The sequence below is a fragment of the Paraburkholderia sp. DHOC27 genome, from assembly GCF_003429005.1.
Taxonomy (GTDB): domain Bacteria; phylum Pseudomonadota; class Gammaproteobacteria; order Burkholderiales; family Burkholderiaceae; genus Paraburkholderia.
Window position 1 is genome coordinate 56,001 of the sequence record NZ_QVQV01000011.1, and the last position, 115,343, is coordinate 171,343.

Annotated in this window: 97 protein-coding genes, 4 pseudogenes and 30 riboswitches (2 of these 131 cut by a window edge); of the genes and pseudogenes, 68 read left to right on the plus strand and 33 right to left on the minus strand. The window is 59.4% G+C overall.

Going from position 1 to position 115,343, the window contains the following annotated elements; translation table 11 throughout:
• The 4 genes from D0B32_RS28800 to D0B32_RS28815 all read left to right on the plus strand — a co-directional run.
• Positions 1–113, plus strand: partial view of a hypothetical protein gene (locus tag D0B32_RS28800; protein ID WP_117337735.1) — the 3' end only. 562 nt of this gene lie to the left of the window's left edge; only the last 113 of its 675 coding nucleotides appear in the window; its start codon lies beyond the left edge, outside the window; its stop codon occupies positions 111–113.
• A 13-nt stretch (positions 114–126) separates the two neighbouring features.
• Positions 127–804, plus strand: coding sequence for an RES family NAD+ phosphorylase (locus tag D0B32_RS28805; protein WP_220444975.1), 678 nt, complete (start codon positions 127–129; stop codon positions 802–804).
• Complete coding sequence (locus tag D0B32_RS28810) at positions 805–1,857, plus strand: DUF3800 domain-containing protein (RefSeq protein ID WP_117337737.1); 1,053 nt, start codon at positions 805–807, stop codon at positions 1,855–1,857.
• 102 nt (positions 1,858–1,959) lie between these two features.
• Positions 1,960–4,584 carry an ATP-binding protein gene (locus D0B32_RS28815; protein WP_117337738.1) on the plus strand — a complete coding sequence of 875 codons (2,625 nt, stop codon included), beginning with the start codon at positions 1,960–1,962 and terminating at the stop codon, positions 4,582–4,584.
• A 348-nt stretch (positions 4,585–4,932) separates the two neighbouring features.
• Here the strand turns inward: D0B32_RS28815 and D0B32_RS28820 are convergent, their stop codons facing one another.
• Positions 4,933–5,904, minus strand: coding sequence for a LysR substrate-binding domain-containing protein (locus D0B32_RS28820; RefSeq protein WP_259295199.1), 972 nt, complete (start codon positions 5,902–5,904; stop codon positions 4,933–4,935).
• A gap of 207 nt (positions 5,905–6,111) precedes the next feature.
• Between D0B32_RS28820 and D0B32_RS28825 the strand changes: the two genes are divergently transcribed.
• Together D0B32_RS28825 and D0B32_RS28830 are read left to right on the plus strand one after the other, a co-directional pair.
• Positions 6,112–7,161, plus strand: a complete 1,050-nt coding sequence (locus D0B32_RS28825; RefSeq protein ID WP_117337739.1) for an NADP-dependent oxidoreductase — start codon at positions 6,112–6,114, stop codon at positions 7,159–7,161.
• Positions 7,161–7,490: a hypothetical protein gene (locus D0B32_RS28830; protein WP_220444976.1), complete on the plus strand. Its 330-nt coding sequence runs from the start codon at positions 7,161–7,163 to the stop codon at positions 7,488–7,490. The genes D0B32_RS28825 and D0B32_RS28830 overlap by 1 nt, the downstream gene beginning before the upstream one ends.
• A gap of 287 nt (positions 7,491–7,777) precedes the next feature.
• Here the strand turns inward: D0B32_RS28830 and D0B32_RS28835 are convergent, their stop codons facing one another.
• Positions 7,778–8,935, minus strand: a complete 1,158-nt coding sequence (locus D0B32_RS28835; RefSeq protein WP_259295200.1) for a potassium channel family protein — start codon at positions 8,933–8,935, stop codon at positions 7,778–7,780.
• Positions 8,936–9,009: 74 nt separating this feature from the next.
• Positions 9,010–9,068: riboswitch (Fluoride riboswitch) on the plus strand.
• 411 nt (positions 9,069–9,479) lie between these two features.
• Between D0B32_RS28835 and D0B32_RS32395 the strand changes: the two genes are divergently transcribed.
• Both D0B32_RS32395 and D0B32_RS28845 read left to right on the plus strand, forming a co-directional pair.
• Positions 9,480–10,721 (plus strand): hypothetical protein, encoded by a 1,242-nt coding sequence (locus tag D0B32_RS32395; protein ID WP_147329584.1) that lies wholly within the window; start codon positions 9,480–9,482, stop codon positions 10,719–10,721.
• 130 nt (positions 10,722–10,851) lie between these two features.
• Positions 10,852–10,919, plus strand: a riboswitch (Fluoride riboswitch).
• An 859-nt stretch (positions 10,920–11,778) separates the two neighbouring features.
• Positions 11,779–12,348 (plus strand): inorganic diphosphatase, encoded by a 570-nt coding sequence (locus tag D0B32_RS28845; protein ID WP_181969944.1) that lies wholly within the window; start codon positions 11,779–11,781, stop codon positions 12,346–12,348.
• A gap of 108 nt (positions 12,349–12,456) precedes the next feature.
• Here D0B32_RS28845 and cfa (D0B32_RS28850) read toward each other — a convergent pair whose 3' ends face one another.
• The 4 genes from cfa (D0B32_RS28850) to D0B32_RS28870 form a co-directional block, all read right to left on the minus strand.
• Positions 12,457–13,641, minus strand: a complete 1,185-nt coding sequence (gene cfa, locus D0B32_RS28850) for a cyclopropane fatty acyl phospholipid synthase (RefSeq protein WP_117337743.1) — start codon at positions 13,639–13,641, stop codon at positions 12,457–12,459.
• A 345-nt stretch (positions 13,642–13,986) separates the two neighbouring features.
• A riboswitch (Fluoride riboswitch) is annotated at positions 13,987–14,053 on the minus strand.
• Between the two features lie 356 nt (positions 14,054–14,409).
• Complete coding sequence (gene corA / locus D0B32_RS28860; RefSeq protein ID WP_117337745.1) at positions 14,410–15,390, minus strand: magnesium/cobalt transporter CorA; 981 nt, start codon at positions 15,388–15,390, stop codon at positions 14,410–14,412.
• Between the two features lie 171 nt (positions 15,391–15,561).
• Positions 15,562–16,719 carry a hypothetical protein gene (locus tag D0B32_RS28865; RefSeq protein ID WP_147329586.1) on the minus strand — a complete coding sequence of 386 codons (1,158 nt, stop codon included), beginning with the start codon at positions 16,717–16,719 and terminating at the stop codon, positions 15,562–15,564.
• 360 nt (positions 16,720–17,079) lie between these two features.
• Positions 17,080–17,655 carry a hypothetical protein gene (locus tag D0B32_RS28870; RefSeq protein ID WP_117337747.1) on the minus strand — a complete coding sequence of 192 codons (576 nt, stop codon included), beginning with the start codon at positions 17,653–17,655 and terminating at the stop codon, positions 17,080–17,082.
• Positions 17,656–17,972: 317 nt separating this feature from the next.
• Positions 17,973–18,036, minus strand: a riboswitch (Fluoride riboswitch).
• 230 nt (positions 18,037–18,266) lie between these two features.
• A riboswitch (Fluoride riboswitch) is annotated at positions 18,267–18,334 on the plus strand.
• Positions 18,335–18,589: 255 nt separating this feature from the next.
• Between D0B32_RS28870 and D0B32_RS28875 the strand changes: the two genes are divergently transcribed.
• From D0B32_RS28875 to D0B32_RS28890, 4 genes are all read left to right on the plus strand, one after another.
• Positions 18,590–18,928: a DUF190 domain-containing protein gene (locus D0B32_RS28875; protein WP_117337748.1), complete on the plus strand. Its 339-nt coding sequence runs from the start codon at positions 18,590–18,592 to the stop codon at positions 18,926–18,928.
• Complete coding sequence (gene ppa / locus D0B32_RS28880; RefSeq protein ID WP_117337749.1) at positions 18,925–19,476, plus strand: inorganic diphosphatase; 552 nt, start codon at positions 18,925–18,927, stop codon at positions 19,474–19,476. The genes D0B32_RS28875 and ppa overlap by 4 nt, the downstream gene beginning before the upstream one ends.
• Before the next feature lie 58 nt (positions 19,477–19,534).
• Positions 19,535–20,314, plus strand: coding sequence for a universal stress protein (locus tag D0B32_RS28885; protein ID WP_117337750.1), 780 nt, complete (start codon positions 19,535–19,537; stop codon positions 20,312–20,314).
• A 62-nt stretch (positions 20,315–20,376) separates the two neighbouring features.
• Positions 20,377–20,592, plus strand: a complete 216-nt coding sequence (locus D0B32_RS28890) for a hypothetical protein (RefSeq protein WP_117337751.1) — start codon at positions 20,377–20,379, stop codon at positions 20,590–20,592.
• 106 nt (positions 20,593–20,698) lie between these two features.
• Here the strand turns inward: D0B32_RS28890 and D0B32_RS28895 are convergent, their stop codons facing one another.
• Together D0B32_RS28895 and D0B32_RS28900 are read right to left on the minus strand one after the other, a co-directional pair.
• Complete coding sequence (locus D0B32_RS28895) at positions 20,699–21,169, minus strand: HAD family hydrolase (protein WP_117337752.1); 471 nt, start codon at positions 21,167–21,169, stop codon at positions 20,699–20,701.
• A 278-nt stretch (positions 21,170–21,447) separates the two neighbouring features.
• Positions 21,448–21,513: riboswitch (Fluoride riboswitch) on the minus strand.
• Positions 21,514–21,614: 101 nt separating this feature from the next.
• Positions 21,615–22,865: an arsenic transporter gene (locus D0B32_RS28900; RefSeq protein ID WP_117337753.1), complete on the minus strand. Its 1,251-nt coding sequence runs from the start codon at positions 22,863–22,865 to the stop codon at positions 21,615–21,617.
• 254 nt (positions 22,866–23,119) lie between these two features.
• Positions 23,120–23,192, plus strand: a riboswitch (Fluoride riboswitch).
• Positions 23,193–23,423: 231 nt separating this feature from the next.
• Between D0B32_RS28900 and eno (D0B32_RS28905) the strand changes: the two genes are divergently transcribed.
• The 5 genes from eno (D0B32_RS28905) to D0B32_RS32725 all read left to right on the plus strand — a co-directional run bounded on the left by eno (D0B32_RS28905) (position 23,424) and on the right by D0B32_RS32725 (position 28,352).
• Entirely contained in the window at positions 23,424–24,716 is a 1,293-nt protein-coding gene (gene eno, locus D0B32_RS28905) for a phosphopyruvate hydratase (RefSeq protein WP_117337754.1), read from the plus strand.
• Positions 24,717–24,768: 52 nt separating this feature from the next.
• Positions 24,769–24,829: riboswitch (Fluoride riboswitch) on the plus strand.
• Positions 24,830–25,077: 248 nt separating this feature from the next.
• Entirely contained in the window at positions 25,078–25,536 is a 459-nt protein-coding gene (locus D0B32_RS28910; protein WP_147329587.1) for a hypothetical protein, read from the plus strand.
• A gap of 9 nt (positions 25,537–25,545) precedes the next feature.
• Positions 25,546–26,022, plus strand: a complete 477-nt coding sequence (locus tag D0B32_RS28915; RefSeq protein ID WP_117337756.1) for a universal stress protein — start codon at positions 25,546–25,548, stop codon at positions 26,020–26,022.
• Between the two features lie 33 nt (positions 26,023–26,055).
• Complete coding sequence (locus D0B32_RS28920) at positions 26,056–27,714, plus strand: dynamin family protein (RefSeq protein WP_117337757.1); 1,659 nt, start codon at positions 26,056–26,058, stop codon at positions 27,712–27,714.
• Between the two features lie 482 nt (positions 27,715–28,196).
• Positions 28,197–28,352, plus strand: coding sequence for a hypothetical protein (locus D0B32_RS32725; protein ID WP_181969945.1), 156 nt, complete (start codon positions 28,197–28,199; stop codon positions 28,350–28,352).
• A 217-nt stretch (positions 28,353–28,569) separates the two neighbouring features.
• On the opposite strand, the gene ctaD is transcribed toward D0B32_RS32725, so the two are convergent.
• The 3 genes from ctaD to D0B32_RS28935 are packed head-to-tail and all read right to left on the minus strand — an operon-like array spanning position 28,570 to position 33,114.
• Entirely contained in the window at positions 28,570–30,159 is a 1,590-nt protein-coding gene (ctaD, locus tag D0B32_RS28925) for a cytochrome c oxidase subunit I (RefSeq protein WP_117337758.1), read from the minus strand.
• Complete coding sequence (locus D0B32_RS28930; protein ID WP_117337759.1) at positions 30,156–32,306, minus strand: dynamin family protein; 2,151 nt, start codon at positions 32,304–32,306, stop codon at positions 30,156–30,158. Before D0B32_RS28930 ends, ctaD begins: the two co-directional genes overlap by 4 nt.
• Positions 32,296–33,114, minus strand: coding sequence for a hypothetical protein (locus D0B32_RS28935; RefSeq protein ID WP_117337760.1), 819 nt, complete (start codon positions 33,112–33,114; stop codon positions 32,296–32,298). Before D0B32_RS28935 ends, D0B32_RS28930 begins: the two co-directional genes overlap by 11 nt.
• 203 nt (positions 33,115–33,317) lie before the next feature.
• Positions 33,318–33,387: riboswitch (Fluoride riboswitch) on the minus strand.
• 152 nt (positions 33,388–33,539) lie between these two features.
• A riboswitch (Fluoride riboswitch) is annotated at positions 33,540–33,608 on the plus strand.
• A 47-nt stretch (positions 33,609–33,655) separates the two neighbouring features.
• Here D0B32_RS28935 and D0B32_RS28940 point away from each other — a divergent pair.
• Both D0B32_RS28940 and D0B32_RS28945 read left to right on the plus strand, forming a co-directional pair.
• Positions 33,656–34,405 carry a hypothetical protein gene (locus D0B32_RS28940; protein ID WP_117337761.1) on the plus strand — a complete coding sequence of 250 codons (750 nt, stop codon included), beginning with the start codon at positions 33,656–33,658 and terminating at the stop codon, positions 34,403–34,405.
• A gap of 78 nt (positions 34,406–34,483) precedes the next feature.
• Positions 34,484–34,924, plus strand: a complete 441-nt coding sequence (locus D0B32_RS28945) for a hypothetical protein (RefSeq protein ID WP_117337762.1) — start codon at positions 34,484–34,486, stop codon at positions 34,922–34,924.
• 35 nt (positions 34,925–34,959) lie between these two features.
• Here D0B32_RS28945 and crcB (D0B32_RS28950) read toward each other — a convergent pair whose 3' ends face one another.
• Positions 34,960–35,364, minus strand: a complete 405-nt coding sequence (gene crcB / locus D0B32_RS28950; protein ID WP_117337763.1) for a fluoride efflux transporter CrcB — start codon at positions 35,362–35,364, stop codon at positions 34,960–34,962.
• A 74-nt stretch (positions 35,365–35,438) separates the two neighbouring features.
• Positions 35,439–35,504: riboswitch (Fluoride riboswitch) on the plus strand.
• A gap of 215 nt (positions 35,505–35,719) precedes the next feature.
• Between crcB (D0B32_RS28950) and D0B32_RS28955 the strand changes: the two genes are divergently transcribed.
• From D0B32_RS28955 to D0B32_RS29035, 17 genes and pseudogenes are all read left to right on the plus strand, one after another.
• Positions 35,720–36,061, plus strand: coding sequence for a DUF190 domain-containing protein (locus tag D0B32_RS28955; protein ID WP_117337764.1), 342 nt, complete (start codon positions 35,720–35,722; stop codon positions 36,059–36,061).
• 106 nt (positions 36,062–36,167) lie between these two features.
• Complete coding sequence (locus tag D0B32_RS28960) at positions 36,168–36,962, plus strand: 2,3-diphosphoglycerate-dependent phosphoglycerate mutase (protein WP_117337765.1); 795 nt, start codon at positions 36,168–36,170, stop codon at positions 36,960–36,962.
• 34 nt (positions 36,963–36,996) lie between these two features.
• Entirely contained in the window at positions 36,997–38,289 is a 1,293-nt protein-coding gene (gene eno, locus D0B32_RS28965; RefSeq protein ID WP_117337766.1) for a phosphopyruvate hydratase, read from the plus strand.
• A 184-nt stretch (positions 38,290–38,473) separates the two neighbouring features.
• Positions 38,474–38,848: a DUF190 domain-containing protein gene (locus D0B32_RS28970; RefSeq protein WP_117337767.1), complete on the plus strand. Its 375-nt coding sequence runs from the start codon at positions 38,474–38,476 to the stop codon at positions 38,846–38,848.
• 46 nt (positions 38,849–38,894) lie between these two features.
• Positions 38,895–38,976: riboswitch (Fluoride riboswitch) on the plus strand.
• 167 nt (positions 38,977–39,143) lie between these two features.
• The gene (locus D0B32_RS28975) at positions 39,144–40,091 is read left to right on the plus strand and encodes a respiratory chain complex I subunit 1 family protein (protein ID WP_117337768.1); all 948 of its coding nucleotides are present in this window, start codon (positions 39,144–39,146) and stop codon (positions 40,089–40,091) included.
• Positions 40,092–40,175: 84 nt separating this feature from the next.
• Complete coding sequence (locus D0B32_RS28980) at positions 40,176–40,775, plus strand: hydrogenase (RefSeq protein WP_259295201.1); 600 nt, start codon at positions 40,176–40,178, stop codon at positions 40,773–40,775.
• Entirely contained in the window at positions 40,772–42,310 is a 1,539-nt protein-coding gene (locus tag D0B32_RS28985) for a proton-conducting transporter membrane subunit (protein ID WP_259295202.1), read from the plus strand. The genes D0B32_RS28980 and D0B32_RS28985 overlap by 4 nt, the downstream gene beginning before the upstream one ends.
• Positions 42,307–43,797, plus strand: coding sequence for a nickel-dependent hydrogenase large subunit (locus D0B32_RS28990; protein WP_117337770.1), 1,491 nt, complete (start codon positions 42,307–42,309; stop codon positions 43,795–43,797). The genes D0B32_RS28985 and D0B32_RS28990 overlap by 4 nt, the downstream gene beginning before the upstream one ends.
• A 12-nt stretch (positions 43,798–43,809) precedes the next feature.
• Positions 43,810–44,685 (plus strand): NADH-quinone oxidoreductase subunit NuoB, encoded by an 876-nt coding sequence (gene nuoB / locus D0B32_RS28995; RefSeq protein WP_117337771.1) that lies wholly within the window; start codon positions 43,810–43,812, stop codon positions 44,683–44,685.
• On the plus strand, positions 44,675–46,666 hold the full coding sequence (locus D0B32_RS29000; protein WP_117337772.1) for a proton-conducting transporter membrane subunit: 1,992 nt from the start codon (positions 44,675–44,677) through the stop codon (positions 46,664–46,666). The genes nuoB and D0B32_RS29000 overlap by 11 nt, the downstream gene beginning before the upstream one ends.
• Positions 46,667–47,041: 375 nt before the next feature.
• Positions 47,042–48,022, plus strand: coding sequence for an acetoacetate decarboxylase (ADC) (locus D0B32_RS29005; RefSeq protein WP_220444977.1), 981 nt, complete (start codon positions 47,042–47,044; stop codon positions 48,020–48,022).
• A gap of 31 nt (positions 48,023–48,053) precedes the next feature.
• Positions 48,054–48,371: a hypothetical protein gene (locus D0B32_RS29010; RefSeq protein WP_117337773.1), complete on the plus strand. Its 318-nt coding sequence runs from the start codon at positions 48,054–48,056 to the stop codon at positions 48,369–48,371.
• Positions 48,372–48,511: 140 nt separating this feature from the next.
• A complete protein-coding gene (istA, locus tag D0B32_RS29015; protein ID WP_117337774.1) occupies positions 48,512–49,735 on the plus strand; it encodes an IS21 family transposase in 1,224 nt (407 codons plus the stop codon).
• Positions 49,732–50,598 (plus strand): IS21-like element helper ATPase IstB, encoded by an 867-nt coding sequence (istB, locus tag D0B32_RS29020; RefSeq protein WP_117337775.1) that lies wholly within the window; start codon positions 49,732–49,734, stop codon positions 50,596–50,598. The genes istA (D0B32_RS29015) and istB (D0B32_RS29020) overlap by 4 nt, the downstream gene beginning before the upstream one ends.
• An 88-nt stretch (positions 50,599–50,686) precedes the next feature.
• Positions 50,687–51,805: pseudogene (locus D0B32_RS29025) on the plus strand (aldehyde dehydrogenase family protein); the annotation flags it as partial.
• The gene (locus D0B32_RS29030; RefSeq protein ID WP_117337776.1) at positions 51,802–52,215 is read left to right on the plus strand and encodes a MerR family transcriptional regulator; all 414 of its coding nucleotides are present in this window, start codon (positions 51,802–51,804) and stop codon (positions 52,213–52,215) included. The pseudogene D0B32_RS29025 and the gene D0B32_RS29030, both read left to right, overlap by 4 nt.
• A 71-nt stretch (positions 52,216–52,286) precedes the next feature.
• Positions 52,287–53,366, plus strand: a complete 1,080-nt coding sequence (locus D0B32_RS29035) for a trans-acting enoyl reductase family protein (protein WP_117337777.1) — start codon at positions 52,287–52,289, stop codon at positions 53,364–53,366.
• Between the two features lie 67 nt (positions 53,367–53,433).
• Here the strand turns inward: D0B32_RS29035 and D0B32_RS29040 are convergent, their stop codons facing one another.
• Together D0B32_RS29040 and D0B32_RS29045 are read right to left on the minus strand one after the other, a co-directional pair.
• On the minus strand, positions 53,434–54,270 hold the full coding sequence (locus D0B32_RS29040; protein WP_117337778.1) for an alpha/beta fold hydrolase: 837 nt from the start codon (positions 54,268–54,270) through the stop codon (positions 53,434–53,436).
• 157 nt (positions 54,271–54,427) lie between these two features.
• A complete protein-coding gene (locus D0B32_RS29045; RefSeq protein WP_117337779.1) occupies positions 54,428–55,366 on the minus strand; it encodes an SDR family oxidoreductase in 939 nt (312 codons plus the stop codon).
• Between the two features lie 105 nt (positions 55,367–55,471).
• On the opposite strand from D0B32_RS29045, the gene D0B32_RS29050 reads away from it, so the two are divergent.
• Positions 55,472–55,921 carry a MerR family transcriptional regulator gene (locus D0B32_RS29050; RefSeq protein WP_117337780.1) on the plus strand — a complete coding sequence of 150 codons (450 nt, stop codon included), beginning with the start codon at positions 55,472–55,474 and terminating at the stop codon, positions 55,919–55,921.
• A 155-nt stretch (positions 55,922–56,076) separates the two neighbouring features.
• A complete protein-coding gene (locus D0B32_RS29055; protein WP_117337781.1) occupies positions 56,077–56,769 on the plus strand; it encodes a type 1 glutamine amidotransferase domain-containing protein in 693 nt (230 codons plus the stop codon).
• A gap of 208 nt (positions 56,770–56,977) precedes the next feature.
• Here the strand turns inward: D0B32_RS29055 and D0B32_RS29060 are convergent.
• The 3 genes and pseudogenes from D0B32_RS29060 to D0B32_RS29070 all read right to left on the minus strand — a co-directional run.
• Positions 56,978–57,217: pseudogene (locus D0B32_RS29060) on the minus strand (sensor histidine kinase); the annotation flags it as partial.
• 347 nt (positions 57,218–57,564) lie between these two features.
• Positions 57,565–58,464 (minus strand): DMT family transporter, encoded by a 900-nt coding sequence (locus tag D0B32_RS29065; RefSeq protein ID WP_117337783.1) that lies wholly within the window; start codon positions 58,462–58,464, stop codon positions 57,565–57,567.
• Positions 58,465–58,609: 145 nt separating this feature from the next.
• A complete protein-coding gene (locus tag D0B32_RS29070) occupies positions 58,610–59,026 on the minus strand; it encodes an HIT family protein (protein ID WP_117337784.1) in 417 nt (138 codons plus the stop codon).
• A 75-nt stretch (positions 59,027–59,101) separates the two neighbouring features.
• Positions 59,102–59,169, plus strand: a riboswitch (Fluoride riboswitch).
• A gap of 76 nt (positions 59,170–59,245) precedes the next feature.
• On the opposite strand from D0B32_RS29070, the gene D0B32_RS29075 reads away from it, so the two are divergent.
• The 8 genes from D0B32_RS29075 to D0B32_RS29110 all read left to right on the plus strand — a co-directional run bounded on the left by D0B32_RS29075 (position 59,246) and on the right by D0B32_RS29110 (position 69,498).
• Positions 59,246–60,562 (plus strand): voltage-gated chloride channel family protein, encoded by a 1,317-nt coding sequence (locus tag D0B32_RS29075; RefSeq protein ID WP_117337785.1) that lies wholly within the window; start codon positions 59,246–59,248, stop codon positions 60,560–60,562.
• A 25-nt stretch (positions 60,563–60,587) separates the two neighbouring features.
• A complete protein-coding gene (locus tag D0B32_RS29080) occupies positions 60,588–60,932 on the plus strand; it encodes a DUF190 domain-containing protein (protein WP_117337786.1) in 345 nt (114 codons plus the stop codon).
• A gap of 84 nt (positions 60,933–61,016) precedes the next feature.
• Positions 61,017–61,403 (plus strand): hypothetical protein, encoded by a 387-nt coding sequence (locus D0B32_RS29085; RefSeq protein ID WP_147329588.1) that lies wholly within the window; start codon positions 61,017–61,019, stop codon positions 61,401–61,403.
• Positions 61,404–62,056: 653 nt separating this feature from the next.
• Positions 62,057–62,117, minus strand: a riboswitch (Fluoride riboswitch).
• A 218-nt stretch (positions 62,118–62,335) separates the two neighbouring features.
• Positions 62,336–62,398, plus strand: a riboswitch (Fluoride riboswitch).
• 364 nt (positions 62,399–62,762) lie between these two features.
• Positions 62,763–64,634 carry an ABC transporter ATP-binding protein gene (locus D0B32_RS29090; protein ID WP_117337788.1) on the plus strand — a complete coding sequence of 624 codons (1,872 nt, stop codon included), beginning with the start codon at positions 62,763–62,765 and terminating at the stop codon, positions 64,632–64,634.
• Positions 64,635–64,660: 26 nt separating this feature from the next.
• On the plus strand, positions 64,661–66,196 hold the full coding sequence (locus D0B32_RS29095) for a MutS-related protein (protein WP_117337789.1): 1,536 nt from the start codon (positions 64,661–64,663) through the stop codon (positions 66,194–66,196).
• Entirely contained in the window at positions 66,193–67,728 is a 1,536-nt protein-coding gene (locus D0B32_RS29100) for a MutS-related protein (protein WP_117337790.1), read from the plus strand. Before D0B32_RS29095 ends, D0B32_RS29100 begins: the two co-directional genes overlap by 4 nt.
• A gap of 77 nt (positions 67,729–67,805) precedes the next feature.
• On the plus strand, positions 67,806–69,005 hold the full coding sequence (cfa, locus tag D0B32_RS29105; RefSeq protein WP_220444978.1) for a cyclopropane fatty acyl phospholipid synthase: 1,200 nt from the start codon (positions 67,806–67,808) through the stop codon (positions 69,003–69,005).
• Positions 69,006–69,156: 151 nt separating this feature from the next.
• Positions 69,157–69,498, plus strand: coding sequence for a hypothetical protein (locus D0B32_RS29110; protein ID WP_117337791.1), 342 nt, complete (start codon positions 69,157–69,159; stop codon positions 69,496–69,498).
• A gap of 66 nt (positions 69,499–69,564) precedes the next feature.
• On the opposite strand, the gene crcB (D0B32_RS29115) is transcribed toward D0B32_RS29110, so the two are convergent.
• The gene (gene crcB / locus D0B32_RS29115; RefSeq protein ID WP_117337792.1) at positions 69,565–69,969 is read right to left on the minus strand and encodes a fluoride efflux transporter CrcB; all 405 of its coding nucleotides are present in this window, start codon (positions 69,967–69,969) and stop codon (positions 69,565–69,567) included.
• Positions 69,970–70,033: 64 nt separating this feature from the next.
• A riboswitch (Fluoride riboswitch) is annotated at positions 70,034–70,097 on the minus strand.
• 92 nt (positions 70,098–70,189) lie between these two features.
• A riboswitch (Fluoride riboswitch) is annotated at positions 70,190–70,255 on the plus strand.
• Positions 70,256–70,754: 499 nt separating this feature from the next.
• On the opposite strand from crcB (D0B32_RS29115), the gene D0B32_RS29120 reads away from it, so the two are divergent.
• From D0B32_RS29120 to D0B32_RS29130, 3 genes are all read left to right on the plus strand, one after another.
• Positions 70,755–71,327, plus strand: a complete 573-nt coding sequence (locus D0B32_RS29120) for an inorganic diphosphatase (RefSeq protein WP_117337793.1) — start codon at positions 70,755–70,757, stop codon at positions 71,325–71,327.
• 98 nt (positions 71,328–71,425) lie between these two features.
• Positions 71,426–71,490: riboswitch (Fluoride riboswitch) on the plus strand.
• Positions 71,491–71,773: 283 nt separating this feature from the next.
• On the plus strand, positions 71,774–72,136 hold the full coding sequence (locus D0B32_RS29125; RefSeq protein ID WP_117337794.1) for a hypothetical protein: 363 nt from the start codon (positions 71,774–71,776) through the stop codon (positions 72,134–72,136).
• Positions 72,137–72,838: 702 nt separating this feature from the next.
• Positions 72,839–74,488 (plus strand): OFA family MFS transporter, encoded by a 1,650-nt coding sequence (locus tag D0B32_RS29130; RefSeq protein WP_220444979.1) that lies wholly within the window; start codon positions 72,839–72,841, stop codon positions 74,486–74,488.
• A 160-nt stretch (positions 74,489–74,648) separates the two neighbouring features.
• Here D0B32_RS29130 and D0B32_RS29135 read toward each other — a convergent pair whose 3' ends face one another.
• The 3 genes from D0B32_RS29135 to D0B32_RS29145 all read right to left on the minus strand — a co-directional run bounded on the left by D0B32_RS29135 (position 74,649) and on the right by D0B32_RS29145 (position 78,663).
• A complete protein-coding gene (locus D0B32_RS29135) occupies positions 74,649–75,971 on the minus strand; it encodes a hemolysin family protein (protein WP_117337795.1) in 1,323 nt (440 codons plus the stop codon).
• A 92-nt stretch (positions 75,972–76,063) separates the two neighbouring features.
• Positions 76,064–77,041, minus strand: a complete 978-nt coding sequence (locus D0B32_RS29140) for a hypothetical protein (protein WP_117337796.1) — start codon at positions 77,039–77,041, stop codon at positions 76,064–76,066.
• Between the two features lie 170 nt (positions 77,042–77,211).
• Positions 77,212–77,275: riboswitch (Fluoride riboswitch) on the minus strand.
• Between the two features lie 56 nt (positions 77,276–77,331).
• Positions 77,332–78,663 carry an Nramp family divalent metal transporter gene (locus D0B32_RS29145; protein WP_117337797.1) on the minus strand — a complete coding sequence of 444 codons (1,332 nt, stop codon included), beginning with the start codon at positions 78,661–78,663 and terminating at the stop codon, positions 77,332–77,334.
• A gap of 265 nt (positions 78,664–78,928) precedes the next feature.
• Positions 78,929–78,994: riboswitch (Fluoride riboswitch) on the plus strand.
• Positions 78,995–79,361: 367 nt separating this feature from the next.
• On the opposite strand from D0B32_RS29145, the gene D0B32_RS29150 reads away from it, so the two are divergent.
• Both D0B32_RS29150 and D0B32_RS29160 read left to right on the plus strand, forming a co-directional pair.
• A complete protein-coding gene (locus tag D0B32_RS29150; RefSeq protein ID WP_181969946.1) occupies positions 79,362–79,811 on the plus strand; it encodes a host attachment protein in 450 nt (149 codons plus the stop codon).
• A 303-nt stretch (positions 79,812–80,114) separates the two neighbouring features.
• Positions 80,115–80,393: a LysR family transcriptional regulator gene (locus tag D0B32_RS29160; RefSeq protein WP_117337800.1), complete on the plus strand. Its 279-nt coding sequence runs from the start codon at positions 80,115–80,117 to the stop codon at positions 80,391–80,393.
• Between the two features lie 237 nt (positions 80,394–80,630).
• Here D0B32_RS29160 and D0B32_RS29165 read toward each other — a convergent pair.
• Together D0B32_RS29165 and D0B32_RS33140 are read right to left on the minus strand one after the other, a co-directional pair.
• A pseudogene (locus D0B32_RS29165) lies at positions 80,631–81,159 on the minus strand (type IV toxin-antitoxin system AbiEi family antitoxin domain-containing protein); the annotation flags it as partial.
• Between the two features lie 309 nt (positions 81,160–81,468).
• Positions 81,469–81,741: a MerR family DNA-binding protein gene (locus D0B32_RS33140; protein WP_117337801.1), complete on the minus strand. Its 273-nt coding sequence runs from the start codon at positions 81,739–81,741 to the stop codon at positions 81,469–81,471.
• Between the two features lie 149 nt (positions 81,742–81,890).
• On the opposite strand from D0B32_RS33140, the gene istA (D0B32_RS29175) reads away from it, so the two are divergent.
• Both istA (D0B32_RS29175) and istB (D0B32_RS29180) read left to right on the plus strand, forming a co-directional pair.
• Positions 81,891–83,147 (plus strand): IS21 family transposase, encoded by a 1,257-nt coding sequence (gene istA, locus D0B32_RS29175; protein WP_117337802.1) that lies wholly within the window; start codon positions 81,891–81,893, stop codon positions 83,145–83,147.
• Positions 83,144–84,010: an IS21-like element helper ATPase IstB gene (istB, locus tag D0B32_RS29180; RefSeq protein ID WP_117337803.1), complete on the plus strand. Its 867-nt coding sequence runs from the start codon at positions 83,144–83,146 to the stop codon at positions 84,008–84,010. The genes istA (D0B32_RS29175) and istB (D0B32_RS29180) overlap by 4 nt, the downstream gene beginning before the upstream one ends.
• Before the next feature lie 28 nt (positions 84,011–84,038).
• On the opposite strand, the gene D0B32_RS29185 is transcribed toward istB (D0B32_RS29180), so the two are convergent.
• Positions 84,039–84,209, minus strand: coding sequence for a MerR family DNA-binding transcriptional regulator (locus D0B32_RS29185; RefSeq protein WP_117337804.1), 171 nt, complete (start codon positions 84,207–84,209; stop codon positions 84,039–84,041).
• A 128-nt stretch (positions 84,210–84,337) separates the two neighbouring features.
• Here D0B32_RS29185 and D0B32_RS29190 point away from each other — a divergent pair, with 128 nt between their 5' ends.
• From D0B32_RS29190 to D0B32_RS29205, 4 genes are all read left to right on the plus strand, one after another.
• Complete coding sequence (locus tag D0B32_RS29190) at positions 84,338–84,898, plus strand: cation transporter (protein WP_259295204.1); 561 nt, start codon at positions 84,338–84,340, stop codon at positions 84,896–84,898.
• A 584-nt stretch (positions 84,899–85,482) separates the two neighbouring features.
• A riboswitch (Fluoride riboswitch) is annotated at positions 85,483–85,548 on the plus strand.
• Positions 85,549–85,804: 256 nt separating this feature from the next.
• Positions 85,805–86,422 (plus strand): histidine phosphatase family protein, encoded by a 618-nt coding sequence (locus D0B32_RS29195; protein ID WP_117337806.1) that lies wholly within the window; start codon positions 85,805–85,807, stop codon positions 86,420–86,422.
• A 137-nt stretch (positions 86,423–86,559) separates the two neighbouring features.
• Entirely contained in the window at positions 86,560–87,972 is a 1,413-nt protein-coding gene (locus tag D0B32_RS29200) for an MFS transporter (protein ID WP_220444980.1), read from the plus strand.
• Positions 87,973–88,031: 59 nt separating this feature from the next.
• Complete coding sequence (locus D0B32_RS29205; RefSeq protein ID WP_117337808.1) at positions 88,032–88,703, plus strand: MgtC/SapB family protein; 672 nt, start codon at positions 88,032–88,034, stop codon at positions 88,701–88,703.
• Between the two features lie 372 nt (positions 88,704–89,075).
• Here the strand turns inward: D0B32_RS29205 and D0B32_RS29210 are convergent, their stop codons facing one another.
• The 4 genes from D0B32_RS29210 to D0B32_RS29225 form a co-directional block, all read right to left on the minus strand.
• Positions 89,076–89,627 carry an inorganic diphosphatase gene (locus D0B32_RS29210; RefSeq protein WP_117337809.1) on the minus strand — a complete coding sequence of 184 codons (552 nt, stop codon included), beginning with the start codon at positions 89,625–89,627 and terminating at the stop codon, positions 89,076–89,078.
• A 232-nt stretch (positions 89,628–89,859) separates the two neighbouring features.
• Positions 89,860–91,647, minus strand: coding sequence for an IlvD/Edd family dehydratase (locus D0B32_RS29215; protein ID WP_117337810.1), 1,788 nt, complete (start codon positions 91,645–91,647; stop codon positions 89,860–89,862).
• A 743-nt stretch (positions 91,648–92,390) separates the two neighbouring features.
• Positions 92,391–92,455, minus strand: a riboswitch (Fluoride riboswitch).
• Between the two features lie 654 nt (positions 92,456–93,109).
• Positions 93,110–94,603 carry a MutS-related protein gene (locus tag D0B32_RS29220; RefSeq protein ID WP_117337811.1) on the minus strand — a complete coding sequence of 498 codons (1,494 nt, stop codon included), beginning with the start codon at positions 94,601–94,603 and terminating at the stop codon, positions 93,110–93,112.
• Complete coding sequence (locus D0B32_RS29225; protein ID WP_117337812.1) at positions 94,600–96,222, minus strand: MutS-related protein; 1,623 nt, start codon at positions 96,220–96,222, stop codon at positions 94,600–94,602. Before D0B32_RS29225 ends, D0B32_RS29220 begins: the two co-directional genes overlap by 4 nt.
• Before the next feature lie 320 nt (positions 96,223–96,542).
• Positions 96,543–96,601: riboswitch (Fluoride riboswitch) on the minus strand.
• Between the two features lie 388 nt (positions 96,602–96,989).
• Positions 96,990–97,058: riboswitch (Fluoride riboswitch) on the plus strand.
• A gap of 161 nt (positions 97,059–97,219) precedes the next feature.
• Between D0B32_RS29225 and D0B32_RS29230 the strand changes: the two genes are divergently transcribed.
• Positions 97,220–97,561: a hypothetical protein gene (locus D0B32_RS29230; protein WP_117337813.1), complete on the plus strand. Its 342-nt coding sequence runs from the start codon at positions 97,220–97,222 to the stop codon at positions 97,559–97,561.
• Between the two features lie 339 nt (positions 97,562–97,900).
• Here the strand turns inward: D0B32_RS29230 and D0B32_RS29235 are convergent, their stop codons facing one another.
• Both D0B32_RS29235 and ilvD read right to left on the minus strand, forming a co-directional pair.
• Positions 97,901–98,323 carry a hypothetical protein gene (locus D0B32_RS29235; RefSeq protein WP_117337814.1) on the minus strand — a complete coding sequence of 141 codons (423 nt, stop codon included), beginning with the start codon at positions 98,321–98,323 and terminating at the stop codon, positions 97,901–97,903.
• Positions 98,324–98,396: 73 nt separating this feature from the next.
• A complete protein-coding gene (gene ilvD, locus D0B32_RS29240; protein WP_117337815.1) occupies positions 98,397–100,070 on the minus strand; it encodes a dihydroxy-acid dehydratase in 1,674 nt (557 codons plus the stop codon).
• 113 nt (positions 100,071–100,183) lie between these two features.
• Between ilvD and D0B32_RS29245 the strand changes: the two genes are divergently transcribed.
• The 7 genes and pseudogenes from D0B32_RS29245 (at position 100,184) to D0B32_RS29275 (ending at position 109,567) form a co-directional block, all read left to right on the plus strand.
• Positions 100,184–101,170: a LysR family transcriptional regulator gene (locus tag D0B32_RS29245; RefSeq protein WP_117337816.1), complete on the plus strand. Its 987-nt coding sequence runs from the start codon at positions 100,184–100,186 to the stop codon at positions 101,168–101,170.
• Between the two features lie 43 nt (positions 101,171–101,213).
• A riboswitch (Fluoride riboswitch) is annotated at positions 101,214–101,278 on the plus strand.
• A gap of 320 nt (positions 101,279–101,598) precedes the next feature.
• Positions 101,599–101,924, plus strand: a pseudogene (locus tag D0B32_RS29250) (DUF3579 domain-containing protein).
• A 144-nt stretch (positions 101,925–102,068) separates the two neighbouring features.
• Positions 102,069–102,130, plus strand: a riboswitch (Fluoride riboswitch).
• 314 nt (positions 102,131–102,444) lie between these two features.
• Positions 102,445–103,083: a GPR1/FUN34/YaaH family transporter gene (locus D0B32_RS29255; RefSeq protein ID WP_181969947.1), complete on the plus strand. Its 639-nt coding sequence runs from the start codon at positions 102,445–102,447 to the stop codon at positions 103,081–103,083.
• Positions 103,084–103,659: 576 nt separating this feature from the next.
• Positions 103,660–103,727, plus strand: a riboswitch (Fluoride riboswitch).
• Between the two features lie 574 nt (positions 103,728–104,301).
• Positions 104,302–105,609: a citrate synthase gene (gene gltA, locus D0B32_RS29260; protein WP_117337818.1), complete on the plus strand. Its 1,308-nt coding sequence runs from the start codon at positions 104,302–104,304 to the stop codon at positions 105,607–105,609.
• Between the two features lie 154 nt (positions 105,610–105,763).
• Entirely contained in the window at positions 105,764–106,177 is a 414-nt protein-coding gene (locus D0B32_RS33265) for a DUF3331 domain-containing protein (protein ID WP_117337819.1), read from the plus strand.
• Between the two features lie 402 nt (positions 106,178–106,579).
• Complete coding sequence (locus tag D0B32_RS29270; RefSeq protein ID WP_117337820.1) at positions 106,580–108,949, plus strand: FAD-dependent oxidoreductase; 2,370 nt, start codon at positions 106,580–106,582, stop codon at positions 108,947–108,949.
• A gap of 162 nt (positions 108,950–109,111) precedes the next feature.
• Positions 109,112–109,567 (plus strand): hypothetical protein, encoded by a 456-nt coding sequence (locus tag D0B32_RS29275; RefSeq protein ID WP_117337821.1) that lies wholly within the window; start codon positions 109,112–109,114, stop codon positions 109,565–109,567.
• 237 nt (positions 109,568–109,804) lie between these two features.
• Positions 109,805–109,869: riboswitch (Fluoride riboswitch) on the plus strand.
• Positions 109,870–110,852: 983 nt separating this feature from the next.
• Here the strand turns inward: D0B32_RS29275 and D0B32_RS29280 are convergent.
• Complete coding sequence (locus tag D0B32_RS29280) at positions 110,853–111,470, minus strand: NUDIX hydrolase (RefSeq protein WP_117337822.1); 618 nt, start codon at positions 111,468–111,470, stop codon at positions 110,853–110,855.
• 327 nt (positions 111,471–111,797) lie between these two features.
• Positions 111,798–111,859, minus strand: a riboswitch (Fluoride riboswitch).
• Positions 111,860–112,075: 216 nt separating this feature from the next.
• A complete protein-coding gene (locus D0B32_RS29285; protein WP_147329589.1) occupies positions 112,076–112,294 on the minus strand; it encodes a hypothetical protein in 219 nt (72 codons plus the stop codon).
• Positions 112,295–112,732: 438 nt separating this feature from the next.
• Here D0B32_RS29285 and D0B32_RS29290 point away from each other — a divergent pair, with 438 nt between their 5' ends.
• Positions 112,733–113,191, plus strand: coding sequence for a universal stress protein (locus tag D0B32_RS29290; protein ID WP_117337824.1), 459 nt, complete (start codon positions 112,733–112,735; stop codon positions 113,189–113,191).
• 67 nt (positions 113,192–113,258) lie between these two features.
• On the opposite strand, the gene D0B32_RS29295 is transcribed toward D0B32_RS29290, so the two are convergent.
• Entirely contained in the window at positions 113,259–113,876 is a 618-nt protein-coding gene (locus D0B32_RS29295; RefSeq protein WP_117337825.1) for a histidine phosphatase family protein, read from the minus strand.
• Between the two features lie 78 nt (positions 113,877–113,954).
• Between D0B32_RS29295 and D0B32_RS29300 the strand changes: the two genes are divergently transcribed.
• Positions 113,955–114,311: a hypothetical protein gene (locus D0B32_RS29300; RefSeq protein ID WP_220444981.1), complete on the plus strand. Its 357-nt coding sequence runs from the start codon at positions 113,955–113,957 to the stop codon at positions 114,309–114,311.
• Between the two features lie 116 nt (positions 114,312–114,427).
• Positions 114,428–114,495, plus strand: a riboswitch (Fluoride riboswitch).
• 437 nt (positions 114,496–114,932) lie between these two features.
• Positions 114,933–115,343 carry the 5' end (the start) of an MGH1-like glycoside hydrolase domain-containing protein gene (locus D0B32_RS29305; protein WP_259295205.1) on the plus strand. The gene runs 2,340 nt beyond the window's last position, so 411 of the gene's 2,751 nt are visible here — the first part of the coding sequence; its start codon is at positions 114,933–114,935; its stop codon lies beyond the right edge, outside the window.

The window sequence follows — 115,343 nt, forward strand, 5'->3', positions numbered from 1 at the left end:
GGTCCGAGAACAGCTTCCTCGGCGGCAAGCGGCCTCAGGACCTGCTGGCTGCGGCGCCGGAGCGCGTTATTGCCGCCGCCAGGGACGAGATCGAGGAAGTTGCCCATGGCTAAGCGGCGCGCCAGGATGAGCGACGTCGCTTCTGGCGGCGAACCTTCCCCGGACACGCCAGAGCCTCCGGGCAACTTGCAGGTGAGCTTCACGGAGCTGGCCGGGAACACGGTACTCCACCGCGTGCACCAGAGCCAATACCGGGCTGACCAGTTCAACCCCGGCGTGCGCGGCGACGCCCGCTTCAGTCCGATCCAGAACGATCAGGGGCGGCCAATTCCAACGTTGTACGCGGGTACGAACCTGCCATGCGCACTGATGGAAACGGTTTTTCACGACGTGCCGCACACCGCCGGGTTCAAGAGCTTTGACAAGGCGAAGCTCGCGGGCCAAGTTCATTCCACTGTCCAGGTGAAGGCGCCTCTACAACTGGTGGATCTCGCCAGCGTGCCTCTGCGCAAGCTGGGCGTGACGCGCAAGCAGCTCATCGACACGGAGAAAGACCAGTATCCCCGTACGCGCAAATGGGCGATGGCGATCCATGGTCAATGTCCGACCGCCCAGGGCCTTTCCTGGGTTTCGAGGCAGGACGATTCGGCGCGCGCCGTGATGCTCTTCGGTGATCGGATTAGCGAGGGGGCGCTGCGGGCGGGGGGCGAATCGCGCAGCTTGATCGACGACGCTGGCACCTATGATGCCGTGCTTGATCTGGCCGAGCGCATCGGGGTGTCCATCATCCCTGGGAAGAGTTGAATGGAATGCTTCCGGATCGACGAAAGCGGCTACACCGGCTTTGACCTGCTGAACCCCGAGCAGCGGTTCCAGGGGGCGACGGCCATCGCCATCGAGGATGACGAAGCCAGGCGCCTGATCCGGGAGCACTTTCCCCGGCTGCAGGCCGATGAGCTCAAGTACCGGTCCCTTGCGCGCCGGCCAGCCAATCATCCGCGCCTGCTGGCCCTGCAGCGCGACCTGCTGACTCACCATAAGTGCGTGACCTACGTCTGCGACAAGCGCTTCCTGCTGCTGCTGATGTTCCTGGAATACGCAGTTGAGCCGTTCTACTACGAGCGCGGGGTCGACTTTTATCAGGACGGACAGAACTACTCGCTTGCTTCGCTACTGTACGTAGTTGGTCCGACACTTCTCGGGAAAGGGGCGCTCGACCGGTTGCTGGCAAGTTTCCAACGTGCCATGAAAGAGAAAAGTCCGGTCGCCCTTCAAGATCTGGTCGACGCCGCTCGCGCTTCGCGCTGGCGGGAACTGCCGGAGGCGCTGGGCCCCCTGGCGCAGTTCGCGGCGCCAGAATGCCTTCAGGCAATCTCCACCCCCGGCGTCAGCACCGATGCGGCCCTGGTGGTCCTGCAGTCATTGATTAGCCGAATGGAGGTTATGGTCGAAAACCCGTATCGGGTTGAGCACGATCAGTCCAAGAACTTGCTCACGTACCATGACCTGTTGGAACGTTATATACGCCACGAGGACGTGATCACCTTTCGCCAGTCCGAAATCGCGAGCATCACCTTTCCGCTCAAGCTGCAGTCAGTGACGCAGGTCGATTCCAGGACCAGTGCCGCGGTGCAACTGGCGGACGTCATGATCGGCGCGGCCATCGAGGCGGCGAACACGCTCACCGGGCAGCGTGCGGGGGCGCTCGATGCGAGGGAGGTCATGGCGCTGTATGCAGATCATCAACTCATCCACATGCTGCCCTCGATCGATTTCAAGGAGCAGAAGCGCTTCCGACAGGGAACGCAGGCGGCGAAGACAATCAACTATTTTGCCAAAAACTTCCATAGGCCATAACGGCAAACCGAAGCACGAGTCGACCGCGCGCTACGGTGCGCGAGGCCAATTAACACTGCCACGAACGCGACCAAACGCGTCTTTCTGTGTAGAGGGGACTGCATGGCAAGCATTTATTCGGAGTACCACCGCTTCCTTGTGCACCTTGCACAGCGAGAAGTGCACGACGACGTACGTCGGCTCGCGCACCTGGTGCTCAATCATCTGGAAACACTTGCCGAAGTTGGCGCTGCACGCCGTGGGCGATCCACGCGGCTGGCGCCGCTGGCCGTAGCCGATCTGGCACGGATGCCTGTTGCGTATGACGGAAATGCTCACGGGCCGGAAGCCGGGCCGCCACTCGGCCGACTGCACCGACTCGATGTCGGGCCGTTTCGCGGGTTCATGCAGCAGGAGACGTTCGACCTCAGCCATGACATTACCCTGGTCTACGGCGCCAACGGCACCGGCAAGAGCAGCTTCTGCGAAGCGCTGGAAGTGGCGATGCTGGGTTCCATTAGCGAAGCGCAGGTCAAGCGGGTAGACCAGCGGATCTATTGCAACAACGCGCGTCTGCGTCGCCATGTCGCCCCAGCCCTGTTGGCAAAGGCGGCAGACGAAACCCAGATCGTGCAGCCCGATGAATCCGAGTACCGCTTTTGTTTTATCGAAAAGAACCGGCTCGACGACTTCGCCCGCATCGCGGCACGAACCCCGGGCGATCAGCGACAGCTCATCGCGACCCTGTTCGGCGTGGATCAGTTCAGCGAATTCGTTCGCGGCTTCAACCCGTCGCTCGATCAGGACCTGATGCTCGTCGGGACCCAGGCGCAACAGCTGGCACAGCGTCGACTCCAGTTGGCCAACTCCGAGCAGACAATCGCCGCCTACGCGCAAAAGATTGTGGCGATTGATGAACTGGAGCGCGCCCTGGCGCAGCGCATGTCCCCCGGAGCGACTTACCAGGCGTGTGTCGACTGGCTACTTGGTACTCCACAGCAACAAGGGCGGCTGCCGTATGTACAAGCCCAGCTCGATGCGGTCCCACCTGCGATCCATGAGGTGACCCAAGCCCGGCTGCAGGCGCTGCTGGCAGAGGCCTACCGCGTTCAAGGCTTGTGGCAGGAATCGTCCCGGCAACTCAACGCCCGCGCCGCAGATGTGTCTTACGCGAAGCTCTACGAGGCGGTGCTGGCCCTGGCCGATGGCGCGACGGCGTGTCCTGCATGCGGGACCAGGTTGGGCGCTGTAGCGCAGGATCCTTTTGCAAAGGCGCGAGCCGGTCTGGAGCAGCTTGCACAATTGGCCGCCCTGCAGCAGCAGGAGGCCGGCCTTCAGACGCAGTTGCGCGAGGCAGTGCGAGCGCTGTGGGAAGAGATGCGCCGGGTGGTCGCGGTTGCTGCGAACGTGTGTCCTGCGGAACTACACGCTGCGGCCTTGCCTGTGCTGCCTCCCACCTCTGCGGGCACCTGGCTCGGCGCGTGGGTCGATGGTGAACGGCACGCCTGGAACGCTTTGCTGCGGACCGCCGTAATCATCGAACTCAGGGACGCGCAGGCTCGGGAAGTGCATGCCCAGCGCGGCGCGCTGACGCAGGAGCGGGACAGACTGGACCAGCACCGGCTGGAGATCGAACGGCTGCGGACGATGCGCGCGACAGCGGACCACGAACTGGGCGCAGCCCGGCAGACCGTGGCCCAGTTCGACGAGGTGAACCGCGAACTGATCCAGGCCGTCGCGACAGAGGTGCCGGTGGTAGCGGAGCATCAGCGGGTCAAGGCTGCGTACGACGGTTTTCTGCCCGAGATCCAGGCCTACCTGGCCGCGTTGCCAGGCGTGCTGCTGCAAGGTCTTGGAGAACAAGCCCGCAATCTCTACAACGCATTCAATCGCGATGATCCACCCGGGGATCTGCTGCATGCACTGTGGCTTCCCGTGGCAGAAAACGGCAAGATCGAAGTGGAATTCGCTGGCGAACCGGGCGTGCGCTATGACGCACTGATTGTTTTTAGCGAAGGACACATCAAGTGCCTCGGCCTGGCAATTCTGCTCGCAAAGAACATTGCACAGGGTTGTTCCGTGGTCATCTTCGACGATGTCGTCAACGCGATCGATGACGAACACCGCGATGGCATCTGGCGCACGTTTTTCGAGGACGGCCTGCTGGATGGCAAGCAGGTCGTCCTGACCTCTCATGCAGAGGAGTTCCTGCACCGCATCCAGCAGGAGCTGGGTGCGCAGCGCGCCGCAATGATCAAGCGCTACAAGTTCCTGCCGCATAGCGGCGAACATCAGCTTCGCGTGGACAGCGACCCACCGGCCAGAAACTACGTTTTGCTGTCCCAACACGCGCTCGCAAACGACGAGAAACGGGAGGCGCTGCGTCAGGCGCGGCCCGCCCTTGAGAGCCTTACCGACCGGCTCTGGACGTGGCTTGGACGGCGCTCGGACGGACGTATCGAACTCAAACTCGCGGGACCGCGCTCGCCGTGGGAACTGAACAACAAGTGCACTAGACTGCGATCTGCCGTGGATCGGATTGCGGCGCAGCATGCCGGTGCAACCGACGTCGTTGCCGCATTGACTCGTTTGCTCGGTGTCGGTGCGGGAAGCATTGAATGGGGCTACCTTAACAGCGGCGTACACGACGGTCAGCGCGACCACGAGTTCGATCGCGCTACCGTGCGCGTCATTGTTGAATCGGTCACGGCTTTGGACTCGGCGTTGGCGCGGCTGCTGAACCGCTGAGCTGCGGCCCGGCGCGCGCGTAGCCGTGATCGGGAAGCGAGACGCGCAGACAGTTTTTTAGGAGTAGTGGGGCGGGGCGAACGTACTTTCGGGGAGCTTGTGGTCCGGCGGTAACGTCGAGCAAGAAAATGCGATCAGTTTGAGAACGGGATGGGTCGTCAGTCCGATGCACACGACGCCAATGGCAATGGTATTCGGCGGGGTGTCGCTGCCGATCGGGCGCAGTTCCGCCGGAGGATAGATCGGTTCGAACTGAAGTTTGCCGGAAATGATCCAGGCGCTAGCCTGATTCCATCTCCAGGTCGCGCGCCCGTCGGGAGCATTGCCGGCGTGTGCTGCCGACCGGCGTCAAGAAGGCGCGAGTTGCGCCCCGTTCGGCCGGTAGTCCGCAAGGCAGGTCCTTAGGACGTCCTTAGGACCCGTCTGTGATCCGTTTCTCAAAAATATCCTGCAGCAGCGCCAGGAACGCGCGCACAGCCGGGTTGGCCCGGCGGCTTTCCGGCCAGATGGCCATATATTGTGCTGCTCGACGGCGAAGTCGGACAGGATCGGGACGAGTTCGCCGCGTGCGATATAGGGCGCAGCAATAAATGTCGCGCTGATGCCAATGCCGCCGCCGGCTGCAAGCGCTGCGACCACCGCATCGCTGACGTCGACCACGATGGCTGAAGGTGGCACGATCTCCGTCACCCTATCGCCGATCCGGAAAGGCCACCGAAAGAGCTGACCGGTGCCTTGATAGCGGAGGTTGACGGTGTCATGCCCTGCCAGTTCGTCCGGGTGCCCGGGCGTACCACGCGCTGCCAGATAGCCGGGCGAAGCAAAAGCGCAGAGCCGCAGCGGCCCAAGGCGCCGGGATAACAGCCGCGAATCTGCCAGATCACCGATTCGCACCGCGACGTCAATCCCCTCCTGGACGATATCGACGACCTGATCGTTAAGCCTTAGATCGACCGTCACCTTGGGATATCGGTTGCGCAACGCGGGCAGCGCCGGCGCGATCACGTGAATGCCGATCGGCAGCGGCGCGGCGATTCGCAGGGTACCTGACGGCTCCGAGCGTGCTGTTATTGCCGCCTGCTCGATCGCTTGCGCATCGTGCAGCAGCCTCAGCGCGCGCTCATGCAGTTCGCGGCCCTCGGGCGTCAACGTCAAAGATCGGGTTGTGCGAGTGAAGAGCGATATCCCCAGCCGTTGCTCCAGCCGCTGCACGCTCTTGCTCACAGCCGAAGGCGATATCGAGAGAGAACGGGCAGCGGCAGTGTAACTACCCAGCGAACCGGCCCTTGCGAACGCGATCAAGCCGGTCAGTCGCTCCAAACCTATATGTTCCGTCATGGCACTATTGAAGCGAACCAAACCGTCATTATCAACCGAATTAGTCCCCGGTATATTGGGTTGTCGACAAGCTGATGCATCCGGCATCCGGCTGTCGGTGAAACATGGTCCAGTTCATTAGGCGCCCGCAAAGGAACGGCAACCTCGTCGTGTCTCGTTGGCGGCGCTGCCAGGTTTTGGGAAAAAACGATGACCACAGAAATGATGAAGGCGGTTCGCCAGCACGAGTGCGGCGGTCCCGAGGTGCTGCGCTACGAGGACGCAGCAAAGCCCGAGATCAAGGGCGGCGACGTGCGCATTCGGGTACATGCGGTTGGTCTCAATCCCCCGGACTGGTACCTGCGCGAAGGCTACAAAACGCTGCCCCCGCAATGGCGGCCTCAGGTGACGTTCCCCCTTATTCTGGGAACCGACATTTCGGGCGTCATCGAAGCGGTCGGCGATGGTGTCGAGCGTTTCTGCGCCGGGGACGAAGTCTTTTCGATGGTCCGCTTTCCTTCCGGTCTCGCAGGCGACAGCCAGGCGTACGCTGAATATGTCAGCGTGCCGGCATCGGAAATCGCACATAAGCCATCGGGCATCGATCATGTGCATGCTGCCGCGGCGCCGATGTCACTGCTTACGGCGTGGCAGTTCATGATAGCGCTAGGGCACGATGAGCAGAATCCGCTTCAGCCGCGGCAGCACGTGCCGGTGCCGCTCGAGGGCAGGACCGTCCTTGTGAATGGCGCTGCGGGTGGTGTGGGACATTTCGCTGTGCAGATCGCGAAGTGGAAGGGTGCGCGTGTGATCGCCGTGGCGTCCGGCGACCACGAGACATTCCTGAGAGAACTTGGGGCCGATGAATTCGTCGACTACACTAAAACACCGCCCGAGGATGTCATTCGTGATGTCGATCTTGTCCTCGACACGCTCGGCGGCCCAAGCACGGGTCGCTTTCTGCAAACCCTCAAGCGTGGGGGCGCCTTGTTCCCTGTGTTTCCGTTAGGTTTTTCCGGGGGCGAGGAGGCCGCCGCACAGGGCTTCACTGTATCGACAACGCAAGTGCGCTCGAATGGTGCGCAGTTGGAGGATGTTGGGCGCCTGCTCGACGATGGCACGATCCGCGTTTGGATCGACAGCGAGTTCCCGCTTCACGATGCTCACAAGGCGCATGAGCGGGCTGCCCAGGGGCACATACGAGGCAAGATTGCGCTAACCGTGCATGACGGCGGCCGTCCCCTTGAAGGTGCGTTCTGATGCCGACGAACCCGAGGTTGCAACAGGGGACGGTGGAGTGGTTCGAGATGGTGGGCGTGCTCATGTGCGAAGCCGCCTCACAGTCGGGGCTCCCGTCAGAACTCAATCTGTCACTGGTCGAACGTTACACCGATGGAGTGGCATTGTCCGAAAACCTTGACCAGGGTCTTCGTTTCGACATCGTCCGCGGAAGGCCGTCGTTCAGAGTTGGAGCGCAGCATGGCGAGCGGGCGGATATCACGATCGAGATAACCGCTGCAGCAGCACGCGCCTTGAACAAACTGTACGTGCCGATCCTCACTATCCCGCCGCTGTCGAAAGGCTTCTGAGCGCCGGTGAAATGCGGGTAGACGGCGATCTGGCGCAGATGGGAGGGTGGCTAGGTGCGGTGCACGACACAATTGTCGAGCGGACAGCTTAAGGCGCCGGAAGCGGCTTAAGTGCGAATGCAGTCCGTTGATCCATTGACTCGCGCCGAGGGGCCTAAACCGTTACCACCCACTCCCCTCGATGGCCACGGTCTCGCTGTCGTGGCACACAGCGGCATTGTCCCGTACCGAAAAGCCAGCTTTCTCATGTTTCGCTTTTTTCTGCATTATTTTCGGCGACCGCCGGCTCATCTTTTGTTTGTGCCGCTGCGCCTGACGAGTTGATGGATAAGATCAGCTTGGCCGGGACCCGCGACAAGAAGCGAGGAGGCGCCCCAGTCAGGCAACGGAAGCATGAGATAGACCGACAGGCTAGACAGTTGCGGCTCATAGGCGCGTCGAAGATCGGACACAAAGCCCAGAGTGTCAGGCGAGTTGCGCCAGCCCTCAAAAGATTGCTTCAGTGCGTCAATCAACAGGACAATGTCCTGATCGGCCGCCCTTGTATTGCCGTCCCATGGAAGCGAGATCACATCCAGTGAGCTTCCGACTTCGTTCAGTACGCGTCTGGCTGCAGCAAAGGTCGCAGCGGCCTGAAGCGTGCGACCATCATCCGTCCCAGCGAGTATCAGTGTGCATGTGTCAAGCACGACAGCAAGCGACGCCAACCATGAGTGACCACCATGCTGGGAGCGGTAGAACGCCAGCATGGGGTACGTTGAATGGCTTTCGATCAGTTCACCGGCCCATGATTCCCAGGTCGCCAGCCATTGGTCCAGTTGCTGGAACTGCCTTCTCGCAATGTGCCAGCCCAGAAGTTGAGCGGCCGACGGAGGCGTTCCGGCGCGTGCGGCGAACTCGATAATCTGCGCATCGCGTTGAGCAAAATGCTGATAGAGCACGGGCAGATAGCTGATGGTGAATGCGATAAAAGCGAAGCCTGTGCCGGCCTCAACAATGACCAGCAGACGGGCGGCAAGCGTGCGGGGCACGATATCGCCATACCCGAGCGTGAAGAAAGCATCTCCGCTCACAATCATTTCCCGCGCGAAGGACCGGGAAGGGCCGTCGGCCGTTATTTCGCGCAATGCCCATTGAAGTAGCCCGAACCCGATGATCATGCAGACCGCCCACAACGTGAACAATAGCACCATCGAAAGGGGACCGTAGACGCCAATAAAGTCTTCCCTTCGGCGTCCGGCGGGTAGTCGGGAGGCGAGCCGCGACCAGATCTGCCATGTGCCGAGGAAGAAATACCGGTTAAGGCGCGCCCGATGACGAACCGGGCGAGGTAAAAGCACAACTTCGAAGGCGTCGAGTAGCGTTGCCGCGACAAACACGGTCCCCAAGAGCGCGACAACATAAGGCAGCACGTTCTTATCCTCCCCAAAAAGGCGCTCAATCATACCGGCTCGCCGCGGGGCCTTCCAGCGCGACCACATGGCCCATACTTGACGAAAGGTCCGGCTTTTTTTATCGTGCTGGTCATGGGGATGGAGTTCCCCTAATGCCATTCTGGCTGATGACTCCTACCGGATACACGCCATATGCGGCGGCTTGGCCGTTGCACGGTAGGAGAACCATGACAAGTCAGGATAAGCGCCCCCATACCAGCGTTCTCGCACACCGGCGCAAGACGAAGTGGGCGTTTCTTTACATCCGCCCGAGCTGGCCCGATCCATGCGGTCACCCTGCTTCTAGTCACAGCGCTGCGCGTTGCGCGGCTGGCCCTGGTGTGAAAAATACAAGCGGTACGATCCTGTTCCGGCAGGTCGGGGTAGCGTTCCTGTGGCGGAGCACTCATGCCCGACACCCGCAAAGGAAAGCGCGATATCTCCATGCCGAAACGGCGCCAGCACATGCCGGCACGCCTCCTTCAGAACGCGGCCACTGCAGCAGTATGCGTGACCTGCGATTGCTCCAGATTCACCCTGTCTGCGTGGTGCGATCATGAACCAGAGCATGGCGCATCCGTGGCACTGCGTTGTTTGTCAGCATCTGATCGAGGCTGATCAGCGTTACCTGCGCCGGCTGCAGACAGATCGGCGGATGCGTTGCACGCTGACGGAAGCGCTGGTTGCCAGCATGGGGTTCTGTGACCATCACTGGCAGCGACTGCAGGAGAGCGATCCCGACATTGCTGACTGGAGTCGCCGATGCGTTTCGGAAGCGACGACCCGGTTGGGCGAACTGTTTGCAAGAACGAAATTGCAGGATGAATTTCTGCAGGACCTTCTGTTTGGGGCGCGCTCACGTTGCCCCGCCTGCCTTTCCTCCAGCCGACTGGAGGGTCGCCTCTTAACTCGATTGTTGCTCGATCTCGAGAGTAAAAGAACTTCACTGCGTTCGTTATTCTCAACGCAGGTCTGTTTCGAGCATGCCCGACAATTGACCGGGCGGGCAGAGGGCGCCCTGCGCGTACGTATGCGACCGGCACTGCGTAAGCGAAGTGAGCATATCCTCTCGGCAGCCATTTCCATTGATGCGGCTGATGCCAGCAGCGGTTGCCCCATTGAAGGACTGCTGACGGATGCCCTCTATCCGCGCGTAGAGGGTCTCGTGGAACGATCAGCATGTGACGATGCGCCCGCACATTCCACCGATTCTTGCCCGGTATGCATGGAAATGGAAAGCGGCCGGCGCCACTGGCTAAAGGCGGTCGTTGAAAACATCCGGCTCGGGCAGCCGGCCTGGCTGACGCTTCCGACGTGCGCGGAGCATACCCTGATGTGCCTGAATACGGGCGACCCGGACGTTGCGCTGGCGGTGGCCCAGCGGTACGTCGAAGTCTCGCTTGCTCCTCCTCGCAGGCGAGTTGTATCACTTGTGCGGAAACGCCGGCGCGGATCTACCCGCTGGTTCAACGCGCCTGCGGCGAGCGCCGATGCGGCGGCCGAGGGTCCGCCGCCCGAGTCTGCACCTGCTGCCGAGCCCGTCGCTTTCATACATTGTCCCGGATGTCAGCAATCCGACGTAGCCATGCGCCGCGCAGTGTTTTCATTTCTGCGTTCGTTTGGCCGCGCGACCGACATGCAGGCGCCATTGCTGCTCGGGCAGCTATGTCTGAAACACCTGGCGGAAGTGATGATCTATGCGCCGGACGAGCGGACGCAGGCGAGAATGGTCAAATGCCTCAATAAGGCACGCGCCGAGGATTGCCAGGCAGTGACAGTACCAGCAGACGCTCTCTGACATCTCCTGATCAAAGCAACTGTGAAACTTATGAACTGGGTTGAAGGCCTGATGCCCCTGGGCGATGTGTCTGTGGCCCGATACGCATCGTTTAATCGATGTTGCACTGCACTGAACAACAGCGTTAAACTATGTACACGGAGATGGCATACCTCCGATAAACGCCAGCGTGAGTTGGCTGATGATGCCTACGTGGTCCGGGAAATCGGTACGCGCGTGGGTGTTCTTTCCAGGCGTTCCGCCAACCGGCTTTGAGTTCTTCAAACCGCTGCTCCAATAAATTACCGTGGTGCCCGAATTTGACTGGGGGCTATATCGTCGCTCGATGAACGGATACGTGGTGCCTCGTGGCTTCGGATTTGAAGAGGCGCGTGGTCAAGTGACGTACACAATGCATTTGATGCACGAGTCGGACCAGCGTCGAATCTGTAGATGCGTCGGGTATTGACGAGTCCGAAGCCATGTCTCGACGCATTAACGAGAGCCTTGCCGGTTACTTTGAGATCGGCGCGATCTGCTCGTATCAGGCTGCACGGCAGAAATCTGCGGAGCCGTGGAATGCAAAAATGAGCGGTGGAGAACCGTAGTGAAGCGGGTTGCTGATCGCTGAAACGGGAGTGCGTCTGGCCCTGCCGAAAACGGGACAGGCGCAGGGCAGATGTCGCCTTACTGGCATCGCGGTGATTAAGGATTCGCGCATCGACGACAGGGGGGGGGCCCGCGAAGCGCCAGCCGAGCGGACCCCGTGTAGCAGGACATTGAACCTTGAGGGGGTATCCCGCTACGTCGTTAGTATAACGAATCGATGAGAATATGTGCCACAAGAATCTTTGCCGATATACCGATTTTTATGTTTATCCGGAAACTGCCGAGCGCGCTTCATCGTGTCCTGAGTTGATTGTGGCCTGCTCATATGGCGGCCGCACTCGCATTGATTTGCAGGCCAGCCCGCAGCCCGCGGGATGAGATGTTGATTGCCCGTTCCGGAGCGGCTCGACTGTCGTGAGGCATGGGGCAATGGAACAAATTCAAATTCATTTCTCAAGGGAGCCAAGTCATGACTGACCCGAAGATGCTAAAAATTGGAGATCGTGCGCCTGCCGAGTTCAACGTGTTCGTGGAGATCACCGCGCACGCCTCCCCAATCAAATATGAACTGGACACCACCACAGGAATCTTGATGGTCGACCGCTATCTGGATCCCCAGCAGATCTTTCCGATCGACTACGGATTTATTCCGCAGACGCTGGCCGGAGATGGAAAAGAGCTCGACGTCATGGTGCTGTCACCTTCTCCGCTCATGCAGGGGTCGATGCTCGCGTGTCGTGCGTTAGGCTGCCTGATGATGGAAGACGAGGACGGGGTGGACAGCAAGATTCTTGCTGCGCCGGCCTATCTGATCTGCAGCGAGTACGCGACCATCCGGAGTGTGCATGACGTCGACGGCAACCTGCTGCGGCGGCTCGAGGAGTTCTTCTCGACCCATAAAAAGTCAAATTTTGGACGATGGTCCGAGGTTGAGGGTTGGCGCGGAAAGGAGGAAGCCGACCAGCAGATAGCCGCTGCCGTATCGGCGTTCTTTACAACGGGTGGGGGGCAAAAGAACGGACAGGTGACGCAGTCCTGATACCTTTCCCAGGGTCGCCAGGAGTCAGGCACATCGCTGGGGTTATTCCCAGCGGGTCCTTACCGTAGTGGCATGTTCGGCGAGAGGATGTTCAGCGCAAAACATACCTCACTTGTCCCAAGGCTCATTTTTGATCGTGGGTCTTGTATAACCACCGGCAACGCCACTCCTGCTCAGTACCCATTGCCATAACTGGATTTCGCGTGCACGAAATGCGCCGGCACAGGAGAGCAGATAGTAGCGCCACATCCGGTAGAACCGGGGACCCAATGCTGCAGCATGTTCGTGCCACGATGCTTCAAAGTTCGCATGCCAGGCCATTAGCGTCCTGTCGTAGTCAGCGCCGAAGTTATGAAGATCTTCGGTAACGAACAGGCCACCCGCCGCGTCCGCTATCTGGCTGATCGACGGCAGTTCACCGTTGGGGAAAATGTATCGATCAATCCAGGCGTCAGGCGCCGTTTCCTTGCGATTCTTGCCAATCGTGTGAAGCAGGAACAGTCCGTCATCAGTCAGACAGCGGTGGGCGACTTCCATGTACGTCCGATAGTTTTTCCTGCCGACATGCTCGAACATGCCGACGCTGGCAATGCGGTCAAAGCGTTCATTCAATGTCCTGTAGTCCTGAAGACGGAATTCAATGGGTAGCCCCGCGTAACGCTGCGTCGCCCAGTTAGCCTGTTCGGCGGATATGGTCACACCGACGCATTCAACGCCGTAACGCTCAGCCGCGAAGCCCATCAGGCTTCCCCACCCGCAGCCGATGTCAAGTAAGCGCATGCCCGGCTGCAAGCCGAGTTTGCGGCAGATCAGATCGAGCTTTGCCTCCTGGGCGTCTGCGAGTGTCGACGCGCCTGAAGACCAGTAACCGCAGGTATAAGCCATTCGCGGGTCAAGCATCGTCTGATAGAACGCGTTACCGAGATCGTAATGCACCTTGCCAACATGCCATGATCGCCGTACGCTCTGCAGGTTAAACAGGCGCGCCCGTAGCGCATAGATGATCAGCCGGGCCGGATTGATCTGTTCATCAAGCCGTGCACGCATCACGCGTTCAAAAAACTGGTCGAGGTGGTCGCACTCCCAGTGCCCGTCCATATAGGCTTCCCCGAGACCCAGGCTGCCGCGAGAGAGCACGCGCTCGGGAACACCTGAAGCGAGCAGCGTGATATCCCAGGCCCGGTTGCCTCCAATGCGGATATCACCGCGCTCCAGCAGATTAACGATAAAACCATGTGCACCGGAAAGGGTACCTTTCCCCGCTGGCCCTGCATCGAAGTTTGTTGTAGCCATTTTTTTATTGATCCCATCGCCTCGCGGACATTGCTAACGGAGATGTCCGGCGCGGGCGCCCGCCACTTCATACGGATCAGACAATCATCAGGTATCAGCAGGCGGGAAACACAGACCGGCTTAACCTGTCAGCATCGATGCGCTCGTTCCGGCCTTGCGCGCTGCCGCCTGGACGAAGCGAGCGTCGAGCCGGCGGAACGACCGCATAAGACATTTTGAATCTGATCGTAGGTTTGCGAATGCACGGGCGCGTTACGCGGAGGTGTCACGGACCTAAGAATCCCAGCGTTGTAAAACCTGGGCGACGTGGCGTCGTATGGACGCGCTACGACCTCCTGCACCCAGGAACTCGTAGGCATCATCAGCCGGGGATCCGGCGGTTGTTTGGAGGAATGCCATCTCCAGCGGGCGCCATTGTATGACGGCGCGCCATTAAAATGCAACGGTTGGTCCATTGTGGGTGTCGGCGAAGCGCCGGCATGTTGAAACCTTGAATCCCCATGCCGGGAATGCCCGTCTCGCAAGCAACCGGATGATGCGGGCGGTTTACGCCCGTCAATCGCATCCAAGCTATGCATCGGGGTTTGCAGCAAAGTGCTTCCAGATAGTCTTCGTTTTTAACCCCGGCCACGACAGACCTTGTTTCCTTTCAGGTTGCCGCGGGAAGGTGACATGTGACGCAATCCGGATCGAGCGTGCTGACAAGGCACGTCGACCGACCAGGTCCCACACTCGCTTAGGCATATGGCGCGAGCGGAGGACAACCGGTCAAAGCCATCCTGCCCGGCGAAACCAGACAAAAAGACATGCGTCGATGCTCAGCATGGCCGCCAGGCAAAGTGGATACCCGTAATGAAAATGTAGCTCAGGCATGTTCTGGAAGTTCATGCCATAAATGCCAGCGATCATTGTCGGCACAGCAAAAAGAGCAGCAAAGGAGGCGACGCGCTTGCTGATCTCGTTCTCGGTGAGATCGATCATCCCGATGTTCACCTGGATGGCTGTGATGACCATTTCCTGCCGGGCATCGATTGCCCGTACACTGCGCTCGAGGTGGTCGAAGATATCGCGAAAGTATGCCTGCATCCCTTCGCAGACAGGTAAGCCCGGACCGCCAAGCAGATTGCCGATTGCGGCGTGCAACGGAGCAATGTGCCGCCGCAGCTGTACAAGGCGGCGCCTCAGGGAGTAAAGGTCCTGGATAATGGCTCGCGCCTGAGGGACGCTATTCTTGCCGAAGACCCGGTCCTCAAGATCTTCAATATCCGCGCTGACTGTTTCCACGACAGGGGCGTAGCGGTCGACTACCGCATCGGCGAGCGCATACATGACGAATACCGCGCCGCGCTTGAGTAGTTCGGGTTCCTTATCGCAGCGCGCGCGCACCTCGGCGAGTTCGTCAGCCGGGCCGTGCAACACGGACAGTACATATGATTCGCCGACCGATATGTCGATTTCGCCGGTGATCAGTTCACCGTCTTCGCCGATGGCGACCGTGTGCAGCGCGACAAAAAGAGAGTTCTCGTACTGTTCGACCTTTGGCCGCTGACGCCCCTGCAAGGCATCCTCGACGGCGAGTTCATGCAGGTCGAAGCGGGCCTTGATCGCCGCAAGCTCCTCTTCAGACGGATCCCGCAGCGTGACCCACAGGAAATGTTGCGACTGGGGAGCGTATTCCTGGATCTCGGCGAGGCTCGAGAGTTCGGCGGTCTTCCTGCCGTCCTGATAAGCGGAGCAGTTGAGCAACATTGGTAACGTCCGTTTGCGAAGATGGGAGCGCAGCAGAATTGATTGGTCTATCGGGAGCGAAAGCGGATGGGATCGCTGACGAGGCCGGGGCAGCAACGCATGTGCCTCTCCCGACAGAAGCGTATCGAGACCACGCGCGGTCCTGACGCGATCGCATTTTTCGCAGGCGATTTACTGGGTCGTGCCATGCCGATAGTCGACGCCTGAAAAGAATCGCGATGCTGACTCATACCCGACGGACGCAGCCGGTCCAGGCGTCGAGCATAGAGGGACCGGTGAGACCGTGGGCGTGCTGTGGATTTGCGCCAGCAACTGTTGATTCCGGACACGAGCCGTTCGCAGCAATAGCTGCACGATCTCGATGTTTGACCCAAGCGAGAGCGCATCGCGAAGATGAACCATGCAAAGCCCTGGGGTCTCCCGGTAAGCATGGGCCCCCTCGGAACTGCGCATCGACGCTAACAGTCTTGATAACTGGTAGCGCGCGACGCTGTGGATATATCGGTCGACAGGGCAGGTAAACGGATGGCGGCACGAGGCGAGGAAAGTGCGACGAGCGCATCGCCTTTCCAGCAGGGCGTGAAAGCATGATCGGATGCCGCTGAGCGCAACCCGCTGTCCGGCGCGCTGGTTATGGAGCATGAGGAACTCCAGTTCGCCGAGCATACGGTATGCGCCAGCTGTTGCGATGCTACCGCGCAGCGCTGTGTTATGTGACTGATCGCACATCGCCCAGACGTTCTCGGGCGCGGTGGGCATCAGATCGTAAAGGTCCTGCTGCCATCCGGAATCCGCGTCCAGCATTGCGAGCCGACTGCTCCACGCATCGCAAAGCCTCAGACAGACCGGGCAGCCGGGCGGTATCGTCGGGGATGTGGCGCTCAGGCGTAGCGTAGTCGCCTGGATCTGATCGCCGGCCAGTTCGTGCAGGACCGCGTCGGCGATAGTACGATCTGGAAACCGGTTATGCGTTGTGAGCTTCTGCTCATAGGTCGCCGAGCCCATCAAGGCGGATAGTCGGGCATGGTGGCCGCCTGTGATCGCCGCGCATTGCACTCTGTCGAGGCGGTCTTCGGCCAGCATGGAAAGCAGATGAGGGAAGCACAGCTCCAGTGCGACAGATTCGCGAGGGTGGCTGTGACCGTCGTTAAGAGCTTTGATCATTGCCAGTGTGCAGTGCCTGGCCGCGCCCTGCTCCTGCATGCAAAGAGGGCAGCTGCCTGCGTCAGGCAGTGCTGCGCCTCTTCCACCATGGTTTGCTTCTGCCCCTTCGAGCCATGCTTCGTTGCCGCGCGCCAGTTCACCAAGAATCGCCGGCGCCGCGTTCATTCCGGCAGGGGAATCCAGTAAGATTGCCGCATGTCTTGCGCAGTAACTTCCTGATTGCGCGACGGCTCGACCAAGGTCCGCCCCCGCGAGGTAGTCTGTTACCGCGCGTATGGCCGCAGCGCATGCCGGACAGTGCTTCGCTCCTGTCGTCAAGGAGGAGGCGGCTGCCAGCGAATGGGCATGTTGAGGAAGGGCGGCGTCACTCATGAAACTGACCTCCAGGGCAGGACGTGGCGACCTGCCGGAAACGGCCAGGTGTCGGAAAGCGCGGCCCCCACCCGCTTGAATTACGAGTTGGCAGTTCAGTCGCCTGTTCAGAGAGGGCTCCAGCATCGGTCCTGAATTCATGTGGGCAGCGCCTCAGACGAGTTCGTGAATGCCGACCCCGATCAGGATCAAGCCGGCGACCAGCGGTGAGAAGCGGCCGAGCCAGGGCGCGAGGAGTCCCCTTGCCAGGGCATTGCCGATGCTGATCGCGAGATAGCCCGCGACGGTAATTGCGGCTACGGTCGGCCAGATCATCCGCGGATCCGCCAGGGTTGCACTGAAGCCACCGACCAGATTGGTGAAGGACAGGCCAAAGCCAAGTACGATCGCTTCGTGCCATCCCGGTTGCCGTATCTTCATCGGTTTGCGGCCGGCTGCGAGCCGGTGATGTACGTAACCGGTGTACCAGCAGACGAGGGCGACTGCGATCAGGGCACCGGCCGCAAGTCGTGCTGCGGTCTGTGCTGAAAGATAGTGCCTCACCGTGGCAGTTGCGAAGCAGGCGGCGGTCACAAAACAGAAGCCGATCGCATTGATCACGACATTGACCCATGCCGGCACGCGTACCCCCGCTGCGCCGAATGCGAGACCGACGCCCGTATTGTCCAGGTTCGACCCGACACCGATCAATGCCGACGTTGTGACAATGGTGACCCAGCTCGCGGACACGGGTCATGCCGCGTCGGAAGCGTAACGTCGTGCTGGCCACAAGGGCGGGCGCAGCACAACCAGCGCTGGTGCAGCCCGAAACGGCGCGCCCGGGAGCCGACAGTTGGCGCAACCTGGCGACAAGGGGCGAGACAGGTTTCGGCGCGCGTGGACAGCGACAGCTAAGGAGGAGTCGGACGAAATGTGCCTGAATTTCATGGAGGCCCCGGAGATGTGGAAGGCCGCCTGCAGGCATTGCGCAGATACTGAAACGCTGCTGGCGGTTCTGCGTTGCCCGGGAAAGGAAAGAAGCGGTGATGCCTCTTTACCCCCTTGCAACGCGGCCAGGCATCATTAGCCGGAGTTCCGGCGGTTGGGGAGAATGCCATCTCCATGATGAAGAAGATAACATGAAAGATCCGGCTCGTGGCCTTATTGCCCACCCCATTCAGGTCGTCTTATTTATCGCGGTGATTTAGCGGAGGTTGTACAAAAATGGGAGACAGGGGCTTGAGGGAAGGTGTAATGTGATTATGTGCGCGAGTGCCGTCCGTAATGAATGAGGCAGTATAGGCTGACGTTAGCCGGCCGACTTCAGAGGTGGCAACGGGAGGTCGTGCACATGCTAGAATCGGCCACAAGGAGATGGCATTCCTCCTACAACCGCCGGCCCCGGCCGACTGATGATGCCTACGAGTTCCTGGCTCAGGAAATTGTAGGCACTCGCCTGTAGCGTCCTGCTGCCCGGATTTGAACCCGCTCAAATCTGGATTTAACGACCCTTGAACCTTTGTCCGTTACCGCCCGGCGCGATGCGCGTGGAGCATGTGTGTCGCGTTGGCGACGCCACGCCCTGGGGGCCGCTGACACGTGCGCTGGAGCGTCCGGCGTACGCCGGCACGCGGGCGACACGGGACACGGTTGAGCGGCGCGACGTCCACGGAGAATTTGCATAATGCCCCAAGGCAGTCAGATCACGATCTTCGCAAGCCGTAACACGAGAAAAGGCCACCAGCAGGTAGGCGAATGGATACTGGAAACGGCATCTGCGCTCGGCATACATGGCGCCACTGTTGTCGAGTGCAGTGAGGGCATCGATTCACAAGGAAACGTGCACGCGGCTCATTTTCTTGAGCTGGCCGATGAGCCGATTGCGGTCACCGTGGTCGCGCTCGACGAGAACATCACAGCGCTGCTGGCCGAACTCGGCAAAGGCGGTCTGCGGCTTTTTTATACGCGAATTCCGCTGGAGTTCGGATATTTGGGTGAAACCGCAGAAGGAGAAGGCAAATGAACTTCAATCTTATTGAGGCCGGCGATAACCTCCCGCATGAAATCAACGCAATCATTGAGATTCCAGCCCAAAGTGCGCCAGTGAAGTACGAGGCAGAAAAGCGCCTGGGCCTGCTGAAGGTCGACCGGATCATCAGTACGGGCATGCGCTATCCGCAAAACTATGGTTTCGTACCCCGTACGCTAGCCCGCGACGGCGATCCTCTGGACATCATTGTTTTTGCGCCGTTTCCGCTGGCACAACTTTCCCTTATCGCGTGCCGTGCGGTCGGGCTGCTCAACATGACCGATCAGGCCGGACCCGACGAGAAGGTAATCGCGGTGCCGATTGACAGCGTCTGCCCATCGACGGCGCACATTCTGAAGCTGTCGGATCTGGGCAAGCACGCGCTCGACGAGCTCGAATTCTTCTTCCAGCACTACAAGACGCTTGAACCCGGTAAGTGGGTGCGGTTTGAAGGGTGGGGCGATGAACATGATGCAGTCAAGGCCATCGAGGCAGCAGCCGAAGCGTTCGTGGAACACGAGCGTCAACACCAGGGCACATAGACAGGCATGGCGTCGCAACCGGTCTGCACCGGATGTTTTGTGCTAACAGGAGACATCAATGAGCTACAAAGACATACTCGTATTCCTTGACGCGGGTCGTTCCACTGCAACCAGACTTGATCTTGCCGTCTCGCTCTGTCAGCGGTTCGACGCGCGACTCGTTGGAGTTGATGTGAGCACACCGGACGCGTTCGCGGGAGAATTCGCCGACGTGGCTCGCGGGCTTGAATCCATGTTCGAGACGAAGATCAAGGAAAGCTCGATCAGGGGAGAATACCGGGTTGCCGAGACGCGGACGTCCAGCTGGAAGGATTTCTATGCGCATTACGCTGACCTCGTTGTCGCCACGGAGCGCGACGAGACATCAGATGATCTCGTTGCCAAGGGAATTCCGGACGATATCGTGATGAGCGCGGGCGTCCCGGTACTGATCCTTCCTTCCATCTGGGGGCCGGGGACGATTGGTGAAAGCGTGGTTGTCGCCTGGAATTCGAGCAGGGAATCGACCCGTGCACTGCACGATGCCCTGCCGATCCTCAAGCAGGCAACGCGGGTCACGATATTTGAATTTGCACCCTTTTCCGATCACGTGGACTCAGCGCCTGGCCTGGTTCAGGCACATCTGAAAGAGCACGGCGTTGAGAGTGAAATATTCACCTGGCCGGACGTTAAGGACGTTTCGCCAATCGATGCGCTGTTCTCGTGCCTCGACAGGCAACAGGCTGATCTCATCGTTGCCGGAGCCTTTGGCCACCCGCGGCTGATCGAGGCTATTTTTGGAAGTGCAAGCGAAGACCTGCTTCACAATCCTTCGATTCCGGTTCTGATATCTCACTGAATCGCGCGCAAGGCTGCAGGAACAGGAAGGGCAACATCAACGCTGTCTGGAAGGGGTTTGAAATGGCTGACGTTACGCTGTTACACAACGATGACGAAGTACTGGATCCTACCGACTCGACCTTGCGCACGCGCGGCTCGGTGGAAGTTGACGGAAAAGAAAAGGGATCATGGGAGGAGCATCTGAACGGTACATGGACTGCCCTGATCGACGGGGAATCCTTCAGTGCAGCATCCAAAGATGCGCTCATTGAGCGGCTCGGGATGTACCTGAGCTAGTCAAGCGTACGCCCGGCGGCACACAGCCGGCACGCCTGCTCTGCAGAATGTGGTAAATGCCGATCCGGGGGGCGCGATGGCCAATTCCCCCGATCCGTCAAACCGTCTACGCTCGCAGCGACGCAATCAGCCGTGTTGGATGGAGCAGCAATCCTATCCCATCGACCACGTGTCGAACGAGAATATCGGCGTCCCTCACCGCATCGATCGCAAGCCCCTCACTGCCGAGCACGGCAATGCCCAGTGCAGCGGCTTTAAGCATGGGGGCGTCGTTGCGGCCATTGCCGATCGCGACGGTACGGTTAGCACCGAGTTTCTCAATGTAGCTGCGCTTGGCCTGCGCCTGCCCCAGTGCCGGCAGACAGGTGAGTCGTACGTTCCAGCCGGCGATCCGCGTTTCGACATCGCCGTGCGAGTTGCCGGTAACGATGTGGATGTCCAGATGTTCGGCAATCGCGGCAAGTTCTTCGTGAACTCCTTCGAGTACATGGCCGTCGACCGCGAGCGTGCCGTTGTAATCGAGTACCAGATGGGAAAGGGCGAGCCCGCCAAATCCCGGAATGTCAAGTTTAATCATGGCCGGTCCTTCGAATCAGGACTTCCCGCAAGATCCAGCTCCTGTCACCTGATGCCGCGCGCCCGCGAGTTACCGGCTTCCCGCCACGGCTCCTTTTGACAACTCCGCTGGACTGCGGCGGCTTTTCCCCGCTCGCGTTGAATCCGGTGAGCGGGCTTGTCGTATCCGGACTGCGGATGAGTGGACTATTAGAGCGAAGAAGAGATCCTGGGGGAAACAAGATGAGTAAGGTACCCGGCTATAGACGCGAACACACATGGCTCGACAACCTTTCCCGGGCAACTGTAGGCATCATCAGCCGGCTCGACCAGCGGTTACGCGAGAATGCCATCTCGCAGGACAACGATCCAAGTCTAGATGGCGAGCGCGGTAGCCGCAACGAGATTTTCATTCGGTAGCGGCGATTGGCGGTGTCAAATGCGTCAACGCGCCGGGATACCGGCACTCAACCCGACAGCATTCGGGCGGCGATCGCGAGAACCAGTGCGGGGACCATGACGATGCTGCCCACCATGAGAAACTGCAGGAACGTGACATCTTCGCCTTCCCGTCTGATGGCGGTCAGCCACAAAATGGTCGCGAGGGAACCCGTAATCGAAAGGTTTGGACCCAGATCGACACCGATCAGCAGCGCGTCGATTATCCGGTCGGGACTGTGCGCCTGCAGAGCGGTCGAACTGGCGATCAATCCCATCGGCAGGTTATTGATCGCGTTGCTCGCGAGTGCAACGAGCGCTCCCACCGCTGCGCTTGCGCCCATTTCGTCATGTCGCGTCCACGTGCTGAGCTGCTCGGCGAGTGTGCGGATCACGCCTGTGTGATCGAGCGTTTCCACGAGCACGAAGAGGCCGGCCACGAGGGGCAACACTTTCCACGAAATGCCTTGCATGAGCGACCACGGGGCAGTGCGATCCCGCCATAGCGTTGCCGTTGCCGTTAGCGCGCCGAGTATGGCAGTCGGCAGGCCAAGCTGCAGACCCAGCGATGACACAACCAGCAGCGTAACCGCCGTAATACCGATGCCGGCCAGCGCGACGCGGCCGCCTGCGGGCAGTCGGACCGCCTCGAGCCCGCTTTCGCACTGCCCCTGCAGTTGCGCGCGTTGTGACCAGCGCAACATTGCATAGGTCACGACGATTGACAGCAGGGATGGCAAACCAAAGCGCAGCAGCCACTTCCCCAGCGCTGGCATGTGATTGTCATACAGCACCAGGTTTGCGGGATTAGAGATCGGTAAAACAAAGCTTGCCGCGTTCGCGATGAACGCGCAGACGAACAGGAGCGGCAGGGGCCGGGTGCGTGCCTTCTTCGCGACGGCAAAAACAGCTGGAGTCAGAACCACGGCAGTGGCATCGTTTGACAGGAATGTCGTAATCACCACACCGACCACGTAGACCAGCAGAAACAGCCGCCGGGGTGAGCCGTTCGCGTGAGTGACCGCAAGCACTGCGACCCAGTCGAACAGGCCTTCACGGCGCCCGACTTCAGACAGCAGCATCATGCCCGTCAGGAACAGATAGACGTCGGTACCCCGACCGATCGCCTGCCATGCGAGACCGACCGGCAGCAGACCCAAGGCGACAATCAGCGATGCACCCGCGACCGCCCATATTGCCTCGGGCCACCTGAACGGTCTGGTGATGACGCCAGCGATTGCGAGTGCCGCAATACCCCAGGAGAAAGGTGCAGGATTCATGTGGTGTCGCCTTTCTTCCCGGCAAAAGTCGTTGTTGGCCGTGCGGCGAAGCAGGTTCGCTCGAAACGTAGACGGTGGTGTTACGCGGCAAAGCTGCACGCGGCATGCCTGAGTGGCGAGTAGCGCACGAGAGGGCAGCATTCCGAACTATTTGCGCCGCAGACTTACGGCCCCGGCGCCGACCAATTCGCCCCCGGGTGCGTTTCCGGCAGGGTTTGGCGCAACTGGCGTGGGCGTCTGGGGGCATGCTAGAGTTAGAAGACGGAGATGGCATTCTCCTGCTCTTCTCAAGTGCTGGCCTCGCCAGCTGATGATGCCTACATCGTCCCGGGACGGGCGACGGGCTCCTTTGTTTTCCAACCCCTCCCGGTCAGGATTCACAGGTTTCCCGGAGGTGGCGCCGCAAGCCTTTCATTTTCCAACAGACACCGGCCGGGATCGCGATTTCACCGCATCTCCATCATCCGCGATGGCCCGTCATCCCTCGAAAATCCGGGGATCTGCTGGAAAAGAGGCCTCGTAGCGTGAAGCGTCCGGGAGCGTTCACGGGACGCTGCCATGATCCATTCTGTCGCCATAGCATCTGTCATTGCCGACGAAATTCTTGACTCGCGCGGCAATCCAACACTCCGTACGACAGTGGCACTTGCCGATGGTACGACGGCGAGCGCGAGCGTCCCGTCCGGTGCGTCGACGGGACAATACGAAGCGCTCGAACTGCGCGATGGCGATCCCTCGCGCTATGCCGGCAACGGCGTGCTCCAGGCGGTAGCGAACGTCAACGGGCCGATCGCCGACGCGCTGGTGGGAATCCAGCCTGACGACCAATGGCGCATCGACGCGACGCTCATCGCAGTGGATGGCTCAGAGTTCAAGACGCGCCTCGGCGCGAACGCGATTCTGGGCGCATCGCTCGCCTGCGCGCGGGCAGCCTCACTCGCGTGCGGCCTTCCGCTTTTCCGGTATCTCGGCGGCGACGGTGCGCACGTACTGCCCGTTCCGATGCTCAATATCCTTAACGGAGGCCAGCACGCCCATGATGGACCGGACGTGCAGGAATTCATGATCGTGCCACTGGGTGCGCCGACATTTCGCGAAGCGCTTCGCTATGCCGTTGAGACCTATCACGCCTTGCGCGATGTGTTGCGTGAAGCAAACCTCAGTGTCAGCACTGGGTACGAGGGCGGCTACGTGCCACGCGTCAAATCGAACGCAGCGGCGATGGATATGTTGATGCTCGCGATCCGGCGCGCCGGATATCGGCCCGGCGACGATATCGCGATTGCCCTGGACCTTGCGGCGAGTTCGTTGCATGACGGCGAAACGTATCGGCTTTCGCGCGAAGGAGTCGCCATGTCAAGCGCCGAAATGATCGATTATCTCGCCGGCTGGATGGGACGCTACCCGATCGTCTCGATCGAAGATCCATTGGCCGACACCGACTGGTCGGGTTTTGCGGCACTGACCGGAACGCTTGGCTCGCGTGTTCAGGTTGTTGGCGATGATCTGTTCGTGAGCAATCGCATGTTTCTGGTGCGGGGCATTGCGAAGCGCTGCTGCAATGCTGTGCTTATCAAGCCAAATCAGGTCGGCACGGTGACCGAAACGCAGGATACAGCGCGAATGGCCTTGTCCGCTGGATATGGCGCCCCCGTTTCGCACAGGTCGGGCGACACGACAGACTCGAGCATCGCCGATCTGGCGGTTTCCCTCAACTGCGGGCAGATCAAGTCCGGGGCACCGGCGCATGGTGAAAGGATCGCAAAATATAACCGTCTGCTCAGTATCGAGAAGATGCTGGGAGAGCAGGCCGAGTTCGCCGGGCGAAGTGCATTTCGTCATCTCGTCTAGCAGCGTGCACAGGCGCAGGCACCCTTGCGTAGCCACTGCGCGAGGGGTATCTTTACAAACAGGAGATGGCATTCTCCTTAACCGCCATGTTGGCTGATGATGCCTGTTGTCCGATGCGCTGCGATGCATCGGACCCCGCATTGAGGTGCCGACATGAACACCGCTCTAGCTGCTTCTGTTTTCTCTCTTCCCAGCGTTTTCGCCTTGATGGGGCGGCTGCTATTCATGCGGCCCGATCTCCCCCCTCCGCTATGCGGATTGATATCCCAGTCAGTGTCGCGCGGCGCAAGCCTCTACCCCAGGCGGGTGTGAGTTCGCGCGCGCGTTCAGTCTTCTGTCAAACCAGTATAGGGAGTCAGTCATGTCTGGATTTCGTGACGATCTTCGTCAACGCATTGAAGAATTGCAAAACGATGGACCGGGGCGGGAATGGCTCGTACAGACGGCCGACGGACAAGTGGTATTCAGATGCCACTCGCACGAAGAGGCAATGAATGCACGGGCGCTCGTTGTACGACTTCCGCGCCAGGACGTACTGGGTCTGAAGATATCGACCGCGAACGTGAACCCCGACTACATCGAACGTACCGGCCTGAAAAGCGCTGATTCACGGTTTTGCGACTGGGCGCTTCTCCAGCTCGGCCGGGTGTCGATAGCGACCTCGCCGGGCGACTCGGATCAGCGCTTTGCCGTCACAGGTGATGGCGGACAGACGGCGCAAGGCCGCACGCTCGCCGCTGCGCTTTTTGGGCTTGTCCAGCTGTGCTCAGTCAAGGATGCTGATAGCAGTGCGGAATTCAATCAGTTCGACAAGTTATAAAAAACGCTCATGAGATATTTACTGGCGGGATTCGACGGATCAGAGCGTTCGCGAATAGCGGTCCGGCACGCCGCATCGGTTGCTGAACGTTGTGCGGGGCGCCTGCATGTTCTGACGGTAATGCGACTGCCTTCGGCGGGGCTCGACGTTCCTGTGAGTGATGACATTGTTGCAGACTGTTTTTCCAATGCGACCAATCAGCTGGCACTGCTGCGCGGCGAGCTGGATGCGAGATTTGCTCAGTTCACAGTCCGGTATGGTGAGCCCGCACAGGAGATTGCGCGTTATGCGCTCGAATTTGGTGTTCGTGACGTTTTCCTGGGCGATCCTCGACGCATGATGCCGCGGATCATGTCCACCGGATGGCGGGTGCGACGTCTTCTTGCAGGAACAGGTTGCGAGGTCACGAGCGTAACAGCGAAAACCCTCGCTGCGCAGAGTGGGGAGGACGTGCATTGCAGCGCAGGCGGGGCGCAGTCGTTTTGAACGCGGTTCAAGGCAAAGCCTGTGGAGGCTTGAGTGGACCTGAAAGACTATGAGACACTGAAATTCGAGCTGGCGGCCCATTTGCGCGCCCTGGAAACGCTCGCTGGCACGCAAAGGGAATCGCTTCAGGCCGAGATCCGCACGCTGTTTGCGCGGCTCGCCGAAGATCGCTTCAACCTCGTTGTAGTGGGCCGGTTCAACCGCGGCAAGACGTCGCTGATGAATGCTTTGCTTGGCTCCGATCGTTTGCCGACCGGCATTCTTCCATTGACCTCGGTGATCACCACTGTCGTGTACGGCACGACGGAGCGGGTGTTGGTCAAGTTCCGGGAGACGCGGCTTGATAGCGAGATTGCGCTCGACGCGCTGGCTGGCTATATCACCCAGGAACACAACCCTGGCAATGCGCGTCGGGTAGAGACGGCTGAGGTCCAGTTGCCTGAGGAAATCCTTCGGCGCGGCTTCCACATGATCGACACCCCAGGACTAGGGTCGCACATCGCGGAGAACACGCGCACGACCGAACGCTTCCTGCCCGAGGCTGACGCGTTTGTGCTCGTGACGAGCTATGAGAGCCCGGTGTCAGAAGAAGAGCTCGCGGTCCTCCATACGGCGTCGACATCATTCCGGCGCGTCTTTGTTGTGATAAACAAGCAGGACACTGTGAACGACGTTGACCGGGTGACGGTTCAGCAGTACGTGCGGGAGAGGCTGCGCAGCATATTCGGAGAAGAATGTCCCGCGGTGTTTTCGGTGTCAGCAAGGGACGGTCTTGAAGCAAAGCGAAAGGGGGATAGCGCGGGTCTTGCTCAAAGTGGTATTACTGCGCTCGAACTCGCATTGACCAGTTTCATGCTGGAAGAAAAGCGCGCCGTCTTTCTATCGGGGATGTGCGAACGCATGATCGACCTCGCCGCGCGGTTGCCAGACGTCGGATCGCAAAGCCAGTTCATGCAGGCGATGCAGTCCGTGCACGATGAAATTGGCCGACATCGAGGACAACAGGCATTGCCCGTTCGTCGTCCTGTGCCCGGGTCCTTGAGCAACGTCCATCCGCAGACCTGTGAAATATGCCGGCATATCCAGAGCGCCACGTTCGATACGCTCGCCAGTTACCAGCACGAACTGGCAAGCAGTGCGGATGTTCAGAAACAACATGCGCTGCGCGGGGGGCTGTGTCGCACGCACACACGACAGTATGCGTCGCTTGCGCCCCCGCATGACATCTGTGTGGGCAATGCAGCATTGATCGAGTGGATGTCTTCGGAGCTGGCGACATTGGCACGGTCGATTGACCAGCTGGATGAACGCGAGCCGCCTCCCCTTTGTCTTGCTGTGATCAAAGAGGGCTGTCCTCTGTGCCTGAGCGCTGCGCATGCTGAAATGCAGGCCATCTCGACGCTGGTTTGCGAGATGGCGCGGCTTGACGACGTCTCGTCTGAACGGCTTTCGATGATTTGTATGCCGCACCTCGCGCGCGCGTTGCCAGCCCTACGCGAAGGGGGGGCCGCGCGCGCATTATTGACCCGGCAGGCGGCAATGCTCGACCGTCTGGCCGAGGATATGCGCAGGTACGCCACCAAATACGACGCGCTAAGACGATATCTCGCCAGTGAAGAAGAGCGCGATGCCGCGGAGATGGCCGTTGCTGCGCTTGCGGGGCTGCCGAATGGACACGTCAGCGGGGGATAGATGGCTCAAACCGTGGCTCCGGCAGCGCAGGCTGCTCAGGTGTGTGCGCGTCGTTCGCAGGCGACTGGTTCGTTGTCGGTGGCGCGGCGGGCCGCGGCGGAAGAGCTCGGGAAACCGACGATGGATGAACAGTCGCGTTGTCGTGGCAACCGCGGAGTTCGTCAGGCGTCGGCCGTGGCCGAAACTGGTCGATGCAGGCGGCCTCGGATGGACGCGGGACCTGGCAGGTCGGCGTAACCTGCCCTTCGAGTCGCAGCTCACGGGGCTGCACAATTGACAGTGCGGTCGCACTGTCCTGAGCGAAAACTGGTTGAGTGTGCAAGCTCCAGCATGCACACAGAAGTACGCGGATGGCGCGCTGCGCAGGAATGAGAACGGGGTCAGCGGCACCGCGCAACGGCCGGGCGGTGTCAGAATGGTTTTTGATGTGCATGCGCGATAGCTCAAGCGCAAACAGAAAGTGGTTATGTATGGAGGCTGTAATGGACGAGTTGAGCGTGGGGACCATCGTTGGCCTGTTCATCGTAGGTATGATTGCCGTACTGATCGCCGATCATTATCGCCGTGAGCATCTTCGCGACAGGTTGCTTGAGCGCATGAATCATCACTGGCGGGAGACTACGCGGCGCCGCTCCTGATTGATATGCGGAGCCGCCATCCCCGGGGAGGCCCACGTAATGGTCATGCATTGCGGTGTTGAATCGCGCTGTTTTTGACCGGCATCTACAACGCCTTCACACGACTGCGTTGCGTGCCCGCGGTCGTTAGACCTCCCTGTGTGCGCAGAAGTAGTTGTCCATACATCGCGTCCATGCCTCGGAACGTGCCGCAAGCATGGACGCGTTGGTGCCAGAACTATTTCACGATCGGCGGGGTCTCGAACGTGTGAAAGGGTGCCGGACTCGGAATAGTCCACTCCAGTCCTTCGGCGCCGTCCCACGGTTTATCTTCCGCCTTTGCGAGCTGGTCGCTGCCGCGGTAGGCCGGCAGTGCTACCGCAAAGAGGAAGTAGACCTGCGCGAGGCCGAAGCCAAATGCGCCGATAGTTGCGACCTGGTTCCAGCTGGTAAATTGCGCAGGGTAATCTGCGTAGCGACGGGGCATACCTGCCAGACCCAGAAAATGCATCGGGAAAAACGCGACGTTAAAGAAAATGATCGAGGCCCAGAAGTGAATCTTGCCCCGCACCTCGTTATACATCTTGCCCGTCCATTTGGGTGCCCAGTAGTACCAGCCAGAAAAAAGGCCAAAGAGCGATCCGGCAACCAGAACGTAGTGGAAATGCGCGACCACATAATAGGTACCATGTAACTGAATGTCGATCGGCGCCATGGCCAGGATCAGACCCGTGAGTCCTCCTACCGTGAACACGAGCAGAAAGCCAATCGCGAACAGCATAGGCGTCTCGAATGTCAGCGAACCTCGCCACATCGTGGCGACCCAGTTGAACACCTTGACTCCGGTCGGCACCGCAATCAGCATGGTCGCGTACATGAAAAACAGTTGCCCGGTCACTGGCATACCGGTCACAAACATGTGATGTGCCCAGACCATGAACGAGAGGATGGCAATCGACGCGGTCGCATACACCATGGACGCGTAACCAAACAGCGGCTTGCGCGAGAACGCCGGAATCACCTGCGAGACGATTCCGAAGGCAGGCAGGATCATGATGTACACCTCCGGGTGCCCGAAGAACCAGAAGATGTGCTGGTACATGATCGGGTCGCCGCCGCCCGTCGCGACAAAGAAGGACGTACCAAAGTGCCGATCGAAAAGCAGCATGGTAATCGCGCCAGCCAGCACCGGCATCACGGCGATGAGCAGGAACGCGGTGATGAGCCACGTCCAGCAGAACATCGGCATTTCCATCAGCGTGAGTCCGGGCGCGCGCATGTTCAGGATCGTCACGATAATGTTGATGCCACCCATGATTGACGACGCACCCATGATGTGGACCGCGAAAATGGTCATGTCCATGCCCGGGCCCATCTGTTCAGACAGGGGCGCGTACATGGTCCATCCTGCCGCCTGACCGCCACCGGGCACGAAGAATGAACCCACCAGCAGAACGCCCGCCACAGGAAGCAGCCAGAAACTGAAATTGTTCATGCGGGCGAACGCCATATCGGAAGCGCCGACCTGCAGCGGAATCATCCAGTTGGCGAAGCCGACGAACGCCGGCATGATCGCACCGAAAATCATGATCAGACCGTGCTCGGAGGTGAGCTGGTTGAAAAACTCCGGCCGCATCAGTTGCAGGCCCGGTTCAAACAGCTCCGTGCGGATCATCAGCGCAAGCACACCGCCCACAAGAAACATGGCAAACGAAAAAATCAGGTAAAGCGTACCAATGTCCTTATGGTTGGTCGCGAACAGCCAGCGACGCCAGCCGACGGGACGCTCGTGCGCATGGTCATGCGCGATCGGGGCTACGATGCTCATTGACTGCTCCTCCTGGTGTGATTGTCATGTCCAATGGCGGATTCGGATGATCGTTCAGCAATGCCCGGCATCGGTGAGCCGGTTACTATCGAAGGGTCGTGCAGCCTGGAGATATCGGCCCGCAGTTGCTGGAGCCATTCATCTGCGCTATGCGCACCGGTCGCGGTGGTAGTGATCTCACGGATATGTTGCTCGAGGCGCAGACGCTGCGCGCCGAACGCATCCAGCAGAGCGCGCAACGCCGTTACTCTCCACGCTCGCACGGTCGCAATGTGATCGATCAGCGCACATCTGATGATGCCGATCGCCGGGCTGTAACGCAGGGTCTTGCGCGCGCCGAGATAGAAGCCCCACCGGCCAAAGAGCGATCCGATCCCACGGGGGATCACAGTCACAGGCAGGTTCGTGCCGGCGGGGAGATAGTGACCAAGCCTGAATTCTGGGAGCGCGGGAAGTGGCGGCATGTAGCCGAGATCGCTTCCCGGTAGCTCCAGTGCGTTGGCCGCCTGAACGAGCGTGACGGCAGCCTGCGAGCGGAGTTGTTCGATGCGCCACGATGCCCGGGTGGAGAGATTGCGGGCGTAAGCAGTCGTGGCCTGTTCGAGCATCGCTGAGATATCGAAGGCGACATCCCTTTCCTCGGTCCACAGCGCGGCGGCGTTGTGGGCGACTTCATTGATCAGCGGCTGCAGGAAAGCAGCGGAATCGCATTCGCGGAGCTCATCACGCGAGCGCTGAAGTCTCGTCTGCATGTCATTGAGCGTCGCCTGTAACGACGTCACGTTCTGCCCCGATGTTCCGGAAAGCCGCCCGCGCTCGACATGCCGCTCCAGCGCCGCGGCAATCTGCGCGGCAATCACGTCAGTCCTTGCGGCGAGCAGGGCCGCCTGACGCAGGGGGTAAGCGGCGAGATAATCCGCAAGGGGCCCATCCTGCCACGCCTTGCACAGCGTGGCCTCGGTGTCTCTTGTGCTGACAAGGTACGCTGGAACCTCGTAGCGCGCTTTCTTCCACAGTTCGTGCACGACGTGCCCGTAGGTATGCCAACGATCCTCCGCTGCGAGCAGATCGGCTTTCGTGACAAGCACCATGGTGTCGATGCCGGCGTGATGCAATTGGTCGAGAAGCTGTGCTTCGTCAAGCGCGAGTGAAGCCACCGCCGAGATCAGGACGACCGCGAGGTCGCACCGGAAGAGCAGTGCAGGGTCCAGGAGCGGCACGCGCCCGGGTGAGCGCGAAGAACCCGGCATGTCGAGTAGCGTGACCCCCGCTTTGAGAATTGCAGCCGGCGTCTGGAACTGTATATGGGTGATGTGACGGTAGTTTTCCGGATTCGCATGGACGTCGACGAATTCCGCGAGCCTTCCGCGCTCAAAGCGCTCCGAAATGGCATCGGCGAAATCGACACTGCCACACTCGCGCGCGCCGTAGTCGATCTGTACCGGAACGACGGTTGTGGGCATCGCCGCCACCGGCAGGAGCGCCGCGCCGAGAAGACAGTTCAGTAACGACGACTTGCCCGTGCTGCTCTCGCCGAATACGCCTATGGTGATATTGCCCGAGCGCACGCGTGCAGAGAGCGCGTCAACACATGACTCAAGCTGCGCAAGTCCGTGCCGGGCGGTCATCTGCTTCATATCCAACAGGCGCGCGTCGAGCCCGGTAACGGGCTGCGCTTGGCCTTGGGCGGTCTGCGCCGTGATGTCCCTGCGCAACGCGAGATCGTTCGCCACGACAAGGAGCGTGTTCATCAGCTCGTCGACAATCCGGCATGCGTCTTCCTGCTGTTGCGCATTGAGTACACCAGACGCGGCGCTCGCCCGCGGGTTAAGTCCGGCGGCGGCAACGAGCGCTTCGTCGATGAGCGCTCTTGCACACCGCTGCGCACTGGTGGCTGGAACAGGGGCCGGTATGTGGTGACGCTCCAGAATCGAGGACATGACGCCACGTATGTGCTGACAATCATCCGCAACGATTGCATGGCGCGCCGGCGTAACGTCCGCTGTGTGGGCGCAGAACGGGGAAGACAGCACCTCGGGGTCAAGCGTGCGTACGCATCGATTGAGCAGGTCATCGATCAACCGGAAGGTACTCAGGACACGGTCTGCGAACTCGGCAGGGAGTGTGTTACGGCGTTCAACGCCCATGGGAGCCTCCAGTGTCTTCTGTTGGGGGCCGTTCGGGTAAAGCGTCTTCCTGCGCGTTCGGGCCGCGGCCAGTGGACCCGCCCGTTGCCGCGCCCGCCGTGCCGGTGGCCGGCCTTGCGGCGAGATCACGTAAGGGACCCTCCAGCAGGTTTTTCCAGCCGCTGCACCAGCCGATGGCGGCAATGAGTGCGCCGCGATCCTCGGCAGTGTCGGTGCCACGCTGTTCCCAGAAAAATGAATGGTCGAAGCGGTCCATGTGCGATGCGATGTCCATTACCGCACCGCGCTGTGCGGCCGCGCTCCTGCCCGCGTCGGCCTCCATGGCAGAGATGAGGTGAGGACGGCACAACGTCGGAGATCCGTTTGCCGCGCATGTCCCGCAGACGTACGGTTGCCAACCGACAAGGTTTTCGCTCGCGAACCGGATAGCGGAACTCATGTCGCGGCCCTGTTCGAGCCGCTCGCGCGGCGCGTTCCCCGGCGAGGCAGGGCCGTAGCCGAGATCGCAGATGTGACAGGGGCCAGAGGTCCGCAGGAAGTGGGCTGCGAGCCGGTCGGGGATCAGGCTATGAAACCCTTCGCCGCACAGATGTTTTGCTGCGCGGCGCATCAGCTCCTTGTAGAGGATGGTGCAGCCATGGATCAGATGAGGGCGGAAGGATGACTCGACGACAAAAAACGCGAGGCTGTGCCGGGCGCACAGCCCCCAATGCAGATACAGACGCGCACGCACGTCTGCGTCCATCAGGCTGCCTTGGATGAACCACCATAGAAAATCAACCTCGCCGTCAGACAGAGGTGGTTCCATGAGCGATGTCAAAGCGGCGTTCACGCGTCGCCACCCTGAGATGGCTGCGGCTCAACGCGAACGTATGCGCTGGCGTTCGTCTGATTGAACGCACGGACACTCGCAGCGGCGGTATTGGAACGGAACATCGAATGCCGAGCCCGCAGAAAAAAACGCGCAAGCCCGGACGGGGACGCCAGAAATGCGCCTACCGTTCCCGTCCGGGGACCGTAGGCATCATCAGTCGCAGGGGTGCGACGGTTGGCTCGGAGGAATGCCATCTCCGCATCAATATTCTGATTCTATGACCGCCGGCACGATTGCGCAATTGCCGTCTGCACGATCTGTTGTCCCCCGGTGCCGCATAGGCCACCTGCGGGATTTCCCGAGGCACTGCAGCGTCGCGAGCGTCGGACTTCCTGGCGATATCCCTGCTAGACTGCCTGTAACTTGACGGAGATGGCATACCTCCGATCGAACCGCCGGGATGGCCGGCTGATGATGCCTACGCCTGCGTGTCCTGTCGCGCTGCGTAGGCTTTTTTATGCCCGAAGGGTGCGATATGACGCAAACCCTGTTGCCGTGCGAGCCCTTTTCCGATGGTGAGCTCGCATTTTTCAGACGTTTTATCCGGGAGCCCTCTGCAAGCAGGAACAGCATGTTGGCCAGCACGGTAGAACAGTGGGGCTTCTGCGAACGGCATACCCTTGGCCTGCTCGCCGTGTGCGCAAGCATACCCCGCGCTGGCCTGAACGCGGCTGCTGTCCTCTACCAGCGAATGATCAGAAATGCGGCTGTGATCTTGCAGCGGTGCGCGTCGACAGACGATGGCTGCGCTCACCTGTTGCGCAATGAAGAGCCCTGTCCGATGTGCGAGCTGGGGCTCAATGAGAATTCTGCCGGACTGATTCGACGCGAATGGCTTGCATTGCCGCAAAGCCTGGAGCGATTGCGTTCGCTCCTGAACGACACGTACGACCGCTGGTCCCCCCTGGTTTGCGGCACATGCGTCCATCTGGCGACGGGCCCCTTGTGCCGCAGGCATGCGGCCGACGCGCTGCCGGTCGGCCGCGAGGCGATCGGCGTTTCTACATCCGACGTTTGCGCAGTAGACGGGGAGCTCGCCCTGCTTGATACGTTGGATCAGCAGCTCTCGACTTATCTAGCGACGTTTTTGCCGGAGAGCGCAGGCGTGGACACGGGAGAGGGCGTTGCCACATTGATCGCCGCGGCGGGGTGGTGCACGGGCTGGGAAATGTTATCGCTGGCGCTTGGGTATCGCCTCGTCGGCGGGACCGCTCGCGGGTGTTGATCTGGGCTTCGCGAGTGTGGAAGGCGCGCGTGGGCTACGCAATGCCGGTCGGGAGTGCAGGACTAGAGGGAGAACGCAATGAACGGGGTAGAAACGAGTGTGCGCCGCGCCCTTGCTGCGCATTTTGTTTATCTCGACGAACTGCTCGCTAAGACGCAGGCCGCCTGCGGAGTCGCGCGCACGAGCCGGCTGTTTTACCGGTATGAACTTGACGTCCCGCAGGCGGGTCTCGCTGCAGTGCTGGAAGGCGTCGCACGGTTCAGACGGCAGCTCGATACGTTTGGCTCAAGGTGGGGTCTGGATCTGCCCGCCGAAAAGGTTCTCTCCTCACACGCGTTGGCCGTAGACCTGCAGTTTCTCGATATTGCGCTCGAGGAGATGTCGCCGTCCTCACTGTCAGGTTACGGTCCGCTCGGCGACGATTTCGTACTCGATTACGAATTGCTCCAGCAGGCGTTGCGCGCGGAGATTGGAACGATCACCGAAGCACTTGCGCAGCGTCCCCGGGCGGGTACCTAGCGAAGTTTTTGGCGTCTCCTGGTGGTGCATTCTGGCTACGTCGTCAGTGACGAAATAACGAACAGACCAAGGCTTGTCATGAGCACGGATCCACCGACGTGGACGAAGATTTCGGCAAGCGCCCATCCAAAACGCCCCTGCTGCATGTGGGAGGTGACTTCCGCAGAAAAAGTCGAAAAGGTCGACAGTCCGCCCATCAGCCCGGTGAGTACGAACAGCTTCCAGTTGTTGGACAGGGCGGGGTGTTTCAAAAAGAAGGCGATCGACGCGCCGATGATAAAGCCAGCGCTCAGATTGGCGACCAGCGTGCCGATGGGCAAGTCAGGGTGAACGCCATTCAGTAAAAGTCCGAGACGCCATCGGATCAGCGATCCAGCAGCGCCGCCAAGTGCGATAGCCAGAAGTGACTCAGCGACGGCCGGGGGCACAGGAAATGGCATGTCAGAAGCCCTAGGTCCGAATAATGTTGACAGTTCATGATGCATCACCGTCACCCATCCGCATCATGCTACACTGCCAAAGTGGAGATGGCATTCCTCCCATAACCGCCGCTTAGCCGGCTAATGATGCCTACGGATTCCTGGTTCAGGAGCTGTAGGCTTATCCCCCAGCGTCCTGCTACCCGGATTTGAAGAATCTTTTCAGGTCTGGTTTCGATGTTTCTGCTCATATCAGCTTGTCGGTTTAGCCCTCTGGCGATCCATGGTCGCGCGGCGTCATCGCGCCTGCGCGCACCGGTTGCCTTTTACCGACGGAATGATTGCCGGACCATCGGCTTTAACGGAGGGTGCCGACATGAAGGGTAGCCAGCTCACGCTGTACGCAGCCAATCAGGGCCATCGCAAGTCGCATAAAACCATCGTAGATTGGGTCCTTGACGAAGTGGCCAAAGCGGGCATTCACGGAGCGACGGTCACGGAGATCAGTGAAGGGATCGATGCCCACGGCAAATATCATGCGGCACGTTTTTTTGAACTCGCTGATCAACCTGTCGCCGTGATGGTCGCAGCGCCGGACGCACAGGTGGATGCGCTGCTTGACAGCCTGCGCACAGGCGGTGTGCGGCTTTTCTATACACGCTGCCCGGTGGAATTCGAGGTGCTTGGTGAACCTGCTGAATCGGCGGGAGACGCGTAATGGTCCTGAAGACCAGTTCCAGTTTTCACACGCTCCTCGCGCGGTGCGTCCGTGTGCAAAGACTCACATCTGCTGATGGCTGCCCGCTTGTCCCGGGGACCGGCCCATGAACGCGTCTGTACCGGGCACGTCCTGTAACGCGGCGCGTGTCGCCGGACCACCGCACAGTGAGCGTCGGGGCGCGTTTTCACTCGTGGTGGTGCGCCACGGGGAATCGGTATGGAACCGGGAGCATCGCTTCACAGGATGGACGGACATCGACCTGACGGCACAAGGTGAGCAGCAGGCGCGCCACGCCGGCGAGATGCTTGCACTGGAGAAATGGGAGTTCGACCTGGCCTTCACATCGGTGCTCAAGCGTTCTATCCGTTCGCAGTGGCTGATGCTCGAGGCGCTTGATCAGACATGGTTGCCTGTCTTCACGGACTGGCGCCTGAACGAGCGCCACTATGGCGACCTCACAGGGCACACACACGCGGAAGTCATTGCGGCGCACGGGTCGCAACGGGTGTTGGAGTGGCGCCGTTCATTTCGCGCGAGACCGCTCCCCATGCCCATGGACGATCCGCGTGACCCTACTCTCAGTCGCCGGTATAAAAATGTTTTGTCCACACGATTACCCCGCACGGAGTCGCTAAGCGACACAACCATGCGCGTTGGCGAATTCTGGGAAGAAATGCTCAAGCCGTCAATCCGCTCGGGCATGCGGATCCTGGTTTGCGCGCACGGCAACAGCCTTCGCGCGCTCGTGAAGGTACTCGACAGTGTCCCCGACGCAGAGATTGCGCATCTCGATATTCCAAACGGAGTTCCCCTCATTTACTGGTTCGACACCGATGTCCGGCCGCTCGGACGGTGCTTTCTCGATCTGCCGCATCCGGCAGAGTCCAACATTCTTTAACCCGGCGGCCGTGCCGTCTGATGGAGTAGAAATTATGACCAACCAACCCCAGATCGCCGCGCTCATCGCAGACGAGGTGCTCGATTCCCGTGGAAATCCGACGGTCGAAGTGACCGTGACGCTTAACGACGGCACATTCGCGCAGACAACCGTTCCCTCGGGGGCATCCACCGGTGAATTCGAAGCGGTTGAACTTCGTGACGGTGACGCGTCGCGTTACGGTGGAAAAGGGGTGCTCAAGGCAGTCGCCAACGTCAACGGAGAGATCGCCAACGCGCTCAAGGGGCTAGATGCCCTGGACCAGCGCCGAATCGACGACACGCTCATCGAACTCGATGGCACGGAATCGAAGAGCCGGCTCGGCGCAAACGCGATCCTCGGAGCATCTTTGGCCTGTGCGCGAGCCGCGGCACAGTCACAACGGCTTGCGCTTTTCCAGTACCTGGGCGGAGCGGACGCTCACGTGCTGCCGGTGCCAATGTTCAATGTGCTCAACGGTGGCAAGCATGCGGCCAACGGACCCGATGTGCAGGAATTCAAGCTCGTGCCCCTGGGCGCCCCGACGTTTCGCGAGGCGTATCGGTATGGCGCGGAAACCTATCACGCGCTGCGCGCTGTTCTCTCGGAGATGGGGGTGTCGACCAACGTCGGCGATGAGGGCGGGTTCGTCCCTCAGCTTGACTCAAATATCGCGGCGATGGACGCCATCATGCGTGCGATCGAACGTGCAGGCTATCGGCCGGGCGAAGACATCGCCATCGGGCTGGACCCGGCTGCAAGTTCGTTTTACGAAAACGGCGCTTATCACCTCACGCGTGACAAGCTCACGCTCGCGACCCCCGAGATGATCGGCTACTGGAAATCATGGACGGATGCGTATCCGCTGGTTTCGCTCGAAGATCCGCTGGCCGACAGTGACTGGTCGGGATTCGCCACCATCACGAAGGAGCTGGGGGACAAGGTACAGATTGTCGGGGACGACCTGTTTGTCACCAACCGGAAATTCCTCAAACGCGGCATTGCAGAAGGCTGCTGCAACAGCATCCTGATCAAGCTTAATCAGATTGGCACCGTCACGGAAACAATGGATACCGCACAGATGGCGTTCGGCGCAGGCTACACCTGTCTTGTGTCGCACCGCTCGGGCGAAACGTCAGATACGAGCATCGCGGATCTCGCCGTTGCGCTGAACTGCGGGCAGATCAAGTCAGGTGCGCCTGCGCGAGGCGAGCGTGTGGCGAAGTACAACCGGTTGCTCGAAATCGAGAAAATGCTCGGAAGTGACGCCATGTTTGTCGGACCAAAGGCTTTTGCCCATCCCCGGTGAGGCATGAGCAAGACCCGATGTATCGGTAACCCTTTGAGTGCATTGCACAATTCACCTGTCGAGGCCAACGTGCACTAGAATGAAATCGGGTCCGGGGACGATGGGTGCCGCATCCATGGCGCCCGGCTTCATGGTCTCATGACGCGCCCCCGGCGACGGAGGCCGCCCGTCAAGGGAGGTTCGCATGAACGGTTTCTTACTCACTTTCTATACCGAACAGAACAAAAGGCACGGACACAGAACTATCTGCGAATGGCTGCTCCACGAAGTCAGGGAGCTCGGGATTCACGGTGCAACGGTTATCAGTGGTAGCGAGGGCATTGGTCACGCGGGTGCGCATCACGCCGCGCATATGCTCAAGCTCAATGACCAGCCTGTTCAGATTATTCTCGCCGTGACGGACGACGAGTCGCAGCGTTTGCTCGATGTCGTCAAGGCCGAGCATGTGCATGTTTTTTACACGCGCACACCGGTCGAATACGGGCTGCTCGGTGAGGACGATCCGCAGCACCATCCGAAGAAGTTCTCACTGTTTCACAGAAACACGCAAGGAACGTAAGCGAAGGGTGTTCAGATCGCGATGTGTCACCTATACTGGGAACGCGACACCTTGTGGAGATGGCATTCCTCCCAAACCGCCGTTAAGCGCTCACCAGACGCTGTACGGCTGATGATGCCTACCAGGTCCCGGATGTGCCGGGCCGGTAGGCATTATTTCGCCGGCTTCTGACTCGATGCCATCCCGGGCGTGCAAACGCCAACAAGACGCAAAAAATGGGATGCGCTATCAGTTACCAATTTTCTGAACGCCGCAGGAACAGCGCGACTCCATCCAGTCATGCGATGGAGGACATGTGAGCCTGCGCGACATCCTCCTGCAGATCGCGCAGGTTATTACAGTCATCGTCCTTTCTCCGTTGTTGCAGGGCTTCATCCTGCAATGGGAAGAGCGGATACAGCGCGCGCGCGGCCCCGGGATTTTCCAGCCTTACCGCGACCTCTGGAAGCTCTTTCACAAGCAGCTCGTGGTTCCCGAGACTGCTTCATGGATCTATTGGGTCGCACCACCGCTTGCCTTCACCTGCATGCTGACGGTGCCAATCCTCATTCCTGTGCTCACCGACTTTCCGCTGCCCCTGTCCGACATGGGCGACATCCTGGGCGGGGGTCTCATTCTCACGCTCGGCTCGTTTGCGATCATGCTCGCGGGTCTCGATTCGGGGAGCGCCTACGGCGGCATCGGGTCTTCCCGGTCGGTCATGCTTGGCATCCTGGCCGAACCCACGCTCATCCTTGTCTTCGTGGGCATCACACTGCTTGCCAAGGCGATGCTGCCCTTCGTCGTCAACCATCTGCTGGTGCAGAATCCCTCAGTCTACTGGAGCCCCGCTCACCTGTTTCTCGTGTTCGCCTTCTTCGTACTGCTACTGGTTGAGACGGACCGGTTACCGATCCATTCGAGTACGCATATCGAGGTGTACATGATCGAGGAGGCCCGGATACTTGAATATTCCGGGCCTCTGCTGGGGCTGCTGAAGTGGGCTTCCATGATGAAGCAGTTCATCCTTTACACCATCTTCTGCAACGTGCTGACGTTGCCGTGGGGGCTATCGCAACATGGCACCGCGCTGGGCGCCGCTGGGGCAGCCGCAGGACTTTTTGTGCGGATGCTGGTCGTCGTCGTCGCGGTCGTGATCGTCGAGACCGCGCAGTCGAGGCTGCGATTCTTCCGGTATCAGGAGCCGCTTGCCGCATCGTTCATGCTGGCGGTGCTCGCTATTGCTGCGAACCAGTTAAGGTGACCAATGCTACTCGCCCATCTAAGTCCTCTTGCAGCATCGCTTTTCAGTCTGCTCGCCATTGGCAGCCTGTTATTCGCGTTCGTCATGCTCGGCTCGCGCTGGTTGAAAGACTATCTGCTCGCGTTCACTGCCGAGTCGTGGCTGATTGCATTGCTATCCGGCACTGTCGGTTATTACGGCAATTACCACGAGCTCTACTTCATCGCGGTGCTCACGGCTGTATTTCGGGGCATGCTGCTGCCATACCTGATCTGGCGGATCATCGTGCGTCTGGAAGTCGAGCGCGAACTGCACGTCGTCCTGCAGCCCAGCTCGAGTCTGGTGGTTGGCGCACTTCTCGTGCTGTTCGCTTTCGTGATCTCGAACCATCTGGGCAACGTCCTGGGGTTCGGAGGAACGGTCGTCGTTCTGGCGCTCACCGTCATGCTGTCGATGAAACTGATCGGATTCCTGATGCTGGCAGTGCGGCAGGAGGCGATCAGTCAGGTTCTGGGCCTGCTGATTCTTGAAAACGGAATTTTCCTCGGATCGCAGATTCTTGTGCCGGGCATGCCGATGTTGATAGAGCTCGTATTGCTGTTCGATCTGCTGGTCATCGTCGTGTGCTTTGGCGTGCTGGTGCGCTACCTGGTCGCCCAGGTTGGGAGTACGAGTAGCCGCGAACTGCGGAGGCTGGTGGGATGACCATGACTGCTGGACTGCTCATCGCCATCGTTGCCGCGCCAGTTGTCGCGGCAATCCTCAGCGTGGTGATCCGCATGAATCACGTGGGGGAATACGTGAATCTGGCGGCTGCCGTGGTCTGTCTGTGCGCGACACTGGTGCTGGCGCTCACGCGTAATGGTCCACAGGAGTTTCTCAACGGCTATGTGCTGGTCGACGCGCTCGGCGCATGGACCCTCGTATGCACGGCGGTGGTCTATTTTCTTGCATCGATCTATGCAATCGGGTACATGAGACTGCTTCCGGAGGAACATGACCGCTTGCCGCAGTTCTATGCGCTCTTTGCCCTGTTTGCGGCGACCATGGTCTGTGGTCCCTTGATGAACAATATCGGTGTGTACTGGATTGCGATCGAGCTCACGACACTGGTCAGCACCTTTCTCGTTGGATTCGAAAGGGGGCAGGAAGCGATTGAAGCAGCCTGGAAGTACATCATTGTCGTCTCGGCGGGTATCAGCCTTGCACTGCTCGGCACCGTGCTGTTCTACTGGGCCGGCAGTCTCGTGATCGGACCGACTTACGACATCACGTGGGATACGCTGCGTCACGCGGCACCGCGGATGAATCCTGCACTCATCCAGATGGCGTTTCTGCTTGTGCTCGTCGGATACGGCACGAAAGCCGGGCTTGCGCCTATGCATACGTGGCTACCCGACGCACACAGCGAAGGTCCGGCACCGGTGTCCGCGATGCTCTCGGGCGCGTTGCTCAATACGGCGATGCTGGGCGTCGCGCGCTTTTTGACCATCACGGATGCCGCCAGCTCGTCGTTGCTGCCGCGAACCGTTCTGGTCGGATTCGGCGCTTTCTCTCTTTTTGTGGCGGCCCTCTTCATCGTGCGTCAGCGCGGTATCAAACGACTGATGGCGTACTCAAGTGTTGAGCACATGGGCGTCCTTGCGATGGGATTTGGTTTCGGTGGGCCGCTTGCGATTGCAGCGGTGATGTACCACATGCTGAATCATTCGCTGAACAAGTCGTTGATGTTCTTTGGCGCGGGCAACGTAATGCGTCTGTTCGGCACCAAGGACATTGATGAGATCCGGGGCGTTTGGACGCGCTTTCCGGTCACGGGTGCGCTGTGGCTGGCGGGCGCGATTGCGATCACCGGGGCACCGCCATTCGGGCTATTTCTGAGTGAATTCACGCTGATGCGAGCTGGACTCGCCACGCCCAATGCCTGGGCGGTGTACGTTCTGCTGGTTTTGCTCATCGTGATCTTCATTGGTTTTCTCAACCACTTCCGGCTCATGTATTTTGCCGCACCCAATGCGCAGCGGCACACGCCTCCACCGCAAGGGCGAAGATCGGATGCCGTGGAAGCTGGCGAAGCATTGCCCGCAACCGTCTCGCCGAGCATGCAGCCGAGTCTATGGATGACGGTGCCGATGTGGCTGGCGTTGCTGCCTGTTCTGATACTGGGACTGTGGTGGCCGCAAGGACTCTGGCATTTCTTCGAAACGGTGGCCGCGGATCTTGGTAGGAGCGCTCGATGAATAATTGCAGCCTGCAACCGCTTCAGGCGCCCCGGCTTGGAAAGACGATCGACGACCTGCTGGCGCAGGGTGGGCGGATGCAGATGGCATACGCCTGGTTTCCGGAACCGGATGGCTCGCCGGAACTTCGCTACATCGCAACAGTGTCAGGCCAGCGGGCGTTCAGCGGATGGCAGGTCCGGCCAGGCGATGCTGCCGTACCCAGTCTCGCAGGCAAGTCACCTTTGCTCGGCTGGTACGAGCGCGAGATGATGGAACTGAGCGGCCTGGAGTTCTCTGGCCATCCCCAGCCCGAGCGGCTGGTCACTGCTGGCATGCTGTCGCTTGAGCAGTCGCCGCTGCGGCCCGTCGGCAACATGCCGCCCCGTGCGCATCGCGAGCTCAAGGCACCATCGTTGCCACAGGTCTCGGGCAAACATGTGCAGCTGCTGCCGTTCGGTCCTATCCGCGCAGACGTGCTGGAGTCCGCCCAGTTCATCTTCTACTACATCGGCGAAGGCATCCTGCACTACCAGCCCAACCTGTTCCTCAAGCATCGCGGGATGGAAAAGCAGTTCGAGTCGCAGGACGCCATGGGCGGCGTTCTTGTGGCCGAACGGGTGTCCGGCGTCGGGAGCGTCGCCCATGCGCTCGCTTTTGCGCAGGCCGTGGAAGATGCAGCCGGATGCGAAGCGCCGCCGCGCGCGAGATGGATCCGTGTGGTTGCCGCCGAACTCGAGCGCATCTACAACCATCTTCATTATCTCGGTCATCTCTGTCACACGACCACCCTGAAGGTCGGCGAAGCCGAAGGCAAGTTGCTGGAAGAGCGGGCCAAGCAGATGAACGCACGCGCCTGCGGAAGCCGCTTTCTGCGCAGTGTGATCTGTCCTGGCGGTGTGCGCCGCGAACTGGATATGCTGGCGGTCGCCGAGGGGCTCGCTGCATTACGCGGAGAATTCGATCGCTACATCTCGCTCATCGAGCGCACAACGAGCCACGTCGACCGGTTGATCTCCACAGCGCCACTGAGCCAGCAGCTTGCCTTCGATCAGGGCGCCTCAGGCCCGATCGAGCGCGCCTCAGGCATCGACCGCGACCTTCGGCGCGATCACCCGTACGCCGCCTACGACGAGCTGCCGCCGGTTGTGGCGACGCACGGGGGCGGCGATGCGTTCGCACGAATGAAGGTGCGTATCGCTGAATTGCGCGCAAGCGTCGAGCTGCTGGAGCGCGCAATGCAGCACGGCGTCGATGACCGGGCGCTCGTCGCGCCATGCGTGCCCCTGCCGCATGTGGAAGGTCTCGGGTGGGCCGAATCGCCACGCGGAACCGTGCTCTATGCGGTGCACTTCGACGGTGACGCCCGCATCGCGCGCGTGAAGATCAAGTCGGCTTCGTACTCGAACTGGAACGCGTTCCAGTTCACGGCCAACGACAGCAACATGATGGACTACGCAATCAACGAGGCAAGTTTCGGCTTGACCATCGCGGGTTGTGCACGATAGGCGAGGGCACGTATGTCGTTATGGACCTGGTTCGGTCTGCATTCAGGCAATGCGAGTACCGAATGGCCCCTGAAGGGGGAGGAGCACGGCCAGGAGAACCTGCTTGGCATGCCGCGCTACGATCCGGCGAGTTGCCGGCCCGGATGCGGCGCCTGCGCTGAAGTCTGCATCACGCATGCTATTTCGTTCGCCGTTCGGCCGGCCGCAGCGGGCGAGGGCGCCGGCGACGTGACAACCGATGCCGGGCGGGACGTATCAGACATCCCGCAGGCACCCGCCGCGCCAGACGTGGACTGGGGCCGCTGCATCGTGTGCCAGCGCTGCACGGAGGTCTGTCCGACCGGTGCGTTCATGCCATCGGATGACTGGGCGGTGGGTGTTGCGCGTCGCGAAGATCTGCATTGGGTCGCGCCGCGTGCCCAACTGCCCGAGCCGCGTGCCGATGCTCAGGACAGACGCCCGTTTCACCGTAGCCTTCACGTACGCCACGTGGATGCAGGCTCGTGCAATGGCTGTGAATCGGAGTTGCAGGCACTGAACAACCCGTTCTATAACCTCCACCGGCTGGGTATTTTCTTCACGGCATCGCCGCGCTTTGCGGACGTGCTGCTGGTGACCGGTCCAGTGACCCAGGCCATGAAGGGGCCGCTGCTCGAAGCCTGGCAAGCGATGCCCGAGCCGAAGTGGGTCATCGCAACAGGCACCTGCGCCGTGTCAGGCGGCGTTTCTGGCGGCAACTATGCATGCGGCAATGGACTCGATGAAGTCCTGCCGGTGGATATCTATCTGCCAGGTTGTCCGCCGAATCCCGCGGCGATCATCCACGCGCTGTTGATGGTGCTTCACCGGGCGCAACAGCGTATGAAAGGAGGACGCCTTGAGCGCTGAACTGATAGCAGCCGCTGCCGTCCTTTGGGGCCTCGCGGCGCTCGTCTCGCTGTTTATCCGGCTCCCGCTTGTGGCTCGCGCACTGCTGACGCTTGGCTGCGCGGTGGCAGTCGCCGGATGCCTGGTGGCGTTGCCGCAGGCGTTGGAAGGCGCAAACCTGAAAATCTCGCTTGCATCGCAGGCCGTGACATTTGCGCTGCCGCCGGCGGCGCTGTGGCTTTTTGGATTCGGACTGGTACCCGCTGCCTTTGCGTGCTGGTTGGGCTCGCCACTCGGCAGGCGCCCGGGGATCTGGACGGCCGGGGCGGCTTTCAGTCTGCTCGGGGCGCTCGGGGTGTTCGGTCTTCAGGACGGCATGTCAATGCTGGTCGCCTGGGAGGTGATGAGTCTTGGCGGAGCGCTTATGCTCGCAGGCGAGCATGCCAGCGACGGCGACGGCAAGCCGGTGCTTTTCATGCTGGCGCTACTGGAAGTGGGGGCGGTCGCGTTGCTGTTCGGCGTGCTGCTCCTCGGACATGCCGCAGGTTCTCCCGCGTTTGACCGGTTCGAGCTGAATGCCGCCGCGATCTCCGGTCCGCTTGCCTGGACTGCCGGCATTGCCCTGCTGATCGGCTTTGGTGCGAAGCTGGGACTGATGCCTTTCTATGAATGGTTTCCACGTGCGTACGGTGCAGGAAGCGGTGCGACCGGCGCACTTTTTTCAGGCGTCGTCCTGAACGCGGCGTATTTTGCCCTGAGTCGGGGATGGAATAGCTGGCTTGGCATGGCCACTGACACCTCGGCCGCTGCGGGCCTTGGCATCGTGGCGATTGCGGTGGGCGTGGTCAGTGCGATCCTGGCTATCCTCTTTGCGTTCCAGCAGGACGACTGGCGAACCTTGCTCAGCTATTCCTCCGCGGAGAACGCCTCGGTTGCTGTGGCGATGCTCGGTGTGACAGCGCTATTCCGCAGCGACCAGCTGAACGAACTCGCGGGCCTTGCATGGACGGTCGCGCTGCTACACCTCGCCGGGCATTCGCTGTCGAAAGGAGCGCTATTTCTTGCCGCAGACGGAATTCACGCGTCGTCGGATACGTACGACATCATCCAGCGCGGATGGATCAAGCGGGCAGGGTTCCTGTTCGGCCTGGGGGCAGTATTTGCCGGTATGAGCCTCGCGTCCGTTCCGCCGCAGGCCGGGTTCGTGAGTGAGTGGTATGTCTTTCAGACAGTCTTTCAGGGGTTCCACCTCTCGGCATTTACCGGGCGCCTGGCGCTCGTGCTTGCGGGCGCGGGGCTCGCGCTGGCGGCCGCTGTTTCTCTCGCGACGTTCGTCAAGCTCCTGGGTCTTGGCTTGCTCGGCATCAACGATGTGGATTATGTGCGGCCCATCCCGCGGCGCTGGACGGTAGCCGTCGGCGTGCTCGGCATCTGCATTCTTGCCGTCGCTGTTGGCGCGCCGCTCTGGCTCAATGCGCTGGCCACCGGCTCGCAGGCCATTTTTGGCGCCAACAGCCCACACGCCATGGTGGCGGGCTGGCTGCTGGTACCGCTCACCGACAAATTCGCCTTCATTTCGCCGTCAAAGCTGATCATCGTGATGCCGTTACTGGCGCTGCTGCCGTTGGCGTTGCTATGGCTCGTTACGCGGCGCTTTGCGGTGCGCCGCTCTGCTGTCTGGTACGGCGGCATGAAGGAGGGGCGCGACGCGGCGACGACCCCGCTGACCTTCTCGAACGCGATGCGTACCTTCTACAGCTTCATCTATCAGCCCACGATGAGTACGGAGCGCGAACACGAGGTCAGGGAATATTTCATCAAGCGTCTCGTGTTTTCTCATGAGGTGACCGACATTTTCGACCGGCATCTGTTCACGCCCGCAACCCACGTGGTCGAATGGTGTGCCGAGCGACTGCGCGCATTGCAGTCGGGCAACCTCAACTTCTATCTTGCATTGATTGGCGCGCTGTTGATCGCGATTCTTGCGCTGACCCTTTTCTAGCACGTTCGAGATCGGATGGAGGGCGCCGCGCAGTCCAGTGTCTTGTGCCATTAAGATGATCACGCGCTGGAACAGTCATGGGAAAAGTCTCAACACTGTGAAGGTTGGGCGAGAATCTGGTTAATCTTGATTGGGCCTCGAAGCTTGATCTATCAGCCTAAAGAACAGGGGTACCCGCCCGCCACTGTCTCAAGACACAGGCTTCGAAAGTTGAACTTGGACTTTGTGCACTCTCAACGCGTAACGCGACCTGTAGCGGCACATTGTCGACGCGCGATGCTCCATGAAGCGTGAAGTGGCCCGAGGGACTTGACCTTGAAGTTAGCTTAAAGCTTATGCTCGGCGGTGATGCCATTTCACCTTCGAGGCAAGAGCATGAAAAGCACTTCGCTGGCTCCCTCCGTCGACACCTCCCTGCCGGCCACAGCCACGGCCGCTCCGGCTGCCGAAACTGTTTTGATCAAGATCGGTTTGCACGATGTTCCCGTGGTTAAAGGCGGCCTGTATGACCGCTTTCGCTCCAGGCCGCCGCTTTCCGTCATCGCCGCCGAGTCGCCGGCCACCGACCTGAGCTGGTTCAAGGGAATCACCAAGGAAAAGGTGGACATCGGCTTCGAAAGCTGGTCGCCGAACTTCTATTACGAAAACAGCCGTGTAACGGCCATCTTCACCGCCGATCTCGCACGGCTGCGGGAATTGATACCGCCCGAGTTGCTGGAGCAGGTGCAGCCGCTGCAAGTGTGGCCGGGCAGAGGCGTTGTCGCGCTGACCGCTTACGCTTACCACTACTGTGACAACGACAGCTACAACGAGATCGGCCTGGCCGTCGTCACCAACAAACCCGGTTCGTCAAACTGGGGGCCATTCTCCTTGATGGGCCAGTCGTTTTCCGATGATTTCTGGGGCTATGTGCTGAAGTTGCCTGTCGATACCGAACTGGCGCGGGTGCGCGGCGTGGTTGGCTACAACCTGCCCAAGTGGCTCACGCGCATCGAATACAGCGAGGGCGAGAACGACGTCGTCGTCAAAATTTTCGACAGCCAGACCCAGGCGCTCGACGTCACGCTTCAGACACGAAAGCTCGACGTTTCTTCCAGCAAGGAAACACTGGTGACCAACAGCTTCACGAACCTCGACCCGCAAGGGCGGTTGACCACCGGCTACACCACCTCCCGCCAGTTGCGGCACGCCAGCACGTCCAGCGCGGACGCCGTGAAGCTGATGCTGACGGACGGCAGCCTCTCTCGCTTTATGGCGTCGCTGAAGCTGGGAAAGATGCTCAAGTACGAGTACGTGCCCGACTTCCAGGCGGCGCTGTACGCACCCAAGCTGCTCAAATCCGACGCCAGGCGTTGACAGCAGTCGTCCAGAAACCGGGAGAGACCGTATGACTGAAGACAACGCTCGCATGGCCAACCTTCTGAGCCGGCAGCGCAACGCATTCCTCCACGACGGCCCGCCGGACCTGGCGATGCGTAAGGCCCGGCTCGCCCGGCTGCGTGCCGCCGTGCTCGCACACCGCGAAGCAATCAAGGATGCGGTCAGTGCCGATTTCGGCAACCGTTCGCGCCATGAGACCGACATCATGGAGCTGTCCTGCGTCATCCAGGCCATCGACTATCTCTCCAGCCACTTGCGCCGCTTCATGAAGCGCGAACGCCGCCATGTGCATTTCTTCTACCGCACGGCTGTCAGCGTCGGATAGATACTCCCCACTTTCGTCGAAGTAATTTTCCCCAGTTTTTGTCTGGCGGCGCCGCGTAAGCGGCGTCGCCCTCCCGATCACCGACCATATCCCGCTACGGATCCGTCGAGGGGGTGTCGGTGATCGAGCTGGGAGAGGTTATGACGATTCTGGAACTGCACCGGCAGGGGCTGAGCATCTCGGCCATCGCCGCTCGACTGGGTATGGACCGCAAGACCATTCGCAAATACATCAAGGGTGGTGTTCAGGCGCCTCGCTACGGTCCACGCGCACCGCGGCCGTGCGTCATCGACCCGTTTGTTCACTACGTGACCGAGCGTGTGCGTGAGTATCCGGACCTCAGTATCGAGCGAATGTTGCGGGAGATTCAGGCCATGGGTTACGCAGGCGGTCGGACAGCGCTGGGCGACCTGGTTCGGGAAGTCCGGCCACCGCGGCAGCGTGGCTTCGAGGTGCGCTTTGAGACGCCAGCTGGCCACCAGGCGCAGGTAGACTTCGCACACTTCAATGTTGAGTTCGACGATGTCCCGGGGCAGCGTCGTTCAATCTGGTTGTTCTCGATTGTGCTCGGGCACAGCCGCTATCTGTGGGGACGTTTCGTCGAACATCAGGACCTGCAGACTGTCCTGCGCTGCCACATGGAAGCGTTCGAGCACATTGGTGGTGTACCACGCGAAGTGCTGTACGACCGAATGAAGGCAGCGGTGCTGGGCGAAGTCGAGAAGCACATCGTCTACAACGCGAAGCTGGTCGCGTTTGCACAGCACTATGGTTTCGCTCCGCGTGCGTGCAGGGCGTATCGCGCCAAGACCAAGGGCAAGGTCGAACGCCCCTATCGCTATATCCGGCAGGACTTCTTCCTCGCACGACGATTCCAGAATCTCGCCGATCTGAACCGCCAGTTGCGCAACTGGCTCGACACAGTGGCCAACTCACGAGTACACGGCACCACGCATCGCGTTGTCATGCAGCACTTCCGGGAGGAACGCCCCGCGCTCAAGGTGTTGCCTGCCGGCGTCTTCAATGGCGTCATCAGACTCGAGCGGCGCGTGAGCCATGAAGGTCTGGTCTCGGTCGGCGGCAACTACTATAGCGTGCCCGACCGCACCCGCAGGCGCACGCTCGACGTCCATAGTCTGGCTCACGAGATCCGCATCTATGAGGACGGCGAACTGCTCGCAGTGCATCCCGTGCTGGAAGGCCGGCGACGAACATCGTTGTTGCCTGGCCATCGGAACGCGGGCCAGCGCAGGCAGCAGACGGCGCGCGACGTATCGTCTGGCACGGCTGGTGTCGGACGTCGGCCGCTGTCGTTTTACGATCAGGTGGCCAGGCGTCTGGCTGATGCCGGGAGGCGTGCATGAGCAGCGTTCCAACCTCAACCGTCGAGCGGATACAGCGTTACCTCGTTGGCTTGCGTATGCCGCGTGCGCTCGAAGCGCTGGATGCCACCTTGAAGCGTTTCGAACAGGGCGACAGTTCGATGCTCGAAGTGCTGGAGACGTTGCTGGGCGAAGAGTTCACGACGCGCGAGACGCGGCGTATTCGCATGGCGCTGCAGACAGCGAGACTGGGCACCGTCAAGACGCTCGCCGGATATGACTTCAGCTTCCAGCCGAGCCTTGACCGCGATCGCATCATGACGCTTGCGCAACTCGAGTTCATCGAACGACGTCAGACGGTTCACTTCCTCGGGCCGCCTGGAACCGGCAAATCACACCTCTCCATCGCGCTGGGCGTTGAAGCGATACGCGCCGGCAAGAGCGTGTACTTTGGCTCACTGGCCGAAATCGTCAACTCGATGGCGAAAGCCGAGCGCGAAGGCAACCTGGCCCAGCGTGTGCGTTTCCTTGCGCGCAACAGTCTGCTCATCGTCGATGAGATCGGCTATCTGCCGATCGGCTCCAACGGAGGCAATCTGTTCTTCCAGCTCGTCAATGCCTGCTACGAGCGCTGCGCGATCGTCCTCACGTCCAATCGCAGCTTCGGCGAATGGGGAGAAGTGTTCGGCGACACCGTCGTCGCAGCAGCGCTGCTCGACAGGTTGCTGCATCACGCGATCGTCGTTCAGATTGAAGGTTCGTCATACCGACTGCGAGAGCATGCCGATCTCTTGCCTGACCACCTGCGCAACAGACCATCCGCCCTAAACCCGGCACCAGTCGATCCTGCGCGCCGACGCCCGGGTCGCCCCCGAAAGAGCTCACCTGATCCATTCAGCGGCTGATCACCGCAAATTCACTGGGTGGGGAAAATTACTTCGACGATTCTGAGGAAATTGAGTCCGACGTTGACACACGGCGCGCGCCTGGGTCGAATACCAGCCGCTGGGCGTCGTGGGCGTGATGGCGCCGTGGAACTATCCCGTCTCCCTCACGCTGGTGCCGCTGGCCACCGCGTTGGCCGCTGGCAACCGCGCCATGCTCAAGCCTTCGGAGCTGACCCCGCGCACCAGCGAGGCGCTCAGGGATATGCTGGCCGGGGCTTTCGCGGAAGATGAGGTGGCCGTGGTGCTGGGCGGCCCAGAGGTCGGTGCCGCGTTTAGTGCACTGCCATTTGACCACCTGCTGTTCACAGGCAGCACGCAGGTCGGTCGCAAGGTAATGCGCGCTGCCAGTGACAATCTGGTACCCGTGACCCTGGAGCTGGGTGGCAAGAGTCCCGCCATCGTGGCGCGTGGCCACGTCAACGACCGCACCGTGCAAAGCCTGGCGTACGGCAAGTTATCCAACGCCGGCCAGACCTGCGTGGCGCCGGATTTCGCTCTGGTGCACAAGGAAGACCTGGAAGCTTTTATCGCCAGGTACACCGACACGGTTCATCGCTTTTACCCGGATGGCCCCGCGAGCCGCGACTACACGACCATCGTCAGCGATCGCCACTACGACAGGCTGCGCGGGCTGGTCGACGACGCGCGCCGCAATGGCGCCCGCGTGATTGAGGTGGGAGAACGCCCTGCCCACATGCCTGGGCGCGAGCGCACCCTGGTGCCGACGCTCGTCGTCAATGCGGGCGATGAAACGCCCCTCATGCAGGAGGAGATCTTCGGCCCCATCCTGCCGGTGCGTACCTACGGCACCATCGACGAGGCCATCACCTATGTGAACGCGCGCCCCCGCCCGCTTGCGCTCTACTACTTCGGCGCCGAGGACCGCGACTGCGCAAGGCTTCTGGCGCAGACCACATCCGGCAACGTCGGCATCAACAACACCTTGATTCACGTGGCGCAGGATGATCTGCCCTTTGGCGGCGTCGGCCCGAGCGGCATGGGGGCCTATCACGGCATTGAGGGTTTCCGTGCGATGAGCCACGCCAAGGGCGTCTTTGTGCAGGGCCGCTGGAACTTCCCCGGTCTGCTGCATGCGCCCTTCGGCAGGCTCGCCGACATGGCCATCTCGCTCACGTTGGGAAAAAACAAGGCGTCATCGCCATGAAGATCGGAGAACTCGCCCTGCGCACGAGCGTCGCGCCGTCGCGTATCCGCTTTTACGAGCGCATTGGCCTGCTGAAGGTGGTGGAGCGGCAGGCCAACGGCTACCGCAGCTATCCCGAAGATGCGGTTCTCGTGCTCCAGCTGATTACGACCGCGCAGAAAGCAGGCTTCCGCCTGGATGAGCTACGCGCGCTACTGCCTGACGAGCTGGCCGCCTGGAAACATGGCGACCTGATCGGCACCCTGCGCCGCAAGGTTCAGGACATCGAGATATTGCAAGTGCAGCTTGCCGGGAACAGAGCGCACCTGCTCGCGCTGCTGGCGCAGATTGAAGCTAAACCTGCAGACATGGATTGCGCCGCGAATGCCAGGCGCGTGCTGTCGGAAATGCAACTTGGCTCGCGAGAATAGTCGATCAATTCCCGTGTAAGCTGCCCGGCCGTGGGCGGCCGATGGCGGTTTCTCCCACCAAGAGCGATGCAATGAATGAACAAAGCAATAGTCCCGAGCGCATGCGCTGGATGATCTATGGCGCGAACGGCTACACCGGCGAGCTGATCGCCCGCGAAGCGGCACGGCGGGGGCTCAAGCCCGTACTGGCGGGGCGCAGGCGCGAAAGCGTCGAGGAACTGGCGCGTACACTGGGGCTGGAGGCACGTGCGTTCGGCCTCGATGACGTGGCGGCGCTGACTGGTCAAATCAAGGGCCATGCGCTAGTGCTGAACTGCGCCGGCCCGTTCTCGGCGACCGCAGCGCCGATGATGGAAGCCTGCCTGCGCGCCGGCGTGCATTATCTGGACATCACCGGCGAGATCGCCGTATTCGAGCACGCGCAGTCGCTCGATGCCCGCGCACGGGACGCTGGCGTGGTGCTGTGCCTTGGCGTGGGCTTCGACGTTATCCCCACCGACTGCGTGGCCGCAGCGTTGAAAGCGGCGCTGCCGGATGCCACGCATCTCGCGCTGGGCTTTGACTCACGCTCGGGCTTCTCGCCCGGAACCGCCAAGACCTCCGTCGAGGGGCTGGCTCAGGGCGGCAAGGTGCGCCGCGACGGGAAGATCGTCACTGTGCCGCTGGCCTACGAGGTGCGCCGCATCGACTTCGGCGACGGCGAGAAAGACGCGATGACTATCCCTTGGGGCGATGTATCCACCGCCTGGTACACCACCGGCATTCCGAACATCCAGGTGTTCATCCCCGGCTCGCCCCGCATGATCGCCAACGCCAGGCGTGCCAACTATATCCGGCCATTGCTGGGACTATCCTGGGTGCAAAAGCTGATCAAGGCGCGCATCGCCAGGACGGTGAAGGGCCCCAGCGAGGAAAAGCGTGCAAAGATGCCCACCTTCGTCTGGGGGGAAGTCACCAATGCACGTGGAGAGAAAAAGACGGCACGCATCCGCACCGCCAACGGCTATAGCCTGACCATTACCGGCTCGCTGGCCGTGGTCGAACACCTGATGGCGGCCCGCCCCGCGGGCGGCGCCTACACACCAGCCAGACTGGTGGGCGCTGATCTGGTCAAGCGCCTTCCGGGGTCGGGGCTGCTGCAGGTGGTCTAGTCTCAACGGTCAAATCGGCCCATCAACCAGGCGTCGGTAACCACCTTTCCGATTGTCCCCCGGGAGGCTATGCGCGGATGAACGCAAGCAGGTCGGCGTTGATCACGTCCGCATTGGTCGTATGCATGCCGTGCGGGTAGCCGGGATAGATCTTGAGTGTGTTGTGGGCGAGCAGCTTGTCCTGAAGAAGCGCAGCGTTCCTGTAGGGTACAACCTGATCGTCGTCGCCCTGCATAACCAGCGTTGGCACCGTGATCGCTTTCAGATCCTCGGTCTGGTCGGTCTCCGAGAAAGCCTTGATGCCTTCGTAGTGGGCCTTTGCACTGCCCATCATGCCCTGACGCCACCAGTTCTGGATAATGCCCTGCGAAACCTTCGCACCGGCCCTGTTGAAGCCATAGAATGGCCCCGTCGGAACATCGAGATAGAACTGCGAACGGTTGGCGGCAAGCGCCGCGCGGAATTCATCGAATACCTCAACCGGTGTGCCGCCGGGGTTGCTATCCGTCTTGACCATCAGTGGCGGCACCGAGCTGACCAACACCGCCTTCGCCACACGCCCCTGAGGCTGGCCATACTTCGCGACATAACGCGTGACCTCGCCTCCACCGGTCGAGTGGCCGATGTGAACGGCATTCTTCAGGTCCAGGTGCTCCACAACCGCCGAGGCATCCGCCGCGTAGTGGTCCATGTCGTGCCCTTCGCTGACCTGGGACGACCGGCCGTGGCCACGGCGATCGTGCGCCACGACTCTGAAACCCTGGGAGAGGAAGAACAGCATCTGCGCGTCCCAGTCATCCGCGCTTAGAGGCCAGCCATGATGAAACACCAGCGGCTGCGCATCCTTCGGGCCCCAGTCCTTGTAGAAGATCTGAACCCCATCCTGGGTCGTAACGTACGTCATGACTTCGACTCCTTGCTTGGTGGCTGCAGGTTGAAGTGAGGATCGAGCGGCGCCTTGCACGGCGCGAAAAGAGTCGTGCAAGGCGAATCCGCCTGATCAGGACATCGTTAAAACCATAGCCTTGAAGTGTAGTTCAAGGTCAAGCAATAAGTGATGCTCACGCCACTTTACCCGGCCACTCCTTCCGGATCAGCTCCAGGCCCTCCCGATAGGTCGTCACATCGAACTCTGGAAACCGGCGCTTGAACTTCGTGGAATCAAAAAGGTTGTCCTGCTCGTAGCGGGGCAGCAATTCCCTGAGCTCGCGCACCTGCTTCGAGAACAGCCCGGCAGCGGTCAGCGTCCACTTGCTGATAACCGAATAGTCAGGCTTGCGCCCAAAAGCCTGGCTACCCATCGCGACGAACTCCTTGTACGTCGGCCGGTCGTCGCTGCACGGCAGATGCCAGGTCTGGCCAAAGGCATCGGGAGCATTGCCCAGGGTCGCCAGCGCGCGGCTCGCGTCGGGCGTCCAGATAAGCGTGCGCCGCGTATCGTCGCGCACGGGCACACGCGGCTTCTTGCCGGCCTGGAGTTTTTCAATGACCAGCGCGTTCGTGAAGCTCTGCGTCTTGCCCGGACCATAGAATTCAGGCGCCCGGCCAATAAGTACGGGGACCTCGCCGCGCGCCATTTCTTCGAGCACCATCGAGGCCATCGCCGCGCGCACCTTGCCCTTGCGGCCCACTGGGGCGAAAGGCGCTCGCTCGGTCAATAGCCGCGCATCCTGCGGATACATGTAGGTGTTATCGAAATAGGCGAAGCTGGCGCCCGCTACGCGGCAGGCATCCAGGGCGTTCTTCAGCATCGTGGGGAACTGCGCTTCCCATAGCGCCGTGTCTGGCGACAGGCCGGCCGTGAAGTAGACGATGCTGCTTCCCTTGACCGCATCCAGGGTCTGCTTCGCATCGAGCAGGTTGGCGGACACGAGGGTGTCGGTGTCGCTAACCTTGCGTGGGTTGCGGCTGACCAGCCGCACGTCGCTGGTGTATTTGCGCTGCAGCTCCCGCGCCAGTTCCACGGCGATCTGGCCGTTCGCCCCCAATATCGTCTGCATGCAGTCCGCCTCTATGAAATTGCACCTCTTCGTGCGATGGACCCAAGGTTAACTTTGAAGTAAAGTTTAATGTCAAACCCTGTGAACACTCGAAGCACCGCGATCATGAAAATTGGAGAACTTGCAGAGCGCACCGGTCTGACCACCTCGCGCATCCGCTTCTATGAGCGCATTGGCCTGCTCAAGTCGGTCGAGCGCCAGAACAACGGCTATCGCAGCTACCCCGACGACGCGGTATTGGTACTCAAGCTGATCGCGACCGGGCAGAGCGCGGGCTTCAGCCTGGACGAACTGCGCACGTTACTGCCTCGCGACCTCGCCAACTGGGAACATGGCACCCTGCTCGACACGCTGAGCCGCAAGGTGAAGGACATCGAAGCCTTGCAGGCACAGCTTGCGCAAAGCAAGGCTCAACTGGTTGAACTGATGGCGCAGATCGAGGCCAGGCCGCAGGACATGGATTGTGCCGCCAACGCGCGACGTGTTCTGTCGGAAATGCGGTTGGTGGAGGCCGAAAGAGCCCCGACCACCACGAGGGCCCGGCGCCGCCATTAGAAGGGCGTCGTACCCCGTTGCGTATGTCGCTTGACATTGAAGTTCTATTCAACGTTAGAGTTCATCAACGGGTTCCTTACTGGAAAGGTCTACGAGATGGACAGACATTTCACTCAGGCCTGGTTCGCGCCACAGACGGTACGAGGAGGTTGCGCATGACCAGGCGAATACTTCACGTGGTCACGAACGTCGCTCACTACCAGGATCCGACGCAGCCGACCGGCCTGTGGCTATCGGAGCTAACCCACGCGTGGCAGGTCTTTGCCGCCCATGGGTACGATCAGCGCATCGTGAGCCCGCTGGGTGGCCGCTCGCCGCTGGAGCCTCGCTCGCTGAAATGGCCGCTCGCCGATGCGTCCGTGAAGGACTGGCTGGCCGATCCTGCGCGGATGGCGCTGCTGTTATGCACCGCGCGACCGGACGAAATCGACCCGGCGGTGTTCGACGCGATCTATTTCACCGGCGGGCATGCTGTCGTGTGGGACTTCCCCGGTTGTGACGAGTTACAGCGCATCACCCGTACCATCCATGAACGCGGCGGGATCGTTTCATCGGTCTGCCACGGCTATTGCGGGCTGCTGAACACGCGGTTGGATGACGGCTCACTGCTGGTAGGCGGGCGGCGTATCACCGGGTTTTCGTGGCGGGAAGAAGTATTGGCAGGCGTGGCTGCGAAGATGCCCTACAACGCCGAGGAGGAGATGAAACAGCGCGGCGGGCGCTATGAAAAGGCATGGCTGCCGTTCGTCTCGAATGTCGTTGTCGATGGCAGGCTGGTGACCGGGCAGAACCCCATGTCGGCCAGGGCGACGGCTGAGCACGTGGCAGCATTATTGAAACCCTCGTGAACTGCTGCCAGTTGTACATCTATGGGCGTTGCTGGATCCCGTACGGCGCGTAATCGAGCTCAACCCACCGTCGCAGCATCTTAAGGATTAGGTCGCCAATTCCATCGACGTGAGCATAACCCTCATGGCAGAGGGTTAGAGGTTGTGGGCGATCTATGCCGCTATGTCGAACGTCTCATACTGGGTGAGATCAGCGCGGGCATGCGTTTGCGGCTGTTTCGGTCGCGTCGATTGGGAGGGGCGCTCGTCCCTTGGAATTTTGTTGCTGGGCTTCTCTGGTTTGCGAGGAACGCAAGTCGTTCACAATCGCATGAAGAATGGATTGCGCGTGGTCGCGCAATTCTACCGGTCCCATATCCGTCGCCTCGGGCAACAGCGACGCGGCGAAGGCTTCCCACTCGACCAAAATTGGCTCCATGTCTCGCAAAATAAAATTTGTAAGGCGCATGTGGGCATCTCCGGGGCTGTGGGGTTCTTGTCCAGAGAAGCTACGTCACGCGGATCTTTGAAAAAGTCTCGCATTCCTAAAGATGCGAATGTGATCCGCGATCGAACGGTCAGGAAGACGGCGACCTAACAGGCAAGCTAACGCGGAACGGATAATCACGAAGGGTTGCCGAACGCCCCATTTCGGATGACCGGGGGGGAACGATCCCGTTTGCCGGTCCTTGAGCCCTCAACGCCGTCGACATCGTGTCGCTGTCATCAGGCATGGGACCTTGAGCTATCGCAAAGGCCGCTTGGCGACAGCACTGAATCACAGCCAGGAAGGCCGCCTCCATTCATGTGCTGGTGCTAAACCGCTGGCCCCTCGGGCGGCTCTTCCCTAACGGCAACAGCAATCGAACTTCCGACGATCGCGATTATTCCGAGCGCGGGTACGAGATCAAGCGTCTCGCCCCACACGAAGAAGCCGAAAAGCGTTGCCCAGATGATACTGGTGTAGGTGTAGGGGGCAAGTCTTGCTGCACTTTCGCGCCTTACTGCCACCGTAAAGAGAAGCTGGCCAGCCGTGGCAAACATAGCCAGCAGTGCCATGATGGACAGGTCCTTGAGCGACGGCGTGCGCCACGCAAACAGGAGAGAAAGGCCGGTTATTGCGGTCCCAAAAAATGTGAAGAAGAGAACGGTTATGCTTGAATCATCGCTGGTTTTTAACTTTCGAATCTGGATCATGGAAAGAGCACCACACAGCGCGCTCATCAGCAGCAAACACGGACCAACAAGATTTGACAGGCCGCCTTCAGGTCGAACCACCAGAAGGACACCGATAAAGCCGACGCATGCCGCGACGGCATTTCGGGCGATCAGGCGCTCCCCGAGTAGAAACGGAGCCAGGACAATGACAAAGATCGCTTCCGAGTAAACAATGGCCACGGCCTCGCTCAGGGGCAGGTACGGCAAGCCGGCGAAAAACAATGCAGAGGCGCCGAGAAGCGTGAGTGCGCGCGTTGTCTGTCCGCGAATATCGATATTTCGGGTCCGGGCGGTCATCGCCCCTCCGCGGAGACTTACGAGAAAAGCGGGCACGACGCCGAACAGCATGCGGAAGAAAGTCACTTCGTTCGCCGGATAGTTGAGCGCCACCGCTTTGCCCAGCGCATCGACGACCGCAAAACAGAACATCGATATCAGTATCAAGGCGATCGTCTGGTACTGTGCGGCGCGATCGGAGATCAGATAGTTGACTCGCATGCATGCGTCCTGTAGCGATAGGTCCCCGATCCGGGGAGGCCGGTTTGTATAGCGATAGTTCGGAGCTGTCCTTTGGCCGATTGCAGTCGACGGCCACCCTATGTCCGACGGCCGACTTATGCCCGACGGGCGAGCGCCAGGCTCATCACAGTGCACGGCGTATACGTTGCGCCACTGCTTCCAGTTCATCTGCGGCGACTTGAATCTTGCCGTGTGGCCGCAGCGGGATGCCTTTCCAACGCGGAATAACATGAAAATGCACGTGCCCCACGGTCTGCCCGGCGGCTTCGCCGTTCAACTGAGCGATCAATAGCCCATCGGGACACAGCGCGATGCGCACTGCGCGCGCTACATGCTGAACAGACGCGATGCACGCGGCTGCGGCCTCTTCCGAAAGGTCGAAGATTGTCGATGCTGCCTCTTTCGGTATAACCAGGACATGGCCGTCTGCCTGCGGCATCACGTCCATAAAGGCGAGCGTCTGGCCTGTCTCCCAGACCCTGACGCACGGTGCCTCATTGGACAGGATTCGGAAAAAAATGTTTGATGGGTCATAAGTCATAGTCAGTTTTACGCCACGCTATGGCATCTCCAGTTCGATAACGTTGTTGCGCTGCGGAAACATCTTCGTTTAGAATCGCACCCCGGAGATGGCATTCCTCCGAATAACCGCCGGGTCGACCGGCTGATGATGCCTACGAGATCCTGGGTGCGGGAGGTCGTGGGCCGTCTGTAGTGGCGTCCTGCCACCCAGGTTTGATATCTTTCAAATCTGGAAAATATGAAGCGTCTTCAATCTGTCGAGCAAGTTGCCATGGTGCCCTACCTTGGGCGATGGCTGCTACTCTCGTGTCTACTCGGCGCACTCGCGGGATCGGCGTCGGCATTCTTTCTCTATTCCCTTGATCTCGCAACAGACACACGTGTCGGCCATCCGTGGCTACTGTGGCTTCTACCTGTCGCAGGTCTGATCACCGGCTGGGTTTATCAGCATGTCGGCAAGCCGGTGGAGGGCGGCAACAACCTCCTCATCGACGAGGTCCACGACCCGCAGAAAATCGTTCCCAAGCGCATGGCGCCCCTGGTGCTGGCCGCCACAGTCGTCACCCATCTCTTTGGCGGCTCGGCTGGCCGGGAGGGCACTGCCGTCCAGATGGGTGGGGCGCTCGCCGACCAGGTCACCCACCTGTTCAGGCTGGATAACGAGGATCGCCGTATTCTCCTCATGGGCGGGATTGCTGCGGGCTTCTCATCGGTATTCGGTACGCCACTGGCCGGGGCCATCTTCGGGCTCGAGGTGCTGGCAATCGGCCGGCTGCGTTATGACGCGTTGCTGGCATGTCTGGCTTCGTCAGTCGTGGCAGACCAGGTTTGCCGTATGTGGGGCATTCACCACACGGTTTATTCGATTCCGTTCCTGCCCCCCGTCACGGCGCTCGGTCTGGGTTCGTCGGTGATCGCCGGAATGATATTTGGCGTGGTCGGCATGCTGTTTGCCGATTCCACCCACGCGTTGTCGGCGCTGATGAAGCGCAAGCTCACGTGGGCACCGTTGCGTCCGTTCGTGGGGGGTGCTGTCGTTGCCATCATGGCGACGCTACTTAACGTTCCGCAATATCTTGGTCTCGGTATTCCGACGATTGAGGCCGCGTTCCGTGGCGACCTGCCGGTTTATGACTTTGCGGGGAAATTCGCGTTCACGGTCGTCACGCTCGCTTCGGGTTTCAAGGGGGGAGAAGTCACACCGCTTTTCTACATCGGTGCGACGCTGGGCAATGCACTGGGCCACGTGCTGGCATTGCCGGTTCCCGTGCTTGCAGGCCTCGGCTTTGTCGCGGTCTTCGCGGGAGCGGCGAATACCCCGATCGCCTCGACCATCATGGCGATGGAGCTGTTTGGCATGCACATCGGCGTCTATGCCGCACTCGCTTGCGTGGTGAGCTACCTATTCTCGGGGCATACCGGCATTTACCGTTCTCAACGTGTCGGCCACTCGAAGCATCTGTTTCTGCCGGAAGGTATCCGCCTTGCCGACATTCCTGCACTACGCCGCGCACGGCGTAAAAACGTTGCCGTTGCTGCCGCGGTCCAGTCGTAATCCATTTCACGATACCAATTCCATCATGAGCAAGCTGATTTCTTTGCGTCTTTATTTTCATCATTCGGCGAAGGCCCGCCCGACCCGGTTGTGGCATCGCGTGTCCCGCCCCACCATGGCGCGTCACCTTTTGACTCACGCCAAGCTCGCAGGCATCGAGCAGGCACTCCTGCACAAAGTGCAGGCGGGCTTCATCAAGGGCGACAAGATCCATCACGAACATGTTGAGCATGTACACCATCGTTTTCCTCACTGTATTGAACTGATCGATCTGGAAACCAAGGTCCGCGATTTCTGGCATCGCCACGGTGGCGATCTCCACGACGTCCACGCCGTGTTCCTGCCTTGCGAGAAAGCAACGGTTGCCTGATCGTCAGGTAGTGTTCTTATAAAAAGGCGTCCGGTGCGGTATTTGTCGTCGAGTTTCGCACCGGAACGTCTGATGGAGACAACGATGTCAAACCGGGCTGCGCGCAGAAAGCGTCGGGAGGCCGAACGCAAGCAGGCAGCGATCCGTCTGCGCGGCGAAACCAAGCTGATGGGCCTTTCCATTGCGATAACAAGCGTGCTTGCGTTTGTGCTGGCGAATCTTGTGCCCGACCTGCCCCACGGTCCCGTCGCGTTTCTGACCTTTGGGGCCGTCACGACCCTGCTCGTCGCAGGCTGGATAAGGTATGACGCCGATCGGGCCTTCCGGTTTGCCGCAGAAGGTCGGTATCTTGGTTTCGAGGGTGATCCGCCGCGGGTTATTTCGATTGCACAGGACTGCCCGAAACGATGGCTGGTGTTACTACACATCGAGTTGAACCCCAACCTGATCAGCCGTACACCTTCAATATGAATGTGGCACTCCTACTGTTCATTGGTGGAGCGAGTCGTACACGGCTCTGTCATGAGGCGATCACGGGCACAGATAAGTCCGTTCCTGCTCTCTCTATGCCGACGTTCAGAGAGCCCCCGGGCGCTCAACCTTCTGCTTAGGAGGCGACCTCATGCCTGTCATGATCGGAGAGCCAGTTGTCAAGGCTTGTCCTGATCCTGCCCGAAGCCTTGCCAAGAAGGTCCAGGGAAAAGTATTCCGAATAGCTTGCTGATGGGCCTGCGTTCCCGTTCTCCATGCTTCGGGTCGTGATCTGGACGTTCACCAGATCACCACGACGTGTTACGTCAATGGAGATCAGATGGCCGCGATAGATACGTTGGTGCCGTCCGTTCATATGATAGCGCCGCAGTGGGCGGACAAGGCAGCGCGGCGCCCGTCAGCGCTGGCGATTCCATCGGACAGAAGTAGTGCGGCGCTGCTGCCGACGAGCTGGTCACGTAGGTGCAGACAGGAGCGGTTCCCGGCGAAGCCGGGCGTTGGCGGCCGTGTGACGGCATGGACGCAGCCAGTCGATTGGATACCAGGCATAGGAGATCCGGGCGCAAAGGGTAAGCAGCCGGACACAGGGGGAATGGATTGGATACCAGCGAATACTCCCACTTCCCGGTCCGGGATACGTAGGCATCATCAGCCAGCAAGGCGGTCAGGGAGAATGCCATCTCCATTTGCAATCATTCTAGGCGCCGCCATAGCTGATCGCAAAAGTTTTCTCCTGGGCCGCCTGGTCCAATCTTTGACCGTTTTCAGGTCCAGAACTTGCGGCGCCGAATCGAGACTTTGTGGAGTCGAAAACCGACCGCGCGCTTTTAATTGACAAGGGCGCTATCTGCATTTGCACCAGTCCGTTTTTCAGGCGCAAAGGTTGTCGCCAACGGTAAGCAACGTTAGAATGTTTTCGTGGAGATGGCATTCTCCCTTGACCGCCCATTCGGGCTAATGATGCCTACAGGCCTGGAACAGGCGCTGTGGGCTCGTCCATCAGCTCTCATTTGCACAACGTTGCGTTCATCGCAACGCTGCGGCCTTCCAGTGTTCTCAACAGCGGCAGCAACCTGATGTCTTCGGGAATGGCGGATTGCGCCTTAACCGTTGGCTGGACGGTTGCGAACGCCTGACGGGCGAAGGCGGTGCAAACATGCCAACCTGTACTGGAAGCGTCGCAGCTGCGTGCGGTGGGAACACGTGCGTCTTGTACGCGTTCGCCACCGCGACAGCGCTGGGCCATGAGCGAGCGTTGGGTTCGACGATGTCGACCATGTGTGTGAGCGACGGCAGGAAACTGCACTGCCGGCTGCTAAGTGCTGAAGGGGGCTCCCGATGAGCACCGGCCACACATGGTTCTGGCTCAAGCCGCCGGCCCGGAAAATCCTCGCGACCGATCCGCGCATCGATGCGCTGAGCGAATTTGCCCACCGCCCCCTGAGTCTGCTGCTGCGCTACATCGCGCGGCACGGGCTTTCACACGTCCTGATTCTGCTCAGCATCGTCGCAGCGGTGGGATGTGCACTTGCATCCCAGTACGCCATCAAAAGTCTGATTGATTCACTGGGCGTGGGTCGTACTCAGCCATGGGTGGTGGAGCGGGCATTTATTGTTCTGGTCGTGCTGATCTTTGCTGATAACCTGTTCTGGCGAGTCGGCGGCTGGATCGCGGCGCGAGCTTTCGTGGCGGTCACCGGGGATATCCGGGAAGACCTTTTTGCCTACCTGACGGGTCACGCGCCGTCTTATTTCGCGGACAAGCAGCCAGGGATGCTGTCGAGCCGCGTCAGCGCCACCGCCAATGCCGTCTACACCGCCGAAAACACCGTCGCCTGGAATTCACTTCCGCCTTGTCTTGCGGTCATCGGGGCAATAGGCATCGTTGCCTCCGTCGATCCGGTGATGGCGGCCGCTCTTGTCGCCGTATCTGTTGGGCTTGCAACAGGGCTCTTCTGGTTTGCACATCGCGGTGCTGCGGTCCATCAGACGTTTGCTACACGCGCGGCGTCGGTGGATGGCGAACTGGTGGACGTGATCGGCAACCTGGGCACAGTGCGGGCCTTTGGCGCGATGTGGCGGGAACATCGTCGCTTTGATGCCTACCTTGAACTCGAGACGACATCCCGCCGCCGCAGTCTTCTGTATCTTGAGCGGCTACGGCTTGTGCATGCCGTCGTGACGGCAATGCTTTCAGCGGGCCTGCTCGGCTGGATACTCTGGCTCTGGAGTGACGAACGGGCGACAACGGGTGACGTCGTGCTGATCAGTTCGCTCGGATTTACCATTCTGCATGGCACGCGCGACCTTGCCGTGTCGCTCGTAGACGTAACGCAGCACGTAGCGCGCCTTTCCGAGGCGGTGCGCACCATACTCGCGCCCCGCAGTTTGCCTGAGCGGTCTGATGCCGTTGCGCTGCAGGCGCAGAACGCGGGGATCGAGTTCGATGAAGTGACGTTCGCCTATCCTGGACGACGCCCAATCCTTGAGGGTTTCAGTCTGCGAATCAGGGCAGGCGAACGGGTCGGGATGATTGGTCCGTCGGGGACGGGAAAAACCACGGTGCTCGCGTTGCTTCAGCATTTCTATGAGCCGCAGCGCGGGTCGATCCGCATAGGTGGCCAGGATATCTCGCGGGCAACACTGAGCAGTCTGCAGGACGCACTTGCGGTCGTTCCCCAGGACGTATCGCTGTTTCACCGGTCGCTGCTGGAGAACCTGCGATATGGAAAACCGGACGCGACGGAGGAGGAAGTACGAAGGGCCACCGTCCATGCTTCCTGCGCCGATCTGATTGCCTCCATGCCCGAGGGTTTTGACACGATAGTGGGCGACCGCGGCGTGAAGCTGTCCGGCGGGCAACGTCAACGCATCGCCATTGCCAGGGCGATCCTGAAAGATGCGCCCATCCTCCTACTGGACGAGGCAACGTCCTCCCTCGATAGCGCATCGGAAAGCGCAATTCAGGCTGCCCTTGAGCAACTGATGCAGGGTCGCACGGTGCTTGCGATTGCTCACCGCGTTTCCACACTGCAGAACTTCGACCGGATCGTCGTGGTCCATCGCGGCCGGGTCATCGATGAAGGAAGTCCCGCGGAACTCGCTGCACGCCCCGGCATGTATCGCGACGTGCTCGCCCGCCAGATGCAACGACCCCGCGCGGACGGTGCGTTATCTCGGCTGAACGCCGCGTGCGCACGCAAAACATAGTCGAAGAACGATTGGGAGAGCAAAACATGACATTCGACAGCATATTGTTCAGGGACGCTCGCGCGGCCGAGGTGATCGATGGCGCGAGCGAACCGGAGATCTTCGGTGATCTGAATCTTGACCAGATCATTGATTCTGTTACCCGGGGTCGTGACGACTACAACCTCAAGCCATTCTTCTATGTGCCGCTGACAGACGTGGATGCGGTCATCTACCGTCACGAGATCATGCGTGATCTTGAGCGCAATGATGTGGTCAGCTGCATCAATGCTTTTGCTGAGCAGATGCGGGCGATGCGCGTGCAGCTCGCGGCCGCGACGAAGCTGTATTTCCGCTGGCAGAAGCGACGCTATTTCCTCGATGGCGCGCAGATTTACTGTGCAGCCATTGTCGCGCTTGCGCGGGATCTTGAGGTCGCCGCGCCGCGCTCTTCCGGCCTCAAGGCATTCCTGGATTATCTCAGGGCCTATGCGAATGGACGCGAGTTCATGGCAACCAAGCAGGAAGAAGCACGTATTCGCGACGCTCTGGCGCAGGTGCGCTATAGCATTCTCATCAAGGGAAATGCTGTGACGGTGCGCAGATACGCGGGGGAGATCGACTACAGTGAAGATGTCCAGAAGACTTTCGAGAAATTCAAACAGGGCAAGGTAAAAAGCCATAGTACTGACATGCGGGACTCCCCGGACATGGATCATGTCGAGGCGAACGTGCTGGACTTCGTCGCCCAGCTGCATCCGGAAGTGTTCGGCCCGCTTGAAGAGTTTTGCAGCATTCACGCTGGTTTTCTCGACCCCGTCATCGCGCGGTTTGACCGTGAAATCCAGTTCTACGTGGCATATCTCGAGCATATCTCGCGGCTCAAAGGCATGGGCCTCTCGTTCTCTTATCCCGAGATGCTGGAGACGTCCAAGGAGATCCGCAGCATGGAAGGGTTCGACCTCGCGCTTGCAGAAAAACTGCGTCGCGAGGACGCGCACATCGTCTGCAATGACTTTTATCTGGAAGGTCCCGAGCGGATCATTGTGGTGACTGGCCCGAATCAGGGCGGCAAGACCACTTTCTCGCGGACCTTCGGGCAACTGCATTATCTGGCCGCGATCGGTTGGCCGGTGCCAGGGCGCGAAGCGAGGCTCTTCCTCTTTGACCAGATCTTCACGCACTTCGAACGGCAGGAAGACATGAAAAACCTGCGTGGCAAGTTGCACGATGATCTCTACCGCATTCATCGAATCCTGGGACGTGCGAGCACGCGCAGCATCATCATCATGAACGAGATTTTCAGTTCGACCTCGCTCAAGGATGCGCTCTATCTAAGTGAGAAGGTAATGGGTCGCATCATGGAGCTGGACGCGTTATGTGTGTACGTGACGTTCATCGAGGAGCTGTCGAGCCTCAGTGCCCAGACGGTCAGCATGCTAAGTGAGGTTCAGCACGATGCGATTGCATCCAGAACATTCAAGGTGCTCAGGCGTCCAGCGGACGGTCGGTCGTATGCGCTGTCGCTCGCGCGTCAGTACCGACTCACCTATGACCAGCTAACGGAGCGAATCGGATCATGAAAGCCCATCTGATGTTTCAGGACCAGGATTTCCTGCTGGGCGGCGATCTTCCCTGGGAAGCCGACACGCTCATTGCTGACCTTGAACTGAACACACTGTTCGCGGCGATGGCTGCGGGCGACGCCTTTTTGCTCGACGTAGTCCGCAAGGCGGTGATGACCAGTCTGCGCGATCCTCAGCAGATCACTTACAGACAGGACGTCCTGCGGGATTGTGTGGCAAATGCGTCGACGGTTCGGGCGCTCTACGGCGTTGCCGTCGAAGCGATCGAGATAGAAAGGAAAAGCTATTTCGGTTTCATGAGCCGCTATCCCGCAGCCATATTGAGTAGCGCGCGTGAACTGATGCAGGCCTTCATCTCGGTGCTTGTCAAGCTCCGGCAGATTGCCGACCAGTCGGCGGGCGACTTTCAGTCCGAAGGATTCAGGACTTTTTTTGCGATGATCCACCACGAACTGGGCGATGACTATTTCCAGACGCTCGACGAACATCTGAAGGAATTGCGGTTCAGGAACGGTACCTTGATTAGCGCCGCTCTAGGGAAAGGGGGCAAGGGCGTGTCCTACGTGCTGCGTAAGCCCAACGAATTCGACCGGAATCTGTGGAAACGGCTTTTCGAAAAAAAGCCCCCGTCGCTGACCTTCCACATAGCAGACCGCGACGAAGCGGGGGCGAGAGCGCTATCCGAACTTGAGGGGCGGGGGATCAACCTGGCGGCCGACGCGGTTGCCCAGGCGGCCGACCATGTGCTGAGCTTCTTTCGCATGCTGCGCACCGAATTGGGGTTTTATATCGGCTGCCTCAACCTGGGTAACGAACTGGACGCGAAGGGGCAGACCTTGTGCTATCCGGAGCCTGCGCAGCGGACTGAGCGCCAGCACGTATTCGAAGGACTCTATGACGTCTGCCTGTCCTTGCGCCTGCAGACTCCCGTTGTGCCCAATGCGGTCGATGCCACTGGCGCCGAACTGGTCATCGTGACAGGCGCCAACGAAGGTGGAAAGTCGACTTTCCTTCGGAGCATCGGACTGGCCCAGATGATGATGCAGGCCGGAATGATGGTGGGGGCGGGATCCTTCCGCGCGAACGTCTGCGAGAGTCTTCTCACGCACTACAAACGTGAGGAAGACGCATCGATGACGAGCGGCAAGTTCGACGAAGAACTTGTACGAATGAACCAGATAGCGGACCACATCGTTGCGGACTCGCTTCTTCTCTTTAACGAATCGTTCGCCGCGACCAATGAACGGGAAGGGTCGGAGGTCGCACGACAGATCGTTTGCGCACTGCTCGAAAAGCGGGTCAAGGTCTTCTTCGTGACACACATGTACGAATTTGCTCACGGGATGTATGACACGATGAAAGCCGGAGCAGTCTTCCTGCGTGCGGAACGACGTGAAGGCGGTGAGCGCACCTTCCGCGTATCGCCTGGAGAGCCGCTCGAAACCAGTTACGGCGAGGATCTGTATCGGAAGATCTTCACTGAAGACGCACGCGCGACGGAAAGCGAAAGGCCGGTGGCGGAAGCCTGAACGGCATACGCTGCGGCACCCGGCCAATCCTGCCGGCATCAGGAACCGGTGAACTGAGGCATTACCAAGGAGAAAACATGTCAACTACGAACATGGAACGCTCTACCGAAGCATCGAATGAGACGCAGCCGGTGAGGCCGATGCCAACAGGCGCGCCTTCGGCGGCGTACAGACTTGTCGAAGAGATGCTGTCGCAGGCGGACATCGAGATAGGCGGAGAGCGCCCATGGGATATCCGGTTACTCGCCCAAGGCGTTCCCGAACGCGTGCTCGCTCAAGGCAATCTTGGATTGGGCGAGGCGTATATGGAAGGGCAGTGGGAGTGTGACGAGCTTGATCAGTTTTTCGCGCGCGTCATGCGTGCCCACATCGACGAAAAGATCCATCCATCCCGACTTGTCCTGCATGCATTGCGCGCCCGTCTGCTTAACCGGCAGACAGCGCGGCGTGCATGGAAAGTCGGTCAGGTTCACTACGACATTGGCAACGAATTCTACGAGGCCATGCTCGACAGCAGGATGACGTACACGTGCGGCTACTGGGCGGCGGGCGCGCATACACTGGAGGCGGCTCAGGAAGAAAAGCTGGATCTGATTTGCCGCAAGCTTCAGCTGAGGCCCGGTATGCGGTTGCTGGATATCGGATGCGGATGGGGCAGTCTGATGGGTTTTGCGGCGGAGTACTACGACGTGGAGTGCGTCGGGGTCACCATATCGCAGGAGCAGGCGGACTGGGGAAGACAACGGTACGCGGGGATGCCGATCGAGTTCAGGCTGCAGGATTACCGCACGCTCAATGAGCGGTTCGACCGGATCGCGAGCGTGGGTATGTTCGAACACGTCGGCGCGAAAAATTACCGCACCTACATGGAAGTGGCCCACCGGTGTCTGGTCGAGGACGGCCTCTTTGTGCTGCATACCATCGGAAAGAACCAGCGCCATTCGACGCCGGATCCGTGGATCGACCGATACATTTTTCCCAATGGCGAACTGCCCTCGATCGGCCATATTGGGGATGCTGCGGGCGGGCTCTTCGTGGTGGAGGATCTGCACAACTTTGGCGCGGACTATGACCGCACATTGATGGCATGGCATGCGAATGTTGAAGCGGCGTGGCCGCAGTTCGCCGAGCAGATGGGGGAGCGCTTTCACCGGATGTGGCGTTACTACCTGCTGTCCTGCGCCGGTGCATTTCGGGCGCGTGATATCCAGCTCTGGCAATGGGTGTTATCGAAGGGAGGCATCCCGGGAGGCTATCGGCGGCCTGCAGTTCGTTAGGGCTGGGGGGCAATGGATCCGGTCTGCCGACGAGGCTCGCAATCGTCCGGGATCATCGGTGCGAGGGCCCGCATGTTCGCGGCCTCGAAGCCTGGCCGGCCCAAGCGGCCAGCGGCGTACCCTCTATGCGCCCGCAACTTATGGACGTTGCATGAAGCGTGGTGACCAGATAAGGATCAGGGCGAAGGCAACGGTCTTCGGGGTCGCGTTATGCGTGACCGAGGGACTTGCTTTTATTCTGTCCGCCGTCGCGAGAATCTTTGACGTCGATACGTCACCTGTCGAGTTCGGAATTTTCGGCGCGGTGACGACAGTGCTGGTCGCCGGCTGGCTACAGATGGACGCGCAACGGGCTTACAGTTTTGCGGACAGAAGCGGATTTCTGAATCGGGACGAAACCAGAACCCGTGTGAAATCTGTCAGGGAGGACTGCCCCAAGTTCTGGCTCGTTGTTCTGTATCTGCAGTTGCACCCCGAACTGATGGACAGCTAGCGAGATACAGACGGGGCCGCAGATTCGCAGGGTACCCCGTCTACCGGGGGAGCGCGTCGGCGTTTTTTAGCGCGCCATAGCGAGCCGTGTAACCGCAGAGACTGCCACAACCGTGGCAATGCCAAGTGCCGTCATGCTGAGCGAAGCGGAGACATGAATGAGGACTTCGCCGGCTGCCCATTTGTACTTGCCTTGCTGGAGGTCGGCGACGACTTCTGCCGAAAAAGTCGAGAACGTCGAAAGGCCGCCCATCAGTCCGGTAATCACGAACAGACGCCATTCCACTGGAATCTCGGGAAGTCTCGCGAAGAATGCGATGGCGACGCCGATGATGTATCCCGCAATGACGTTTGCGGCAAGCGTGCCCAAAGGGAGGTCCGGAAAGAGCGCATTCAGACGTATTCCCAGGAACCAACGGAACAGGGATCCGAGAGCGCCGCCGATGGCGACTGCCAGAATCGATGGATACATGCGATGCGCCTCAAAAGATAACGTGACACGAGCTGGAGTCTTGTTCTAGCGACCCGTGCTCAGGGCGTTTTCAGGCATCATCGGCTCTATCTGAGCGGTTAAAGGAGAATGCCATCTCCAGGTGGGATTTTATCATTGAAGCGTGCGGCGTCAACTGCGGCCTCTCGCGCGGTAAGCGGTTTCCGGCGCTTAACGCACGCAGCTAACTCACGTGTTATCCTTCAATCAGGGAGATGGCATTCTCCTTAATCGCTGCACGCTTGCAGCTAATGATGCCTACGAGTCCCGGAATGGAGATCGTAGGCGCGCGCCAGAACGTTCTGCATCCGGTTGCCTCATGCTACCAGGTGCTATCGTGACCTCATTCCAGACTTCGCGAGCATGCGCATCGTCCTTGCGGCGAGTCAATGCGCTTCGCGGCACGCTTACTCCCCGAATTCCTTCTTCCTCGCTGCACCCGCACGTACGCTCGGGATCAGCCTGCGCTTGGCGTTCCGTCGTTGCGAAGCGGCGAGCGTCCTGGCGCTTGACCGAGGAGACGACAACAACCCGCGCAAGTCGAAGGCGTGCACGTGTGTCTGGCGGCTGGGCACTATCACGCATCTTCCATTGGGCGGCTGGAATGCATACGCCGGTACGTCGCGCGTTGACCGTCGGCGGCAGGATGTTCGATTTCCTTATTGCGATCCGGTCAGAAGGCCGACGATCTCACGAGTCGCGATAACGTGAGCGGTCGCTCGACCTTGCTGTCCGGATGCGGCAGTACTGCGAGATTGAGGTGAGGAATGAGAAATATCCAGAGCATCGAACTGCAGTTTGGTCATCTACCGGCGGGAGACGATGCGCCGGCCGAGTTGAACGCCATCATTCGCTTGCCCGGGCAGAGTACAGCGGTCACATACGAGGGTGACGCGAAGTATAACCTTTTGCGGGTCAGTTGCATCACGGGTAGCGGCTCGCGCTTCTGGCAAAACTATGGATTCGTCCCGGGCACGCTTGCGCAGGACGGAGATCCCCTTGATATCGTTGTTCTCGCACCGTATCCACTTGAGCGTCTTTCGGTCGTTGCCAGCCGGCCTATCGGCATGCTTTCCGTCACACACCGCGCGGCAACGGAGGAAAAGGTGATTGCTATGGTGTCCGACAGAATTTGTGCAGCCTGCGCGCCGGTGCAACGCCTCGAGGATCTCGGCGACCATGCGTTGAGGCAGATGAAGGCGTTCTTCGAGAACTATTGTGGCGTGGGTCAGGCGCAGGCCGTCCGGTGCGGGGACTGGGGAGACGTCGATGCCGCACAACGTGTGATTCTGGGCGCTATAAGATCGTTCGAAGATAACGTGAGTTGTATGCGTCGGTGAGCCAGCGCTGCTGGACGACCCGATCGCGGTACAAGCGCATTTGCCCGTCCCTGCTTGTTGCGCCGGCACTTGCATCGCGGCGGTAACTGGCAGTATGCTTCTGTCAGGGAGATGGCATTCTCCTTAAACGCCAGATCGACTGGCTGATGATGCCTACTGTTTCGTGCAAAGCATTGCGCGATGAGCCACTTCAGACAGTAGGTGAAAAAATGAAAACACTGGTACAACTTGTACATCATCTTGCCCGGCTGATTCGACCGGCACCCGCCCAGATCACAATTCATAGGCCCTTTGCGGGACGCACCTTACACGCGTCGCTCCTGCCTGTACCGGTCAGCGCGCAGCGACCCCGGCCGCCTCACGATTTCAGCTAGCTTCGCAGGAATACGTGGCAGTCCATGCGACTGGCACGCCTTGCAGATATGCAATGAAAAAGGAGACGGAAAATGCAGGAACACTCCACAAGGGACGTACAGCTGTCGCCGCAGAAACTGAGGCTCGCCGAAAGCCATGTTCGTGGCGCTGTGCTCGGGCCCGTTGATGAGGTAGCCGAAAAATATCCAACCCTTGACGTTGGGCCTGATCCGGTGAAAGAGGCCATGAGCTTCTGCGACTGGGCGTTCTCCCGTCTGGGACACGTTGCGGTGTTCAGATTCTCCGAGGGGGGATTCATGCTCCTGGCGGAAAACGGAGAGCGAACGCGGGGCGATACGTTAGCCGTGGCGCTTCTAGCAATGCTCGAGCGGCAGGGCATGACCCGTTGTCGTCTTGCGTACCCCGAAACGGCGGATGATAGTCGGGCCGCGTGATCTGACGCAGACCACCCAGACTGGGGCGGGTCTGTTTGCGAAGCCAGCACGTCCCAGAAGGCAGATGGAAGCCGACGTGAGTCGCCCGGGTTGCCCGTGCGTCACACGCCGGCTTTTTTTGATCGGTGATCCCGGTCTCGCGTCAGGACGCTCTCTCGCGATCGTTGGTATGAAAGACCGGTATTTGCGCACATCGACATTTAACAAAGAGCTGGCCCGTAAGCGCCTGTGCGGCTGGAGGATGATGTGCCCGCTTGTGCAGCATCGCTGATGCAGCCCGTTAACATCCGCCGTCCTTCGCGTCGTTCCCGATTGATGACCCGATGTAATGTGCGGAAAGCTGATCCGGATATCGATCAGACGCCCGCTCTTAACGTCCCAATCCCACATGTTGCGTCAAAGCGCTCACGAGTTTAGCCATACGAAATATGCTAGCTATGCTCATAAGCGTTTCTGCCAGGATTGAATCACCTGCTTGCCATCTATAGGATGAGTTATATCGAGTGATTCGATATAAAAGCAGCCCGGGCGAATCAAAATAAGAATTCCGGCTTCATAAACAGGCCGGATCCATATTGCTCGGCCCCGTTAATACGTCGCCCACCATACATGCTTCAGAGACAGGGCGACACACATGCAGGTGACGGTAGATTGTGCTTCCGCCACTGCGCCTTGGTTGAGACCACTGGGGAGACGATGTCCATGAATGATTCACTAAACAGCGGGTCGCAGGTTGCCGGCGCAACAGTGGAAGGTTTCCTCTCGCGCGGGCGTTCGATAGCGGGTCCCGGATTCAATCGGTGGTACGCGCCTCCCGCCGCGCTAGCCATCCATCTTTGCATCGGTATGGGTTACGGCTTCTCCGTATTCTGGCTTCCGATGAGTCGGCTTTTAACCGGCACGTCGGCAACCTGCGCCAACCAGAGCTTCGCTCATGAGCTCATTTCCGCCAGCTGCAACTGGTCGGTACCTTCGCTCGTGCACATCTTCGAGATTTTTATCGCCGTCCTGGGTATTTCGGCCGCCATATGGGGGCAGTGGCTGGAGCACGCCGGGCCGCGAAAAGCGGGCACTTATGCTGCGATCTGCTGGGGCGGGGGCCTTATTCTGATGGGGCTCGCGGTGTCGGTACATCAGCTATGGCTCGTCTATCTCGCCGCGATCGTCGCCGGTGTCGGCCAGGGGCTGGGCTACATCACGCCGGTATCGACATTGATCAAATGGTTTCCGGACCGGCGCGGTATGGCAACGGGATTTGCAATTATGGGGTATGGCGGTGGTGCGATGATTGGTGCACCGCTTGCGGTCTGGCTGATGGATCATTTTGCCTCTGATGGCATTCCAGGGGTCAAGCAGGCTCTGATCGCGATGGGCGTTATCTACTTCGTCGTCATGCTCGGCGGAGCGGTGGGTTTTCGGGTGACCCCAAGCGGTTGGAAACCACTCGGGTGGAGTGCGCCTGAACATGGACGTGGTAAAGGCATGATCACACGCCAGAACGTTCACCTGAGTCAGGCGTGGAAGACACCACAGTTCTGGCTTATCTGGGGTCTGCTGTGTTTGAACGTGACGGCGGGCGTTGGTGTGATTTCGATGGCGAGTCCGATGTTTCAGGACGTCTTCGGCGCCCGCCTGATCGGCGCGCACGCGGTTGGCGAAATGACGGGCGCCCAGAAGACGGCGGTCGCTGCTGCAGCCGCTGGGCTCGTCGGGCTTATCAGCCTGTTCAATGCGGTCGGCCGCATTTTCTGGGCGTCGCTTTCCGACAGGATCGGGCGTAAGAACATGTTCTTCACGATTTTTGTGCTGGGCATCGTCCTGTACTGTCTGCTGCCTACATGGGGACACCTTGTAATGCCCGCGCTGTTCGTCGCTTCGATCTGCGTCATCCTGAGCATGTATGGCGGGGGCTTCGCGACAGTTCCGGCGTATCTGGCCGACATCTTTGGCCCGCAGATGGTTGGCGCCATTCACGGCCGCCTGATCACGGCGTGGTCGGTTGCGGCTGTCATAGGGCCGTCGCTGATCGCGGGGATTCGCGAATTTGAACTCGGGCACGGCGTGCCCCATGCGCTGCTCTACGATGTCACGCTGTACATCATGGCAGTGCTGCTGCTCGGGGGCCTGATTTGCAATGTTTTTGTGAAACCTGTTCATAGCAAACACTGGATGTCTGTCGACGAACTGGCGACCGAGCGCGCGCTACTGCATGAAGATCAGGTCGCCATAACCGCAGATACGGCTGCGCGTGGGGCATTTGGCCTGGGCGGGATCCTGGCTTGGCTGGCAGTGGGTGTTCCGTTCTGTATTGGGCTTTTCATTGCCATCGAAAAGGCCGCCACGCTTTTCTAGCGAAGCCGCTCTGAGTCGGCTGGAGCCGCTAGTGCTCGGGCCGATTCAGAAGACGACTTTGCGATCCTTATCGCTAGACTTTCGATAAGCGCGCCCTCCGCGGCGCAACCGGCCTAGGTCGCTGTGATCGATCGCCAGATCGACGGGCACTGCGTCAGTGTTATACGTCTGCCTTGCCGCTCTTCTGATTCCCGGATGGGGGAATCAGGCGAAGCTGCTGGATACTTCGTGCATCGGCCTGGACCACCTCTATGGTCCAGTTGGCGATCGTGAGCCGCTCCCCCTCCTGTGGCAGGTGCTTCAGGTGAGCCAGGACGAGTCCGGCCACTGTTTTGTACGTCGGAGGCGTCGGATCTTCAATGCCCAGATACTCGGCAAGATCGTCTGCGGGCAACTGGCCAGACGCAAGATAGCTCCCATCAGATTGCTTCCTGATCTGGCTGCCACCGCCTCGCTGTCGCTCCGGTTCCGGAACGTCTCCTGCAACAGCCTCGAGCACATCGGTCAATGTCACGATGCCGACTACTGTTCCAAATTCGTCGACGACAAAAAGCATTTGAGCTCTTGCACGTTTGAGTGAGCCGAGCAGGCCGAGAATCGGTGAATTTTCAGCCACGAACACTGGCGGCTGACAGTGCGTCTCCAGGTTCAGATCACCACCGGACATGACGGTTCTCAGAATCTCTTTCTTCGCCGCAACGCCCAGAGGATGATCGACGTCACGCCCTTGCGTGACGATCAGTTTTGAACAGGGCGAGTCGGCAATGCGCTTCCTGATCTCCTCATCGGACATTGCGCCGTCGACCCATTCGAGCATCCGGCGCGGCGTCATGATCGTGCGGGCGGTGCGCACACGCAGTTGCAGAATACTCTCAAGCATGCTGCGCTCGGCCGCCTGAATCGTACCGGAACGCAGGGCCCCCATAATGACGCTGCGAATTTCCTCTCCAGTCGTCATGTCGTCGGTCCGTTCCCGGATATGCAAAGCCCTGAGCAGCAGGTCATTGGACCAGCCAAGTAGCAGGATGAACGGACGCCCCAGCGTAATTGTCCATTGAAGGGGCCGGGCGAGGATGGCGGCACATTGTTCGGGCGCAGACAGGGCGATCCGCTTGGGCGCCAGTTCGCCGAAGACCAGCGTCAGATACGTCGCAATCACTACCGCGATGAGGGTCCCGGCCGAAGAAGCGTAGGGCGCTGCGCCGGGAATCGCCGTGAGGGAGGACGTGATGGATGCAATAAATGCGTTGACGCAGAATGTTCCCGCAAGGATGCTCGTCGCCGTGATGCCGCACTGGACGGCCGAGAGGAAGGCCCCAGGCTCCTGCTTTAGCGATGCCGCGAGCTTTGCGTTGGACCAGTGCCGGCTCGACAATGCTTCGAGACGTGCCGGACGAGCAGCGACAAGCGCCATTTCTGCAACATTGAAAAACGCAGTCAACGCCACGAAAAAGAGGAATAACAGTATCTGGATTGACAGCACTGGTCTCTCCCAGGGTTACGCGCCAGAGCGAACCCTGTCCCGGGACAGAGCCTGCAGACAGGGGCTTTCGGATCTTTGAAGCGACATGTCGCTCATCCCCCGCCTGGCAGGCGGACATCGAGAAGGACGCTCGCGACCAGCACGATGACGAAACCGAGGAAGAGCAGCAGACCTGTCTGCCAGTCCATCATGCCGAGCGCCGTATGCCATTCAAAATGCAGGCAGATGCTCGCGGTGGCGGTCCACAGGCACACCCCAATCAGGACCATCGTGTTTCTAGCCCTTGCCGTCGCTGGGAACAGTGAGCCTTCTACCGGCGCGCTCAGCAGCCTGGCTGTCTGCGGGTATCTGGACGTTCCATCACGGCACGTTGCGATCAGCCAGTAAGTTACCACCAGATAGAGTGCGATGAGGCCCCAGAGCACAGACGCGGGGTGACTCCATGCAAGATCCAGCAGCTGGCTTAACTGAAACGATCCCAGTGCGGCGAACAATGCGCCTGCAATTATCCGTAGCGTCGTGTTCGTGAGCGCGGGCCGGGTACCGGCGAGACCGGTAGCAAGCCACCAGGAGATGAGCACCAGGGCGAGCGATACCGGAATGGAGGCCGCCGTTGGCACATCGCCGTTATTCAGCGCGGCAACCAGTATGCCGGCGGCGATCCCTGTCGTGACCCAGCCGCAGCGACGACGGCCAGCCGGGGCAAGAGGACGCGGCGCGGAAGGCGCACCGTTTTTGAGCGGCGGTACGAAGCTGAGGAGGGAGGGCGGGAGATGAAGACGGGTCAACAGCAGGATCGCCGGCCTTAACCAGGCAATCCCGACGATCAGCAGGAGCAGCGCGGAACCCGTTGCCATACAGACGCGCAAAGCGTGTCCGGGCAGGCTGAGTCTCGCGTATTCGAGGACGACGGCGGTGAGGAAAGTGATGCCCGCTGTCGCGGCTGTGAACCGTATATGATCCCGGGCAGTTCTGACTGTCCGGCAAACCGTACGGAACAGCCAGGTTACGCCAGCGATGAGTGCCGCTGCTTCGATCAAGGGCTCGATGATCTGCAGAGGGCTTGTCATGCGACACCCCGTGTGCTGACAGGGAGCGTTGCAAGGAAAAAATGGGGATCGCGCGGGCTGTCTGCCGCGTGAGTGATCGAACAATTGCGCTGATTCATGAAGATATCCGGTTCCGCAAACTGAATGGATCCGGATGGAAGGCAGCGGCGCGTGACCCTACGTCCCATCCAGGGAACATAGGCATCATCAGCCGGGGAGGCGGTTATACGGAGGAATGCCATCTCCGTGACGCTATTCTATCGGTACGAAGCATTCGTCGCAAATCTCGACGATCCAGGATGGCCGACAGCTCAGCTTTTCATGCCCGGAATCGGGACACCGCATATCTGAAGGAGCAGCACGACATTCAACGTAAGCACGAGCAGCGCCGCCACGATGGTCAGGCCAGCTACAAAGGCCCTGTTGCGGTACCGGCCCATGATTTCCTGGCGGGACGTGAACCACACCAGCGCGACAACAGGAAATGGCAGCGCAAAGCTCAGGATCACCTGACTGACCACCAAGGCCTGCGTTGCATTGATACCCAGTCCGACCACGATGAAGCTCGGTATCATCGTTATCGCGCGTCTGAGCCAGATAGGGATGCCGAAGCCGACGAACCCCTGCATGATCATCTGCCCGGCCGCGGTCCCCACGACTGAACTCGACAGGCCGGAGGCGACCAGAGATAAGAGAAAAACGGCCGCTGCGGCTTTGCCCAGGACGGGGGCAAGGGTGTGGTATGCCGACTGGATTTCGGCCACTTCCGGGTGGCCTGCGTGGAAAGCCCCGGCTGCGGTCAAGACCATTGCGATATTGATCAATCCGGCAACCGCAAGCGCTACTGTCACTTCGATGTTCGAGTAACGCAGCAGCTTTGCTCTTTCCGATTCGTTTTTGACAGGTGCCCGACTTTCGGTCAGCCCCGAATGGAGAAAAAGAGCGTGTGGCATGACTGTCGCGCCGATAATACCCACTGCGATGGTGAGCGCTTCGCTGTCCGGCAGCTCTGGTACGAACAGATGAGGAAGAGCCGCCGCCCAGTTGATCGGCGTCACAAAGAGTTCAACGAGGTAGCACAGGCCAATCACGCCGACCATGGCACCGACCATATGTTCGAGTGGACGGAACCTGTTCTTCTGAAATAGCAAAAAGCCATAGGTCGCGATTCCAACGATGACCATGCCGACGAGTAGCGGGACATGCAGAAGAAGGGACAATCCCAGAGCGCCGCCGACGAACTCAGCAAGATCGGTCGCCATGGCGGCCACTTCGCTGATTACCCAAAGGACCAGCACGACAGGTTTGGGAAAATGCTCCCTGCACAGTTCGGCAAGGTTGTGTTCGGTGACGATTCCAAGTTTCGCGGCCAGCGCCTGAAAAAGCATCGCGATAAGATTGGCAACCACAACCACCCATAGCAGCGCATACCCATATCGCGCTCCCGCCTGGATATTGGTCGCGAAATTGCCGGGGTCGACGTATGCAACCGAAACGACAATGGCGGGCCCCGCAAAAGGAAGCAGTAGAGCGAGACCGTGTCGACGTCCTTCAAGCGCCTCGCGAATAGCTATGGTGGTACTGTCGGTGAGCGGTTTGGCGACCGGCTCATTCACTTCGTCGTCTCGGGCGCGTTTGTCCATCGCGGATTCGTTCCTTGTTTCACTCTTGCAGGCGTGGCGTAACCAGCAACAGTTATACCCACTGATCTGAATATAATTTCGTTGTATTAACCGCTATGGTCTTACTCACTACACCGCACATGCCTGGATGGTAGAGGACCAGTTCGACAGAACGGCTGCGACGAGCTGCAGATTATCAGCTCCGTCATAGCATCCTGACGCCTGCCGGTGCCGCCGCCGGGGTGGTGCGCACCACGACTTGCGAAGAAGCTCAGGTGACGGTATCCTGCGCCTAGGAGATGGCATTCTCCTCAAGTGTCGGTCCTCCCCGGCTAATGATGCCTACCGGCTGCGTCTTGCGGCGCAAAGCAATTCTTTCATGGTAGGTGTCACGATGCACTGTGCTTCGCAATCGGCAACGCGGTTGCCTTCAGACGTTTCTTACCTCTCTCCGTTCAGCTTAACCGCAGATTCGTGCGCGTGCCGCATCCAGGGCGCGGATAGGTCTGTTCGCAAATGCGGAACGTATCCCCGAATGTATGCTCATGCGCGTTATTGGCGCTCGCCGGCTGCTCTCTGTCAGTTCTGACTTCGCCTGGGGGGGCGCGATATCCGCCATAAGGTACGGCTCTCCAGGCGATGGTCGAGAGGGGCGGCCCGACAGGCGGCGGACCTGAGCGTTTGATTCGGACGTTCAAATATGTTGCAGGGAAATGATCATGACAAATGCAATGTGGATCGTCGTGGCGAACCAGGCTGTGTCGAGAATTTTCGAAACGAGAAACCCGTCCGGGGAGATCGTGGAGAAGACGGCAGCCATTCACCCCGCTTCGCGCCTAAGGGAAAAGGACCTCGTGTCTGACGCGCCGGGGCGCACCTATGACAGATTTGGGGCAGGTCGGCATAGGGCTGACCCCGCGAGTTCCCAGCACGCCCGGGAGGCGGCGAGTTTTGCGAACGAAATCGCCGCGACGTTGAAGGAAGGCGTAGCACGGGGCGAAGTCGGCACGCTGATTCTGGTCGCGCCGGCTGCTTTTCTCGGGCAGTTGCGTGGCAAGCTCGATGCGGACACGTTGTGTCATGTGACGCTTGAGCTTGGAAAGGATCTTGTCCACCTCAATGCAGATGAGATCAGAAGTCGTCTGCCCGAGTTCCTGCCGAGACACTGATGGGCGATAGTCTGGCGCCGGTGATATGGGCTACGAGCAGGGCATTTGCCACGAACGCGAATGGCTCGCGCGCACCTCAGCGTCTCCCGGATCGAAGCGCCTTTCCGGCATCCGACCCGTTGTCGCTGCAAGTCGATTAAGGAAGACCTACGCATCATTCTGAGCCCTTTCGAAGAGCCTGGCCGTATGGATCCGCCGTATTTTGGAGGTCGAATGAAGGTGGTTCTCACCGACATGGGCCGGCTGGTGCATCTTTGCAGGGCCGTGCGCAGAATCGCTAAATTACTGAGAAAGACTGGATAAATGGTTCCTCTTGACTGGACTCATCTTCGCTATGTGCTCGCCGTTGCACGAACGGGAGGATACAGTGATGCGGGACGACACCTCAACGTTGATCCAGCCGTCGTCGCAAAACGGATCCGGGCGATCGAATCCGCGTCGCACCTGAAACTTTTTGAGCGGACTCCGGACGGACAGCTGCGCCCAACAAAGGCCAGTAAAGCCATTATCGCGAGGGCGGAGATCGTCGAGTCCCAACTCATTTCTTTGAGCGACGTCGTCAAAGGACTTGACGCGTCCTGATGTTTTTAAGCGGATCATTTTCAGTGCGTCAGTACGGCACCAGTCAAGCGGCGATTCCACTGAGGGATTTGCTAGCGTTCCCAGTGAGGCTTTCGCTGGTTTCACCGGGCATGTGGGCGTGTTCGGTGAGGCTCGCAGAAGACATCGATATCCGCTGAGAACGTAGGCGTTTCCTGCAGACGGGGCGCAATGCCCAGGGTCAAGTCAGCGGCGTGGGCGCAGCAGTCGCTCGTCTATTCAATGAGGTTTAAGCGTCAGACGTCCGTTTCTGATTTTGTTCGACCAGCGCCTTCCAGCACCCAGATGGTCGACATGTTGATGCAGATTCTTTGCCCATGAAAACCTGGCTTCGACGCCGAGATTGCTAACAAGCAGCACAACCTTGACGCGCTTGCAGTGAGCCATGAATTCGTCCAGTACATCCGCACGCAGGTTGCGCATCGTCACCATCAGGTTGCTGGCTTCTTCGAGAGACTGGCCTTTTCCAATGTCGCTGGCGAGCTCGAGCATCGCTCTTTCCGGCACCGAAACAAGCACATCTGGATCACCGGCCGGCAGAGCCTTCAGCCCATGGCCGTACAAGAAACCTTCATCGAAGAGCGTGGTGACTGGTACGGAGCAGATGGCCCGACACCCAGCCAGGAAACTCGTAAGGCCTCTCGCCCCAAAGCACGACTCGCTCCCGGTACGCGATGTTATGCCGCACGCCTCGCCATGCAAGAGCCGTTTTCCCGGCGACGTGGAGGCCGGGAACTCGCCGGCTGAGACGATATGCAGGTTGCCGGTGGCCAGCGACGCCGGAGCGCGGGGTGTTCGATGCGGGCTCCCGTGGCTCCGACATCGAGCTGAGGCGGTGTGTCGCGTTGTTCAGCGGGAAATCGGCTCAGCGGGATATCGGTGACTGATGTTCGGAAAACGCCCCGCCGGATAACGCTGCGGGTCCGAAGCGTTTTGCGATCTGCTCAGAGGCTCGTGACCGAATCGAAGCCGCGCCGTTGGTCTGTACCGTCGCCTGGAGCGTCGCTCGATATCAAAGCGGCCCTGCAGCCCTGGAGGAGCCATGGTACGCAGTTGTTCAAACGTGCCTCACCGATCGGGTTGCCGGCACGGTGAGTGCCTGAAGAAGCTCGCAGTGCTCCGCCGTTCCGCCGTGGCACTTCGCGACCTGCCGCAGGGCGCGCCGCATTCGCTGAAGGTCCCGGATCTTGCCTTCAACGTCATCGAGATGGGCGCGCGTCATACGGTCAGCGCCTGTGCAGGGCCACTTCGGGTGATGCGCGAGGGTGAGCAGCTCGCGGATCTCATCGATACTGAAGCCGAGCTCGCGGCCGCGCCGGATGAATGTCAGACGCTTCGCTGAGCTATCGTCGTATTGTCAGCGTCGGATAGATACTCCCCACTTTCGTCGAAGTAATTTTCCCCAGTTTTTTGTCTGGCGGCGCCGCGCAAGCGGCGCCGCCCCCTCGATCAACGACCATATCCCGCTTCGGATCCGTCGTGGGGGTGTCGGTGGTCGAGCTGGGAGAGGTTATGACGATTCTGGAATTGCACCGGCAGGGGCTGAGTATTTCTGCCATCGCCGCTCGACTGGGTATGGACCGCAAGACCGTTCGCAAATACATCAAGGGTGGTGTGCAGGCGCCGCGTTACGGCCCGCGCGCGCCACGACCTTGCGTGGTCGACCCGTTCGTTCACTACGTGAGTGAGCGTGTGCGTGAGTACCCGGACCTGAGCATTGAGCGACTGCTGCGGGAGATTCAGGCCATGGGTTACGCGGGCGGGCGGACAGCGCTGGGCGATCTGGTTCGGGAAGTCCGACCACCACGACAGCGAGGCTTCGAGGTGCGCTTCGAGACACCGGCCGGTCACCAGGCGCAGGTCGACTTCGCACGCTTCAACGTCGAATTTGAAGACGTGCCCGGACAGCGGCGATCGATCTGGCTGTTCTCGATCGTGCTCGGGCACAGCCGTTATCTGTGGGGGCGTTTCGTCGAACATCAGGACCTGCAGACTGTCCTGCGCTGTCACATGGAAGCCTTCGAGCACATTGGTGGTGTGCCGCGCGAAGTGCTGTACGACCGCATGAAGGCAGCGGTGCTGGGCGAAGTCGAGAAGCACATCGTCTACAACGCGAAGCTGGTCGCGTTCGCGCAGCACTATGGTTTCGCTCCGCGTGCATGCAAGGCGTATCGCGCCAAGACCAAGGGCAAGGTCGAACGCCCGTATCGCTATATCCGCCAGGACTTCTTCCTCGCACGAAGATTCCAGAATCTCGCCGATCTGAACCGCCAGTTGCGCGACTGGCTCGACACGGTGGCCAACTCCCGGGTGCACGGCACGACGCATCGCGTCGTCATGCAGCACTTCCGTGAGGAACGCCCCGCGCTTCAGGTGTTGCCTGCCGGCGTCTTCAATGGCGTCATCCGGCTTGAGCGGCGCGTGAGCCACGAAGGTCTGGTGTCGGTCGGCGGCAACTACTACAGCGTGCCCGACCGCACCCGCAGGCGCACACTCGACGTTCACAGTCTGGCTCACGAGATCCGCATCTACGAGGACGGCGAATTGCTGGCAGTGCATCCCGTGCTGGAAGGCCGGCGACGAACATCCCTGCTGCCTGGACATCGAAACGCGGGCCAGCGCAGGCAGCAGGCTGCGCGTGACATATCGTCTGGCACGACTGGCGTCGCACGTCGGCCGCTGTCGTTTTACGATCAGGTGGCCAGGCGTCTGGCTGATGCCGGGAGGCGCGCATGAGCAGCGTTCCGACCTCCACCGTCGAGCGGATACAACGTTACCTCGTTGGCTTGCGCATGCCGCGTGCGCTTGAAGCGCTGGATGCCACGCTGAAGCGTTTCGAGCAGGGCGACAGCTCGATGCTCGAAGTGCTGGAGACGTTGCTGGGCGAAGAGTTCACGACGCGCGAGACGCGGCGCATCCGCATGGCGCTGCAGACAGCGCGACTGGGCACCGTCAAGACGCTTGCCGGATATGACTTCAGCTTCCAGCCGAGTCTCGATCGCGATCGCATCATGACGCTCGCGCAACTCGAGTTCATCGAACGACGCCAGACGGTCCACTTCCTCGGGCCGCCTGGAACCGGCAAATCACACCTTTCCATCGCGCTGGGCGTCGAAGCGATACGCGCCGGCAAGAGCGTGTACTTCGGCTCACTGGCCGAAATCGTCAACTCGATGGCGAAGGCCGAGCGCGAAGGCAACCTGGCCCAGCGTGTGCGCTTCCTCGCGCGCAACAGTCTGCTCATCGTCGATGAGATCGGCTATCTGCCGATCGGCTCCAACGGAGGCAATCTGTTCTTCCAGCTCGTCAATGCCTGCTACGAGCGATGCGCGATCATCCTCACGTCCAATCGCAGCTTCGGCGAATGGGGAGAAGTGTTCGGTGACACCGTCGTCGCAGCAGCGCTGCTCGACAGGTTGCTGCATCACGCGATCGTCGTCCAGATTGAGGGCTCGTCGTACCGGCTGCGTGAGCACGCCGATCTGCTGCCCGACCATCTGCGCAACCGGCCAACTTCCCTAAACCCTGCACCTGTGGAAGCGGCACGTCGCCGCCCAGGTCGCCCCCGAAAGAGCTCACCTGATCCATTTAGCGGCTGATCATCGCAAACACACAGGGTGGGGAAAATTACTTCGACAGTTCTGGGGAAATTGCGGCCGACGTTGACACGTATTGACGATAGCCATTACTTGCCCGGCTTGTCGCGCCTAACAACTCGACCTTCTCGTAGTAGCGGATCGTTTCTATTTTTACGCCCGAGAGCTGGCTCAAGGTGCCGATGGAATAGTTGTCGGTCATGGCTTGACCCTGTAGTGGCTACAGGCTTCAGGATACGCTCTTTGAGTCCATTGGAGACCGCCATGCCGGGACACTGCTGTCACCATTGCGAAGACCAGCCGGTCCAGCAACGCGAAGGATATCGGAGATTGCTCTGGGTCGCGCTGGTGATTAATTGCATGATGTTTGGCGTCGAAGTGCTGGCGGGTCTTGCTGGCGGATCGGTTTCGTTACTGGCTGATTCGCTCGACTTTTTCGGCGATGCGGCCAACTACGGCATCAGCCTGGCGGTCCTGGGTTTGAGTCTGGGTGCTCGCGCGCGCGCATCCCGGTTTAAGGCAGTCACGATGGCGGTATTCGGTGTCTGGCTGCTTGGTCTGGCTGTGTGGCACCTTCACAAAGGCACGGTACCAAGCGCGCCTACGATGGGGGTCGTTGGAACCTGCGCACTTCTCGCCAACGGTGTCGTGGCAGGGCTGCTATTCCGGTATCGTGAGGGCGACAGCAACATGCGCAGCGTCTGGCTTTGCACCCGTAATGACGTGCTTGGGAATGTTGCGGTTCTGCTGGCTGCGCTCGGAGTATTCGGGAGCGGATCTGCGTGGCCAGACCTTACAGTTGCCATAATTATGTCGGCGCTCGCGTTGACGTCCGCAGTGCACATCCTTCGACAATCGGGTACTGAACTACGCAGTGATGCCGAAAGATGAAGCCGCCCCAAGCTCTCATGTTGTCTTCATTTCATCTTTTGCCATACGTTTGGCAATTCTCATGGGAGCAACTGCGGCCCACGTCGACGGCCCTCTGTACCGCAACCTCCTGAGGACTGCGGGAGACGGCAATCATCCGTCAAGTGACAATCGCGACCCGCCACGGCAAAGCATAGTCATATCGCGCGCCTGCCCGAGCGTTGGGAGCGAAGTTGCCCGCACAAAAGGACGCAACGGAGGGTAGTACTGTCGGGCAGCGGTTGGGCCACTAGCATGTGCATTCCGTGTCACTACCCGGTTGTCCGTCGCAGGGTCCTGCTGTGTTTTTAAATTCGCTACGCGAGCAGCGCAGTAACAGTCGTCCTCGTTTTTTTGCAACACTATTTCGTTATATTGAATTCATCCAATCCTGAGTGTTCTCCCTCGCATGGCACCTCGGGGGAATGCGGGGAGGCTGCCGGCGCGCGATACACGTAAGAGGGCGATGATGTCGTCCCGCGGGAACAAGTTGGTTCCAATGTAAGCCGGGGTCCAGGAAGGAGGACCATTGGGCGCACTTGCGAAGCCGGCTGGACAACGGTATCCTGATTTCTGGAGATGGCATTCTCCTCAAGCGCCGGAAGTCGCCGGCTAATGATGCCTACTGATGCGCCTCCCGGCGCAAAGTTGTCCTTCCACGGTAGGTGTCGTCATGTACTTCGCTCCGCAACTGACGCGGCTGCCTTCACTTATTTACCTTCTTTTCGTGTTCAGGCCGCGTGCAGGTCCGCACGACCGCCGCGCACAAGGAAGCTGGCACATGGTCCGGCGCAGCTTCCTGGCGTAGGAGAATATCGACCACGCGTTCCTGACCGCAGGCCCCCGGCGGTTGATGGATTTTCACTTCTGATCGATGGAGCAAGACCCATGCGTATTATCCTGACCCGTCATGGAGAGGTGGATGGAATTGATCCACCGCGCTTTAGAGGCCGGATGCAGCTGGCTCTGACAGATCTTGGCCGGCGTCAGGCACTTGCTCTCGCAAATGCAGTCGCGGAGAAATTCCAGCCCCAGGCCGTCTACACGAGCCCGATGCAACGCTGTCGCGATACAGCAACTGTTATCGCTGAGGCTTGCGGAAAATCGTCGTATGTGCAGCCAGGCATTGACGACATTGACTATGGCCGATGGCAGTGGAAAAGCCACGAGGAAGCCGGTCGGGAGTTCCCGGTCGAATTTGCACTATGGAAGACGGCGCCACAGTGGATGTGTTTTCCAGGTGGGGAGTCACTGCAGTCTGTGGCACTGCGCACAGCCGACGCCGTGCGGGAACTGCTGCAGTCGTTTGAGCACGAAACAATTGTTCTCGTTGCTCATGACAGCGTCAACCGGGTGCTCCTGACACAAGCACTTGATTTGCCTTTGTCGGCGTATTGGCAGATCGAACAGGGACCATGCTGTATCAACCTGCTGGATATTAGTGCGGATGGCAAGGTTACTGTACATAGTGTCAACGACAAGACGCATCTGGCCGCCCTCGTTTAATGGGGGAGCGTTGCGGCAATGGCTCATTCCAATCCACCCGGGGAAGTTTCCTGCAGTCCAGGAAAGCCCGGATCGCAGAAATTGATGTCCCAGCGGGAGGTCGAACAAGCGGATCTGCGGCGCGTCTCCCGTGTTCTATGCCCCTGGCGGATGGAGCGATCACGCTGATGCTCGCGGACAGGCGCGAGCGCTGGATCGCAGTCACCTGCATGAATTTAAAGAGAATGACCGTCCAGGGAGAGACTATGGCTCGCAGGCGATACCTGATTATCTTTCTGATGTTCGTGGTGATCTTCATCAATTACATGGATCGGGTGAACTTCGCGGTATCTATCCCTGCCATCCGGCAGGAGTTCGGGTTCGACCTGCATCAGATTGGAAAGATCGCGTTTGTATGGGGGCTCGCTTATGGCGTCTTCAACTTTCCTGGCGGATGGATCGCAGATCGTCTTGGACTGCGGTGGGGCATGGTCGTCGCGCTCGGCTGGTGGTCGGTTTTTACGATCGCGACACCGTTCGCGGGAAGCCTTGCGGGATGGTACGCAGTACGTGCGCTTATGGGCGCCGGAGAGGCTCCGATCTGGCCGTACAACGCCAAGACGGCGAATAGCTGGGCGGCCCCCTCTGAGCGCTCGACCGCGTACACATGGGCCGGATCGGGACAGTATGTGGGTCCGGCGGTGGGCAGTCTGCTCGCGGGGTGGATCGTGGTGCGCTTTGGCTGGCAATGGTCGTTCATTCTGTTCGGTGCGGCTGGACTGCTTGTGCTGCCGTTCTGGATTGTCATTGTGCGGGACCGGCCCGAGCAGGACCGGCGGCTAAGCGCCGGAGAGCGCGAGATCATCGGTAATCGCAGCACCGCGAGCGAGAGCGCCGACTGGGCCGGAATTCGTGCCGTGTTTTTCTCGCGCACCGGCGTCGGCATGCTGCTGATCTATCTGACCTTCGGTTACGTGCTGTTTACGTTTCTTTACTGGGTGCCGAGCTATATGTTCTACACCTTTCACATGAGCATTCTCAAAAGCGCGGTGTGGTCAAGTCTCGGTTCCGTTCTCGGATTTGCGGGATTTTTTCTCTCCGGTCCGTTCAACGATTATCTCGTCCGTCACTTCGATCGTCTCACCGCACGCCGTATCGGCGCAGCGCTGCCCATGGCGATTGCGGCTTGTTGCGTTGTGCTGTCGTTATTGACGGCGCGCTCGGGCGCGGGGCAAATGACTGCGATATTGCTTGGTCTGGTACAACTGGCCATGAATACGACTGTCGGTGCCTGGGCGGTGTCGATCATCGACATCTCACCGAATCAGGCTTCGACGGGATTCGTTTATGGAATCTTTAACGGCGTGCTGAATGTGATGGGGGCTTTCAATTCAATCATTCTTACGTCACTTGCGTCGACATACGGCTTTCCCCTCGCTTTTGGAAGCGCACTGGCGTTCATGGCGGTCTTTCTGGTCAGCATTCTTTTCGTTATTGATCGAGCGAGCTACACCTCGCTTGTCGAGAGGGCACAAAATGCGCGCGCATCCATCCCGGCGGCACCGAGGTGATATGGCACGCGTGAGCTTTGTCTGCCCCGACGAACGCCAGCAGTTTGTTGGAGTCTGCAATGATCAGCAATACCGAAATTACTTTGCGTCTTGTAATGGCAGCGATTCTGGGAAGCGTCATCGGCTTCGAGCGTGAACGGCTGAGCTGGGCGGCTGGCTTGCGTACTCATATGCTCGTCGCCGTGGGCTCAGCGCTCGTGATGTTGGTGTCCGCATTCGGCTTTGCCGACGTACTGGGACAGAACGCTGTGGTTCTTGACCCATCACGGATGGCCGCCCAGGTCGTTTCGGGCATCGGATTCCTGGGCGCGGGCTCGATCCTGCTTCGTGGCGAAGTGGTACGCGGACTGACGACCGCAGCGAGTTTGTGGTCGGTAGCCGGGATTGGGCTGGCTGTGGGCGGCGGTATGTATACGGCTGCAGTGACCGCAACGGTGCTTATCCTGATTATTCTGGCGGGAGTCAAGCCGCTTGAGCGCAGATTCATTGTCGCCAAGCAGGAGCGTCGGATCGGACTGCTGGTGGAGCGAGGAAGCGTATCGGTGGACAGCATACATGAGACGCTTGGCGTAGGCAGCGCGCGTGTAAGGCAGTTCGTCGCACAACAGTCCGAGGAGGATCCGGCTCTGGACGACGTTTCGCTCGCGCTGTCGCGAGTGAGCGTTGTTCAACATGAGGCGATCTGCCGCCGGCTGGAGGCAATGAAAGGGGTCAGGAAACTGCGGCAGTAGCTCGCATCGCCGGCGAAGCCGCTCGCCAGGAAGGACGAGCACTGCGCGCTGTCGCTCCTACTGTTCGACTCGTTGAGGTCGTCGGAATAAAACGTATCGAGCAGGACATCGACTCACTCCGGTAAGCACGAAATGAACGGTCCCGAGACCGAGCCGTCTCGGGGCGATTCGGGAGCACCGACTCGATGCTTTCGCAATTGAAACAAGGGGGAAGCATTGCTGTCGAGAACGCTCATTCAATAGGTCAGCGCAAGGTGCCGTGGCACCCATGTCGGCGACCTACCGCCTGGGTTGCCCAACTGATCGGATGCACGGGAAAGGAGCTTAGAACTACAGTGTGGTTCGCTGGAACTTCCCTCTGCTGTCTTTGAATCACCCGGGGTCCGGGTCCGCAAGCTGACGTTCGAAAGCCGCAATAGCGCTGTTCAATTCGTTCTGCGCATCACTGACCGATCCCCAGTGTTCGAAGCGGGACCATTTTCCGTGTTCCAGCACTTTGTAATTGACGAAGAAGTGCCGGAATTCGTGCAGCAGATATTGGGGTAGGTCGTCCAGTGAATGCAGATTGCCGGTAGGTGGACAGACGGAGGCGATGGGAACCGCGATCAGCTTTATATCGGGTCCCTCGTCGTCGGTCAAATGCATCAGGCCGAGCGCGCGTGCTTCAATTACCGCGCCCGGCACCACCGGGAAAGGGGTGATAACGAGCGCGTCCAGTGGTCGGCCGTCGGGAGCAAGCGTGTGCGGAACGAAGCCATAGTTGGCGGGATATCTCATGCTGGTCATCATGAAGGTCTCTACCCGCAACCGTCCGGACTGAGGATCTGCCTGATATTTTACCGGATCACCGAAAGCAGCCATTTCGATGATCACGTTAAAGGCCGATGGAACGCGGGTGCCGGCACTGGTTTCTGCATGGATCATTGTGGTCTCCTTTTTTAGGCCAAGAAGCATGGCGAGATCCTGGTTCGTGGATGATGTCCAGCTCTGCGCCTTTCCAACTGTCTGTCAAACCGAACAGCGCATCCTATGTCAAGGAGCGGTGGCAACACACGATGGCACGATAACCCGCTCAGAAGAGGTGAGCGCGTTGCGACCGTTACGCCGGGCCACCAACGAGTAACTACTTGCGACTACTGTCGAACGGTACGCCTGCTCAATGCGAGTGCCTGGGGTCCCCGCGCTCTTCGATGACCTTCAAATAGAGCGTGGCCGGCTCGAGACACCCCCCAGTCGAAAGCTGGCCAACCCACTTGCGATAAAGTTCCTGCCAGGGCGTCTGTGACGGAGGCACCGTTATTGCCGCGCACTTGCTTCGGTGAGCCAGTTCGGCTTGGTCGATTAGTACGTCTACCGTTCGTTCATTGAGATCGACGCGAATACGGTCGCCGCTGCGTAACAGGGATAGGCCGCCTCCCACGGCCGCTTCGGGTGACATATTTAAAATCGAAGGACTCGCCGATGTTCCGCTCTGTCGACCGTCGCCCAGGCAAGGCAGCGACGTCACGCCACGACGTATGAGTTCGGCGGGAGGCGCCATGTTCACGACCTCCGCACTGCCAGGGTAGCCGACAGGTCCGCAGCCACGTATTACGAGGATGCAACGTTCGTCAATTTCGAGCGACGGATCGTTGATTCGCGCGTGGTAATCCTCCGGTCCGTCAAAAACGATCGCGCGCGCCTCGAAGGTGTTTTCGGCGCCTGGCTCACTCAGATACGTCTGTCTGAATGCTTCTCCGATCACTGACATCTTCATGATCGCACTATCAAAGAAGTTGCCTGAGAGCACCATAAATCCCGCCCCGTGCTTCAGCGGTGCGTCGTACGCGCGAATTACATCGCGATCCGCTTCACGGGCCGCAGCAGCAATTTCCCCTGTGGTCTTTCCGCTTACGGTCCGGCACTCACCATGCAACAATCCCCCTTTATCCAGCTCTCGCAGGATGACCTGCACACCCCCAGCGCGGTGGAAGCTTTCGCCCAGGTAATCACCCGCTGGCATGCAATTGGCAAGCAGCGGCACTTGTTCGCCGTAGCGCTGCCAATCTTCCAACGTCAGCTCAATGCCCATATGTCGGGCAATCGCGATCAGGTGCGGCGGGCAATTGGTTGATGCACCCAGAGCGGACGCCACCACGATCGCATTGATAAACGCCTCACGAGTCATGATGTGCGACGGCCTGACATCCTCTCTAACGAGCTCGACAGCGCGCCTGCCAGTCAGATAAGCCATCTGAGCGCGTTCACGATAGGCTGCCGGAATCGTGGAACAGCCCGGTAGCGACATCCCGAGCGCCTCCGCCAGGCAATTCATCGATAGCGCCGTACCCATCGTATTGCAGTGACCAATCGAAGGTACCGACGTTGCACTCAGCTCCATGAAGCCTTCATAGTCGATTTCGCCCGCCGCAAGCAGGTTCCGTGCATGCCACAGCACTGTGCCCGAGCCGACACGCCGGCCTTCATACCATCCGTCTAGCATCGGACCGCCCGAGAGCACGATGGCGGGCATGTCAACCGTTGCTACAGCCATCAGCCCCGCGGGCGTGGTTTTGTCACAACCGGTGGTCAGCACGACCCCATCTAGCGGATAGCCGTGCAACACTTCGACGAGCCCGAGGTATGCGAGGTTGCGGTCCAGTGCCGCGGTCGGCCGTCGACTCTGTTCGGCCAACGGATGTACCGGAAACTCCATTGGAATTCCGCCTGCATCGCGAATTCCGGCCTTTGTGCGCTGCGCGAGTTCGATATGATGCCGGTTACAGGGTGCGAGATCACTTCCGGTTTGCGCTATGCCAATCACGGGGCGCCCCGACTGAAGTTCCTCGCGGGTAATTCCATAGTTCATGAAGCGTTCAACATAGAGCGCTGTCATGTCTGCGTGAGAGGGATCATCGAACCATTTCTGGCTCCTCAGGCGGGGCGGTGTCGATTCAGAGGTCATGTGTATCTCTCTATTAAAGAAAGGTGGGCTATATTGTCTGCAGCATCACGCCCATATTCAATGTCGGTATCTGTCGTCCGTACGAAGCCCTTGCGTAAAAGCAACGCGTCTCAAGTGACAGGATCGGTGCCTGCCGAATCCCTATGAAGGCGACGCAACTTTTGAGTCAGTTCAGTCGGTTCCCGGTCCTGCGCTGTCCACTGTTTCATGAGCGGGCAGATGACACCCAATCGCGCTTTGACGGAGGTGATCGACATGCTGTGTCGCCTCTGGCTAGTGGTTTCGGGAATATTCACACCGCCAGCGAGCGTCTTTCGCGGAGTTATCACGAAGAGGATCTCTATGAAGAGCTGCGCGGAAATAGCACAAGGTAATCAAACCACGAAGTCTCCCTCGTGCTGCACGTTTTTCGACTCGGAAGCCTCGTAAGCAGCGTTAGATCCGGATGATGATTACGGCCATTATTAGCTGATCGCGTCACGGACGCCAAAAAGCCGAGTTCGCTTAGCGAAACGCGCTTTATGCAATGGAAGTCAGAGATAGTGACGGTAGTTCGGTCCTGAAACATCAATTCCCGACCCTGCCACATAGCGTGAGTGCCGAAACAGCGGATCGGCAATAGAGGCCGTCGGCCCTGGCATAGAATTTCAGCGTCCGGTTTGACCGAATAGAACTGAAATGATTTGGAACACTTCATTCGACACCTGCCATATGTCAGGGAAACGACGCACCGAACGGTGCATCGCATAGCAGGCATCATCAGCCACAACATTTGGCGGTTTAGGAGAATGCCATCTCCAGGCAAAACGATACGCCGTTGACGACGCACACGCAAGCAGTTGCAGTAAGCGCGTCGTTCAGCATGCAATACAAGCCCGGTATCGGCGCCCAACGGGCAACGAAATTGAAGCGGGTAGTTCCAGGTGGTCAGCGGTCGCGGCTTCGGTCCGTTGCCAACTAACTGCCCTTCGACATTGGTGAGTTGATCAGGAAAAACGTGCCGCTGCGACAGGCCTTAGTTGGGGGAATAGGGCGATGCTGAAAAACAATACCTAACGGTTTGATTTTCGGAGTACGTCAGCAATCTTGACTTGTTCCATAAATACATCCATGCCGTTAACACGCGCTTCCGGTGCACTCCGGAACGTGCTGGACCACGCTCACGCATTTCTTCGTCGAAGCGCGCATACAGACCTTAAAACGGCACCAGGCCGGGTATTGCACCCCAGCTCGTCTAGGAGAACGCAAAAGAAGGTCGGTGCGTTATCGACTATCCGGCCTAGCCGGCCGGTGAGTTCTATGCAATTTCCGTTCATGGCTGCCAGGGCGAAGTGCGCAACATTGCCGCGGACGTACCGTCTTCGCCTATCACAGTGAGGCGCACGATGCAGAAGGTTAAATGCAGTATCTCGCCACGTCGGGCAGTCGGCGATACGCCTAACGCCGCCAGGATGATCGGTATTCACGACGGCGGAGCAAAGATTTGTTGATAGAGATCAGCACCGAAACTCTTCGGTAACGGCTCGCCTTCGCGTAGGCGAAAAGTCCTTTGGCCATCTTCGCCGCGATCAGCTCGGAGAAACATCACCTGATTGTTGGCTAAAAAAGGGCGGGACAATTCATACATGTGAGAGACGAAAAAAATGGTCACGTCGTTTTCGAGCAATGCGGACACGATCTGCCGTGCAATCTCTGAGCCCTCACGATCATTTGTTGCTGCGAATGATTCGTTAAACAACACCATGGCTCGACGCCCAATGTGATCTGCGATCGCACTCATCCGAACTAGCTCTTCGTCAAACTTGCCGCTTCGCATAGTCCGATCCTCGTTGCGCTTGTAATGCGTGAACAAGCCGGATCGCAGCGAGGAGGAGAAAGACTTCGCTGTGACAAACATCCCGCATTGCATCATCAGTTGCGCAACGCCGACACTTCTCAAAAACGTCGATTTACCGCCCCGATTGGCCCCGGTGATTAGCACCAAGTACTTGCCATTTGCATTGACATCGTTTCCGACCACCGTTCGACCCATAGTCAACGCAAGGCAGATGTCCCGAAGGTCCTTGCATTCAAAGCTCTTCGCACCGTTGAGTGCATGCGGAAAGGCGATTGACTCTCCAACAGCCTCGAGGCGCTCATGAACGTTCAAACAACCCACATAAAATGCGAGTTCCACTCGTAGCGCTTTGAAAAAGTGAAGTATGTGTTGCGCGGATTGCCATAGCGCGTCGGAAATTAGACCGAGACCCTGGTTCTGGATTTCGCGAAAGGCACGAGCACCCGCTTCGTCGCGAGGAGCTAATTGCAACGTGAAGCTCTCGGGTCCTCGCGTCAGCAGCCTTCTAATCCAGCTTCGATCACGCGCTTGCGGCTCGCGCATCATGGTATGCGTTCCTTTTCCGCCCTCGCCAAGTTCGGCACTCAGCAGAATCCCATTGCGAAATGTGAGATCCTTTAAATCGACATTTACAGCGCGTAGATATTCTTCATCCAGATTCCGATCGAGTGTGTTGAAGAACAATTTGAAGCCTTGCGAAACGAAGCTGTCGGAATTTGTGTTGCAGATCCTCTTGAGCCGGCTGAGCAGCTCGAGGCAGTTTTTGAGGGTTCGCACGGCGCTCGATACCATAGAGGATGGCTCTCTTCCGTACATTCCGAAGCTCCAGCTTCTTTCGCGGCTGAACGGTTCGAGGGCCAAGGCATAGAATTGCCGTACGACGCCTGGATTGGCCAAGCAATCCTTCAATACGTCTTGCCGGTAAGAAATTGTCGCGAGATCGCTTGTCCAAGCCCCGGCGATCGCGGCGGACATGATGTCATACAGGTATCGGTCGCCCGCCGCGGCGGCGTTGAGCAAGACTTCAACTTCCATATCCTGTGCGAAATGGCTGAGCGTTTCGGATGGTTCCGCTTGAGGGTTGAAATCGCGATCCGGGTGCATTAAGAACGTCTTCATGGACGAACCCTCACGCGCAATTGCTCATAGGTGACGCCACGTTTTTGAGCGAGCGAGAGTGCGTAGGCGAGTCCGTCAGCGGGTTTTCGGACAATCTCAAAGGTCCGACGCGCTGGATCATCGGGTATGACGGTGCTCACCATGCTCACTGATTTTTCGCTCATCGAGGCGAGCGTGTCGATGAAGGTGACACATACCGCGAGCATGTCTGTCTCTAGAATCTTTTCCAGAATTTTTTTGCTGAGAAAGAATTGGTCTTCCAGGCTAGTCGAATTAAATATCTCATTTAACACGATGACGCTGTTGGCTGTCATGGCGCGACAGCTTTCTCGTAGCCGTACCAGCTCATCTTCGAGCTTGCCGCGAAGATTTTCGATAGCTTCTTCACGTTCGAAATGTGTGAACAACTGATCAGCGAGAAATAAACGGGCGTGATGGCCCGGCACCGGACAGCCGAGTCCGGCGAGGAAATGTAATTGACCAAACATCCGTGCGAAGGTAGTTTTACCGCCCTGGTTCGGACCAGACACTACCAGCATACGTTCCTTACCGGCAAGATGAAAACTGTTGCATATAATGGGCGTCTGTTCGCGAAGCAACGTCGCGCCTAAGGCAAGATCAAAACTTTGTGTGACAGAGGTCTCCTTGTCAGATGCCGACACCTCTGGGTAGCAAAAACGAAGGCCAGTTTTCTTAAGAGGAGCGATATAAGCAAGGTAGGCCAGGTAGAAGTCAACTTCACGGTCAAATAACTCGATAGTTTGATCGATGAACCGGACGTGTTGTCCTACATAGTCGGCCAGAGATCTGAACACATCAGGGAACAGCAGTCCCACCAATTCGAGGATGCCTGCCTCGATATGGTTCAGCGAAAAATTATTCTGTTGCTCTGAAACAGTCTGCTCGACATCCTCCTCCCTGAAGCGGGCAAACTTCTCGAGAACTCCAGCAGTACTGTCCGGTTCGGAGGCATATTTGCGTACTGTCACCTTGTCACCGCGAAAGAGCATTCCGTATTTGATCGCCGAAAGCTTCGTGCGCATCTGGTCCGTTTCCGATGCTAACGCAACGAATGGTTGAGCCGAGACATAGGTGATCAAGTGCTGTCGTAGGTTGCATAGTCCGGCTGAATGAAAATCCAGAGATTCCAACCCGTGGAGAAGCGCTTTTATCGTCTCAACGTAGGTTCCGATAGCCCGTAGAATGACCATTTCTCGGTGACGCTTATATGAGATTCGTTCAGCGTATGTGAGGTTGAGCCTGACCTCGGACATATGCTCGCAAAACCTTGAAATTACAAGGTGTACATCGTGCCTTTCAAGGTCTATAAAGACAGCCTGCCGGTAACGGATGATTTGCTCGTTCCGGTAGGTGGAGTAGAGGAGGGGACGCAGGACTCCTTCGTCGCGTTTGCCAACGATGTCCGTTACGACTTGATCCAGATTCAAATCGACAAAACAGACTGGCTGTTCAGCCTGCTCTTTGCGCAACGCTTCCAGACCGACCGGGAACAGGATACTCTGAAGAATTGAACGGCCATCGGATCCTGGATCACCGGGATAGTCGCCTTCGACGGGAGCAGTCACACCGTCGGTTTCCACATGGCCTATTTTTACCATGGCGAACGCACCGGTTTTTCGCGCATGTATCGTACTTGGGTGCCACGATTGTGGCTGACCGGGCGAACGGACGCACGCTCAGATCCCTCGAATATCGCCCCCGTGTATAAACGCAGGCAAACCCATGATGTCCTCATTCTGAAGGACACGCGGCCGATAAACCGGGGGTGAAGGATCACTGCCACGCCGCGAGCTAACCGGCGTTGTAGCCCGTAAGAAAAGTCGGTAGTAGCGATTTTGCGGGGCGCAAATCGGTGAAGATCGGATCGTCTGCACATCCAGGTCATCCTGCCGTAGCGACGGAAATAGCCGCGCGGTTCGAATTGGCAGGAGTCATCAGCCGACCGGCGTAAAGGGGAACCCCATCCCTGTCGCGAGAATAGATCACAGGTGTCGAGCTGTCAAATAACCTCCTGGTCAATACCATCTGTCAAAATCGAGGGACCGTTGCAGCACGACACGTACGCGAAAGTCCGCTGTAGGCTAGCTCGCATATGCTGAGCAAAGCAAATTGGGGTCGAGAGTCGACTCATAATAATCTCGAGCAGCCCGTGAAAAATCTTTCCTACGAAACGGATTTATCCCGCGTGTCCTTTATGGAGTGTTTTGAAGTGCGAGGGAGCAAGTGGAATCACGGAGTAGAAGTCCCTTGTACCGCGGACATAGAGAATTGCGGTGGTATTCCGAGCGTTGAATGACGACCGGGACGCAAGGGCGCTACTAGGCAGAGTCCTCGGTTGCGTGCCTGCTTGACAGTGTTTAGACTGCGGCATATTGGAGATGGCATTCCTCCCTCAACCGTCGATTCCCCCGCGACTGATGATGCCTGCGAGCCCCTGTGTGAGGATCGTGGGCCATCACATCGATTCTGCTCCAGGTCATATTTCCCAAGACTGGTTTTCGACTTTTCGCTGCGTGTTTGGACCAGGGTTCCCACTGCGGGACGTCCGTGCGGCACGAATTATCGTCGAAGAAAATCCGGTGACGCGAGCGCGGGATGGACAAACAGAACAGAGTTCGTTTGAAGGCGAGAGCTACGGTCATTTTACTTGCGGTCTGTGGCGCACAATCGCTAGTATTCCTCTTGTCTGCGGCGACACAGATTCTTGCGATCGATCCTCCTCCGCTGTCGTTCGCCGTGTTCGGCGGGGTGACGGCCGTACTGGCCAGTGCGTGGATTCAGGAAGACGCCCAGCATGCGTTCGAAGTCGCCGACAGGAAGGGATTTTTGATCCGCGATGGTGAACATCACCGGATCAGGACCGTCAGGCGGGACTGCCCAAAGTTGTGGCTGGTCGTATTACACCTTGAACTGCACCCTGAGCTGATGGCAAGCTAGACTTGCGGGCGATGTTATATCGATCCGGTTGCTTGCTGTGAACAGACATCTGCGATGTTGCGTCATTACGCGTTCAAAGGTTTTCATGGGTGGAGCGGGCGGTTCCTTGTTCTCGTGGTGCTGTCTAGACACGGCCGGCCGTTGCCCACCGCAATGACGCGGCACATCAGCGGCATGCTCGCGCTCTTCTTGTGGATTTCGTCCACAATGAATATGCTCCACGATGTGCTCATGCGGCACGTCGCGTTACACGGACCGGGTGAAGTCTCGTGTTTATCGATCCGAGGTCTGCGAGGTTGTTTATCCGGAGCATCACCGGCCCAGCCATTTCGGACAGCTTCATTCGTCAAGGAACCGTTTAAATTCCTCGATATCGAGAGAGTCCTTAAAAGAAACATCGGTAGCCTGATCATTGAGGCTATCGGTTACCACGACAATTCGGGAATGCATCGACGGACTTTTTTCACGGATAGTGACGACAGCGTTGTGAACGAGCGATGCTGAAAATTTCATGTTCAGAATAATTAAATCGAACCGGGTGTCTATCAGCCAGTCGAGCGCAGTGTTCAGATCGTATGCCACCGAAACGAGATGGCCGCCCCGGCTGGCATACCGCATGAGCCGATTTGCACGGCCTTTATCCTCGTCGACAAGTAGCATATTCATGGTGGTCTCGCGACATTTGGCGAGAGGTCGGCTGGCGAAGAGGCCTTTGACCGACATCGCACTGAGTTTGGCTCCCTGCCTTGCGTTTCTTGCCATGCATGGAAACATCGCTCCAGGGTTGTCGCTAAAGGAACGGTGTTTCCAGCACCGTAGGCGGCTAACACCAAACTCAGCCGGTTACGCCGCCTTTATCTGCGGGTAATGCAAGTGCAGCGTATTTTGCCAGCACCCCGCGCGTATAGCGTGGTGCGGGTGGTTCCCATGCGGCGCGTCGGCGTTCGATTTCAGCGTCATCGACGTTTAGCTGCAACAGAAGCCGGTGTGCATCGATGGTAATGGAGTCGCCTTCCTCAACCAGTGCGATCGTGCCGCCCGCAAAGGCTTCGGGGGCGACGTGACCCACCACCATGCCCCAGGTTCCGCCTGAGAAGCGTCCGTCTGTTATCAGGCCCACTGACTCACCAAGTCCCTGGCCGACGATTGCCGACGTAGGGGCCAGCATTTCGGGCATGCCGGGTCCTCCGCGTGGCCCAAGGTATCGCAGCACCGCGATATCACCCGCCTTGATCCGGCCTGCCACGATCGCTTCAAGAGCGCTTTGCTCGTCATCGAACACGCGGGCAGGGCCCGTCATCACGAGGCTCTTCAGACCGGTGATCTTGGCGACCGCGCCGTCCCTGGCAAGATTTCCCTTCAGGATTGCAAGGTGGCCCTGGGCATAAAGTGCCTTTTCGATCGGGAAGATAACGTCCTGGTCGGCGCGCGGCTTCGAGGACACGTCCTTGAGTTCCTCTGCGATGGTCTTGCCCGTGATCGTGGTGCAGTCGCCATTCAAGAGGCCAGCATCAAGAAGGATCCGGAGCACCTGAGGAATGCCGCCTGCCTTGTGAAGATCAGTGGCCACGTACTTGCCAGACGGCTTCAGATTGCAGATCACCGGCACTTTCTTGCGCATACGCTCAAAGTCGTCAATGGTCCATTCAACTTCGGCCGCATGCGCGATGGCCAGATAATGCAGCACCGCGTTAGTCGATCCACCCGTCGCCATCACGAGTGCCACGGCATTTTCGATCGATTCTCTGGTGATGATGTCGCGCGGCTTCAGGTCTGCCTTGACTGCTTCGACCAGCACTCTCGCGGATTCGGCTGCGGAATCGACCTTTTCCTGATCGGGGTTAGCCATTGTCGACGAGTACAGCAGCGACATGCCGAGGGCTTCGAACGAGGAGCTCATCGTATTGGCCGTGTACATTCCTCCGCACGACCCGGTGGAGGGACACGCATTGCGCTCGATCCCTTCAAAATCCTTCTGCGTCATGCGGCCGGCCGTGAATTCTCCCACCGCTTCGAAAGACGACACGATGGTCAGGTCCACGCCTTTCCAGTTTCCCGGCCGGATCGTGCCGCCATAGACGAAGATGCCAGGCACGTTGGTGCGCGCAAGCGCCATCATGCCGCCTGGCATGTTCTTGTCGCACCCACCGACTACCACTACACCGTCCATCCACTGGCCCTGGACCGCTGTCTCAATGCAGTCCGCGATTACTTCACGCGAGACCAGCGAATACTTCATGCCCTCGGTACCCATCGCCATACCGTCTGACACCGTCGGTGTACCGAACGTTTGCGGGTTGGCATCGGACTTCCGTACGGCTTCGACGGCCGCATCGGTCAGGCGCTGAAGCCCGGCGTTGCACGGCGTGATGGTCGCATGGGCATTCGCGATGCCGATCATCGGTTTGTCAAAGTCCTCCTTACTGTACCCAAGCGCGTAAAACATCGAGCGGTTAGGCGAGCGTGAGACGCCCTGCGTAATGTTTTTCGAGCGGCGATTGTAGGCCATGGGAGCGCTCCTCCGGTCGGACAGCTTGTGTGGGGTGGTGCAGAAAGCATGCGGTGCGTCTGGCCCGGCGTCCAATATATTATTCTGGTCGTATTAGGTCGCAGAGGCTATCAATGGATGCGCGAAATCTTGAAATCAGACTTCTCCGGTACTTCGTGGCAGTGGCCGAGGAACTGCACTTTGGGCGCGCTGCCGCAAGGCTCGCGATCACACAACCCCCGCTATCGCAGGCAATCCAGTCCCTCGAGTCGATGCTTGGGGTGGAACTTTTCATACGGACCCGGCGCTCGGTCAGGTTGAGCGTGGTAGGCAAGGATCTGCTACCCGAAGTACAGCGGCTGCTTGGCAGCGCCGACGCCCTGCGCACACTTGCACAGTCACTGGCCCGCGGCGAAGCAGGGAGCCTCTCATTGGCGTTTGTATCCACGGCCGATTACGGAATCCTCCCGGATGTGCTGGGTGAATACACGTCCCGCTGTCCTGGCGTACGGCTAACGCTGACGGAGGCGACCAGTGACCTACAGGCCGAAGAGATAGCCGCAGGCCGCGTGGATGCAGGATTCGTGATTCCTCCATTGCCCGCGCGTCATAGGGCGGCCCTATCCTACATGCCGGTTGTACGCGAGCCCCTGATCCTGGCTGTGCCAGAGACCGTTGCCAGCCGGCTTGGTCTGGCGCCCGTGTCAGCCAGAAAAGTAGGGGTGAGCCTTCATGATGTCGCGGACGAGCCCCTTGTCATCTTCCCCCGCCAGCTTGCGCCGGGATTTCATGACACCATCGTGGATTATTATGCGGCTCTTGGGCTCGCGCCGAGAATGGGGCAACAGGCGATCCAGATGCAGACTATCGTCAGTCTCGTTTCCGCGGGAATGGGCATCGCATTGGTACCGGACTCATTACGCAACCTGCGCCGCACGGGTGTTGTGTACTGTTCGTTGCGAGGGGCTGGCCCGCAGCTGGACACTGGTCTGGCGTGGAGGACGGGAGATGCAAGCCCGGTGCTGCGTGGCTTTATTGGCGTCGTCCGGCACCATGCAGTCTGCGCTTCCCGGAGCCGGGTCAAGGCGCCACCCACGGGCAGGGGCATCGCCTCACTCTGATCACGGGATTACGTTTGGCGCGCGATGCGAGGCGTGGTAATCTTCGTGCCATGGAGATGGCATTCTCCATTAACCGCCGGTATACCGGCTGATGATGCCTGCGAATCCTGAACGGGGTCGTGGGCACGCACCTAAGGCGTTCCGCCGTCCAGGTCCTGGTAATTTGGAACTGGTTCTCATGATCATGCGTCACCTTTCAGCGCCGGTATGTCGATCCTGCCTTTCTGCAGGCGATACTTTTCGTGGCTCATCGTGAATGCGCCGCAGCGCGCGATCCGCTCAACCCATCAGGACTCCTGCGCAGGGGAATGCGGGAATACGACGGGGAGAATCGGGCAGAGCGGCCGCCTGCCGGGGAGGCGTCAGGGAATTGCGATCATCGGACGATGGATGTTCCTCTGCGGTCCCTCGACACACCTATGCGTCGTATGATTGAGACGGATAAAACCAGATATTTTATCCAGGGCATTACGTCAAGCGGAAAGATATTCCGGCCGAGTGACTGGGCCGAAAGACTGTGTGGCGTCATGTCCGGGTATGGGCCGCCCCGCCATGGCGCGAACATCCACCTGCAATACTCCCCGTACGTGCGTCCCACGGTGCTGGGCGACGTGAAAGCCGTGATTCTGGATGGACGTCTCAGGGAAGCGGAGCCCATGGCATTTGATTTGTGATTGGATTCGCGCGGGATAACGATCTTCTGATAACACAGGCGTGTGAATATCCGCGCCATGACCGGGACGTAAATGGATAGCCGTGCGCGAGTGGATATTGGCTGACTCCCTTTATGTCTGTCAGGTCACTGCATGGCATGGTGAGTTCTGGCGTCAGGGCCGTCTGTCGCCGGTAACGCATTTTTCTTGACGGAACGCGCCACCTTTTCTATCGTTTAGCGGTGTTGACGTGTGGGGATGGAGTTCCCCATGAAGTGCCATCCGGGCTGATGACTCCTACCTGATGTAGTTGCGGGTGCAGGTGACGATGCACGCTGCTGGGTAGGCATGTCATGACGAATCAGGACGGCTTTGCGTTTGTTCCTTTCGCTGCCGGATCCCCAAGGGATTCGCAGTTCACATTGCGCTGCCGCCCGGCAGCGAATCTGCCGGATTCAAAACCCCTGCCTTACCGCTGCGTTGCTGCCTGGATCGGCAAGATCGGGCAAGCCGACGCCGGCCGCAGCCCATTGTTCTCTCCCGCAGGAGTGACCTCCGGAGGTCGACGCTGGCGTTCGGGTGGGCATGCTCCAATACCCGACACATAAGTATGGACTCCAGATGGAATGGCGATCTGAGATGGTTGCCTACAGTACAGATGCTGCGTTCGAATTCTTTGTAGTTGAAACCCTACTGGAGATACAAATGAACAATCAATCAGTGACGACGGGGACCGTAGGTTACATGGGATGGGCATTGGCGAGCTGGTTGCTTTCGATGCCTAACGCCGGCTGGTTCGACAGGGTGTACGGACACGGACTCGCCATTGCCTGGCCGCTAGCGGTTATTCTGGGCGTGATGGGAATATTGAGCTTCATGCAAAGCCGCAGTCTCGACTCGATCATTTTTTTCGGCGGTGCGGGACTTTTCTGGTCCATGTACACCTTCGCGCAGCAGATTGTTGCGGGCGTCAATAGCGAGCCACGCACCTATGCAGGCTGGTACTACCTTGTCTGGGCGGTCTTCTTCTGTTACGTCTGGCTGGGTTCGTTCAAGGCAGGATTACCCCGCATACTCTTTCTGCTCGCCTTGTGGCTGACATTGCTCGCATTGGCAATCGGAAACTGGGGTGGACCGCAGCTGTTCCTGGTCCTGGGCGGATATCTGGGTCTGCTCACGGCGATTCTCGCGGCCATTACATCGGCCATCACAGTCATAATGCACGGACGCGTATCGGAGCACCCGAATGGAACGGTCTAGCACACACAGGAGCCTGTGACGGGCCAGCCTCGCCCAGGCTGAACGGGCGAGGTAATTTCAAACCGTTGGCCTTGACCGTAAACCCTTGTGCACGATGCTTCACATCGTAGACCAGGTGCCTTCGGCGCGTCATGGGCCGTATGTCACCTGCGCTATGGCACCCTTGTCGGCCGGATTGGTCGCACGTTTCGAAACGTGTCAGAGCGGGGTGATCGGGGCGCCTTGTGGCTAGCGCAGTCGAATCACCTGGACGCGCCCAATATCTCAGGTAGCCGGCATGGAGCGGCTACCGGGATTCGCGGGCTGACGTCAGAAGAGAGCGTGCACGAGGAAGATGACGGCCGCAATGACGATAGTGAGAGTGAGCAAGCCCTTAAGCATGATGGTTCAGTAGAGGGATCGGAAACGTATTCGGGAGTGCAACGCTCGCCTTTGGCCGCTGCAGCGCTTCCCGCGTAGTGTACCGGTCCTGGAACAGGTTGGATGCCCGATCAGTTGTTGCCCGTGGGCGACAGGGGCATACAGAACAGAACCGGGGGCAGTTGTTGCACTGCAAGACGGAATTCGGTTAAGCTCTCGTGTAACGGAGATGGCATTCCTCCCATAACCGCCGGCAGCAGCCGGCTAATGATGCCTACGCGTTCCTGGTCCGGGAAGCGTAGGCCTATGCTGCGCCATGTCCCGCCAGGTTTGAGTTCTTCAAACCGTCAGATCCCACCATGCAATGTTTCCGGGCTGCACTTCTTTGTCCGCGGTTGCACACGATAACGACAAGCCCGCCAGAATTTCCTTGCGGCAAGCTGTTTGTCGATCGCGCCGTCTACAGTCAGGCCGCCGCGACAAAAAATCATTTTCTGCAGGCCTCCGCGCGCATTGCGAAGCACCGCCGCGCTGGGCTATCGGGCCGCGTTGCCTGGGTGCATCCGTCATCCGGCGCGCCCCATGCAACGTTTCGTAAAGCGACCCCATCCTTCCCCCGTCGCGTCTGTGGCAGGCGGTCAGCCCCGCACTCAATGACGGTCGGCTACGCGTCGTTGCAAATTCGGCTGCTCTCATCCGATGTCGCGACGCACTCCCGACAGGCAATCTCGCATCTGAAATGCACGCAGTACGTTGCGCTGCATTAAACGATAGTACACCTATATAAATCAGTTGACGTCGTAAATGAAGATTGCCCCGGCGGCGATCTTTCGACGGCAATCAAACGGAGTAAAGAGCATGGACACGAAGAAAACGCTGACAGCAACCCTTCGCATCGCACAACGGGAACAGACGGTGGAACTCCCGGTACTGAGCGGAACACAGGGTCCGGACGTGGTCGATATACGGAAGCTGTATGCCCAGACGGGCATGTTTACGTACGACCCGGGCTTCATGTCGACCGCGGCGTGCAATTCGGCAATTACCTACATTGATGGCGACAAGGGCGAGCTGCTGTACCGCGGCTACGCGATCGACAACCTCGCGCAGAACGCGGATTTCATGGAAACCTGTTATCTGTTGCTAAAGGGCGAATTGCCGACCGGTGCCCAGAAGGCCGAGTTTGTGAACATCATCACCCAGCACACGATGGTGCACGAACAGATGCATTTTTTCTTTCGTGGGTTTCGCCGCGACGCGCATCCGATGGCGATCCTCGTCGCCGCAGTGGGAGCCCTGTCAGCGTTCTACCACGATTCTCTTGACATCAACAATCCGCTGCATCGTGAGATATCCGCGACACGGATGATCGCGAAGCTGCCAACGCTGGTCGCCATGGCGTACAAGTACACGATCGGCCAGCCGTTTGTGTACCCGAAGAACGACCTGTCGTACAGCGCGAACTTCATGCACATGATGTTCGCGAATCCGTGTGAGGAGTACAAGGTCAACGACGTGCTGGTGCGCGCGCTCGACCGCATCCTCATCCTGCATGCAGACCACGAGCAGAACGCGTCGACTTCGACCGTGCGTCTCGCCGGTTCGTCGGGCGCGAACCCGTTCGCATGTATTGCCGCGGGCATCGCGTGTCTGTGGGGCCCGGCGCATGGTGGGGCGAACGAAGCCGCGCTGAATATGCTCGAGCAGATCGGTTCCGTTGACAACATTCCCGAGTTCATCAGGCAGGTGAAGGACAAGGACTCACATGTGAAGCTGATGGGCTTCGGTCATCGCGTGTACAAGAACTACGATCCGCGCGCAAAGCTGATGCGCGAAACGTGCCATGAGGTGCTAGAAGAACTTGGCCTGCATGACGACCCCCTGTTCAAGCTCGCGATGGCGCTCGAAAAGATTGCGCTGGAAGACGACTACTTCGTGTCGCGCAAGCTGTACCCGAACGTCGACTTCTACTCGGGCATTGTGCAACGCGCACTGGGTATTCCGACGTCGATGTTCACCTGCATTTTCTCGATGGCGCGCACGGTGGGATGGGTTGCGCAGTGGAACGAGATGATCGCGGATCCGGAGCAGAAAATCGGGCGGCCGCGGCAGTTATACATTGGCGAAACGCAACGTGACGCGCTCCCTCTTCTGCAGCGCTCCTGACAGGACTCAACTTCAATCGTGACGGCGCGCCACTTTTATAGCCGGGAATGCACGCTGCTTCGGTGGAAAGCCCATTGCGCATGCGAAATGGCGCGGCGCAGTTCGAGAGGTTGTGTCCAGCACGGGTCGAAGAGTGGTCAGACATTGGAAAGACATGAACAACGAAGCCGTGGAAACGCCGGCCCAGCCGACCAGTCCATGCCGCTGGACGCATGTGCGTGGCGCATCGGACGAGCTCACATTGGACCAGGTCACATCGCGCCCAGAACGGTGTCCGGTGGCACGCGGGCAGCAGGAACATGGAGCTCCGATAGTCCGTGTGATCGAGTGGGTCGACGCGGATACGGTGATCCTGTCGTGGAGCGATGCGCTCTGCGGACACTATGGCGAGCAGACATGGAAAAAAACCCGCACGAAGCGGGCGGGTCGATGCGCGGTGAGTGGCAGATGGATCGTACGGGGGGAGGCCGTTTATCGACCTCGGGCGCGTCCCCGGCCACGCAATGCCGATGCCATGATAACCGCCGGGGTTCTCGCCATTTTAGTGCGAGGCCAGATCGCTGCGTAGGCGTGGCCAATTGCCGAAGCGGGGCCGGTCTCGTCAGATTCGTCGGATCCTCATGAGGGTGATGACTGATTCTGGGCTTCGATTTGCGATGCGGCCGACGGCGATCGCAGTCAGCCGTCCACGTGGTCCTGACGCGCTTGGCCCGTGCCAGTGCGGGCGGTGTCACGCTGTGTGCCGTATGGGCGTCCCGCGTGTGCGCAGGCGCGTTAAGTGTCGGCCGACCCGCCACCTAGCACGGCGTGGTCAGGATAGATCTCGCCACGGGAGCTGCGGCTCGCGGCGACGCCTATCTCCGGCGGGTCCTGATTCCAGCATTAATGCCCCGAAGAAATTCAGGCCTCCAGTGTTCGTGCAACGTAATTTTTCGCGTCCCATCTTTATGGATGGGCGGGGTATTTTTTAATGGCAGAAGCGACAGAAGCAAAGATTGATTTCGTCCTTGTGGGCGGTGGACTCGCTAGCGCGAGGGCAGCGGAGACATTGCGTCGTGAAGGTGCAACGGGTTCGATCATGATCCTGTCAGCCGAGCAAACGCTGCCCTATCACAGACCGGCCCTTTCCAAACGGTATCTGCTTGGGCAGGCCGATGAGTCCCAGATTCTGGTCCATCCACAGCGGTACTACGATGAACAGGAGATCGATGTCAGGCTCGGTACCCGGGCTGCTTCGATTGATACTGCGTCGCAGGTCGTGCGAACCGCCAGCGGCTTGCGGATCCGCTATGAAAAGCTCCTGCTTGCAACAGGGGCGGCCCCGCGACGGTTGGTCGTTCCTGGCGCTTCGTTGCCCGGTATCCACGCCTTGAGATGCCGATCCGATTGCGACGCGATCCGGGCTGCAGCCTCAAAGGCAAAGCGGGCAGTCGTTGTCGGTGGCAGTTTCCTCGGAATGGAGGTGGCCATTTCATTGCTCGAACTCGGCCTTGAGGTGACGATCATCGAGGCGAGCGGCAGGGTGATGCGCCATCTGGAGTCGACGACACTTTCAGCCTTTTTCCTGGAGTATGCCCAGCAGCGAGGTGCCCGGGTCATGGTGGATGACCCCGTAGTGTCATTTTCGGGGCAACGGAGGGTCTCAGAAGTGCAGACCGCCAGCGGTCTGCGCATCCGGTGCGAGATGGTTGTCGTCAGCACGGGCGTGGAAGCAGACACGCGGTTCCTGGAAGGAAGCGGTATCGCACTGGAAGAGGGCAGAATTACGGTTGATGAGCAATTGCGGACCAACGTGCCCAATGTTTTCGCCGCAGGCGACGTGACCACCTTCTACGATCCGGTATTCTTGCGCCGACGTCACATTGAGCACTGGGACAACGCTGTGAAACAAGGCCGTTTGGCCGCGGAGAACATGCTCGAACGCAGGGTGCGGTACGACCAGGTCTCGTACTTCTTCTGTGAGGTCGGCGATATTGCCTTTAACGTGCTTGGCGCACCCGAAGACGGCAAGGAATACGTGAGCCGCGGATCGCTCAGGGAGCGTTCGTTCGCGCTTTTCTATCTCGAAGACAACATCCCTCGTGCACTCTTCTCGCTGGGCCGCAGCGCCGGCGAAACCCGACTGGCGGAAGAACTGATCCAGTACCGGACGAATCTGCGCGGACAGAAGCGGAATCTGGAAAATCCGGACTTCGCGCTCGACCTGCTCCCGCCGCAGACGGTGTTGATCCTGCAGGGGGGAGGGGCGCTCGGCGCGTTCGAGTGTGGCGTTGTCAAGGCGCTTGAAGAGGACGGTGTGTTTCCGGACATTGTCGCGGGAATTTCGATCGGTGCCCTGAATGGTGCCATTGTCGCCAGCAATCCGAGGAATGCTGCTGGTGCGCTGGAAGCGTTCTGGTCGGAACTCGAGGTCCGGACTTCGCCGTTCCTTCCGGAGCACCTGAGGCGCACCGTAACGGCGATGCAGATCCTGCAGTTTGGCGTGCCGAAGTTTTTCACGCCGCGATGGTTGTCGGCCCCGGGTGCTCCCTGGACTCCACCATGGAACTGGATCAGTTTCTACGACACGTCGCCGATGAAGGAACTCATCTCCCGGTATGTGGATTTTCCCGCGCTGCGGGAGAGTCCGGTACGCCTGCTCGTTGGCGCGGTCAACGTGCTGACTGCCGAGCTTGAAATATTCGACAGCTATGTCGATGAACTCACTGCTGATCACATTCTGGCGAGCGGCAGCCTGCCGCCAGGGTTTGCGTGGACGTTCGTCGACGGCAAGCCATACTGGGACGGCGGAACGGTGAGCAATTCGCCGCTTGACCTTGTGATTGACCGGTGCGGTCCGGATGGAAAACGTGCATTCATTGTGGATCTTTACTCGGGCCAGAAGCCCTTGCCGACGAACATGATGGAGATCATGGCCAGGCGCGATGAGATCGTGTATTCCGAACGCGTGCGCAGCGACCTGCGTGTGCGCGAATTGACCGATGCGTATCGCGGCCTGATCGACACGATCCTGCACGAACTCGAGCCGACCGCGCGCGAGCGCATCAGGCACCGTCCGCGCTACATCCAGTTGATGGGCGATGGCGCACCAATGGAGGTGACACGCTTCGTGCGCAAAGGGCAGGCCGGCGAACCCTCCTCACGGGACTATGACTTTTCGGATGTTGCTATCCGCGCCAATCAGGCTGAGGGCTACGCGTTGGTAAAACATGCACTTGCATCATCGAAACGTCCTTCTGCGGGCGCATCCGGACGCACGCGGCCGGATGCGCCACGCGAGCCTGGGGATTCGTCCGATAGCGTCGCGGGGGGCTGCCAGATCGCCCCCTCCGGCGCGTAGAAGTTGCAGGATCACATCGGTTGGAAATGGCCCGTGGACCGGTGTCGCGCGTGCCTGCCCACAGGAACAACCCGGGCGAGGTCAACCGGTCTCGTCCATTTGCGGGCATCAAACATCCTGAACTGGATCATCAGGAAGGTAATTATCAATTCGGAGACTTAAATGGGTGAAGGAAGAATCAACGCTGCTCTTGAACTCTACAATGCGAACACGTTACTTTTCCAGCGCGTCAGCGAGCTGCTTCAGCACAGCAACCAACAGTGGGTCCGGGAAAGCCGGAAGGCCATTGCGGACAGCGGCAGGGAATCCGAGGCACAACTGCGCGAGCTGCTGGACGCCCGGGATTTTCCCGCGCTCATCACTTTGCAGACGAATATCGTCCGCCAGCACTGGCAGCGACACGAGAACACTATTCAGGACGCACTGCGACGCAGCGCTGTTGACCCGGACGTTCTCTTATCCGGCCTCACAGACGCGTTTCGTGAATGGCAGCAAAGCGTGGAAAGCGCCGCAGCGCATCTGGCAAACCGATCGGTGAACGGCCCATGGATGGAGTATCTCAATCTGACTACCCGGTTCTGGACTCAGGGAGACAACAAGCCGGCGAGTCCGGCTTGAGCAGGCCGGTTGACAGTCGTTACCGGCAACGGGGCTTGTGGCGAACAAGGGGCCCGTCCCAGGCCGGCTTGCCATTCTCCGACTCCCTCGGATACTTTGTCAGGAAGGTGAGGGATCAGGTGAGTTGGCCAGTTGAAGGCTGTGCTGGCGAAGCAGCAGACCCGAGCCGGAGCAGCCCGGCAACCGTTTCGAACCGCAGCATCGCGCCCTTGCGCGGTGCAGGCTCGCGCAGTATGCTGGGAACCGGGAGATGGCATTCTCCTTAAACGCCGGGCTCTCCGGCTAATGATGCCTACCGTTGTGCGCACCAGGCGCTCCACTGACAACAGTAGGTGTTCGATGACTTCTCAGGGCTTACCTCGGCTTGCCAGGCTTCGCCGGAAAACACCGTTCAAACTCGTCTTCGAGCGAACGTCACAACGATTGGCACGGCACACCATTTCGATTTCCTCCCAGCCCGAGCACGGCGGCGTCGGTGGGCTGTGTCCACCCGGCCGGCGCCATATCCAGTCTATCCGCCGCGGTTTCATGGCGGCATCCTGTCCTGAAACTTGAGGTCACATCATGAAAACGAACATACCGAAGATGTCCAGGAAGCCGGTTACCCCTGTGGAAGAACGAAGTCGGGCGGGGGCTCCCACCGAAAAGGAGGTTGACGAAGCAATTGACGAGTCCTTTCCTGCCAGCGATCCTCCCTCTTTGGGCGGATCTACGCGAATAGAAAGCGGCAATGACCAGAAGAGGCACAGGGCGCCTGCCAAGAAACCTCGCGAGCCAGCGGCTACTCCTTCGCCATCGAAGTCTCACGGCTCGTGAATGGATGAACGCCTGGCTTGCTCAAGGAAGCTCAGCATAGGAGCCACGCGGGACAACCGGTCCGGCACGTTGCGGGTGGATAGTCGCACGAAACCTGCTGATGTCGGCGGCGAGTTTGCGGAGCGAACCGCGTTCTGTTTAAACGGTCCCGGGGGAAGTTTGGGTATAGCGACAGACCCGGTCGTAGATATTTTCTGACGCAACGGGAGCGTGTGAAACCATCGTTCTTGAGAAGTATTGCTGTCGAACAGACACAGAGCCTTGCAGCGTTGTGCCCTGTGATTCGGGGCGCGTTTGGTCGGCCCGATATCGCACAGCACGAATTGGAGATCGGCGCTCCGATGGCTGCCAATGCTGCTTTCGCATAGGGCGCGCCTGGTATGCCCGCAATCACTGCGCAGACGGATGAGCGGCACCATGTCTTTCGAAGTGACCCGGAAGCCGCTGCGAGCAGCAGGCGTGGGAACCCTTATTTGTCTGGGGCTGACGATTGCTGCGTCCGGAGATTGCTTTCGGTAGACGGGCGTATCTCGATGTCAAGCGACCCATCGATCTCCATCATGTGAACCCGAAAGTTCTGGGACCTGATTCTGCCGCTGGAGCGATCCTGAACAAAGCGTCGAAGGGTTTGCGTCACTGCCGGAAATGCGATCGCCTCCCATGGAATGTCTCCCTCTTCGAATAGGCGCACCTCAAGGCTTTCACTGCCTCGTGCGATTTCAGGGCCGCGCATCCCAGCAATGAAGAAGAGATACACATGGTGTATCTGCCGTACCTCGGCGATCGCATATAGTTCGCCAACCGACACCAGCGCGCCTGCTTCCTCGAGTGTTTCCCTGACGGCGCCCTCGCGGGTCGTTTCCCCTTCCTCAAGAAAGCCGGACGGCAATGTCCATAATCCGTACCCCGGTTCTATTGCGCGCCGGCACATCAGGATCCTGTCGTCCCAGGTGGGTATTGTTCCCACGACATTGCGCGGGTTCGTATAGTGAACTGTGCCGCAATGGCTGCACACATGGCGTAGGCGACTGTCGCCATCCGGTGTTTTTAAAACCACGTTATGTCCACAGCTTGAGCAGAACTTCATAACCCTGTTTCCCGGTATGGGATAGCAAGACGTCACTAACGCGCTACCGGCTTTGAGCTAACCCCGATCGCCGCTTGCCATGTCGCTGTCTTGCTACCGATACGGCGCAGCGCGGGTGGACGATAACTCCATCGTCGCATACCGGCTCGCCTTGCTGATCGGATCGCTGACAGCTAACGACGCCCCACGATAAGGCAGATGTCCTCCGGCAGACGGAGCACAACGGTCTATCGACGCGCGACAGGGAGCCCGCTATCGGAACGTCTCCGGTAGGGCAGCGGCTTCGTGTCTGGACAAACGGGACGGGCGAGCCAACAGCGCCTTCACAGGCTTGCAGGCATTATCAGCCTCGTGGGCGGTTGACGGAGAATGCCATCTCCACTTCGCGATTTTAGGCGCCCCGGCTTCGAGTCGCAATGTGGAACAGAGGAAAAAACGACTCGGACACAAAGCCTAGAGGTGGTGCTGGACGCGCGTCCCGGTCTCGACCTGTCACGGCATTCGCAGTTCAGGCCGAAAGCTGCTGCGTTGCATGAAACATTCGGGACCTCGTGAGAGCTTTCATTTCGCGAAAGCTACCAGTTTCGTTACGTGCAGGGCTTGTTCTAGACGACACGTGCGTAGGACCGGATAAATGTTCTCAACATTTCATCTATTGTCGTGTCGAGCAGGTTCGTTGTGTCGGGTTTCTCAGCAAGCGTCGCAAGCGCGTCACCGACGGTGACGCGCGTTAGCTCGAGATTTCCTTCTTTCACGGTGAGCAGTCCATCGAGCTCTAGCGTTGCCGAGAAATGACGCGTGCCGACCGTTTCAAAGACTTCCATGTTTCCCTTCATTTTTCCTTCTCCAGGCAATTTCTTCGAGCATCATCGGGTGCCAGAAGTTTGAATGTGCGATCAATACTCGCGCCGGCATCGCCCGGCGAGCTATCCTGTCCTTAAGTATAGGAAGTTACCTGACTTACGTCGCTTTTTATCGACTGCTCTCGCCACAGGAGAGGCAACCCTTTACTGCCGAAGATGAACAAAGGGCGGCGACAGGCCGCGCGAAAGAGTCTGCTGAAGTCGGCCCAGGATCTTTCGCTAGACGCCGCTGCGGCGAGTGTCGGAGTGACGCACCCGTGAGATCAGGCGTTATAGAATTGAAACAGGAATATGAATTATGCTGCTTCCTGTGTCATGTCAAAGCAGGTGCCCGATGTGGATCCATGTCGGACCAGACATCACGAAAAAGTCGCGGCCTAACGTGTAAGAGAGGAAATTATGCGTTCAGTATTGCTTGCTTACGATGGCTCCGATTCCGCCCGTCTGGCCGCCACCTTTGCGATCGAGATGACAGGTCGGTACAACGCACACCTGCACGTGCTGTGCGTTGCGGCGGAGCGCGACCTTGGTCTTGAGATGGATACGCAATCTCTGGTTGATCAGGAGATGACCCATTGCGAGGACGTACTTGCTGGGCTGGATCTTGGCACGATCGAAAACGCGACGGCTGGTGTGGCCGTGGGTAACGCCGCCGAAGAAATCATCAGATATGCCCGGGAGTATGACATCGATCACATCGTCGTCGGGCATCGTGGCCATGGTCTGCTTGATCGCTGGATGATCGGGTCGGTCGCGCGGCATGTCGTCGCGTTCGCGCCATGCGCGGTGACTGTGGTGCGCGACCCGCCACCGGACGAAGCCGGCGGCAGCGTGAATCTGGTTGAGGCGGGTAAGTAAATGACAACGCGTGCAGCGCTGGCCGATGCACGCCTGCCAGGCCACATCCAGCAACAACTGGGTCTGTTCAACGGGGCTCGTAGTCGGTCTGACGCAGATTCCATTTGCGAATAACCCGCGTGCCGCGATCGAACCCGAGGATGCTGACGGCCGCGGTGTCAAACATGAGGTGCTGCCCCAGCGCCGCCGTGCCGCTCACCCAGCAGCTCGCGAGTGCACGGGAGAAATGGGCATGAGAAAAGAGGGCGATCCGGCCGGGGTTGCAGAGCAGGTTCTGAATGAGCCCCTGCGCACGGGCCGTGACCCGAGGCAGATTTTCTCCTTCAGGGACATCCGACGTCCAGACTGACCAGTCTGGCACGTCGCGCTGGATGTCAGCGGTCGAACGCCCCTCATAGATACCGTAATCCCATTCGCGCAATTGCTGTTCGACATGTGCCTTGTCACCAAAGCCGGCGAGTTCGCTCGTCTGTTTCGCGCGCGACATCGGGCTTGTCAGGACACGATCGAAGTCACGTGATGCCAGCAGGGCGGACAATGCCCGGGCCTGATCCTGTCCGCGTGCGGTCAATGGTACGTCAGTACGCCCCGTGTGCTGCCCTGACAGGCTCCAGTCAGTCTCGCCGTGGCGGACCAGCCAGATCTCAAGAAGCTGCGCGCCATCGCCCGTAGCACTGGTATTCATCGGAACTCCTCTGGAAAGAAAACTATATGCACGGACCGGTTCGCACTTCCTTGAAGGCTCACCTGAAGGAACGCTGATATGTTCGACCCGTATGGTCGATCAGGAGTTCATCGCGTAGCAGGTATCGCCCTTGCTCAACTACCGCCGGCGGGACGCAAACCTTTCTTTCCAGACTTCCTGCCTTTCAAGGAGATTGACATGGCAAATCAGACCAAACACCCTGCGCAATATCATCAGGACGCGGCGACGCATCATGAGCATGCAGCGGCCCATCATCGTCAGGCGGCGAAGCATCACGAAGCGGGTGAAACCGAAAAGGCCAACCATCATGCCCATGTTGCCCATGGTCATGAGGTTTCGGCTGGCGAGCATGCTTCGCGCGCAGCGACCCATCAGGCATCCGAACATGGCCGCGGAAAGAGTGTAGAAAAGTAAAGAGCGCGTGTAGTATGAGTGTGCGTCGCATACCCATGGTTGCGCGACGCGCATTCTGAAACGCCTTTCTATTGCCATGGCCGTCCTTGCACGAAAAAGGTAGCCGGAATAGACTAGCGTTCAGTGGAGATGGCATTCCTCCCTCAACTGTCGGCGTTCGCTGACTGATGATGCCTACGAGCACCAGCGGGCCTGGGTACCGTGGGGCATCGTTCATTCCCCCCTGGACTTGCACAATTGTTGCGTCAAGAACGCCTGGATCAGTGCGCCCGGCGTCGCGCACGCTTGTGTCTGTCGTGAACTCCCAGCCTGCTTGCGGAGCAAGGCTAACAGGTTGACGGGAGAGTCTCGGCATGCGATCAGTACACGGTTTTCAAACGCGGCACAGGCGCATGGGCCTGTGCATCGTCCGGCACGCCGGCAGGCGCGAATCGGAAGCGGGACAGTGGACGGCCGACGGGCCTGATTTCGGCCGCCCGATAGATTTGGGTAATTGCAGCCCTGTCGGGGGACATGGTTGCCCAGCCTGTCAAATGACGGCGGCGTTGCCCCGGCATCTCACTGCACAGACAGGAATGCTGATTATGTGGGCCGCTGGTTGCCCGGTTAAAGGCTGATCCTATGCCGCCGTTCCGAAAAACAAGATGGCAGGAAACGCCGGAAGGCCAGCGGCTTCATTGTTCTCATCAGGAACGATGGCAGCAGTGGGGGCCGTATCTCGCCGAACGCCAATGGGGAACGGTGCGCGAAGACTACAGCGAGCATGGAACCGCATGGGACTATTTTCCGCACGACCACGCACGCAGCCGGGCTTACCGCTGGGGCGAGGACGGCATTGCCGGATTTTGCGACGACAGGCAGACCTGGTGTGTGTCACTGGCGCTCTGGAACGGACATGATCCGATTCTCAAGGAGCGGCTGTTTGGCCTCACGAATGCGCAGGGCAACCATGGGGAGGACGTCAAGGAGCTGTACTTTTACCTCGACGGTACGCCGACGCACTCGTATATGAAAATGCTGTACCGGTATCCC

Bases quoted from the DNA above. Each gene is read 5' to 3' on its own strand.
- D0B32_RS29055 (WP_117337781.1), top strand. From the start codon at position 56,077: ATGACCAGGCGAATACTTCACGTGGTCACGAACGTCGCTCACTACCAG.
- D0B32_RS29255 (WP_181969947.1), top strand. From the start codon at position 102,445: ATGGAATGGCGATCTGAGATGGTTGCCTACAGTACAGATGCTGCGTTC.
- D0B32_RS28900 (WP_117337753.1), bottom strand. From the start codon at position 22,865: ATGAATCCTGCACCTTTCTCCTGGGGTATTGCGGCACTCGCAATCGCT.
- D0B32_RS28890 (WP_117337751.1), top strand. From the start codon at position 20,377: ATGGCTGACGTTACGCTGTTACACAACGATGACGAAGTACTGGATCCT.
- D0B32_RS29185 (WP_117337804.1), bottom strand. From the start codon at position 84,209: ATGACCGACAACTATTCCATCGGCACCTTGAGCCAGCTCTCGGGCGTA.
- D0B32_RS28945 (WP_117337762.1), top strand. From the start codon at position 34,484: ATGAACGGGGTAGAAACGAGTGTGCGCCGCGCCCTTGCTGCGCATTTT.
- gltA (WP_117337818.1), top strand. From the start codon at position 104,302: ATGGACACGAAGAAAACGCTGACAGCAACCCTTCGCATCGCACAACGG.
- nuoB (WP_117337771.1), top strand. From the start codon at position 43,810: ATGTCGTTATGGACCTGGTTCGGTCTGCATTCAGGCAATGCGAGTACC.
- crcB (WP_117337792.1), bottom strand. From the start codon at position 69,969: ATGTATCCATCGATTCTGGCAGTCGCCATCGGCGGCGCTCTCGGATCC.
- corA (WP_117337745.1), bottom strand. From the start codon at position 15,390: ATGTTGCTCAACTGCTCCGCTTATCAGGACGGCAGGAAGACCGCCGAA.
- D0B32_RS28875 (WP_117337748.1), top strand. From the start codon at position 18,590: ATGCCCCAAGGCAGTCAGATCACGATCTTCGCAAGCCGTAACACGAGA.
- D0B32_RS28930 (WP_117337759.1), bottom strand. From the start codon at position 32,306: ATGGGCGTTGAACGCCGTAACACACTCCCTGCCGAGTTCGCAGACCGT.
- D0B32_RS29100 (WP_117337790.1), top strand. From the start codon at position 66,193: ATGAAAGCCCATCTGATGTTTCAGGACCAGGATTTCCTGCTGGGCGGC.
- D0B32_RS28845 (WP_181969944.1), top strand. From the start codon at position 11,779: ATGACTGACCCGAAGATGCTAAAAATTGGAGATCGTGCGCCTGCCGAG.
- D0B32_RS29220 (WP_117337811.1), bottom strand. From the start codon at position 94,603: ATGAAGACGTTCTTAATGCACCCGGATCGCGATTTCAACCCTCAAGCG.
- D0B32_RS29295 (WP_117337825.1), bottom strand. From the start codon at position 113,876: ATGAATACCAGTGCTACGGGCGATGGCGCGCAGCTTCTTGAGATCTGG.
- D0B32_RS29125 (WP_117337794.1), top strand. From the start codon at position 71,774: ATGCAGGAACACTCCACAAGGGACGTACAGCTGTCGCCGCAGAAACTG.
- D0B32_RS28935 (WP_117337760.1), bottom strand. From the start codon at position 33,114: ATGGAACCACCTCTGTCTGACGGCGAGGTTGATTTTCTATGGTGGTTC.
- D0B32_RS29275 (WP_117337821.1), top strand. From the start codon at position 109,112: ATGGGTGAAGGAAGAATCAACGCTGCTCTTGAACTCTACAATGCGAAC.
- D0B32_RS29245 (WP_117337816.1), top strand. From the start codon at position 100,184: ATGGATGCGCGAAATCTTGAAATCAGACTTCTCCGGTACTTCGTGGCA.
- D0B32_RS29070 (WP_117337784.1), bottom strand. From the start codon at position 59,026: ATGACTTATGACCCATCAAACATTTTTTTCCGAATCCTGTCCAATGAG.
- eno (WP_117337766.1), top strand. From the start codon at position 36,997: ATGACCAACCAACCCCAGATCGCCGCGCTCATCGCAGACGAGGTGCTC.
- D0B32_RS29205 (WP_117337808.1), top strand. From the start codon at position 88,032: ATGATCAGCAATACCGAAATTACTTTGCGTCTTGTAATGGCAGCGATT.
- D0B32_RS28985 (WP_259295202.1), top strand. From the start codon at position 40,772: ATGACCATGACTGCTGGACTGCTCATCGCCATCGTTGCCGCGCCAGTT.
- D0B32_RS29110 (WP_117337791.1), top strand. From the start codon at position 69,157: ATGAAGCGTGGTGACCAGATAAGGATCAGGGCGAAGGCAACGGTCTTC.
- crcB (WP_117337763.1), bottom strand. From the start codon at position 35,364: ATGCCATTTCCTGTGCCCCCGGCCGTCGCTGAGTCACTTCTGGCTATC.
- D0B32_RS29075 (WP_117337785.1), top strand. From the start codon at position 59,246: ATGAAGCGTCTTCAATCTGTCGAGCAAGTTGCCATGGTGCCCTACCTT.
- D0B32_RS29035 (WP_117337777.1), top strand. From the start codon at position 52,287: ATGAATGAACAAAGCAATAGTCCCGAGCGCATGCGCTGGATGATCTAT.
- D0B32_RS29290 (WP_117337824.1), top strand. From the start codon at position 112,733: ATGCGTTCAGTATTGCTTGCTTACGATGGCTCCGATTCCGCCCGTCTG.
- D0B32_RS32395 (WP_147329584.1), top strand. From the start codon at position 9,480: ATGAACCAGAGCATGGCGCATCCGTGGCACTGCGTTGTTTGTCAGCAT.
- D0B32_RS33265 (WP_117337819.1), top strand. From the start codon at position 105,764: ATGAACAACGAAGCCGTGGAAACGCCGGCCCAGCCGACCAGTCCATGC.
- D0B32_RS29160 (WP_117337800.1), top strand. From the start codon at position 80,115: ATGGTTCCTCTTGACTGGACTCATCTTCGCTATGTGCTCGCCGTTGCA.
- cfa (WP_117337743.1), bottom strand. From the start codon at position 13,641: ATGGCTACAACAAACTTCGATGCAGGGCCAGCGGGGAAAGGTACCCTT.
- D0B32_RS29225 (WP_117337812.1), bottom strand. From the start codon at position 96,222: ATGGTAAAAATAGGCCATGTGGAAACCGACGGTGTGACTGCTCCCGTC.
- D0B32_RS28980 (WP_259295201.1), top strand. From the start codon at position 40,176: ATGCTCGGCTCGCGCTGGTTGAAAGACTATCTGCTCGCGTTCACTGCC.
- ppa (WP_117337749.1), top strand. From the start codon at position 18,925: ATGAACTTCAATCTTATTGAGGCCGGCGATAACCTCCCGCATGAAATC.
- D0B32_RS28825 (WP_117337739.1), top strand. From the start codon at position 6,112: ATGACCACAGAAATGATGAAGGCGGTTCGCCAGCACGAGTGCGGCGGT.
- D0B32_RS28955 (WP_117337764.1), top strand. From the start codon at position 35,720: ATGAAGGGTAGCCAGCTCACGCTGTACGCAGCCAATCAGGGCCATCGC.
- D0B32_RS28960 (WP_117337765.1), top strand. From the start codon at position 36,168: ATGAACGCGTCTGTACCGGGCACGTCCTGTAACGCGGCGCGTGTCGCC.
- D0B32_RS29235 (WP_117337814.1), bottom strand. From the start codon at position 98,323: ATGGCAAGAAACGCAAGGCAGGGAGCCAAACTCAGTGCGATGTCGGTC.
- D0B32_RS28810 (WP_117337737.1), top strand. From the start codon at position 805: ATGGAATGCTTCCGGATCGACGAAAGCGGCTACACCGGCTTTGACCTG.
- D0B32_RS29005 (WP_220444977.1), top strand. From the start codon at position 47,042: ATGAAAAGCACTTCGCTGGCTCCCTCCGTCGACACCTCCCTGCCGGCC.
- eno (WP_117337754.1), top strand. From the start codon at position 23,424: ATGATCCATTCTGTCGCCATAGCATCTGTCATTGCCGACGAAATTCTT.
- istB (WP_117337775.1), top strand. From the start codon at position 49,732: ATGAGCAGCGTTCCAACCTCAACCGTCGAGCGGATACAGCGTTACCTC.
- D0B32_RS29200 (WP_220444980.1), top strand. From the start codon at position 86,560: ATGCCCCTGGCGGATGGAGCGATCACGCTGATGCTCGCGGACAGGCGC.
- D0B32_RS29195 (WP_117337806.1), top strand. From the start codon at position 85,805: ATGCGTATTATCCTGACCCGTCATGGAGAGGTGGATGGAATTGATCCA.
- D0B32_RS29230 (WP_117337813.1), top strand. From the start codon at position 97,220: ATGGACAAACAGAACAGAGTTCGTTTGAAGGCGAGAGCTACGGTCATT.
- D0B32_RS28835 (WP_259295200.1), bottom strand. From the start codon at position 8,935: ATGATTGAGCGCCTTTTTGGGGAGGATAAGAACGTGCTGCCTTATGTT.
- D0B32_RS29140 (WP_117337796.1), bottom strand. From the start codon at position 77,041: ATGACAAGCCCTCTGCAGATCATCGAGCCCTTGATCGAAGCAGCGGCA.
- ctaD (WP_117337758.1), bottom strand. From the start codon at position 30,159: ATGAGCATCGTAGCCCCGATCGCGCATGACCATGCGCACGAGCGTCCC.
- istA (WP_117337774.1), top strand. From the start codon at position 48,512: ATGACGATTCTGGAACTGCACCGGCAGGGGCTGAGCATCTCGGCCATC.
- D0B32_RS29210 (WP_117337809.1), bottom strand. From the start codon at position 89,627: ATGATCCATGCAGAAACCAGTGCCGGCACCCGCGTTCCATCGGCCTTT.
- D0B32_RS29040 (WP_117337778.1), bottom strand. From the start codon at position 54,270: ATGACGTACGTTACGACCCAGGATGGGGTTCAGATCTTCTACAAGGAC.
- D0B32_RS29080 (WP_117337786.1), top strand. From the start codon at position 60,588: ATGAGCAAGCTGATTTCTTTGCGTCTTTATTTTCATCATTCGGCGAAG.
- D0B32_RS28805 (WP_220444975.1), top strand. From the start codon at position 127: ATGAGCGACGTCGCTTCTGGCGGCGAACCTTCCCCGGACACGCCAGAG.
- D0B32_RS29065 (WP_117337783.1), bottom strand. From the start codon at position 58,464: ATGCGAGTCAACTATCTGATCTCCGATCGCGCCGCACAGTACCAGACG.
- ilvD (WP_117337815.1), bottom strand. From the start codon at position 100,070: ATGGCCTACAATCGCCGCTCGAAAAACATTACGCAGGGCGTCTCACGC.
- D0B32_RS29120 (WP_117337793.1), top strand. From the start codon at position 70,755: ATGAGAAATATCCAGAGCATCGAACTGCAGTTTGGTCATCTACCGGCG.
- D0B32_RS29095 (WP_117337789.1), top strand. From the start codon at position 64,661: ATGACATTCGACAGCATATTGTTCAGGGACGCTCGCGCGGCCGAGGTG.
- D0B32_RS29285 (WP_147329589.1), bottom strand. From the start codon at position 112,294: ATGGAAGTCTTTGAAACGGTCGGCACGCGTCATTTCTCGGCAACGCTA.
- D0B32_RS29280 (WP_117337822.1), bottom strand. From the start codon at position 111,470: ATGAAGTTCTGCTCAAGCTGTGGACATAACGTGGTTTTAAAAACACCG.
- D0B32_RS29030 (WP_117337776.1), top strand. From the start codon at position 51,802: ATGAAGATCGGAGAACTCGCCCTGCGCACGAGCGTCGCGCCGTCGCGT.
- D0B32_RS29085 (WP_147329588.1), top strand. From the start codon at position 61,017: ATGTCAAACCGGGCTGCGCGCAGAAAGCGTCGGGAGGCCGAACGCAAG.
- D0B32_RS29300 (WP_220444981.1), top strand. From the start codon at position 113,955: ATGTTCGACCCGTATGGTCGATCAGGAGTTCATCGCGTAGCAGGTATC.
- D0B32_RS29215 (WP_117337810.1), bottom strand. From the start codon at position 91,647: ATGACCTCTGAATCGACACCGCCCCGCCTGAGGAGCCAGAAATGGTTC.
- D0B32_RS32725 (WP_181969945.1), top strand. From the start codon at position 28,197: ATGGACGAGTTGAGCGTGGGGACCATCGTTGGCCTGTTCATCGTAGGT.
- D0B32_RS29010 (WP_117337773.1), top strand. From the start codon at position 48,054: ATGACTGAAGACAACGCTCGCATGGCCAACCTTCTGAGCCGGCAGCGC.
- D0B32_RS28895 (WP_117337752.1), bottom strand. From the start codon at position 21,169: ATGATTAAACTTGACATTCCGGGATTTGGCGGGCTCGCCCTTTCCCAT.
- D0B32_RS29130 (WP_220444979.1), top strand. From the start codon at position 72,839: ATGAATGATTCACTAAACAGCGGGTCGCAGGTTGCCGGCGCAACAGTG.
- D0B32_RS28940 (WP_117337761.1), top strand. From the start codon at position 33,656: ATGACGCAAACCCTGTTGCCGTGCGAGCCCTTTTCCGATGGTGAGCTC.
- D0B32_RS28865 (WP_147329586.1), bottom strand. From the start codon at position 16,719: ATGAACGCGGCGCCGGCGATTCTTGGTGAACTGGCGCGCGGCAACGAA.
- D0B32_RS28910 (WP_147329587.1), top strand. From the start codon at position 25,078: ATGTCTGGATTTCGTGACGATCTTCGTCAACGCATTGAAGAATTGCAA.
- D0B32_RS28990 (WP_117337770.1), top strand. From the start codon at position 42,307: ATGAATAATTGCAGCCTGCAACCGCTTCAGGCGCCCCGGCTTGGAAAG.
- D0B32_RS28830 (WP_220444976.1), top strand. From the start codon at position 7,161: ATGCCGACGAACCCGAGGTTGCAACAGGGGACGGTGGAGTGGTTCGAG.
- istB (WP_117337803.1), top strand. From the start codon at position 83,144: ATGAGCAGCGTTCCGACCTCCACCGTCGAGCGGATACAACGTTACCTC.
- D0B32_RS29270 (WP_117337820.1), top strand. From the start codon at position 106,580: ATGGCAGAAGCGACAGAAGCAAAGATTGATTTCGTCCTTGTGGGCGGT.
- D0B32_RS29145 (WP_117337797.1), bottom strand. From the start codon at position 78,663: ATGGACAAACGCGCCCGAGACGACGAAGTGAATGAGCCGGTCGCCAAA.
- D0B32_RS29050 (WP_117337780.1), top strand. From the start codon at position 55,472: ATGAAAATTGGAGAACTTGCAGAGCGCACCGGTCTGACCACCTCGCGC.
- D0B32_RS29150 (WP_181969946.1), top strand. From the start codon at position 79,362: ATGACAAATGCAATGTGGATCGTCGTGGCGAACCAGGCTGTGTCGAGA.
- D0B32_RS29090 (WP_117337788.1), top strand. From the start codon at position 62,763: ATGAGCACCGGCCACACATGGTTCTGGCTCAAGCCGCCGGCCCGGAAA.
- D0B32_RS28815 (WP_117337738.1), top strand. From the start codon at position 1,960: ATGGCAAGCATTTATTCGGAGTACCACCGCTTCCTTGTGCACCTTGCA.
- D0B32_RS28915 (WP_117337756.1), top strand. From the start codon at position 25,546: ATGAGATATTTACTGGCGGGATTCGACGGATCAGAGCGTTCGCGAATA.
- D0B32_RS29045 (WP_117337779.1), bottom strand. From the start codon at position 55,366: ATGCAGACGATATTGGGGGCGAACGGCCAGATCGCCGTGGAACTGGCG.
- D0B32_RS28885 (WP_117337750.1), top strand. From the start codon at position 19,535: ATGAGCTACAAAGACATACTCGTATTCCTTGACGCGGGTCGTTCCACT.
- D0B32_RS28970 (WP_117337767.1), top strand. From the start codon at position 38,474: ATGAACGGTTTCTTACTCACTTTCTATACCGAACAGAACAAAAGGCAC.
- cfa (WP_220444978.1), top strand. From the start codon at position 67,806: ATGTCAACTACGAACATGGAACGCTCTACCGAAGCATCGAATGAGACG.